The following is a 112,746-nucleotide window of genomic DNA, read 5'->3' on the forward strand; positions in this document are numbered from 1 at the left end:
GCGGTTCATCAGGCCGCGGTTGTCGAGGTGGCGCTCCAGCGACTCCTCGTCGAGCTCGCCCCGGCGCATCTGCGCGAAAACCCGGACGATCCCGATGAGCGCCACGAGGTTGATGACCGCGATCAAATAAAGAAAAACGGCCGAAACCGACGTACCGATGAGCCCGGTCGTGTGGTGCAGCGTCGACCCGTCATCTTCGAGTTGCCCGGCGAGCGCGCGAACGCCGAACGAGAGCAGCAGGCACAACCCGAACACGATCGTCGAGTGCCCGAGCGAGAACCAGAACCCGACCGACAGCGGACGCTGGCCGTCGGTGATGAGCTTGCGCGTGGTGTTGTCAATCGCGGCGATGTGGTCCGCGTCGAACGCATGGCGCATGCCGAGCGTGAACGCCGTGACCCCCAGCCCGATCCCGAACACACCCGACGCACCCAGGTCGTAGTGGTGCGGGGCGATGAACACCACGAGCACACCCCAGCCCACGAGGTTCAGCAGCAGGATCACCGCCGCCATCCCGGACAGCGACCCCCACTCCCGCTTCGACAGCGGCTGCCTCGCGCGGGCCGGCTCAGGCACCCCGGTCATCGCACCCACCCTCCTCGCAGACAACACCTGAGAGGTTAGGCAGGTGAACAGGTGAACCGCAATGTTGCCTGCGTCGGCTCCGCCGCCGCGCGCGAGATCGCCTCGCGCCGGCTTCTTCCCTCCCGGTTTCGCGCGGCCTGGGTGCCACGCGAAACCGCTCAGTCCAGAAGCCGGCGCGATCTCGCGGTCGGGGCCGGGTTTGCCGCCGGCCACCACGAAGGGCCCCACCGACGTGGCGAGGGCTCCTTGTCTTTGTGTTCAGCCAGCGCGCAGGTGCAGCGAGTCGAGCGCCTTCCGCACGTGGCCCCCGCTGGCCGTGAGCGCCGCCGCGGAGTGTTCGACGTCGGAGCCCGACAGCAGGTGCACGAGGGCTGTCTTGAGGTCGCCCCCGGCTTCGGTGAGGGCGTCGGAGCAGTCGGCCATGGTCAGGCCCGTGGCTTCCTGCAGGATGCGGATCGTGCGGCCGCGCAGCTTCGCGTTCGTGGCCCGCATGCTGACCATCAGGTTCGAGTACGTCTTCCCCAGCTTGATCATCGTGGCCGTGGAGAACGCCGTGAGGATCAGCTTCTGCGCCGTGCCCGCCTTCATGCGGGTGGAACCGGCGATCACCTCCGGGCCGGTGGCCACGGCGATGAGCACGTCGACGCCGGCCGGCTTCGCCGCGCGCGGGTTGGCCGAGACCAGCCCCGTGTGCGCGCCGAGGCGGCTCGATGCCTCGAGCGCGCCGAGCACGAACGGCGTGCGCCCGGAGGCGGCGAGACCGAGCACGAAGTCGCCCGGCTGGACCACGGCAGCGAGCTCGGCAGCGCCGGCCTCGTCGTCGTCCTCGGCGTTCTCCACCGCCTGCCGCAGGGCCTTCTCGCCGCCCGCGTGGTGCGCGACGAACAGGTCCGGCGGCACGTTGAACGTCGGCACGAGCTCGGCCGCGTCCAGCGTCGCCAGGCGGCCCGAGGTGCCCGCCCCGACGTAGTGCACGCGGCCGCCGCCCCGCAGGGCTTCCACGGCGTAGTCGACCGCACGCGCCAGCTGCGGCAGCACCGCGGCCACCGCGTCGGGCACCCGGCGGTCCTCGGCGTTGATGGCGCTGAGGATCCCCATGGTGGACATCAGGTCGATGTCCACCGTGCGAGGGTTGCGCTGCTCGGTCGGCGAATCGACGTGCACCGCCTGGGTGGGGACGGTCATCATGCGCCTCGTTTCTGAGTTCACTTACCGGTTTCCCGCGGACGGCGGCGACCGTCGGGCCTGACCCCGAGCCGGTGCGAGCCGACCGCGTCCCGCGTCGCGTCCAGCGCGCTGACGGAGGCGTCCATGTGCCGCTGTGCGACCCCGATGAACAGGCAGTCGATCACGGTGAGCTGCGCGATGCGGCTCGCCGTGGCCCCGGAACGGAAGGTGGTTTCCCGTGCGGCCGTGGTGAGCACGTGGTCGGCGACCTCCGTGATCGGCGAACGCGGGAAGTTCGTGACGGCGACGGTGACCGCGCCGTGCTCGCGCGCGACGCGCAGCGCCTCCACGGTGTCGGTGGTCGCACCCGTGTGGGAGACGCCGATGGCGACGTCGCCGGGGCTGAGCACCGCGGCCGAGGTGAGCATGATGTGCGTGTCGGACCACGAGAAGCTCACGCGGCCGATGCGGTGCAGCTTCTGCTGCAGGTCGGCGGCCACGAAGGCGCTCGCGCCGACGCCGTAGACGTCCACGCGGCCGGCCTCGGCCACGAGGTCGATCACGTGCTGCATGGTCGCGACGTCGAGCTGGTCGGCCGTTTCCTCGACGGCGCGCGCGTCGGCGAAGCTGACCTTGCCGATCACGGCCGCGAGGTCGTCCTCCGGACCGATCTCGCCGCCGAGATTGCGCGTGGTTCTGGCTTCGGTGCGCGCGGTGTCCGCGGCCAGCGCGATGCGCAGCTGCGGGTACCCGCCGACGCCGACGGCCTTGCAGAACCGCGTGACCGTGGTCTCGCTGGTGCTGGCGGAGAGAGCGACCTCGGTGATGCTCCGGCGCGCCACCGAAGCGGGGTCCTCCAGCACGACCTTCGCCACGCGCTGCTCGGCACGAGCGAGCCCGGGCAGCAGCGAGCGGATGCGGACCAGCGGGCTCGCATCGGCGTCACGCACAGTGGCCTGAGCTGGGGTTTGCTCGGACGGTGCCGGGATGGTTACGGAACCGGCATCGTCCACCGTCGGAAAGTTACTAACCGTTGGCATTTGCGACAAGGCTACCCACATCCTTCGGCAGGATCGCAACCCGTCCGTGTCTGCGGACTTCGTTTTGCGATTAATCGTTGACCAGAAAGTCGCTAACCAGGTCGACCTTGTTAACGACCTCAAGCTAACGACTTGGCAACTTAGTGTCGCCCCGCAAAAGGCTTCGGATCGCTGAGTGGGAGGGCCAGTTCGGCGCTGCGCGACAGCGTGGTCACCGAGCGCTCAAAATCCACCCGGTAGCGGTGAGTACCGACGGATTACGCTCACCATCGAGAACTGCCCGGCCGCGTTCGGTGACTTTCACACCGTCGACAGAAACTCCGCGGCCGGTGTAACTCGCATCGGTGTTGTAACGCCAGCGCAGGGTCGTCACGCTCGAGACCGGTATTTCTGCCGTCACCCGCCACCAGGCCCGGTGCCCGTGACCTGAGAGCGACGTCACCTGTCCGGGTGGTGCGCCTGGTCCGGTCGCGTGAACCGCGACTGGTTGCCAATTGACGCCGTCCGAGGACGATTCCAGCTGAAGTGGATCAGTTGGACCTTCGGTATCCACGAAGGCGTAGAAGGAGACCTGCAGCGGGCCGCCGGATCGCGGTGTCAAGGGCTGCGTACTCAGCGTAGCCGTAGACTTGTCGCCGAGGCCGGCGAACCACGCGTCGCGGCCCTGCGCGGGCTTCACCGCCATGGCATGGGCCAGCGAAGTGGCCCAGACCTGGCGGGCCGTGTTGATGGAGCCCCAGTTACGACTCGGGTGCACTCGGTTGGTCAGCAACAACGCGAACGACCGCGATTCCGGGTCGATGACCAACGTCGTCCCGGTGAATCCGGTGTGGCCCGCCGTCACCGGTGAGGAAAGCGCACCCATGTACCAGGGCTGGTCGAGCTCGAACCCGAGGCCGTGGGCGTCGTCGGGGAAGCGCTGGTTGTAGTTGGTCAGCATCGTCTCGACGGTTTCCGGTCGCAGGATTCGCTCGCCCCGGTAGGCACCGCCGTTGAGGATTGTCTGGCAGAGGATCGCCAGGTCGCTCGCGGTGGAGAACACGCCGGCGTGCCCGGCGACGCCGCCGAGGGACCAGGCGTTCTCGTCGTGCACCTGGCCGCGCACGAGCCCGCGCGGCGGGTCGGCCTCGTACTCGGTGGCGGCGACGCGGGCCAGCTTCGACGCGGGCGGGTTGTAACCGGTGTCGACCATGCCCAGCGGCGCGGTGATGCGGTCGTGCACGACCTTGTCCAGCGGCTGCCCAGTGAGCTTCTCGATGACGAAGCCGAGGGTGAGCATGTTGAGGTCGGAGTAAAGGTAGGTCGTGCCCGGCGCGTTCTTCAGCGGGCTGTCGAGCACGGCCTTGCGGCGCGACGGGATGTCGGAGTAGCCCTGCCACAGCGACGGCACAGGGTCGGCGTCGAAGCCCGACGTGTGCGTGAGCAGCTGCTCGATCGTCACGGCTTCCTTGCCGTTCACGCCGAACTCGGGTAGGTAGCGCACGACCGGTGCGTTGACGTCGAGCTTGCCCTGCTCCACCAGCTGCAGCGCGGCGATCGAGGTGAACAGCTTCGAGACCGACGCCATGTCGAAGATCGTGTCGTCGCGCATCGGGACCTGCTGGTCCTTCGGCAGCTCGGTGCCCGCGGCGTCGGCGTACCGCAGCGCGCCGCCGACGGCGTAGCGGTCGACGACCACGCCATCGTGGGCGAGCAGGCCGACCGCGCCGGAGAAGTGTGGATGGCCCGACGCGTCGGGCTTCGTCCAGCTCGCCAGGAACTGCTCGGCGGACTTGATGGGGCCGGCGTCGAGCCCGACGTCGGACGGCTTGCCCTCGCGCAACGTCGTGGACGGCGCCGCGAAGCCGTGTCGCACCACGTCGAAGCGCCCGGCGAGCGGGTCGTGCTGTGTTGTGGTGGCGATGGCGGCGGCTCCTGCGATCGACGTGGCCGCGACCAGCCCGGCCATCGCCATGCTCGTCGCGGCGAGCACCTTCCTAGCACGCATGACCGCTCTCCTCAGCGATAGATCAGGTAAGGCCGGCGTTTGCGGTCGAAGGCGGCGAGCTCGGCGCGCCAGGCGCCGGTGACCTCGTCGACCCCTGCGCCGGAGTCGATCATGGTGCGCAGCCGGTCGGAACCGGACAGCAAGTCGATGGCGTGGTCGGGCCGCCAGCCAAACGTCTGCGGCGCGACCTGCTTCGCGGTCACGAGCATCGCGACGGCGGTGGTGATCGCGTCGAACGCCTGGGGATCGGTCACGGTGAGCTGCACGCCGCCGCAGGTCTCGTCCACGAACTTGCTGAACGTGGGGACGAAGTACGTCTCACGGAAGCGCGCCCCCGGCAGGTCGAGCGCTTCGAGCTTGTCGCGCCAATGCCAGTCGACGCCCGGCGCACCGATGATCTCGAAGGGCCGCGTGGTGCCGCGGCCCTCCGCGAAGAGCGTGCCTTCGAACAGGCAGGTGCCGGGGTAGACGATCGCGGTGTCGGGCGTCGGCATGTTGGGGCTGGGCATGACCCAGTCGAGACCGGTTTCGGCGAAGAGCATGTCCCGCCGCCAGCCCCGGACCTCGACGACGTCGAGCTTCACCGGCTCCACGCCTTCGCCGGGCAAGAACTCGGTGTTGAACAGGCGCGCCAGCTCGCCGACGGTCATGCCGTGCTGCTGCGCGATCGGCTTGCGGCCGACGCCGGACGCGAACTTCGGGTCGAGCACCGGGCCGGCGAGGCGGCCGCCGATCGGGTTCGGCCGGTCCAGCACCACGAAGGCCGCGCCGACCTTCGCCGCCGCGACCATCGCCGTGTAGAGCGACCAGATGTAGGTGTAGAAGCGGGCGCCGACGTCGGCGATGTCGAACACGACGGTGTCGAGGCCGGACTTGGTGAACAGCGTGGCGAGCTTCGCCGCGTCGGCGCCGTACGCGTCGTACACGGGGATGCCGGTGCGCGGGTCGGTGTAGTCGCCTTCGGAACCGCCGGCCTGCGCGCTGCCGCGGAAGCCGTGCTCGGGTCCGAAGGCGGCGACCGGCTTCACGCCGGCGGCGACCATGTCGTCGACGATGTGGTCGCCGCTCGCGAGCACGCCCGTCGGGTTGGACAACACGCCGAGCCTGCGTCCGGCGAGCGGGCGCCAGTGCTGGGCGGCGAGTTGTTCGGCGCCGGTGAGCACTCTTCGGTGTTGCACGCTTTGCTGTTGCGCTGCCGGTGTCGCTTGCGCGACGGCCGAGCCGCCGGCGAGCACCGGAACGGCGAGGGCGGGGACGGCGAGGAACTTCCTGCGGTTGACGTTCACCAGCTCAGTCCGTGTCCGAAGGGGTACTTGACGGTGTTCACGTCGGCGCCCGCGGGGACGTCGACGGGCAGCTTGCCGCTCGGCTTCGTCTCGCCGAGCACGACCTTCGCCAGCGCCTCGAGCGACGGCGTGATGTAGCCGTAGGTGGCCAGCCACGTGGGCACGGGATTGGCGTACCCGGCGTCGTACGGGATCTGCGCGGCGACGGCGACCACGGGCTTGCCGGTGTCCATCAGCGCCTGCAAAAGCTTGTTCTGCAACGGAAACCCGCCGAGGTTGTTCGTGAGGACCACGACGAGGTCGTTCTTCGCGGCGGCCGCGGCGGCTTGCGCGATGAGATCGTCGGACGGGGTCTGCCCGGTCTGCAGCGCCGTCGCCTGGGTGCCGTGAGCGGTGAGGCGGTCGGCGAGCGTCTGCGTGCTGGCCACGCCCCAGCCGGTGACGAGCGCGGTGGCGGGCTTCTGCTTGAGTGGCAGCACGCCTGCGTCGTTGGCGATCGCGGTGATCGAGCGGTCGGCGATGCCCTGTGCGGTGGCGAAGTGCGCCGGCGTGCCGACCGTCTTCGCGACGAGCGCCGGGTTGTCGAACGGCGAGGTGAGGATGCCGCGCTTGAGCTTCAGCTTGAGCACGCGCAGCACGCTCTGGTCGATCCGCTGCATCGGCAGGTCGCCGGACTTCACGGCGGAGATCACGGAGTTGATCGCGAGGTCGAGGTGCACCGGCATGAGCAGCTGGTCGATCCCGGCGTTCAGCGCCAGCACAGGGATTTCGGCGTCGCTGTGGAGCTCGCGCACGCCCTGCATCTCCAGCGCGTCGGTGATCACCACGCCGTCGTATCCCAGCTCGTCGCGCAGCTTCCCGGTGATGATCGGCTTCGACAGGGTGGCCGGCTCGCCCGACGGGTCGAGGCTCGGGAACTGGATGTGGGCGCTCATGATCGAGTCGATGCCCGCGGCGATGGCGGCCTTGAACGGCGGGACGTCGATCTTGCGCCACTCGTCCTCGGTGCGGTCGATGCGCGGCAGTCCGGTGTGGCTGTCGGTGGCGGCGTCGCCGTGGCCGGGAAAGTGTTTTGCCGTGGAGGAAACTGTCTCGAAGGCCGGCCCGGAGTTCTGGTAGCCCTTGACCTCGGCCGTCACGAACTGGCTCGCGAGCCCGGGCTGCCCGGCGAACGACCGCACGCCGATCACCGGGTTGGCCGGGTTGGAGTTCACGTCGGAGTCGGGCGCGAAGTCCTGGTTGATGCCCACGGCGCGCAGTTCGTGGCCGATGATCGTGGCGGCCTGCGTCGCGCTGTCGGTGCTGCGGCCGGCGGCGATGGCCATGGAGTTGGGGAACTCCGTGGCGGGAGCGCCCATCCGGGTGACAGTGCCGCCCTCCTGGTCGGTGCCGATCTGCAACGGGATGTGGGCGCCGCTCGAGATCGCGGCCCGCTGGAGGCCGTTGGAGAGCTTCGCGACCTGAGTCGGGGTGTCGAAGTTGTCACGGGTGTCGTTGTTGAAGTAGATGACGCCGCCGAGGTGGTACTTGCGGACGACCTCGGCGGGGGTGTCGACGCCGAAGTCCGTCTGGTTCTTGGGGTTGACCTCGTCGGCGGACTTGCCGTTCACCCACGTGACGAACAGCTGGCCGACCTTTTCCTCGAGGCTGAGGCCGTGGAGCGCCTGCTGGGCGGCGGCGTCGAGGGAGGTCACCGCTTTCGCGTCCGGTGTGCTGCCTGAAGCGGTCGCGCCGATTCCGGCGACGGCGAGGAGCCCCGCGAGGGGGACGGCGAGCGCATGGATCCTCCACGGGCGCGTGCGCGCGAGTCGGGTCGTCACGAAAGGGCCTCCCAGTGTCGTGCACCGCCGGTGGTGAGAAGTCCACTTGGCGGCGCCGGTATCGGGAAGCTACTCACCGGCTTGCGCGTTGTCCATCGGCCGAGCGCAGGAACGTGGGGGTTGTGCTGCTGTTTTTTGACAAGAACAGTCCCCCAAAACGCTGGCGGCGCCCGTCGGCCGAAGCCGGCGGGCGCCGCCTGCAAGCGCGGAACATCTCGGGCGACCAAGCGTGCAACTCTGGTCGTACCTTCATGGACTCGGCGTCCGGCGTCCCGGTACGCAGTCCCTAGACGACGAGCCTCCCGCGGCGCGCTGCGCGTGGGTACCCGGAGTCCGCGCACGGAGGTTGCCCGGGGTGACAGAGGCTTCTCTTCTACCTCTGCCCTGGCCGGCTCAACGTCCGCACTTACTTTCTACGCCGTGAGCCCGGTCACTTCAAGAGTGTGGACGGGTGCACCGGTAAAGAGGCTCGATCCGGTGATGCACATACCCTGAGCAACGGCCGATTCCGCTCTGCGCTTGAGAAAACAGGTCGGGGTACCGCCGTGTGGGTGCCTAGCGCGGGGGCGTTCGGAACCGTCGGCGACGACTCAGGCTGTACCAGGTGGCGCCCGCCGCGACGGCGCCCACGCCGAGCGCGACCATGCCCGCGGACCGAGCGGGGATCCGGTTGCGCAGTGACATCGGGCGTTCGAACGCGAGGATCGGCCAGCCGCGTTCGCCGGCTTCGCGGCGCAGGAGCTTGTCGGGGTTCACCGCGTGGGGGTGGCCGACGGTCTCCAGGAGCGGGATGTCGGTGCTCGAATCGGTGTAGGCGAAGCACTCGGCGAGGTCGTACCCGTACGTCGCGGCGAGCTCCTTCGCGGCGACGGCCTTGTTGTCGCCGTAGCAGTAGAAGTCGATTTCGCCGTTGTAGCGGCCGTCGGTGACACCCATGCGCGTGGCGACGCAGCGCGTGGCGCCGAGCATCGCGGCGACGGGTGCGGCGACCTCTTCCCCGGTGGCGGAGAGGACGACGACGTCGTGACCGTCGGCGAGGTGGCGGTTGATGAGATCGGTGGCCTCGACGTACACGAGGGGGTCCACCACGTCGTGGAGCGTTTCCCGCACGATCGCGGAAACCTGGGCGACATCCCAGCCGGCGCAGAGCTTCGAGACCTCGGCGCGCATGCGTTCGGTCTTGTCTGCATCGGCACCCGCGAGGGAGAACACGAGTTGTGCGTACGCGCTACGCAAAGCGGCTCGGCGGTTGATCAGCCCTTCTCTGAGTAATGGTTTGCTGAACGCCAGCGCGCTGGAAGAAGCGATGATGGTCTTGTCGAGATCGAAGAACGCGGCGACGGCTCGCCGGGGTTCTTCGGGGTGGGATTCGCGCGCCGGCGCGGTGCTGGGTTCGGCCACGTGATCAGGATAGGAGAAGCACCGCCCGCGTTCTCGCGTTGATCGAACACCGGCGCGCCCGTCCGGCGGAAAATCCATGACAGGACAGCGCATCCGGCTCTGGATGCCGTTATCGAATCGTAGGTGTCGCTTGCGGCGCCAACCGGTGCCCTGCGGAGTTACAGTGGGGGAACCCGGTGTCCAACCGGGCCGGTTCAGTCCGACCCCCCGGGGCTGAACCCACGGCGGCCCTCGTCCCTCCCCCCTGGCGAGGGCCGCCCTCTTTTCCCAGGTAGTGCATTTTTTCCTCCGCGTTCGCGGATCGCCAGGATGTTTTCCGTGGCAATTACGAGATTGCCTGGAATTCCCCGGTTCAGGCGTGTTGGCGGGTCGCGCATTGTGCCCCATCGATCCGCCTGGAACTCCGCGCCGAGCCGTTTCAGGCGCGAGTTGTCCACAAGCCCCGAGTTGTCCACAGGTTGCGCGGTTGGCCATTGCCGTCGCGTTCCGGCGGGGGTGACCTTGGTGGGACCCGGTCCACGTGGCCCGGATTCCGCTCCGCGAGGGGGAGGCTTTCATGAGAACCGCACGTCCACTTGTCGTCGCCGCAGACGGTGCGGTGCTCGACGAGATCCTGCGCGTCGCCGCGGTCGCCGGCTGCGAGCTCGACCGGGCACCGGATCTCGCGGCCGCGCGTCCACGCTGGACGCGAGCTCCGCTGGTCGTGATCGACGAGGACTGCGCTGACGACCGTGTGCTCTTGCCGCGCCGCGACGGCGTGGTGGTGGTGTCGAAAGGCGCGGTCGGCGTCGACTCCTGGCGCCGCGCGGCTCTCGTCGGCGCCAGGCGGGTCCTGTGCCTGCCCGACGACGAATCCGACCTGACGGTCGCTCTGGCCGACGTCGCCGACGCCCCCGCCGAACGCCCGGGCCCGGTCCTGGCCTTCATCGGCGGCCGCGGCGGCGCGGGTGCTTCCGTGCTCGCCGCGGCCACGGCCGTCGAGGCGGACCGGGCCGGCCTTGCTCTGCTCGTCGACTGCGACCCGTTGGGCGGCGGCCTGGATCTCCCACTGGGCTTGGAAAACACGCCCGGCCACCGCTGGCCCGACGTCCGCCTGTCGGGCCGAGTCTCGCTGCCGTCGCTGGTCGACGCCCTCCCTCGTCGCGGCACTCTGCCCGTCCTGGCCTGCGGCCGCACCGGCCCCGGCCCCGACCCGCGCGCGTTGTCCGCAGTCGTGACCGCCGGCCGCCGCTCGGGCCGCACCGTCGTCTGCGACCTGCCCCGCCACCTCGACGAGGGCGCCCTCGCCGTTGCCTCGCTCGCGGACCTGGTGGTCTTGGTCGTCCCGGTCGAATTTCGCGCCTGCATGGCCGCGCGGCAGGTCCTCGACCTCCTCGCGCCCCACACCGACCGCCTCGCCATCGTCGCAAGTGGACACCCCCACGCCGGCGCACCCCCTTCCCGCACCACGGCGCTCCTCGGCCCACCCCTGCTCGCCACCCTGCCGCCCGAACGCCGCGTCGCCGCCACCCTCGAAACGGGCGAGTTCGACCTCCCACCCAAGGGTGCTCTGATCGCCGCGGCCCGCGCCGTCCTGTCCGAACTCCGCCCGGCGTCGGCCACCCTCCCCGCGGCGGCTTGACCTTTCCCCGTCTCGACGGGTCTCCGTCGGAGGCGGCAGGAAACCCCGTCGTGAACTTCGACTGTCGCTTGACGAGCCGCTCGTTTCGCGGCTCGCGTGCCCCAGCGGCGCCGACGGTTGTCCACCTTCTTCCTTCGCCACCAAACCATTCGCCCTCCGATGCCTGGAGCCCAGCCATGTTCACTCGCCGGAAACCGATGACATGACCACCGAATTCGTCGAGCGCGTCCGCAACCGGCTCGCCGGTGAGAGCCGGCCGGCGGACGCCGTCGCCGTCGCCGAGGCCGTCCGCGCGGAAGCCGGCGGCACCCTCAGCCACGACGCGGTCCTCGACGCCGTCCGCCGAGCCCACGACGAGTTCGTCGGCGCCGGCCCCCTCGCGCCGCTGCTGGCGGACCCCACCGTCACCGACGTCCTCGTCACCGCGCCCGACCAGACCTGGACCGACGGCAACTCCGGCCTCATCCGCACCGACGTCCGCTTCGCCGACGAAGAAGCCGTCCGTCGCCTGGCGCAGCGCCTCGCGCTCGCGGCGGGCCGGCGCCTCGACGACGCACAGCCCTATGTGGACGGCTGGCTTCCCGTTCCGGGCGGGCACGTCCGCGTCCACGCCGTCCTGCCGCCGATCGCGCCCAACGGCACCTGCCTGTCCCTACGCGTCCTGCGCCCCGCAACCCACACGCTCGACACCCTGACCGCACTCGGCGTCGTCAACGCGGAAGGCGCCGACATCCTCCGCTCGATCATCACGCGCCGCCTCGCGTTTCTGGTCACGGGCGGCACCGGGGCCGGCAAGACGACACTCCTCAGTGCACTCCTCGCCGAGGTCAGCCCGCGCGAGCGCATCATCTGCGTCGAGGACGCCGGCGAACTCCGCCCCGCGCATCCGCAGTTCGTCAGCCTCGTCGCGCGTCCGGCCAACGTCGAAGGCGCGGGCGCCGTCGAGCTGCCCGAGCTCGTCCGCCAGGCGCTGCGCATGCGCCCCGACCGCCTGGTGGTCGGCGAAGTCCGCGGCGCCGAAGTCTGCTCGCTGCTCAACGCCCTCAACACCGGCCACGACGGCGGCGCATGCACCCTGCACGCCAACTCACCATCCGAGGTCCCCGCGCGCCTGGAAGCGCTCGCCTCCCTGGGCGGCCTCACCGGCGACGCCCTCCACAGCCAGCTGGCCGCCGCCATCCGCGTCGTCCTCCACCTCCGCCGCAACCCCACCGGCGCCCGCCGCCTCACCGAGATCGCGACCCTCCACCGCACCACCGCGACCACCCACACCACCCCGATCTGGCGCGACGGCCACTGGACCCCCTACCGCCCCCTCTTCGAGGAGGCGACCGCATGAGTCCGACCCGCTCGCCTGCGCGACCCGTCGCCCCTCGCACCGCGCGAACCTGCCTCGGGGCGCAGCCTCGGCAATCCGCGCGTCGGCCTTTGCGCAGCTGGCCCGAGTCTCAAACCCGCCACCGGCCCGCCGTCCCGTCTCGCAGCGGCCGGCGCGATGCCAACTCGGCGCCCACCGGCAATCCCGGTCGCCGCTGGCGCCGGGCTGGCGGCTTCGGGCGGCCACGCGTGCCCCGATCCTTGGTCGCCGGGGGAGTCGGTCGTTGCCGGCGCCGGGGTGGCGGCTTCGTCTGGTTGCGCGTGGCCAGGTGTTTGGTTGCCGAGGGGGTCGGTCGTTGCCGGCGCCGGGGTGGCGATTTCGCGGGGCGGCTCGCGACCCGATCCTTCGTCACCGAGGAGGTGACCGCGTGATCACCGCCTGGCCGTTCCTCTGCTTCGGCACCGCGCTCCTCACCTGGCCCACCCTGCCGACCCGTCTGCTGTCACCACCGCGACGACGGCTCGTCATCCCTGCGCCGCCGCACCAGGCCATTTGGGTGCTGCCGACACTCCTCGCCCTTCCGCTCGCCGGAGTCGGAGCCGCGGTGGCGGCCGCCCTGATCACCGTCGCGGCGAGGCAGGAATGGCGCAGCAGACGGGAAACCTCCGCGGCGCTCACCCGAGCCGAGCAGACCTCGGCCGCCCTCCGCACGATGGTCGCCGAGCTGCGGGCCGGCGCCCATCCCGTGCTCGCGGCCGAAGCGGCGGCCGACGCCGTCCCCGCACTGGCCGGCGAGCTCACCAACCTGGCCACCGCCGCAAGACTCGACGGCGCACTCGAATCCCCAGAACTCCCGGAACTCGCCGCCGCCTGGACCCTCGCCCGCAGGCACGGCCTCCCCATCGCCGACACCCTCGAGGCCACCCGTCGCGACGTCGATGCCGCCACCACGTTCGCCCGGCGGCTCCACGCCAAAATGGCCGGCCCGCGGATGAGCGCGACGGTGCTGACCGGGCTGCCCGTCCTCTGCCTCGCCATGGGGCAGGCCATCGGCGCCGAGCCACTGACCGTCCTCACCCACACCGTCCTCGGTCAGCTGTTCCTGGTGGCCGGAGCCGCGCTGCTCTGGGCGGGCACCGCGTGGTCCCGCGCGCTCACCGCCCGCCGGGAGATCCGATGACCCCGTTCGTCCTCGCCGCTGTCGCACTCCTCGTCTGGCCCAGCGCACCGGCGCCGCGGAACCTCGCGCCACCGACCACCCGTCACCTGAGGCTGCCGAGCCTCCGTACGAGACACGTCCTCGCCGCGGCGGTGGCCGGCGTGTCCAGCGCCGTAGTCGTCGGGATGGCCGGCGGCGCACTGGCCGGCGCAGGAGCGTGGTGGCTCCTCCACCGCTCCCGCCGACCCCGACCCCGCGACGACGTCACCGAACGCCTGAACTCCGCCGCCACCCTCGACCTCCTCGGCGCCTGCCTCCGCACGGGTCTGCCGGTGCCGACGGCTCTCGAAGCCGTCAGCGCCACGGCACCCGAGCACACCTCGACCGCAATGAAGGCCACCGCCAACCTCCTCGCCCTCGGCGCGGGGTCGGCCGAAGCCTGGGCCCAGCTCAAAACCCGGCCCGGGTTCGAGGAGCTGTCGGTCGCCGCGACCCGCACGGCCCGGTCGGGCGCGGCGCTGGCGGCGACGGCCGACGAAGTCTCCCGGCGCCTGCGCGACGGGATCGGCGTCGAGGCCGAGGAACGCGCGGAACGGGCCGGGGTCGCGCTGGCACTGCCGGTGGGGCTCTGTTTCCTTCCCGCGTTCTTCGTGCTCGGCGTGCTGCCGGTGGTGCTCGGCCTGGCCGAGCGGATCGGGAGCGTGTTGTAGATGAATCCACAATGGACAGAAAGGACCGACCATGCACTTCCTCCCCGGAGACGAGGGCACCACCACGGCGGAGTACGCCATCGGCACGGTGGCCGCCGCGGCGTTCGCGCTCGCGCTGTTCGTGCTGCTCAGTGGCGACTCGATCAGCACGGCGCTGTCGGGTCTCGTGCAGCGGGCCCTCACGGTGGCGACCTGATGGCCGGCCGTCGCCGGGACGGCGGCATGGTCACGGTCGAAGCCGCCCTTTCGCTGGGCGCGCTCACGGCCGTGGTGGCTCTGCTTCTCGCCGGCCTCGCCGCGGTGCTCGGGCACATCCGGTGCCTCGACGCCGCCCGCGAAGCCGCGCGCCTGGCCGCCGCCGGACAGCCCGGTGCGGCCGAGGCCGTCGTGCAGACGATCGCGCCGCGCGGCGCGCGCCTCACCATCCGCCGGTCCGGCGACGGCATCACCGCCGAGGTCACCACCGACACGCTCACCGGCTTCCACCTGGACGCCAGCGCCTACGCCGTCGCCGAACCCGGAGCGCAGCAATGAAGAAGAACGACGACGGCGTCGCCACCGTGTGGACGGCCCTCGTGATCGCCGCGCTCGTCGGCCTCGCCGCGGCGGGCTGCTGGCTCGGGGCGGCCGTGGCAGCCCGGCACCGCGTCGAGGCCGCCGCAGACCTCGGCGCGCTGGCGGCGGCCGCGCACGCCGCCGACGGGCCGGCGCGGGCCTGCGACCGCGCTCGCGAGGTGGCCGACCACGAGGGCGCGGTCGTCACGGCTTGTAGTTGGCGTGAGCGCGATGCACTCGTCGAGGTGCGAGCGGCGAGCCCGCCCGGGCCTGGCTTGCCGCCGCCCTCGGCGCGCGCCCGGGCCGGACCCGTCGACCTCCCGGAGTGACCCCCGCCACCGCTCGCCCACCCGCGTTTACGACGAGTGGCGGCCGGTGTCGATCACCGCCGGGGCAATCAGAAGCGCTGTCTCGACGAGCGGCGAACAGCCACGAGCAGCGGTAGCTGACGCGCGGCGAGCGGTTAAAACAGCTGTTCAGCGGCCTAAACGACGTGGTGCACCACAGCGGCCGCGAAGGGCGGCGAAGATGCCAACCCGCGTGCTAGAGGGCGTCAGGGTGGGCTCAACGGCCGATCATCGGCTGCCCGTTATCGGCCGAGCGGTGCACTACCGGGCGTTCATCGCCCAGTAACCACCGGTTGTCGCGCGGCTCTTCCGCGCAATGTGCAAATTGCCGTTTAGTGAGACGTGCGCCACCAACGGCCCCGACCCGGGTGACGCGAAACCGGACCTTGAAGGCAGGAAAGCAATGTTGGACGCGAATTGGCCGGACAGCTGGCGGAGCGCCTTCCGCATCGAACTTCGTGCGGAGGCGATCGGCCTCGCCTGGCGCGGCTGGCCGGTGCTCCCGGGGGCGACCCCGGCGCCGATCACCGGTAAGGGCGACGACCTCACGTGGCGCCGGCCGGTGCCGGTGCGGGACGACTGGCGCGAGCTGGTCGGCACCCACGCCCACGAGGTCGCCACCTGGTTCTCCGCCCGCACTCACAGCCTGCTCGTGGCCACGGGCACGGTCGTCGACGCCATCGAGGTCGACGACGAGCTCGGCAAGCGCGCCGCCCGCCTGCTGCGTGCCCTCGGGCACCCCGCGCCGATCGTCGCGATGCCCAACGGCCGCTGGCTGTTCCTCACCACGCCCGCCGACCACATCCCGGCAGAGCTCGCCAAGCAGGCGTCCGTGCAGTGGCACGGTGCCGGCAGCTACATCCCGCTGCCGCCGTCGCCGTTCCAGCACGGTGTCGTGCACTGGCGCGTGAAGCCCGAGGTGTGCGGCTGGCAGCTGCCCGACCCGGCCGAGGTGCACGACGTGCTCATGCGCGCCCTCGCCAACGAGCACGCCCCGTTGCTCGCGGAGACCACCGCTGCCTGACCGGTTCGACCCCGGCAAGCAGCCTCGACAACTGAAGAGATTTCACGCACCACCGTGGCCGCACTGCTCCCCGTGCTGACGCAAAGCCCCAAGCACGGTATCCAGTACGGCCACCGCCCCTGCCTTGTCCAGTGGTTCGTTGCCGTTCCCGCACTTCGGCGACTGAACGCAGGACGGGCAGCCCGTCGGGCACTCGCAGGAGACGATCGCCTCCCGCGTTGCGGCCAGCCACGGGACAATCGCGGCATAACCGCGGTCGGCAAATCCCGCACCCCCGGGATGCCCATCGTGCACGAACACCGTTGCCTCCCCGGTGTCCTCGTGCCACGCGGTAGACACCCCGCCGATGTCCCACCGGTCGCACGTAGCGAACAGCGGTAGCAGGCCGATCGCCGCGTGCTCGGCGGCATGCAGGGCACCGGGGACGCGCGCCGGAATCAATCCGGCGCCCCCCGGTGCTCTGCCAGCACCCCCGGTCCCCGCCGGCGCACCACCCTCGGCCCCGACCCGAGCGCCTCCCGTCCCCACCGGCACGACGGCCCCGGCCCGAGCTACAGCACCAGCCCCGCCCTCAGCACCCCCGGTCCCCGCCGATACGACAGCCGCACCCGCAGCTTCGCCCAGAGCACCCCCGGTCCCCGCCGCCTCCACGCTCTCGGTCCCGACCCGAGGGCCTCCGGTCCCCGCCGGCGGGTCGGTCGCTGTCGCGGGGTCGTCAGGAGCACCCCCGGTCCCCGCCGCCTCCACGCTCTCGGCCCCCACCCGAGCGCCTCCGGTCCCCGCCGGCGCGTTGGTCGCGGGCCGCGCCGTACCAACACCGCCGGTACCCGCGCGATGCGCAGGGCCGAGCAGATCGCTCGTCACCGTGTACCAGACGGCGCGCGTGCGCAGGCTTTGTTCCGGCAAGTCCAGTGGCGTGTGGTCCAGCACCTCTCCCGACGGTCGGCGGCGCAGGTAGCCGACGACCTGCGAGGTCACCGCCACCTCACCCAGGCACACCGTGACGCCGCCGTGGGAGCACTGTTCCTGCGTGGACAGCACCGAGATGTCCACGACCTCCCGCGGCGACGTGTGCCAGTCCGGATCCTCGGCGTGCACGAGGGCGAGGCCGGTCTCGAGGTCGAGCTCGTCGACGACGTACGACGAGCCCTGGTGCAGATACACCGCACCCGGGTGCACGGCGTAGCAAGCCGACCCCGGGTCGACGGTGCCGAGCATGCGGCCGGAATCCGCCTCCACCACGGCGATCTGGTCGCCGCCGGAGCCGCGGATGCCGACCTCCGCGTGGGGGCGTTCGCGAGCGGTCCAGTACCAGCCGCTGGAACGGCGGCGCAGCAGCTTCTCCTCCGCCAGGTCCGCGAGCACCGCGCGCGCCGCCGGACCGCCGAACGTTTCCAGCTCCGGTTCCGTCAGAGGCAGCTCCGCCACCGCGCACGCGAGCTGCGGCCCGAGCACGTACGGGTTCGTCGGGTCGAGCACGGCCGTCTCCACCGGACGCTCCAGCAACGCCGCCGGGTTGTGCACGAGGTAGGTGTCGAGCGGATCGTCGCGCGCCACGAACACGACCAGCGCCTCGTCGCCCGCGCGGCCGGCGCGCCCGGCCTGCTGCCAGAACGACGCCAGCGTGCCCGGGTAGCCGGCGAGCACCACGGCGTCGAGGCCCGCGATGTCGACGCCGAGCTCCAGCGCGTTGGTGGTCGCCACCCCCAGCAACCGGCCGGACAGCAACGCGGCTTCCAATGCGCGACGCTCCTCCGGCAAGAATCCGGATCGGTACGCCGCAACGGTTTCCGCCAACGCCGGGTCCACTTCGGACAAAAGACGCCGGGCGCCCAATGCCGTGAGCTCCGCCCCGCGGCGCGAGCGCACGAAAGCCAGTGAACGCGCGCCCTCCACCACCAGGTCCGTGAGGATCCGTGCCGTCTCCACACCCGCCGAACGTCGCACTGGTGCGCCGTTCTCGCCCGTCAGCTCGTCGAGCAGCGGGGGCTCCCACAACGCGACCGTCCGCGCCCCCCGCGGCGAAGCGTCCTCAGTGACCGCCGCGCACGGCAGCCCCGTCAGCCGCGAAGCGAACTCCGCCGGCGAAGCCGTGGTCGCCGACGCCAGGACGAACACCGGCGACGCACCGTAGTGCGCGGCCACCCGCCGCAGCCGGCGCAGCAGCAGCGCGACGTGCGAACCGAACACCCCGCGGTAGCTGTGGCACTCGTCGACCACCACGTAGGCCAGGTTCTTGAAAAACCGGGTCCACCGCGAATGCGAGGACAGGATCCCGCGGTGGAGCATGTCCGGGTTCGTGAACACCCAGTTCGCGTGCGCGCGCACCCAGTCGCGCTCGGTCATCGGGGTGTCACCGTCGTACGACGCCGCCCGCACCGCAGGGATGTCCAAAGAGGACACCGAACGCAGCTGGTCAGCGCCCAGTGCCTTGGTCGGCGAGAGGTACAACGCGGTCGCCGCCGAGCCCGTGGCCAGTGCGGACAGCACCGGCAGCTGGTACGCCAACGACTTCCCCGAGGCCGTGCCCGTCGACACCACCACATGGGATCCCGCGCGGGCCAGCGAAGCTGCCTCTACCTGGTGTTTCCAAGGGATCTCAACTCCGGAACCCGCGAACGCCGACACGACCGACGGCGCGGCCCACCCCGGCCACGCCGCGAAACCAGCTGCCCGCGCGGGAAGCTCGGCCACGTGCGTGACCGGGTTCTCGCTCACCGGGAGCCCCGCCGTGACCCGGCTCAACAGCCTCCGACCTCGCTCGCCCACGTGCCGAAGCTTCGCACAGGGCACCGACAGAACCGGGGCGAGATCGATCAAGTGAGCAATCACACAAGGTTACGGAACGTACCGTCACCGGGACGCGTTGCACGGCCGCTGAGCACTACCAATACACTCCCGCAATCCACACCCTCTGTGGCGATCGTCATGTGAGACGTGCATTGCCCGCACGGCTAGCGTGTCGCTCGGTACAGATCCCATGCCAGTGCAGGCACGCCGGGTACGACGAGTCCGCATTGGCCAACGGCGTTCCCAGGAGGACGAATGTCCCGGCAGTTCCTCGCGGAGGGCGGTCTCACGCTTTCCGGGGGTGGCTACACCATCGTCGGTGTGGTCGCCGTGGTCGCCCTTGCCGCACTCGCCATCGGTTACGTGCTGCTCAGGGAGGTGCTGGCCGCGGGCCAGGGCACCGCCAAGATGCAGGACATCGCCAAGGCGGTGCAGGAAGGTGCGGCCGCATACCTGAAGCGGCAGCGCAACACCCTCGCCATCTTCGGCGTAATCGTGTTCCTGCTGCTGTTCGCGCTCCCCGCAGACGACTGGAACGAGCGCATCGGCCGCTCGATCTTCTTCCTCGTCGGCGCGGTGTTCTCGTTCACCATCGGCTACCTCGGCATGTGGCTCGCGACGCAGGCGAACCTGCGGGTGGCGGCCGCGGCGCGCGAGGAAGGCGGGCGCGAGATCGCGATGCGCGTGGCGTTCCGCACGGGCGGCGTGGTCGGCATGATCACCGTCGGCCTCGGCCTGTTCGGTGCCGCGATCGTCGTGCTCGTCTACACGGGCCAGGCCCCGAAGGTGTTGGAGGGCTTCGGGTTCGGCGCCGCGTTGATCGCGATGTTCATGCGTGTCGGTGGCGGCATCTTCACGAAGGCCGCCGACGTCGGCGCGGACCTGGTCGGCAAGGTCGAGCAGGGCATCCCCGAGGACGACCCGCGCAACGCCGCGACGATCGCCGACAACGTCGGTGACAACGTCGGCGACTGCGCCGGCATGGCGGCGGACCTCTTCGAGTCCTACGCGGTCATGCTGGTCGCCGCGCTGATCCTGGGCAGCTCCGCCTTCGGGTCCAGCGGCCTGATCTTCCCGCTCATCGTGCCGGCCATCGGGGTCATCACCGCCGTCATCGGCGTGTACATCACGAAGGCGCGCGCGGGCGAGGGTGGTCTCGTCACGATCAACCGCTCGTTCTACATCTCCGCGGTGATCTCCGCGGTGCTGTCGGCCGTCGCGGCGTTCGTGTACCTGCCGAGCAGCTTCTCCGACTTCGGTGCGGAGTTCGCCGGCAACAGTGGCAACCCGGCGGTCATCGCGACCGTCGCCGTGATCATCGGCATCGTGCTCGCCGCGATCATCCTGAAGCTCACGGGCTACTACACCGGCACCGAGTACAAGCCGGTGCAGGACGTCGGCAGGACATCGGAAACCGGTGCCGCCACGGTGATCCTGTCCGGCATCTCGGTCGGTTTCGAGTCCGCCGTGTACACCGCGCTCGTGATCGGTGCCGCCGTGTTCGGCGCGTACCTGCTGGGTGGCGGCGTCGCGCTGTTCGCCGTCGCGCTCGCCGGTACCGGCCTGCTGACCACCGTGGGCGTCATCGTCGCGATGGACACCTTCGGCCCGGTCTCCGACAACGCGCAGGGCATCGCCGAGATGTCGGGCGACGTCGACGAGAAGGCCGCGCAGATCCTGACCGAGCTGGACGCGGTGGGCAACACCACCAAGGCCATCACCAAGGGCATCGCGATCGCCACGGCGGTCCTCGCGGCCACGGCGCTGTTCGGATCCTATTCGGACGCGATCACGAAGGCCGTGGGCGGCACGGGCGAGTTCATCGCAAATATCCTCAGCCCGAAGACGCTGGTCGGCGTCATCGTCGGCGCGGCCGTGGTGTTCCTGTTCTCGGGTCTGGCCGTCAACGCGGTTTCGCGCGCGGCCGGTGCGGTGGTGCAGGAAGTGCGCCGCCAGTTCCGCGAGATCGCCGGCATCATGGAGGGCACCACGCGGCCCGAGTACGGCAAGGTCGTGGACATCGTCACGCGCGACTCGCTGCGGGAGCTGGCCACGCCGGGTCTGCTCGCGGTGTTCGCCCCGATCGCCGTGGGCTTCGGACTCGGCACCGAGGCCCTCGCGGGCTACCTGGCCGGTGCGATCGCCACAGGCACCCTGATGGCGATCTTCCTCGCCAACTCCGGTGGTGCCTGGGACAACGCCAAGAAGCTCGTCGAAGACGGCAACCACGGCGGCAAGGGCTCGGACGCGCACGAGGCCACCATCATCGGTGACACCGTGGGTGACCCGTTCAAGGACACCGCGGGCCCGGCCATCAACCCGCTGATCAAGGTCATGAACCTGGTCTCCGTGCTGATCGCGCCGGCGATCGTCAGCCTGACGCTGGGCGGCGGCGCCAACACCACGTGGCGCATCGTGATCGCGGTCGTCGCGGTCGCGGTCGTGGTCGCGGCGATCGTCGTGTCCAAGCGACGCGGCACGGTCATCGAGAACACTCCGGCGGAGGCGAAAGCCTGATCCGCCGTCCGAACAAACCGTCCGGGGCCCGGCGCGCTGCTCGCGTGCCGGGTCCCGGCATGTCGGGAATTCTTCCCGCACTCAGGCGGGTGACTTGCGAATGATTCTCGGATCGGTACGGTCAGGGGCACCTGGACGTCGACAGGCAGGAGGTGTCGCGGTGCGGCCGCGGTCGACCGTTCTAGCCGCACTGGTCACGGCACTCGGTGTCGGCCTCGTCGCCTGCGGGCAGCAGCCGCCGGTGTCGCAGACCCACAGCGGTGGGCAGGCGGACACCTCCAGCCCGGCCGATCCGGCCGCGAGGTGGGCGGACGGCTACTGCTCAGCGGTCACCCACCTCGTACGCACGCTCGCGAACCTTCCCGAGATCGACCCCAGCTCGCCGGAACAGGCTTCTCGCACGTCAAGCCGGCTCCTGTCGTCCGTCGTCGACGGCCTCGACCAGACCGTCGTCGGCCTCGACCGGGTCGGCCCGCCGCCCCCTCCCAGCGACGACCAGGCACGCGGCGACCTGCTCAAGCAGTTCGCCTCCGTCCGTTCGCGCGCCGACACCGTCCGCGAACGCCTCGACACGGCCACCGACGCCTCCGCCACCAAAACCGCCCTCGGCGACGCCCGGGCGACCCTCGACGATGTCGCCGCTCTCAACGTCCTCCAAGGCCTCAACGCGACGCCGGAGCTCTCGGCCGCGGGGAAGCGGGCGCCGGACTGCCAGCAGCTCGTGGTGCCGCCGGCGCCGCGTTGAGGGGGTTCGGGCGGACGAGGTAGTCGGCGGTCGGCTGCTGCCCACGTGGCGGTGAGTTCGTTGGTCTTCGGCCGCTGCCACCGGGCAGCTCGCGCCCGCTGCCGGCGAACTGAGCCGACGCCCGTTGCCGAGCCTGTCCTGAGGTGCTGCGCGAGACGAGACCGGCTGCGGACCGTACGAGCGCCGCGCTGACTAGCCCTCCAAGTCGAGTTCGCTCGTCAGCCGGATCAGGTAGCCGGCGAAGCGCTGGCGGTCGGTGGCCGACCAGGTGGCGGTGAGGTCGTTGAATGTTCTGCGCTGCCATTGGTGCGAGGCGTTGAGCAGTTCGCGTCCGCTGTCGGTGAGCTGCAGCGACGCGCGCCGCCGGTCCTGGCCCGAGGTGCCGCGGGTCAGGTAGCCGGCGGCGGTCGCGTCGCGGACCATGCGGCTGGCGCCGGAGTGGTCGAGCCCGAGATGGTGCGCGACGGTCGCGACGGTCACCTCGTCGGTGTGCTCGCTTCCCGTGTCGACGGCCTCGACCGCGAGGATGTGCTGCACGTGGCGCATCTCGCCTGTGAGCTCGACCGACGTGCGCAGGGTCCAGCGCCGGGACCAGTGCCTGACCAGGCGGAACAACGCGGGGCCGGCTTCGGTGAGGGGTGGCATCACGGGCTCCACCCTAGCTTGACTGCGTGCGATTCGCATGCATAACGTGTGCGGTATGCATGTATTTCCTCGTGGTCGCGACGCCGCGTTCACCGCGCTCGTGCTGGGGCTGCTGATGGCTTCGCTCGATACCAGCGTGGTGGTCGCGGCGCTGCCGTCCATCGGCGCTGACCTGGGTGATCCCGGCTCGGCGGGTGGGGTGACCGCGGCGTACCTGCTGGCGGTCGCGGTCGCCACGCCGGTGCACGGCAGCCTCGGTGACCGGTGGGGGCGGCGGCGCATGTTCGTCGGCTCGGTGACAGCGTTCGCCGTCGGGTCGGTGGCGTGCGCCCTGGCGGCGAATCTGGCCGAGGTGATCGCGTTTCGCGCGGTGCAGGGGCTGGGTGGGAGCGGGCTGATCGTGGCCGCGGTGGCAGCGATGGCGGAGCTGTTCGACCGAGACGAACTGGTGCGGCGGCAAGGCTGGCTGACGGCGGTGTTCGCGCTGTCGTCGATCGGCGGTGCTCCGCTGGGTGGCCTGTTGGCGGCCGTCGCGGGCGGCTGGGCCGTCTTCCTGATCAATTTGCCGGTCTGTGTTGTGGCGGTATTTCTCGGGGTGCGTTCGGTGCCGGGCGCGCGGCCCGCGGGCCGAATCCGGTTCGACTGGACGGGCTCGGTTCTGGTCGTGGTCGCCGGTGGTTGTGCGGTCGTTCTCGGCAGCACTGCGACGCTGGGGTGGGCGCCCGTGTTGGGGGCCGTCGCACTCGCCGCGGGTGTCGCCTTCGTGCAGGTCGAACGGCGTGCGGCCGCGCCACTGGTCCCGCCGCGGCTGTTCGCGGACGCCCGCCTCGCGCGAGCTGTCGCCGTCACCTTCCTGGCCGGTGTGGCGTTGTTCGGCAGCTTCACCTACGTGCCACTGGCCATCGGCGCCGCGAGTGCCGCGGCCACGGGCCTCCTGCTCCTGCCGATGAGCGTCGGCCAAGTGCTGGCGACCACCGGATTCGCACTGCTCGCCCGCCGCCGGCCGCGCGTCACGGTGTGGGGCCGGTTGGGGCTGCTCCTCGGCGTCGCCGGACTCCTTGCCACTGCGGCACTTCCGCTCCTCCAGCCCGGCCCGGCGCGGCTGGCCGCCGTCGTCGTGGGGCTCGCGTGCAGCGGTGCCGCGCTCGGGCTGTCCACGCAGGCCTACACGTTGCTGGCGCAGTCGTGGGCACCCCGGGACATCCTCGGCGCCGCGATGGCGACCCTCACCTTCGCGCGCCAGATCGGCGGCTCGCTCGGGATCGCCGTCTTCGGCCTGCTCGCGCTGCCACAGGTGTTTCTCGTGGCCGCCGCCGCTCTGCTGGTGGCCGTGGTCTTCGCGCCCGGGGCGGCCGACGACCGCGTGCCGGCCTGATCGCTCGATCGGCGAAAATCCGCCGGGTAACCCTCGCGTCCGATCGAACTTGTGTTCTACCATGATCCGCGTGGATCGGACGATCTCGCTGTTCTCGGCGGAGGCGAGCGGCCCGGGGCTTGCGGACCTGGCCGGGCTGCTGTGCTGCCAAGGGCAGATCACCGGCTTTGGGCGCACGGCGGCTCGGCTGTCCGTGAACGTCGACGAGCAGTGGCGCGCGCGGGTGCTGGCGCGCGAGTGCCGCTGGCGTGGGGCCGACGCGCAGGTGGCGGTGCGGGAATGCGGGCGGCCGCAGGTGCGCACGTCGTTCCGGATCGACCTCCTGCCGCTGTCCGTGCAGTGGCTGCGCCAGGGCTGCTCGGGTCCGTCCGAAGACGATTCGGGCAAAGCGCTGCCCGAAGGCTTCCGGCTGAGCGGCGCGATGCTGCGCATGTGGGCCCTGGCGGCGGGCCGGCAGGGGCCGGCGGGCTACCTGCTCGGCATGGACCCGCTGGCGCCGCACATGCACGACGATCTGCTGGCCGCGCTGGCGCCGCTGGGCGTCCACGCGCGGTTGCTGGGGCCGAAAGCCCAGGACCCCGCCGTGCGGTTGACCGGGCGGCGCAAGCTCGACGGGCTGCTGGAGCTCATCGGCGAGGCGCCCGCGGGCGCGGAGGCCGCGTGGCCCGAGCTGCCGGAGCTCCGTGAGGAAACCCGGCCCGAACGCACCGGAGGGGATTCACGCCGCGGCGGAGGCGGCGGGAGTCCCCTTCAGTATTTGCTGGGCGACGTCCTGGAGGCAGTCGGCTAGGGATGTGTCGCTAGGGCTTCGGCAGTGTGCAACCAGCGCGGTTGAGGTCGATCTCGCTCGCCGTCGTCAGGCAGGCGGGAATACCGAACGTCTCCTCGCCGTACTTGGTACTGGGATGCACGGTCACGTTCCCCGACTCGTCGACCTCGCACGGGTTGTCGAGTGTGCAGCGCTGGCCGTCGTCGTTCGACGTGTTGTTCACGCCGATGACCTTGCCGGTCGCGGTCTCGACGATCGGGGAGCCGGACGTGCCGCCGATGGTCTTGCACTCGGGCGTGTAGCGGATCGAGTCCTTCCAGACCCAGCCGTTCTCGTGCAGTTCGTGCACGAACCCGTCGATCGAGCAGGAGTAGATGGTCTTCCAGTAGCCCGAGACCACGTCGATGTGCGTGCCCGCGGTCGGGTGCGCCGAGACCAGTTCGAGCGGGGAGACCCGGTACTTCTGCTGGATCGCCGCGTACGTCGTGTCGAGCTGGTAGAGCGACACGTCGGTGTCGGTCATGGTCGCGTACACGACCTTCTTGGCCTTCAATGTCCCGAGTGAACTTTTGCCGTCTGACGACAGCAGGCTGAAGGTGCGAGTGGACCGCTGACCGACGATGACCTCGCCGGGATCGGGGAAACCCGACTCCAGGCAGTGACCGTTGGAAAGTACGAGCGCGGGTGCCGTGGCCGGCGTGCCGGCCGGTTTGACGACCGAGCCGGAGCAGTTGGACAGCGCCACCGTGCCGGAGAACGTGGTGGTCGCGGCGCTCACGGCGCTCGCTTCGGGGGCGGTGACCAGGGCGAACGCGGCCACAGCCGCGAGCACGCCACCGAGCAGGCGTCGGGTCATGGTGGTTCCTTTCGGCTCGACGATGTAGTAAGTGAAGCGGTGCCAACGTCGGGACCACCACCGTCGAACGGAGGGTATCGGCTTGATCACGCGATACCCTGCACCGCACGTGTCCGGAATCACGTGCTAGGTGTGGAGAGGAAACATCGCCGAGGTCAAAGGCGATCCGACGGGCAGGGGCCCGGCGGCGTGTCAGGCCACCTAGCCGCTGCGCGGCCGGTGCGGGCGTGCACACTGGCAGGTCGAAGACGCGGGCGCAGCACCCCTCGTCGAGGGGTAAAAGGAGTGCCGCCGCCATCGAGGGCGATGGCGCGGGGATGAGTGGAGAGCAGGGCAGCGTGGCAGGAGCACGGACCAAGAAGGACGGCACCGGGACGAACGGCGCCGGGACTCGGCGGCTGGTGATCGTCGAGTCGCCTACGAAGGCCCGCAAGATCGCCCCGTACCTCGGCGGCAACTACGTCGTCGAGTCCTCCGTCGGGCACATCCGCGACCTTCCACGTGGCGCGGCCGACGTGCCGGCCCAGTACAAGGGCGAGTCGTGGGCGCGCCTCGGCGTGGACATCGACAACGACTTCAAGCCGCTCTACATCGTCACGCCGGACAAGAAGTCCAAGGTCACAGAGCTCAAAGGCCTTCTGAAGGACGTCGACGAGCTCTACCTCGCCACGGACCCCGACCGCGAGGGCGAAGCCATCGCGTGGCACCTGCTGGAGACGCTCAAGCCCAAGGTGCCCGTGCGCCGCATGGTGTTCCACGAGGTCACCGAGCAGGCGATCCGCGCGGCCGCCGACGCGACCCGCGAGCTCGACGTCGACCTGGTCGACGCGCAGGAGACCCGCCGCATTCTCGACCGCCTCTACGGCTACGAGGTCTCGCCGGTGCTGTGGAAGAAGGTCATGCCGAAGCTCTCCGCGGGCCGCGTGCAGTCCGTGGCGACGCGGATCGTGGTCGAGCGTGAGCGGGAGCGCATGCGCTTCACCTCGGCTTCGTACTGGGACATCTCCGCCACCATGGACGCCGGAGAGGACGCTTCGCCGCAGACGTTCCCGGCGCGCTTGGTCGGTGTCGACGGTGCCCGCCTGGCCACCGGCCGCGACTTCGACTCCAACGGTCAGCTCAAGGGCACGGCCAAGGAGATCCGCGTGCTCGGCGAGGCCGAGGCGCAGGCTCTGACGCAGGCGCTGGCCAACCGCGACTTCACCGTGTCCAGCGTCGAGGAGAAGCCGTACACGCGGAAGCCGTACGCGCCCTTCATGACCTCGACGCTGCAGCAGGAAGCGGGCCGCAAGCTGCGCTTCACGTCCGAGCGCACGATGCGGATCGCGCAGAAGCTGTACGAAAACGGCTATATCACCTACATGCGTACCGACTCGACCACGCTGTCGGAGTCGGCGATCTCGGCCGCCCGCAGCCAGGCGACGCAGCTGTACGGCAAGGAGTACGTGTCGCCTTCGCCGCGGCAGTACACGCGCAAGGTGAAGAACGCGCAGGAAGCCCACGAGGCGATCCGCCCGTCCGGCGAGGTGTTCCGCACGCCGGGCCAGGTCGCGGGCGAGCTGGACTCCGACGAGTTCCGCATGTACGAAATGATCTGGCAGCGCACGATCGCGTCGCAGATGGCCGACGCGAAGGGCACCACGATGTCGGTGCGCATCGTCGGCACCGCGACCTCGGGCGAGGAGTGCACTTTCGCCGCTTCGGGCCGCACGATCACCTTCGCCGGCTTCCTGAAGGCGTACGTCGAGGCCGTCGACACCGAGGCCGGCGGCGAGGCCGACGACAAGCAGAGCCGTCTGCCGGTGCTGGTGAAGGACCAGGGGCTGACCGCGTCCGACCTGTCGGCCGACGGCCACACCACCTCGCCGCCCGCGCGCTACTCCGAGCCGAGCCTCGTGAGCAAGCTGGAAGAGCTGGGCATCGGCCGCCCGTCGACGTACGCGTCGATCATCAAGACCATCCAGGACCGCGGCTACGTGTGGAAGAAGGGCTCCGCCCTGGTGCCCTCGTGGGTCGCGTTCGCCGTCATCGGCCTGATGGAGCGGCACTTCGAGCGCCTGGTGGACTACAACTTCACCGCCGGCCTCGAGGACGAGCTCGACCGCATCGCCAACGGCGACGAGCAGCGCGTGCAGTGGCTCTCGAAGTTCTACTTCGGCGGCGACTTCGGCGTGGAGGGCTCGGTCGGGCGGCTCGGCGGGCTCAAGAAGCTGGTCGACGGCAGCGTCGAGGGCATCGACGCGCGCGAGATCAACTCGATCCCACTGTTCAACGACGCCGACGGGCACAAGGTCGTCGTGCGCGTGGGCCGCTACGGGCCGTACCTCGAGCGTGAGGTCGACGGCCAGTCGCAGCGCGCCAACCTGCCCGAGGACCTGCCGCCGGACGAGCTGACGTCGGAGATCGCGGAGAAGCTCTTCGCGACACCGCAGGAAGGCCGTCTGCTGGGCGTCGACCCGGTGAGCGGGCACGAGATCGTGGCGAAGGAAGGCCGCTTCGGCCCGTACGTCACCGAGGTGCTGCCCGAGCCCGAGCCGCTGCCCGAGGGCGCGACGGCCTCGCAGAAGAAGGCCGCCAAGGCGAAGCAGCCAAAGCCGCGCACGGGCTCGCTGTTCAAGTCGATGGCCATCGACACGATGACCCTCGAAGACGCGCTGAAGCTGCTGTCGCTGCCGCGCGTGGTCGGCAAGGACCCGGAGTCGGGTGAGGAGATCACCGCGCAGAACGGGCGCTATGGGCCGTACCTGAAGAAGGGCACCGACTCGCGCTCGATCCAGACCGAGGACCAGCTGTTCTCGATCACGCTGGAAGAGGCGCTGAAGATCTACTCGGAGCCGAAGCAGCGCGGCCGGTCGGCGACGGCGAAGCCGCCGCTGAAGGAGCTCGGTGACGACCCCGTGTCAGGCAAGCCGATGGTGGTCAAGGACGGACGCTTCGGCCCGTACGTCACCGACGGCGAGTACAACGCGACGCTGCGGAAGTCCGACAGCATCGAGGAGCTGACGGCCGAGCGCGGCGCGGAGCTTCTTGCGGAGAAGCGGGCGAAGGGCCCGGCTCCGAAGCGCCGCACCACGACAACGCGCAAGGCACCGGCGAAGTCCACGGCGGCGAAGTCGGCTTCGGCCACGAAGTCGGCCGCCGCGGCGAAGACGACGACGGCCAAGAAGGCGCCCGCGAAGAAGGCGAGCACCGCGAAGGCCAAGTAGCAGGCGGAGATCCGTCGGGGCCACCCGAGACTTTCGGGTGGCCCTTCTTCGCGTCTGGGGGACGGTTTCGATGCAGGAGACGCGGCGTGCGCGAGCGGCCGTTTCGGTGGTGTTCGCGGTGTGCGGGGCGGCGTTCGCCACGTGGGCCGCGCGGATCCCGGCGGCGCAGGCTCACGCGGGCCTGAGCGCGGGGCAGCTGGCGATCGGCCTGTTCGGCCTCGCGGCGGGATCCGTGGTGGCGCTGGTGGCGGCCGGGCCGGTGCTCACGAAGATCGGCAGCCGGCGGGGTGTCGTGGTCGGTGCCACGGTGCTGTGCGCGGGCTTGCCGCTGGCCGCGCTGGCTTCGAACCTGATCGCTTTCGTGGGTGCGCTCGTGGTGCTCGGCGTGGGCAACAGCCTGCTCGACGTGTCGATGAACGCCCACGCCGCGCGCGTTGAGGAGGCGTACGGACGACCCATCTTCGCGGGGTTCCACGCGTTCTGGAACATCGGCGGGCTGCTGGGTTCCGGCGTCGGCGCGCTGCTGGAGCGGGTGCCGATCGGCGTGCACTTCACCGTGACGGGCGTGCTGCTGCTGGTGGTCGCGCTGGCCGCGTCGAGGCGCTTGCTGCCGGGCGCCGACCGCGGCCAGGGCGACGCGGCGTTCGCGCTGCCGGGCAAGGCGCTGATCCCACTCGGGGTGATCGCGTTCTGCGGCTTCGTGGCAGAGGGGACCGTGAACGACTGGAGTGCGGTTTACCTGCAAGAGGTCACGGCCGCGTCGGCTGCGTTGGCGTCGCTGGGGTACTTCGCGTTCTCGATCACGATGATCGCGGTGCGGGTGGTGGCCGACCGGCTGGTGGAGCGGATCGGGGTGGTGCCCTTCATGCGGGTGGCGACTGTGGTGACCCTGGTCGGGTTCTTGCTGGTGGTGGCCGTGCCGGTGCCCGGGTTCGCGGTCGCCGGGTTCGCCGTGGTGGGGCTCGGGGTGTCCGGCATGGTGCCGCTGGCGTGGAGCGCGGCCGGCCGCAAGCAGCCTTTCGCGCCCGGGCGCGCGATCGCGGCCGTGGCGGCCTGCGGATACTTCGGCTTCCTCGTCGGGCCGGTCCTCATCGGCGCCCTCGCCGGCGGTATCGGGCTGCACTGGACTTTGGGCGTGGTCGGGGCGCTAGTGGCGTCGGTGTACTTCCTGGCTCCGACCATGCGGGCGGTCCCGGTTCCGGCCCCCTGACCGACCGTTCGGCGCACGGTCGCGGCGAGTCGAACAAAAGTTCGAAAAATTGTCGGTGCCAGGGTGTTCAATACAGGGGTGAGTTCAGCGACCGCAGTCTTCGACGTCATCGACGAAGTCATCGCGCCGCTCCGGGCCGAGGTACCGGAGCGGCCGTCGGTGATGGAGTTCTACGACCCGCAGTTCACGGTGCCGCCGGTGCTGGAGGGGGTGGGTGGTTCCGGTGCCAGTGGTTCCGGGCCGCCCGGCTGGGGTCCCGGTGACTCGGGTTACCGGGATCTGGGGGAGGTGGCGAGCTCGGGGCGCGCTCGCCCGGATTCTGAGGACGGCTCGGGAGCTCGGGATGTCTCGGGTCGTTCGGGCGAGTCCGGGGCGCGGGGCGCCTCGGGAGCTTCCGGTGCTGACGGCGTGGCGGGTTCTTTGAACTCGTCGGCGTCTTCGGGCTCTTCGGAGCCTTCGGAGGAGCTGAGCCTGGCCGACCAGGTGCGGCAGTCGTTCGGGCCCACCCTGGTGCCGGCGTTGATCGAGGAGATCGAGCAGTACGCGCGGTTCGTGGCGGGCATGTCAGAGCTCGGCCTGGTCCCCGAGGGCGAGGTGACGCCGGAGGCCGTGGGGCTCTACCGCGTGCTGCGGGGTGGCTTCATCCGCGGCGTGGTGACCGGCGTCTTCCCGGCGCGCCCAGAGCCGTGGGAGGTGCGCTTCTTCGGCGACGAGGACTACACCACGGTGATGAGCAAGCTGGGCCGTCGCGCGCGGCTGCGGTCCGGCCTGCTCAGTGCCCTGCCGGGCTGGGTGTTCGACGGGCTGCCTGACCGTCCGCAGGGTCCGGGGCCGGCCGTCCGCATCGAGACCGACCGCAGCGGCCTCGTCCCGCGCGCCGCGTGGGGCTCGCTCGACGTCATCCGCGCCGCGGTCGCCCGCCCGCGCCTCGGCACGGTGCTGGTCGACCTGGCTGTTCGCGACGCCGTTCTCGCCGAATACCCGCACGGCGCCTTCGGCCTCGTCGACAACGACCAGGGTCGCTACCAGTTCCGCGCCGCCCCCCGTCCCGACGGCGGCTGGCTCATGACCTGGCAACCCGCCACCCGCAGCACGGCGGAAGCGTGGATTGTCGAAGCGGTGCGCAACCATGCCTGACCGCCGCGATGCCCGACCTGGGCATCCGGGGATCGGCAAGGGAGGTGAAGGGGACCGGCTTCGAGCGCGCCTTGCGGCATGAGCCGCTGGAGCCGAACGCCCGCCGCAGCGGTGCATGACTTGTGGCTCCGCGTTCTGCCCGACGGTGCTGGCTCGATGGTGCTGGCCCCGCGGAATGCGCCGGGCTGGGGTGCGGATCGGCAAGGCACCCGCCCGCGCGGTGCCGCGGACTGACGCGAAGCGGGTTTCGATGGGCGGATGAGCCCGGTCTGATCGCCGGCCGAACCGGAGCTGCCGACTGCCGTCGCCGCTGAAACGTTCGCCGGGCACCAGGACGCCGGCCACGATCGATTACGAAGAGTGCCCGATCTCGTGACCGGTATCACCCGCGGACGTCGCTTTCGGCGGTCGACCGGGGTGGCCGTGGCCTGCAAACTGCTGCGGGACCGTCCGGTCGGCGGCGTGGGCGCGAGTGGTTCTGCGGCCATTGGGCGGATGCGGGAGCCGGTAGTGTCGCCGACACTGGAAGGCGAGGACATTCCGTAGTGAGGTGGTCACCATGAGCACGACCGGTGGGGCTCCCTTCTTCAATGCCCCCCAAGGCACGCAAAGCGCCGCCGGCGCCAACGCCCGCAGCGCCCCGCAACCGGAGCGTGACGGGACGCTGGACGGCAGCGTCGGCGGGGAGCGGTTCGCCGATCCGCTCGCCGGGCTGGTGACGGCGGCCGAGGCGGCGCCCGCGGCGTCGGCGGACGAGGCGCGGCCGTTGCCGACCGCGCGGCCCGTGCAGCACGACCCCGAGGCCGTGAAGCGGATGGTCGAGGCCGCGCTGCGGGAGGAGGGCGCGCGCACGCCGCAGCCGATCCAGCCGGTCGAGGAGAAGCCCGACGGCGTGCCACTCGGGTTGCTGCCCAGGCAGCGGACGTGGCCCACCCGCGCGCCGCAGTTGCTCAAGCGGGTGCCGCGGCCCCGGCCGAAGGCGAAAGCCGAGGTCGCCGATGACGACATCGAGGCGGAGCTAGCCGAACGGCAGGCCAAAAAACGGAGCCTGCCGACTATCGGCATGCCGAACCTGGGCCGTCCGTCGACGAGCGCGGCGGGCGTGATCCTCGCGGTCGTGCTGCTCATCGTGTTCGTCGTGATCGCGCTGTACATGGTGTCGAGCCTGGTCAGCAGTGTGACGGGCCTGTTCAGCTGACGTCGTTCCACCACCGCCACACCCGGGCCGGTGCCGTGTCCGGATCGGTGATCGGGCTACCCTGACGACACGGTCGGGGGATCCGAAACGGGGTTTCCCGACGCCGCCGTGACGAGTGGGGTGGGCGTATCAGCGAAGGCGTGCGGTCGGTACCCGGCGCCGGATCGGGTGGTTCGGCGAGTGCCGAAGCGTCCACGATCCACCGCGTTCGTCGGGTGTTGGCGATCAGACCATTCCGTCGGCTGTGGGGCGTCACGTACCTGTGCAGTGTCGCCGACTGGCTGAACCTGCTGGCGCTGACGGCGCTCAGCACCAAGCTGCTCAGCAACTACACCGCGCAGAACTTCGCGTTCGTCGGCGTGGTGCTCACGAACCTGCTGCCCGGCCTGCTGTTCGCGCCGATCGGCGGCATCCTCGCCGACCGCTTCGACCGCCGCAAGGTGATGGTGGTCTGCGACTTCCTGCGCTGCGGTTTCCTGCTGTCGATCGCGATCGTCGGCGCGCCGTGGTGGCTGTTCGTCGCGAACTTCCTGGTCGGCTGCTGCTCGATCATGTGGATCCCGTCGAAGGACGCGGCGGTGCCCAACCTGCTGCGCCGCCCGGACCAGGTCGAGACGGCCAACCAGCTCGGCATGGTGATGACCTACGGCCTCGCCGTGATCACCGCCGCCGGCGCCAACGCCCTCATCCTTGGTGCGAACACCACATTCCACCTGTTCCAGGGCCCGACTGCCGACCTCTACATCGCGAAGATCGTCGTCGTCATCAACGGCCTGCTCTACCTGACCAGCGGCATCCTCATCGCGACCCGCATCCCCGAGCTCTCGCTGCGCGACGTCCACAAGCTGCCCGACCAGAAGGTCAAGAAGGCCGACGAAGAAAAGTTCGGCTTCGGCGACATGGTGCGCGACGGCCTGCGCTTCGTGAAGAGCACGCCCTTGGTGCGCGGGCTCCTGATCGGAGCTTTCGGGGCGTTCGCCGCGGGCGGGGCGGTGATCGCGTCCGCCCACCAGTACGCGATTTCGCTGCTCGCGGGCGACGCCGCGTTCAACCTGCTGGTGCTGGCCGTGTTCCTCGGCCTCGCCACGGGCATGGCCGTCGCGCCGAAGCTCGCGCGGCGCCTGGCGCACGATCGGCTGTTCGGCATCTCCATCATCGGCGCGGGGTTGACGCTGGTCGTCCTAGCGCTGTCGCCGCACCTCGCGATCTCGGTGGTCGCTGTGGCGCTCACCGGGGTCTGCGCCGGCACGGCGTTCCTCACCGGTGTCACGATCATCGGCTCGCGGGTCGAAGACGCGATCCGTGGCCGGGTCAACGCGATTTACCAGTCGATGCTGAAGATCGTGCTGTTCGGCTCGACGATCGTCACACCGGCGTTGATCGGCCTGGTCCGCCCGCACCAGATCAACGTGTGGGGCAGCCCCGTCACCATCGACGGCACGCGCCCGGTGATGATCGGCGGCGGTGTGCTCGCGGTGCTGCTCGGCGTGATCGCCTACCGGCAGATGGACGACCGCCGCAGCGAGAAGATCCTCTCCGACCTGCGCAACGCCCTGCGCCGCGCACCCCGGCGCGTCAACGGATTCCTCATCGCGCTCGAAGGCACCACGGCCATCAACACGGCCAGCCAGGCCGCGCGCCTCGCGCGTTGGCTCGGCACCGGCACCCGGCCCGTGGTGCTGGCCGCGGACCCCGCACTCGACGAGCGGCGGTTCCGTTCGCTGATCTCCGACGCGTCACTCACGGGCGCGCGGGCCCAGGCGCTCGTCGCCGCCGCCGTGCGTGCGGAGCTGGTCGAACGCGAGATCCAGCCGGCACTCGACGCCGGGTCCGTGGTGGTGATGGAGCGCTTTGTCGACTCGCCGCTCGCGCACCTGTGCACGGTTGCCGGCCTTGACGCCGGTGAGCTCGAGGGCCTGGCCGACTGGGCCACCGGCAAGCTACGCCCCGACCTCACGGTGCTGCTCGACGCCGATCCCGGCCAGCGCGAGCAGAGCTCTTCGGTGCCGGTGAACGATCAGTGGCGAGTGCAGCACCTGCTCGCCGAGATGGCCGCGGCGGACCCGGACCGGTACGTGGTCGTCGACGCCGACGGCACCGACGACGAGGTCGCCGCACGCGTCCGCACGGCCGTGCTGGCGGTGTTCGTCGGCCGCCTGTCCGGGCTGGCGCCTGCGGAGCCGGCCGAGCGACGGGAGCTGGACCACAGCACCCACGCCGTGGCGACGGCCGACGTCGTCGAAGGCGCCGTCGCAGAGGCCGAGCTCGCGCCCGCGCAGGAAGTGTCCGAAGTGGACGCCAAGTGACCGGGCCGATCGGCGTCTGGGCCGAGCTCGTGGGTCAGGAACCGGCGGTCGAAACGCTGTCGACGGCTTCGTCGGCGGCCGCGAAGATCGTGGCGGGGGAGCCCGTCCCACCGGGTGCGATGACGCACGCGTGGCTGATCACGGGCCCGCCGGGGTCGGGCCGTTCGGTCGCGGCTCGCACGTTCGCGGCCGCGTTGCAGTGCAGCACCGGTACGGGCTGCGGCGCGTGCCCCGGCTGCCGCACGACGATGGCGGGCACGCACGCCGACGTCCGGCTCGTGGTGCCCGAAGGCCTGTCAATCTCGGTCGCGGAGATGCGCGCGCTGGTGCAGGCCGCAGCGCGGCGCCCGACCACGGGCGAGTGGCAGGTCGTGATCATCGAAGACGCCGACCGGCTCACGGAAGGCGCGTCGAACGCGCTGCTCAAGGCCGTCGAGGAGCCGCCGGAGCGCACGGTGTTCCTGCTGTGCGCGCCTTCGGACCACCCGGACGACGTGTCGGTGACCATCCGCTCGCGCTGCCGTCTGGTGACGCTGCGGACGCCGCCGCCCGAGGCCATCGCGCAGGTGCTGGTCGCGCGCGACGGTGTCGACGCCGAGCTTGCACAGTGGGCCGCGTCGGTCTGCGGCGGCCACGTCGGCCGCGCGCGCCGGCTCGCCACGGACGACTCCGCGCGCCAGCGCCGCGCCACCGTGCTGCGGATCCCGACGGGACTGCGCCGCCCCGCCGACGTCTTCACCAGCGCCGACCAGCTGATCAGCGCCGCGGAGGCCGACGCCGGCGAGGAGAGCAAGGCCCGCGACGAGAACGAACGCTCCGAGCTGCGCACCGCCATGGGCGGCGACGGCATCGGCAAGGGCGTCGCCGGCGCGAAACGCGCGGCCGAGGCCGCCGTGAAGCAGCTCGAAAAACGCCAGAAGTCCCGCGCGACCCGCACCCAGCGCGACACGCTCGACCTCGCGCTCGTCGACCTCGCCGGCTTCTACCGCGACGTCCTCGTCACCACCACCCACTCCGGCGCGACCCTCAACCACCCGGACCACGCCGACGAAATCCGCGCCGCCGCCGCGGCCTGGACACCGGAATCCACGCTGCGCCGCCTGGAAGCCGTCCTCGAATGCCGCGAGGCGATCGAGCTGAACGTCAAGCCGCGCATCGCCGTGGAGGCCATGGTGACGACGCTGCGCCAGGGCTGAGCGCGCCCGACGGCAACGACCCGGCCACCACGAGGGTCACCGGGCCGTTGCCGTGGCGGATCAGTCGCGTGGGTGCGGGGACGGCTTGCGCGGAGCGTCGTCGGAGTGCTGCTTCACCGGCGCGGCGATCCGGCGACGGTTCGGGATCGCCGCGACCATCACGACGCCGAGCAGCAGCATCGCCGTACCGGTCCAGAAGAGCGGCACGGTGTCGTACGCCGTGCCCGTGTACGCAAGGTTCTTGACCGGCCCCTTGGGCGCCTGGCCGCCGGCCGCGGGCGGGGCCGTGGTGGCCGTGCCGCAGACGACGCCGCCGGTGGGGGCGTAGGCGCGCGCGACCTGTTCGCCCAGGGACAGCTGCGCCAGCGACGACGGGAGGTTGTCGCCGGCGCCCGCGGGGAGCAGGATCTTCAGGTTCTTCGTCGGGAGCACCTGGAGGTCGAACAGCCGCGCCGAGGCGCCGAGCTGGTAACCCTTGTACGGCGTGGTCGCGACGGAGCCCTTCAGGTCCAGACCGGCGATCGACAGCCGCAGGACGCCGAGGTCGAGGACGGTGCCCGCGGTGTCGCCGACCTGCTGGATGCCCTTCGTCAGCGTGGACACGAGGCCGCCGACCACGGGGATCGAGTTGAGCTGCCCGAACTTGTCGCTCAGGCCCGCGAGCGGCAGGCCGATCGGAATGTCCTTGGTCGGGTGCGCCGCGTCGAGCGTGTACAGCGTCTTGCCGCCGGCCTCGATGGTCAGCACGGGCGCGGTGTAGTCGACCTTCGAGGTCTTCTCGTCGCCAGTCGAGGTGACGGTGAGCGTCGGCTGACTGGCGACCTTGATGGACAGCTCCAGCGGCGTGCCTTTGAGGATGTCGATGTCGGCGGCCTGCAGCGTCGAGATCGACTGCACCGCCTTGTTCTTCGATCCCGGGATGTCCACGAGCTTCACCTGCGAACGCGACGACAGCGTGTTCGGCAGGCTCAGCAGCGAACCGGTGCCGTCGGCTGCGGTCTGGCCGCCACCCGACAGCAGGCCACCGAGGCTCTGCAGGCCCTTCGCCGGGTCGAAGCCCTGCGCGAGCTGCGTGCCCTGCGGCAGGTTCAGTCCACCCTGGCCCAGCAACGGGATCTGCGGCAGCGACGGGATCACGTTCAGCAGCGAAAGGCTCGCCACCGACGTGCTCGCGTCGGCGATCGTGTCCACGCACGGGCCCAGCGAGTCACTCCAGCGGGCGTGCGCGGTGCCGTTCAGGACGCCGATGTTGAGCAGCGGATTCGACGGCGCGTTGAGCCCACCCGAGAGCGGCTTCGGGTTGTCCGGCAGCGCGGTCTGCACCACGGAGCCCGGCGTCTGCGGCGCCTGGCCTCCCACCGCCACGCCGAACGGCGACGCCTGCGCGATCGACTTTTCGTACGCCAGGTACGCCTCGGAGTTCGCCGACGCGCTCGACAGGCCCATCCCGGCTTCCAGCGCCGACTGCTTCGGCAGCGTCTGCCCGAAGCCGGGCAGGATCGTCGACGTCGGCACGGAGTTCGGCAGCAGGCGCAGCACGCCCAGCGCCGTGCCCGCGTCGCCCACCGCGTGGCCGAGCGGCTGCGGCCCGATCGGCGCCGACATCGGGGGTTGCGTGGGGTTCGCCGGCTTCGGGATCGGCGTCGTCGGGATCTCCTGTGCGCTCGCCGGTCCGGCCATGAGCAGCAGCAATGCCGCTGCCGCGGGCAGGGCCACCGCGCGGGGCAGTCTTCGCCGCATGTGCCGAGTCCTCCAGGTAGGCCGATCGGGGAGTGAGACCGAGGTCATAGGACCCTAACGACGCGGCCCCCGCAAGGTGACGCCAACCGCCTCCGCTACACTTGTTCCCGTCGGACGGCACCAGCCACCCGACATGCCGCCTTAGCTCAGTCGGCCAGAGCGATTCACTCGTAATGAATAGGTCGGGGGTTCGATTCCCCCAGGCGGCTCCGCAGGTCAGGCCCCATCCGAAGATCGTCGGATGGGGCCTGACTCGTGTGGTGGGTGACTAAGTGGGTGACTAAGACGTCGTTTCTGATGGTGCGATCGCGCGTTGAACCGCACATGCCGGAGCTGATCGAGCGGCTGGTGCCAGACGAGTTGTGGACGCTGTTCCGGCGGGTGGTCCCGCCGACGGAGGTCATACGCCCGCAGGGCGGCGGCCGCCGACGAGCTGGGGACCGTGAATGTCTGGCGGCGATCATCTTCGTGGCCACCTCGGGCGGGCTCCGCCAAGATTCCGACGGCCGTGCGTCCGTATCGACCGGTAGCCTCCGGACGGTCCCCTCGATCTCCGGAAAGGGCCGCGCCGACCGCGGAGATAACCGCGGTCGGGCGTCGGCGCGGCCCTGTACGGTCGCGACCATGAAGAAATGGGTGGTCCCTGAGAACTCGAACAAGCGCGTCCAACGCGCGAGCCGGATGATCGGTAAGGGGACGGGCACCCCCGAGGAGATCCGGGAGGCGCGGGAGGTCCTGAGCAACTACCGTCTCGCCCACGCATTTCCTCTGAACGCGGTGACCGTGACCGTGCGGCAGCGAGCGCTCGACGTGAACCCGGACGCCGTCGTGGCCGAGCGCCGGAAGCGCCTGCCCACGATCCTAGACAAGCTGAAGCGCCACCCCACGATGAGCGTGACCACCATGCAGGACTTGGGGGGCTGCCGGGTGGTCTTCGACACCGTCGCCGAGGTGGACGAGTTGGTCAGCGTCCTGAGGGACTTGCCACGGAGCAAGAACCGCGTCAAGAAGGTCTACGACTACCTACGTGACGACCCGGGGCCACGCGACTCCGGCTACCGGGGTGTTCACCTGGTGTACGAGTACGGAGCCTCGAAAAAGGAATACCACGGCCTGCGGATCGAGCTGCAGGTGCGCACGCTGCTCCAGCACGCCTGGGCGACCGCCGTCGAGACCATGGATTTGTTCTCGGGCAGCGAACTGAAGTACGGGAAGGGCGACACGGACGTGCTCAGGTTCTTCGTCCTGGTCGGCTCGCTCATGGCGTACGAGGAAGGCACCGCCCCGGTGCCCGGCGCCCATGGGACGCGGGAGGAGCTGGCGGCCGAGTTGTCGCGCCTGGAGGCGAACGTGGGCGTTCTGGAGCGGCTACGGGGCTACGCGGCGATCGTGGGCGAGCATGCCAAGACAGACCGCCGGAACACCCTGACCCTTGAGCTCTGGCGGACCGAGGGAAGGCTCACAGTGACGGTGCACGAGACGCTGGCCGCCGCAGAGGCCAGGATCACCTCGTTGGAGGCATTGGACAACGAGGACCTGGACGCGGTGCTCATCAACATCGCCCGGATCAGCCAGTTGCGCGACGCGTACCCGAACTACTTCGCAGACACCGGCCGTTTCACCGAGTTCGTCACGGCGTGCCTATCACCTTATGTCAGTAGGTGAGTCGGCGGTAGATGATGAGGGCCGACGGCAACACGACCGCTGGTCAACGCGGTTGTCGTACGAATTGCACGAGTCAGGCCCACCCGACAGCCCGGGTGGGCCTAACTCGTCTGATGGGGCTAAGACGCCTGGTCGGCGGGAGCAGATACTTCCGGAGGTTCACCAGCCGCGGGCAGAAGCCGGTCCATCGCGACCGCGCCTGACTCGACCACTGGCCGGATCTGCTTCCGGTAGACCAGCTCCGTCACGGCGGTGCTGCTGTGCCCGACTAACCGCGAGATCTCCTCGATCGGCATCCCTCCGTCCGAGAGGATCGAGACGAAGCTGTGCCGCAGCTCCCGGGGCGTCCACTGCGTCGGTTTGAGCCCGGCCGCCTTGATCACCCGGCGGAAGTCCCGCCGGACGTTGTTGACGTCTCGCTCGGTGCCGACGTTGGTCGCGAACACCAGCCCCTGTTCGCGCCAGTCGTCGCCCGCGACCGCTTTCACCGCACTCTGGGCCGCCCGGTGGTCCTCCAGCGCCCTCACGGCCCGCTCAGGCAGCGCCAGCGTTCGCCGGGACTTCCGGGTCTTAGTCTCGCCCTTGGCGCGGACCGAACGCCACACCTTGATGTTCGGCGGGATCGCCGGCGACGCGCCCGGCTTACCGACCAAGTCCACGTGATCCCACGTCAGTGGGCGCATCTCCTCCGTTCGCGCGCCGGTCAGTAGCGACACCACGATGTAGGCGCGCATCGGCGATGACTCCGCCGCGGTGAGCACCGCTTCGGCCTGCGCGAGCGTGAGTGCCTTCGACGGCCGTCCGGCTCCCTTGCCGGCCGGCAGTTCCTCGCACAACAGCACCACGTTGTGCCGAACCCGCTTGCGCACCTGAGCGCGGTTGATCGCCCTCCGGAGGATGGAGCGGAGATTGCGCAGGGTCGAGGTGACCAGCACTTCGGCCTTCTCCGCTAGCCACTCCTCGACGTCGTCCACGTCGAGCTTCACCAGCGGTCGAGCGCCGATCGCCGGGATGATGTGGTTGTTCGCCAGCGACCGGACGGCCTTGACCGTGTTCGGGTCCCGCTCGCCCCGTTCGTAGCTGTCCAACCAGTCGTTCACCGCCTGCGCGACCGTGTAGCCGGCCGACGCGTTGGCCGCTCCCTCATCGATGTCGCTGAGCAGTTCCTTGAGCTTGTTCTTGGCTTCCGTCTTCGTCTTGCCGCGTGCTTTCCGCACGATGCGCTTGCCGTTCGGCCGGAACCCGACGGTGACCTCTGCCGTCCAGCGCTGGCGCGACTCGTCCCAGTAGAGTCCGCCGTCCCCACGACTACGCCGCGTGGCCATAGCCGGTCACCTCCGCTTCCTGGATGAGCTGGTCCACGTACTGCTTGATGGCAATCGCCGGGATGAGCCGCGCCCGGCCCTGCTTCACGGACAGCAGGCGCCCGGCGCGCATGAGTTCGTAGATCACTGAGCGGCTCATTGAGAGCAGGCGCTTCGCTTCGTCGACGGTGTAGAGGTGTCGTGCGGGCACTGCGGGCGGCAGGATCGGTGCGTCCATGAGAGTCCCTTGGTGTCGTGAAGCCGGGCGGGTGTGGTAGCCACGAACACGGGTCGTCTCCTCTCGTTGGAGTGACAGTCCTGGCGGGGTGTCACTCGGGTTGTCACAGGTGTTTGTGCTGTTCAGGGGCGGTTGAGTGACAGCGGTGACAGGTGTGACAGGTGCAGGGTGGTCACGGGTGTCACCGTGACGGCCGGGGTGTGACAGGTCCCGCGGGTGTCACACCTGCTGTCACACCTGTTCGTGCTGGTCAGCGCCGGGAGTGACAGCGGTGACAGGTGTGACAGGGCAGGGGTGTCACCGCTGTGGCTACTGCTGGGGGGCGCTGTATTCGCCGCCGGTGGTCTTGTGCAGCTGCCCGTCGTCGGCCATGCGCTTGCAGGTCTGGCGGATCGTGCTCGGGTTGAGCTCCAGGGCTTCGGCGATCGCCTTCGGTGTGAGCGGGCCGTGGTCGCGCAGCAGGCGCAGGATCGTGGCGCGGGTGTCGGCGACCAGGTGATCGGCGGCGGGGCCGTCGAGCTTGGTCCAGGCGCCGGCGTGGGCGTCGAAGGTCATCGCGTAGTCGGCTTCTTCGACGTCGCGGCCAGTTACGTGCAGCACCCCGTCGGCCTGCCCCCGGCCGCGTTCAAGCACGAGCGTGGCGTCCATGGCACCGGTCAGCCCGGCGGTGCCGGAGACGAGGTTCTGCCAGTCGTCGGCGCCCTGTTTGCGGACGTGGTGGATGAGCAGGAACGGGACGCTGTACTCGTCGGCGAGCTGCTTGAACCGGGCGCCGGCGGCGTAGTCGCCGCTGTAGGCGGACACGCCGGGGATGACCGCGCCGCGCATCTTCTCGAAGGTGTCGATGATTACCAGCCGCGCCGTCGGGTTGTCCTCCAGCCATTCCCGCAGGACGTCTTCGCCACCGGCGGTCATGGTGGGGCAGGCGGTTTCGAGGGTGAGCATCTTCGCGGCCCGGCCGCCTGCGGCAATTTGCTGCTTCCGGCGACGCTGCAACCGACGGCCGGTGTCTTCCAGAGCGCAGTAGAGGACCGGGCCGCGTTCGACTTCGATCGAGCCGAGCACGCAGTCGCCGTTGGCGATGTCGGCCCCGAGCCCGAGGGAGAGCCACGACTTGCCCAGCTTCGGCGCGCCGGCCAGCAGGTTGACCCCTTCGGCGAGCAGGCCGGGAACGGCCCACTTCGGCGGCGGGAACTCCTCTCGCATCAGGTCCGCGTCCGTCCACCGGGTGCGGCGGGCGGGCGGTGTCGGCACGGCGGTCAAAGGCCGGGGTGTGGTCATGGTGGTCTCCCTCGGGATCGGCGGTCAGGCGGCGACGGTGCGGGGCCGGTTGCGGCCGGCCCGGAGACCGGACGTGATCGTGGCTTCGGCCCCGCGGCGGGTGAACTGGTCGGTGCCGATGTGCCGGCCCGCGGCCGTGAGCAGCGCGGCGCGCACCTCGTCCTCGGTCAGCGCGCCGCCGGCCACGAGTTGCCCGAGCGCGAGCGCGGCGCCGTAGAGGGTGGCGTTGCGGTTGGTGCTGGCGTCGGCGACCTTCCCGGCCTCTGCCTTGATCGCGGCGGTCAGGTACTTGTCGCGCCGGTTGTGCGCGGGCCGCACCGGCAGCGCCGGCGGCGCGGGCAGCGGCTTCGGGGTGAGCCGTTGCACCAGCCACGCGGGCAGCGGCTCGACCGGGCCGTCGAACAGAAACCCATAGCGGTCGGCGCCGATCGGGGTGCCCGGGGCGACGACGTAGCCGCCCCACGCGCGGGTGTCGACCTTCCAGCCGAGCCCGTTGCCGCGCTCGCCCGCGGTGGAGCGCAACGTCACGTCCCCCGGCGCCGCGTAGTACAGGTGCAGACCGCCCGAGGGGGTGCGCACGGTGAGCGTGTTGCCCGGCAGCTCTTCGCCGGCGTCGGCGGCGAGGGTCGCGAGCACGTCTTCCCCGCAGTCCACCCGTTCCGCGGCCCACCGCGCCGGCACCTGCTGGCCGGGCTTGGCGGTATCGAGATCGATCACGCACAACCCGGACGGGCCGGTGGCGATCCCGATCCCGTACGGGGCGTGCGACCAGGCGGCGCGGATCTTGTCCGGGTCGGTGGTGGCGCGCTGCTCCCACGTGCGGTGCCCGTCGCCGCACCGGCCAGTCCCCAGGCAGTCGTGCTCGCCGTGCCCCGCGGGCCGCTTCGTGCCGGGCCGGAGCGGGAAGACGTGCCATCCGCGGGCTGCGGCGTCGAGCGCGGCCGTCATGAGTTCGGTGTCCATTGTGGTCATCGGGTTTCCTCCGGTCCGGTCGTGGTCAGCAGGTCGACTCGGTGGGCGGCGTCGGTGATGATGCGGGGGTGGTCGAACGCGATCCGGTCGCGGTTGCGCAGCACCCAGGCGAGCGAGAGCCACCGGGCGAGCCGCGCGTCGTCGCCGGCGGTGGGGCGCACGAGGGTGTGCAGCACGGTCCAGAACGCACCGGTCACGTAGCGACCGCGGGGGTCGCGGCCGGGCTGGTCGTACACGCCGACCTCGCCGAACCGCTCGACCAGCAGGCCGGTTTCTTCGTGGAACTCGCGCAGCGCGGCGTCTCGGAAGGTCTCGCCGGGGTCGACGTGGCCGCCGGGGAGTGCCCAGTAGCTCTCGAACGGGTCCCAGCGGCGCTGAATGAGCAGCACGTGCCAGATGCCGGCGCGGTGGGCGAAGGCGACGACGTCGCCGGTGAGGCGGGCCTGCTCGACGGTGTCGTGGGTGTCAGCCATCAAATCGGTTCCCTTCGTGCGGTGGTGGTGTGTCACGTCCCCTTCCGGTGCAGGGGTTTCAGTCGTTGCGGCGGTGGGTGCGGCCGAACTGGATGCCGATCTGCTGCTCGACGTAGTCGTTTCCTTCGGCGACGTTGGTCGCACCGGACGTCGTGCTGTCGTGGCTCGACGAGCCAGAATCCGGTGCGCGGCGGGTCGAGCGGCCCGGCCCGCTGAACGGGTCGAAGCCGCCACCGGAGGTGAACGTGGTCGAGCCGTGGTTGACGCTGACCTGCTCGCCGACGGTGGCGCCGGGCGCGGCGTAGTTGGTGAAGCGCGTGCCGTCGGGTGCGGTGTACTCGGTGACGCGCGGCTGGTCGCTGGTGGTCTGCTGCTCGTGCGGCTGCTCCGTGCTGGTGTCGCTGTGCGACTCGCGCGGCGGGGCCTGGTGGTTCTCGCTCGCCGGCGGCGGGGTGTCGGCAGTGGACTCCTGCGCGGCGGCGCGTTCGGGGGCCTTGAACGCTCCCCAGAGCGCGAGGACCTCGTCGCGCGCGGAAGTGTCGACGTCCTGCATCCAGTTCGGCGGCGTGGTGTTCGTCGAGCGGGGGTGCTCGACGACGTCCGACGTCGAGCGCGACCGGCGGCGGGTGCCATCGCTCTTGCGGGGCTGACGGCGCGTACTGCTCTGCTTCGCCTTGCGCTTGGGGGTTTTCGCCGCAGGCGGGGTGTTCGGAGTGGACGGTGCCGCCTTTTTCGGTGTCACGTCCCCCGCCTGAGCTGCGGTGTCCGGGGTGGGCTGCTCGTGCTGCTCCATGCGGGGCTCCTGCTCGGCCTGGTGGGCGGTGTTGTGGGCGTCGAGGTCGCTGCGGGCCTGGTCGAGTCGGGCGTTCGCGCTGGCCAGGGCTTCGGTGTCGCCGGCGGCTGCGGCCTGCGCGGCGGCGTGGCAGGCGCGGGAGACGCGCTGTCGGATCGCGGCGTGGGTCCGGCTTCGGCTGGATCCGCCGGCGCAGCGGCGGCCACCGTGGGCGGATGAGCGACACATGCGGTTTTCCCTTCCGTAGCGTGAGGTGTGGTCGACACGAGCGGTGTTCGGCGAGCGCGTGCGGTCAGAGCCGGATGTTGGTGAGCCGCCCAGCGGCGATCAGCCGTGGCGCGAGGGTGTTGATGCGGTCCCAGTGGCGGCCGACCGCCGCGCGGGCCAGAGACCGCGCCTTGCCCTCCGACAGCCGGGTGTCCAGACCCTTGCTGACGTGGCGGAAGTTGCGGATGTCATAGCCGGCGTTGCCGCGGCTGGCGTGACCACTGCGGTGGTGGCGCAGCCAGCGGTCTTCGGCCTCGAAGCCGCCCCAGCAACCCACTGCGTAGCCGGCGAGGTTATTGGGGTCCCACTCCACGGAGCAGTGGCCGTCGTCGCCGCTGTGCACGATCTCCGTGATCGTGAGTCCGGCGTCGGCCCAGACAGCGGCGTGCCCAAGCTCGTGCACGGCGATCCGGAGCTGGTGAGGGTCTTGCGGGTTGCGGCGGGGGCTGAACCATCCCATGTCGAGTGTCCTCTCATTGGTGACGGTGCGTGACAGTTTTTGGCATGGATCGGCTGGCGCGAGCACTCGGTGTGGGTGTCGCGAGGCGGGTGAGGTCGGGAGTGAGGTGCTGGATTTCGGGTTAGGTTTCTAACCCGGCGGGTGAGATCTCCCAGGTCGGCGGTGAGCTGCGGAAAGTTAGTCGAGTGAGGTGGGTTAGGTCCGCCGTGAGACCGGTGGTTTGCGGGTCTGCGGGCAAACTTCGCGGCCGGTGTGCGGACCTAACCCGGCCCGGTTCGGGCTACTCGTCTTCGTCGAGGTCGCTGGTCGCCTGTGCGGCCATAGCCTCACGGATCGTGACGGGGTCGATGGGGTAGCGGTTGCCCGTGCTGGGCACCTTGACGCCCCGCTGGGCGAGCAGGGCACGCAGCTTGGTGCCGTCGAGCCCCGCGTACTCGCGCCCGTCCAGCGCGATGAGCAGGGGCGCGACCTTGGCTGCGGCCAGGGGTTCGGTCACGTCCCTGAGCACCTCGTCGAGGTCTTCGAGCAGATCCCGCGGCGCCGGTGCCTCGATCAGGCTGGTCGGACGGTCGGCGCCGGGGACGTGACTGCCCTTGAGCGCGGCGAGCGACCGCTCAATCAGCGGGGTGACCTGGTCGTTGTCCTTGGCGACGTCGAGGAAGTACACCTGTACGATCTCCGAGCGCTCACCGGAGAACCCCTTGACGACAGCGGTTCCCCTGTCAGTGCCCGGAATCAGCTCCGTGGCGCGGTGACCTGCGGCGTAGGCGCCCTGCCCGAGCAGCGCGTCATTGGCGACGTGGTCGCCCACGGCGAACGCGATACCGTTCGAGCAGTTGCGCGTCACGTCCCTGGGCATGCTGTCCTTCGTCGGCGCCTGCGTCGACACGATCATGTGGATGGCGCGCTTACGGCCCAGGCGCACGATGTCGACCAGAAGCTGAGCGATGTCCTTGCCGTACGTCGGGTGCTGAATGGCGACGTGCGCCTCTTCCAGCACGCAGAAGATCGGGTGCAGCCCGACGCCCTTGGACGCGTATTCCCTGGTGACAGCGGGAATCTCGTACTTCACGAGCAGCTCGCCGCGAGCCTGCACTTCGGCGTGCAACTCCCGCAGGTCAGCGAGAATCTGCGCGATCTTCTCGTCTTCGGCACCCATCACGTAGCGGGAGCAGCGCGGGGCGAATACCTCGAAGTCGAAGTTCGCGTCCGGCACCCAAATCCGCAGCTCCACCGTGGGGTCCAGCGCGGCGCCGATCGCGATCACGCGGTCCGCGGACGACTTGCCCTGACCGGGAATACCGCCGGTTATCGTGTTGCGCTCGATCACCGGGCAGAGAATCGGTTCCCCGCGCAGCGTCCGTCCGAACGGGACACCCTTGAACACGTCCACGAGCCCGCCGTCGAGCAGCGGGTACGCGCCAGCACCTTCCGCGAGCGCGCCCTTGTCAGCCACCCACAGGTCCAAGATGCCCTCCTCGCTGCCCGTGGTGGGCCACACCTCTTTGGACAGACGGTGCAGCCCGGTCGCGAGATCACCACGACGACGCGCGATCTTCTCCGCGGTCACACCGGCGGGCAGGCGCACCACGGCGTGGGTGCCGCGCCCGTCGCGACGGGCCGGGGTGAGGTACTGCATCGGCAAGCCTTCCTTGAGGTAGTTCGTGATCTGCGGGATCCGCAGTGCTGCAAGGGCTTGCGCGATGGTGGTCTCGTCGATCGTGAGGTCAGCGTCCGCGCCGCGGTTGGTGGCCAACCAGCCCGGCACCTTCCCGCGCTGCTTGCCTTCCCGGTACGCACCCAGCACCACGCCGGCGGCGACCACCCACGGCGCGACCGCCACGAGCGGGGTCCAGGTCCAGGCGATCGCGGTGAAGATCCAGCGCAGCGCGTCGAACACGCCCCCGATGACGCCGGTGAACGCGCCGGCGCCGGAGACCTGCACGAGGATCCCGATGAGCAGCACCATGACCACCGCCGCGGCCAGGGAGATCGCGCCGACCTTCATCAGCCGCTTCATCAGCTCGGGCAGTTCCATGATCCGGCGGTGGCGAGCTTCCTTGACGGTTTCCATGCGTTCCAGCCATTCCTTCACCTGTTCGCGGTCGCCGACGGCTTCGGCGGCCTTGATCTGGCGGCGGTAGACGCCCATGGTCGAGGCGTCCCACGCCCGGCCGCGCCACGAGTCGAGTCCGGCGACCACGGTCATGCCGTGTCCGACCAGGGCCTTGGTCCGCTCGTGACTGGCGACCTTTTTCGCGGTGCGGGCGACCACGACCGCGTCGTTGCGGTAGCCGGCCCAGCGGGCTTGCGCGAGTTCCTTCTGCGTCACGCGCGCCCGGTACTCGGCGTCGGTGAGGATCTCGTCGGGCTCGATCGCCTCGCCGTGCTCGACGCGCACGGGCAGTTGGTGGATGGTGGCCAGCTCGCCGGCGGCCGGGGTGGTGGTGTCGTGGGTGTTCATGGTGGTGTCCTCCCGGGTCACTGGTGGTTGGCCTTGAACTCGTCGCGGAGCTTGCGGGCCCACTCCGCCTTGCAGCGGAGCGTGGTGCGGATCGAGTTGGCCGACTTCGGGTTGATCTCCACGGTCGGGTCGGCCAGCGCGGCGTAGAAGTCGGCGCGGGCGTCCTCGAACGTGCGCACCTTCGGCGCCGGGTGGGTCGGGGTGGATTCCTGCTGGTCGTCGGGGTGGTCGAGGGTTTGCACCGGGGCGTCCACGATCGGGTCGTCTTCGACCTGGTCGGCCGGTGCGGCGGGTCGGTCCTGGGTGGCGAGCCACGTGCCGATCTCGTCGGCCAGCACCTCACCAACCGGGGTGAGCGTCGGGCGGCGCAGCGGGCGGCGGGTGAGGGTGAAGTGGCCGGCGTCGAACACCAGGCGGGCGTCACCGAACTCGTCGATCTCGGCAACCGCGTGGCGCACCGCGGCGGTGCGCACCTTGGCGATCTTGCGGGTTGCCTGTCGCTCGATCTTCGCCTCGTCCCGCTCGGCGCGAGAGCGGCGCGGGGAGGCCACGGCGATCTGGTGGGCGATCACCCCGGCCACGGACACGATGCCCATGACCACGGCGGCGTCCCACCCGCGGTGCAGCCCGTGCAGGACGTTGAGCGCGAACCCGACCCCGGAGAACAGCCACACCCCGGTCTTGAGCGCCCACGTCGGACGGTCCGGGTGCCGGCGAGCCGAAACCTCGACCGCGAGCGCAAAGGCCCACATGCCCAGCTCCGACAGGGCCGGCAGCGCGTTGCCGGTCCAGTCGCCGTAGGTGTCCTGCCCGTAGCCGGCCATCGCGGGGATCGCCATGACCGCGGACACCATCGCGAGCAGGTAGATCGGCAGCTTGACCCGGTTCGCGTCCACCCACCCGGTCACCCGGGCGAACGCGGCGGCGCGAGCAGCCTTGCGGTCGGCGCGGCGCGCCTTGGCGAGGCCCGCGGCGGCGGCCTGGTCGGCGCGGCGCTGCTCGGCCTGCGCGGCGGCGGCGGTCAGGGTCCGGTCGAGCTTGGCGGCGGCGTCCGCGCGGCGCTGCTCGGCGTCGGCGATGCGGTCCGCGCGCCGGTTCTCAGCCCAGGTGCTCATCACGCGCCCTCCCTGTTCTCGTCACGTCCCCCGGCCACCTGCACCGGGGCGCTCTCGTCGGTGTTGTCGTTGCTGATCTGCCGCGGACCGGGGCCACTGGTGAGGGCGGCGCGGGTGCGGCGGGTGTGCAGCTCGTGCGCGCCCCACGCCGCGGCCGTGGCGACCGAGCCGAGGGCGATCCAGCCGGCGAGCAGCCAGCCCAGGACCAGCGGGGCGGCGACAGCGAGCAGTTCCGCGAAGTGCCAGGCGATCCACTGCGTGGCGGCCTCGGTGCGGGTGCAGGTGGTGTGTCGAGTGGTCATGTCGGTCACCTCCGTCAGTCAGTCGGAAAGAACTGGTTGATCGGGCCGCGAGGCGGACGGGAGGCCTGCGCGGTGGCGCAGCGGTCCAGCTCACCCATGACCTCGGCCAGGATCCGCACGATCAGCACAAGCGGGATCCGAATCAGATGCAGGACCAGGAACAGCAGGACCGTGACCGTGTGGCGGATGAGCGCCAACGTGCCGTAGCGCTGCAAGACGTCGAAGGTGGTCACGAGCGGCCACCTCGCTTCGGCGCGGCGGCGATCTCGGCCCAGCCGGCGCCGTCCGCGGCCGACGCTCCGTTATTCATCCGCGCCCCGAGCGCCGTCGCCGCGGCCAGCGCGAGCGTCGCGTGGGCCTGCGCCCGGGCGGCGATCTCGGTGCGCTTCTCGATCGACAGCTGGCCAGTCTCGTCGTCGGCGATCCAGTTGAGCAGGTTCTGTGCGGCCCGGAAGTGGTCCGGCCTGGTCGGCGGTGTGCTCATCGGTTTCCCTCCTTGCGGGCGGCTTCGGCCCGGGCGCGGTCGATCTCTTCCTCTTGGGACTGGACCTGGTCGTGGAACACACCGGAGTCGCTCACGCGGCCACCCCCAGCCGGTCGGCCTGCTCGATCTCGAAGCAGGCCCAGCACTGGCGGGTGCTGGTCGGGACGCAGTAGTCCTGGACCTCGGTGCAGTCGACGCAGGTGCGGCGGGCCTCCATCGCGTGAACCATCTGCCCCGGCGCCGCGGTGCGTTTAGGGGCGGCCAACTCGACGGAGAACAGCTCCGCGACGGTCTCCCGGGCGTAGGGCTTGACGTGGCGGAACACGAGCAGCGCCACCGGGTCCTGCCCGTTGGGCCGCAACCTGGCCTCCCGCAACTGGCCCTTGGTCAGCAGGGTCGAAGGGGCCTCGCCCCAGCCGAACACCGGCAGCCCGTCGCGGAACCCGCGACAAAGGCACACGTGGTGGGTGCGGCCGTCGAACACCCTCGTGATCTGCTGCTTGCCGTTGCGGGGGTTCACCGGAGCTCACCCGCCCAGGCTCCGTGCAACTCGTCCCCGGCCAGCTTGATCAGCTGCAACGCGACGTCGCGGTACACCCCGGCGCGGGGCTGCTTGATCGAGGCCGGAACGTCGTCGTTGGCGAGCAGGAAATCCGCGTTCGCAGTGAGGGTGTCCGCGATTTCGCACAGGCGGCCGGCGATCTCGCGGGAGATCAGCCGGTTCAGCTCGTGCGGCGTGTACACGTAAGTCTCGGGCGCGCTCGGCTGGTCGACAGCGGTGCGCGGGGCTTCGTGCGTGGCTACCATCTGGTGTTCCTCCGTGCGGTCTTGCGGCTGGATGGTGGAACCCGGCGCGGCGAGCGCGTTCTTGGCGGAGTGAGCCGCCGCGTCGGGGTTGAAGATCAGGCGCGTGGTCATCAAGCGGCCTCGTCCTCGATCGCGCGGGTGGCCTGCGCTCGGACCGGCAGCGAACGGAGCACCGTGCGCCCGGCCCGGCGCTGCCGGCGGCCGGCGCCGCGCTGGTCACGGAAGTCGTGCAGGAAGTCGTGCATCGCGGCCACCTCGGTGGCCGCCAGATACAGCTCCAGCTCTTCGGCCGCGTCCTCCAGATCCCGGCGATCCGAGGCACGCGCGGCGGCGTCCTGAACGGCCAGAACGTCGAACTCGTCCGTGCCGTCGAACGCGGCTTCGGCCTGGCGACGGCTGATGTGTGCGGACCTCATCTGGTCTCCTTTCATCGTCTGACCTAATTCAACATAGGTCAGCATGCGTCAGTTGCAAGTCGGCCATTCGAGTGAACTATGTCGGTGTGTGTCAGAGCGGTACGCTGATCACATGGACTCGATCGGCGGGGCTGCATATCAGCGCGTGGCGGAGGCGATCCGTCACGACATCCGGAGCGGAGCCTTGAAAACGGGCGACAAGCTTCCGGGGAACCGAGACCTTGCGGAACAGCACAGCGTTGCTCTTGCGACTGCTCAGAAAGCTGTTCGGTTGTTGCAGGACGAGGGTTGGGTCGCGACCACTCCTGCCGTTGGGGTTTTCGTCAGCGGAGTCCCTGACGAGTCGACCAGTGTCGAGGCGCAGCTGCGCGACCTGCGCGCTGCCGTCGCGGATCTCTCCGCCCGGCTTGAGCGCATCGAAGGCGGAGCTAGTTAGCGATGGCGTGCCCGAATGACGCGAGCGCATCTCCGACGCTGCCCAGCCATCCGAACGCCGCACGGGCGAAGCTAGCGGCCTCTGCAGGCTGCCTGATCACGACCACGAACAGGCCCAAGATGAGCAGCGTGCCGATGACCTTTCCTCGTGCGCTGCTGCTCTTCTCCTGGACAACCGGCGTCGTTTTGCGGGCCATGGTGATCTCCTTCTCGGTCGGTTCCAGCCGATCCGTTCGGCGGTATGTACCAAGAAAACCGCAGCTCACGGGACGTCGGAACCGCACTTCCCGGGATCTTTCAGGACGTCTCAGGAGACGCTCGCGTCCCCCGAAAACGTCCCAAGCGTCCCTGCGCTCGATGGGAGTTCGACGTGGCCAATGACCGCCTACGGACGGCCATGCTCGCCGCCAACCTGGACGTTCACAGCTTGGCTGGCAAGGTCGGCGTCGACTGGAAAACGGTCGACCGCTGGATCGGCAAAGAACGCGTGCCACATCGTTCGACGCGGCAGAAGGTTGTGGCGGTACTTGGTGGTCGAGAAGAGGACCTGTGGCCCTCGCTGGCCGCAGACAGCCGTCCTGCGCAGAGTGAATCTGAACTCCTCCACCTGTACGAGTCACGTTCCGCGATCACCGGCGCAGCGTGGGACGCGTTGCTGAACGGCGTGCAGCACAGCATGGACGTGTTGGTGTTCTCGGGCGCCTTCCTCGTCGAGCAGTACAACTTCGTGCCGCTGGTGCGGCAGAAGGCCGCGGCGGGCGTTCGGTTTCGACTGCTCGTCGGCGACGAGACGGCGCCGGCGGTTGTCCAGCGAGCCGTGGAAGAGCGCACTCCGGGAGGCCTCGAAGGCCGCGTGCAGCTGATGCGCCGTTACCTCGCGGACGTGGTCGACTTGGATGGCGTCGAGGTCCGCACGCACGGCGAGATCCTCTACAACTCGCTGTACCGATTTGACGAAGACCTGCTCGTCAACGGGCACGCGTTCGGTGCCCTCGCGGGGCAAAGCCCGGTGATGCACCTGCAACGACGACCGAACGGCCACATGTGGGAGCACTACATGCGGTCGTTTGAACGAACCTGGGACCTGGGCGTCCCGGAGAAGGCGTAGGGATGATGGCTCGCATCGACTACTTCGACGACCCGAACGCGCCGGCCGCCAACAGCGTGGTGCCGTCCGTGACTGTGGTCGTACGCGACGACCAGGGTCGGGTGCTGCTCATCCACAAGATCGACAACGACTTGTGGGCGCTCCCTGGCGGCGGGCACGACGTGGGGGAGAGGATCACCGATACCGCTGTCCGCGAGGTCAAGGAAGAGACCGGCGTGGACGTCGAGATCGTCCGCCTCGTCGGCACGTACACGGATCCGAGGCACGTCATGGCGTACGACGACGGCGAGGTCCGCCAGCAATTCTCCCTGTGTTTCGAGGGTAGGTGGGTCGGCGGGCAACCCAGGGAGGACGGCACGGAAACCAAGGCCGTGCGTTGGGTACCGCCAGCTGACCTAGACGGTCTCAACATCCATCCGTCAATGCGCCTGCGAATCGACCACGCACTCGACACGGGGCGCACGTCGCCTTACCTTGGCTGACCGACCAGCCGCGCCTCAGTCCTCTGGACGGACTCCTTGAGAATCGGGGCAGCCTTGACCCACGTCCGATGGACGGGATCGTCAGACGGATAGCGCTTCAAGATCTCGGAGATTCGTTCGTCGTAGGTCACGCGCTCACCGCCTGGCCCCGTCGTCAGGTCCGCCGTCACCAGTGCGTCCAAGGCCGCCGAGTCCTCGAATGGAAACTCGTCGAGCTGGGTGGCCAGACCCCGCTCCTCGGCTTCGAACCGAGCACCTGAGTGATGGGCAACCAGGTTCACGACATCATCGGGCCACCCATGCTCGCGCAAGTATCGGGCACCGTCGAGTGGGTGGAACCGGGTGTATCCGATTTCCGCGGAGTAGCCGATGTCGTGCAGCCAAGCGGCACTGACAAGAACATCACCCTCGGTGTCCGGAATGACCACTGAGAGTTGACGGGCACGTCCTGCGACACTCTGGACATGGCGCCAGCGGCGACCCAGTGGAGCGACCAATTTCTCGGCCAAGCCAGCAGCTTCGTCGACGGTGAACATGGTTGCCAACGCTACAGGGGGCAGCATGCAGGAGCCATGACGCTCGCCTGGCTCAAGATCGCTGCGTTCTTTCTCATGCGGGGACGTCGTCTGCGTGCTGGACTCAAGGCGACCTCCGGCGGAGCGGCAGGCCGACCGTGCCGCAGTCGGGACGGGCTGCTGTAGGGCTCCCAAAGTGCGCGGTCGTGCTCCAAAATTGCTGGATTCGGCCACTGTGGGCGCGGGTGCAGAAGCTGGCCTGTAGAATTGTCATAGTTCGGGAACTGCCTCTGGGTGGGGCCAGGTCGCTGAAGATCCACTTAATCAAATAGGTTGGCTAACAGTGTTGCATTGGATTGACGCTAATAAGGGCTGGCTCTTTGATGGTCTGTTCGTTGGTCTCCCCATTGCGATTGTTGGAGGTATCTGGGCGCTTATTCAGCGACGCAACCGCAAGAATTCACGCGACGACGGTGGTAAAAATGTCTCGCAGCGGCAAAAGTCGGGCAAGAATTCGATAAATTTTCAATCAGCAGAGAAACTTGAGATCAAGGATTTCAAGATTGATCGGGTGAAGGAGCATGATAGTGTCGACCCAGAAGCAGAGTAGTGGAGACTGCTCCACAAACGTGCAAGGGCACACGGTCAATCTAGTTACCGTCAGCGGGGTGTCTGCTCCGGAAGTCTACGAGATTGCTCGCCAGGTATTTCGCGACAACTTCCCTAAGCTAAGCGAGGAGGCTTCACGTCTAGCGACAATGAGGGCAGAGAAGCTGGTGGAAGAGTTCATTGAGAAAGCTGCCGATCGGGGTGGGCGGCTCTCCGCGATTGCTGACCCGGATTTTCAGTACTCCCTATTGTTGGCACAAAGAGACTATGCCCGCTCTGGTGACGATTCACTCAAAGGCTTGTTGACTGACCTGTTGGTGCAGCGCAGCTCGACTGATGGTGAGCTTGAGCGTGTTGTCCTTGCCGAGTCTCTTGAGACAGTGCGCAAGCTAACCGCTCGTCAGATTGCTGCGGTAACTGTCTCGTGGTTTTTTGCTCGGGTGTCATTTAACGGGTTGGACTCTTTGGAGGAGTTTATCCAAGTGGCCAACAAGAACGTCGCGCCCTTTGTGGATTCATTGCCTGTAAGCAATTCAGAGTATCAGCACATTCAGTACACTGGTTGCGCCAGCTTGGCTTCCGAGAATCGCCTTGGGCAACTTGCTGCCGATAATTATCCGGGACTGTTTAACCGTGGATTCCAGGCGAATTCCGTACCTACCGAATTGTGGGCGGACGGAGTTCGGGAACAGCTATTCATTCCTTGTCTGCACGACGATAGTCACTGGCAAGTTAGGGCGAAGCAAGAGTCGGCGGCGAGGGAACTCGTGAGAAGGCTGGATCTTGAACGCTATGAGTCGGAATATCTAAATCTCCTGTTGAGCTATAAAATGGAGCCGGCTCAGGTTGAAAAGTGGTTAAGGGGAGTGGGAGAATTTTGGCCGAACCTAATTGAGACCTGGCAAAAGACCAGTATCTCTGAAATGTACCTGTCAAGTGTTGGTACTGCGATCGGTCATGCAAACTGGTCACGAGTTGTCGGGGACAAAGCTCCTTTGTCTATCTGGGTCAATGAACTTGGCGCGAACTAGGGCTCTGGTTTCTGCTTCAGCGCTCGTCTGAGTGCGATCTCCACGCTCCTGGCCATTCTGCTGTCAGTGATCTCGATGTTGCAAAGCAGGCGCAAGCGGAAGCGCGACGGGCGCTGAACGCCTGGTACCCGAGTTCCAGAGCACTGTCAGCCCCGCTGGTCAGTTCCCCAGCTGGCTGCCCGGGCTGACGGTCAATCTCGCCCCGGCCGCCCTACGACGTGAGCCGCGCGGCGGCGTCGAGCATGTGCCGGCAGTACTGCGGTTCGCCCACTGACGGCAGCGGTAACCACTCGGCGAACCCCCGCGCTTGCAGGGTGTCTTCGATCAGCGTGGTGGTCCACGTGTACCCGGCGCTGTGCTGGACCGCGCGGAGCGCCCGGACCTGCCGGTGACCGCGCATCCAGGGTGGCCCGCCGGTGGCCCAGTCCAGGCGGGAGAACGCGGCGAGCGCGAGGATCCGCCCGTAGCCGCGGCGCCGGTGCTCGTCGTCGACCTGGACGTGCTCAAGCACCCCGAGGCGGTCCGCGGTGCACACCGCCAGCGTGACCGCGCCGATCGCGTGGCCGTCCAGGTGCAGCTCGATCCTGCCGGGCCCGGCGGCCTCGTCTGGGGGTACGGCGAGGAGTTCTAGCCCCGCCTTCGAGGCCTTCTCCACGTCGGCCTGGTCGTAGGCTGGGTCGATGAGGGCCCATTCGTGATCTGGGTGGCCCTCGTCGCGGCAGCGATGGCAGAGGAGCGAATGCAGGCGCAGCGCCACGATCCACGAGAACGTGCCCGAGTCGGGCACGAGGTGCCGACGCGGGCAATGCCGCGGCGGGTGGCCGGTGAGCGTCCCGTCCGGGTTCAGCTCATGGCGCAGCGCCGGCCGCACCGGGAGGTTCGTGCCGCCGTACTCGCCAAGCGGTCGCCGATCTTCGAACACGTGTGCGAGTCTAGCGCTGCGCTGCTGGTCAGCGGGGTTGACGATGGACACATGCCCGTGCCGGAACTGCCACTGAAGCTCGCTGTCGTCGAGCCGGCCGCGGTGCTGCCCGTCGGCGCGTTCGAGTACTCGCCGAAACTGGATGGGTGGCGGTGTGTGGTGCACGTGCCCGGCGGGGTGCTGCAGTCCCGCACCGGCAGCGATCTCACGGCCCGATTCCCCGGGGTTCTTGAGTCGGCGGCCGCGCTGGGCCGGGTGGTGTTCGACGGTGAGCTGTGCGCCTACCGGCAAGGCCGGCTGGAATTCGCGGCGCTCGGCTACGGCCCGGCCCGCCGCCGCGCCGAGGGCATCGCCGTGGTGTTCGTGGCGTTCGACTTGCTCGGTGTCCGCGGCCGCGACCTGCGGCTGTGGCCGCTGTCGCGCCGGCGGGAGCGGCTCGCGGCGGTGGTCGGCGCGGGCAACGCCGGTGTCCAGCTGATGATCTCCACGCTCGACCGCGTCCAGGGGCAGGAGTGGATCAGCGCGGACCAGGCGGCCGTCGGCATCGAGGGCGCCGTGGCGAAGCCGCTGGCCAGCCGGTACCCGCTGCGCGGTGGCCGCGCCGGATGGGTCAAGGTCCGCCACTACGACGACATCGACGCGGTCGTGCTCGGCGTGACCGGCAGCCCCAACCGGCCAACCGCGCTGGTGCTCGGCCAGACAGACCGGCGCGGGAAGGTCCGCGCGGTCGGCCTCTCAGGGCCGCTGTCGCGGACAGCGCTCGTGTCACTTGTCGGTCGGCTTCGACTCACCGAGAGCGGACCGCAGCGAGCGTCCGGGATTCTCGCCGGCCTCCTAGGTTCCGAGGACTTCACGTACTGGCCGGTCGAGCCCGACGTGGTCGTCGAAGCGCGCGCGGACCGAGCCTTTGAACTGGGCCGATACCGGCATCGAGTGTCCGTCGTACGCGCGAAACCCGATCAGTAGGCAAAGGGATGCGGGGCGATTGACTGCCGGTGCGCGTTGCCAGCTAGTCATTGGCTACCAACCGTATGCATGAAGGGGAGTGACACCCGTGACCGGCCAAACCTGTCACACCTGTCACTCTGTGGCCTTTGACCTGCGCAAATAGGTGTGACAGAGGTGTGACAGCCCGGTGTGACAGTCTTTCCCCCACTAACTCTATGTCACTAGTGTCTCAAAGCGGTTGGAACAGAGCGGAGTGAGGACCTGCGCACCTCCCCAACGCCGTCTCTGAGCACGGTGACGGCTGCGCACTGGTGTTTGCTTGGGTGGCTCGGACAACGCTCAGCGGCCGACTCAGCGGCGCGACGGCGCCGAATTTCGCGCCCTGAGATCGTCTCTCGCACGTCAATCGCCATGAGTTGGTGTGGCTGGACCTCCGGAGCGGCCTCAGGCCTGCCTAGCCGGTGTTTCAGGAGCCGTGGGGCGCGTCTGTCTTTGACCACGAACCGTGCACATGCTGCAGGTGTGACACCCGGGACCGGTCGCGACTGTCACACCTGTCACTCTGTTACTCTATGGCCTCTGAACTGCACATATAGGTGTGACAGGGGTGTGACAACCTGGTGTGACAGTCTTTCCCCACACTAACGGTATGTCACAGGTGTCTCAGAAGAGGCTGGAACAGAGGGGGGATCGCCGCTCACCCCCCTCTGTTCCAGCCGCTTTGCTCGCTTCCGGCTAGCCCAAGTGAGAGCCTCACTTGACCACCTTGCCTTGGTGAGGGCCGTCTGCTGGGTGACTAACTGGGTGACAATCGAGGTGCAAACCTGTGGAATTTCGTGGACGCCCACGGACGTTCGCGCGGTCAGCGACCAGGGCCGATCCGACGTGAGCGAGCGCCGGACTTGCGCTCGTAATGAATAGGTCGGGGGTTCGATTCCCCCAGGCGGCTCCGCAGGTCAGGGCCCATCCGGAACACTTCGGATGGGCCCTGATTCGTTTTCTGGGGGCAAAGTGAGGGACTACGGTCCCCGTCGGCCCGATTCGTGAAGTTCACCCGACGAGGTGACAACTAACGACTCCGTTCGGCGAGCAGCTCCAACCCGCCGGGGCCGAGCCGGAGCACCGACGGGACCAGCTCCATGGTGTCGTGCGGCGAGTTGAGCACCTGCTGCAGCACGTCGTCCGCCAATCCGGAGTCCTCGCGGACCACGACCATCTCGTCCGGGCAGGTCAGGCCCACGAGCAGGTCACCGCCGCCGAAGTGCGGGGACAGCTGCGAGTACAGGTCGGGCAACGCGACCGCGGACGCGGCCAGCAGCGCCTCCCGGGTCACCGACACCAGCACATCGTCGCCGGAGGAGCGGACGCCGAGCTTCAGGCCGCGGGTCAAGGCACCGTACGCGACGTCGAAGAGCTTCTCGACCGGCACGCCCATCTGCTCCTGCTCGTGCCGGGTCACGTGCTGCATGCCGACCTTGCCCTTCGGCGTCCGCCCCACCGCCGCGACCGCGACCGACAACCGGCCGGGCACGAGCGGCCGGTGCGGCAAGGCGTCGAGGAGCCCGGCGCTGGGCGAGGACGCGCTCCACAGCACGGGCAACAGCTCCTCTGTGCGCTCCTCCTGCTGCTGCCGCGCCGTGTGCGTTTCGGCCATCACGGCGCGAGCTTCGGCGAACGCGCGCTCCCAGCCGCCCGGGCCAGGGCGGGCGAAGCTGTATTTGCAGTCGGCCTTCTTGAAGTTCTTGGCCATGAACTTCAGGTCGGCCGCGGACGGCCCCCATTCGCTGTACACGGCGGAAACCTTCGACGCACGCACCTTGTGCTGCTTGCGCACGCTCGTCCACGCCTGCTCCACGGCGTCGTCGGCCTTCGTGGGCGCGCTCGCCAGCACCGGCTCGGCGAGGCCGGCGACGCGGAAGACGACGAGGTTCTGGGACATGTCGTCGTTCATGGGAGCTCCTGGGAGGAAACGGATCTCGGCACACCGCGTGTGTAGCACGCCGCGGGCCGGCGAGAGGTCGTGATCGGGAAAGCGGCGAAGCCGACCACCACGATCTGGCTCGCTCGTCGCGTGCGTGGTCGGAGCGTGCATCCGTTCGTGCGGTGCGCACGGGCGCACGGGCTCGTGCGCCCTTAAAGCCATCGCGCTATTCCAGATGTTGCCGGGACGGCGGAGTGGTCGGCCGGATACTTGACTAACTGCGTGACACAGACCCGGACGTTGGTGGACGTTCGTGCACGCATGGGTACCGCTCTACAGGCGAATAAAGGTGCCCTGACCTGCAAGAACAGACGAGGAATTGCGCGCGTAATGAATAGGTCGGGGGTTCGATTCCCCCACGGCTCCGCAGATCAGGGCCCATCCGAGACACCTCGGATGGGCCCTGATTCGTGTGGTGGGTGACTGCGTCGCCTGGTCTTCTCGATCGCCGAGTTCACCCGTCGAGGGGGCACCTGATCGCTCGTGACGGCGCCGGACCTCGTGACGGCGCCGGACCCCCAGCTGTGCGGACCGGCGCCCCGTTCGGGTGGGTCGGGCGTCGAAGTCCGTGTTTTGCCGGATGCCCGCCGACCGTCGAGGCCGCGAGACTCGTGACGTCCCAGGCTCCGGAGCCGCGCAGCACGCAGACGTCAGGAGGACTGACATGACCACCGACGTACCCGACGCGGGCTCCGACCCGCGCATCGAGCGACGTGTCCGCGAGTTCCTCGCGGAGCTCAACAAGAACCCCGACCCGTTCTGGCTGCTGCCGGGTGAGCAGGTGCGGGCCACACTCAGTGGCCTGCAGGCGACCGTCGACGTCGACCTGAGCGGGGTCGACACCGAGGAACGCGACGTCGAGGTCGACGGCGTGCACACGAAGCTCTATGTGCAGCGTCCCGCCGGATCGCAGGAGACGCTGCCGGTGGTGCTGTTCCTGCACGGCGGAGTGTGGATCGCGGGCGATTTCGACAACCACCGCCGCCTCACGCGTGACCTCGTGCTCGCGACGGGGTACGCCGTGGTGTTCGTGGAGTACACCCCGATCCCGGACGCCGTGTTCCCGACGCAGCTCGAAGAGTGCTTCGCCGCGCTGAAGTGGGTTGCGCGCGAAGGTGCTTCGCAACGGCTGGACGCGTCGCGGCTCGCGGTGGCGGGCAACAGCGTCGGCGGCAACCTCAGCGCCGCCCTCACGATGTACACGCGCGACCACGGCGGGCCGCCGATCAAGGCTCAGCTGCTGATGTACCCGGCCACCGATGCGCGCGTCGACACCGCGTCCTACGCCGAGTTCGCTGACGGCCGCTTCCTGCCGCGCGCGTTCATGAAGTTCGGCTGGGACGTCTACGCGCCTGACGAGGCCACGCGTGCCAACCCGTACGCCTCACCGTTGCGGGCCCCGGTGGACCAGCTGCGCGGCCTGCCGCCGGCGATCGTCCACACCGCGTCCAACGACGTGCTGCGCGACGAAGGCGTCGCGTACGCGCACAAGCTCGACGAGGCCGGCGTCGACGTGATCTCGGTGCAGTATGTGGGCCAGATCCACGACATGGCCCTGCTGAACCCGATCCACGACGTGCCGAGCACCCGGGCCGAGTTTCGCCACGCGGCCGCGGACCTGAAGCACCTGCTGTCCTGAACCGCACATCGGCTGCCCTCCGGCGAGCCCTCCACTGGCAGTGCGCGCGTTAGCCTTGCCCTCGGCCGGTCCCCGGACGAGGGAAGTGACCGAGGTGGGCGCACTGCCGGTGGAGGTGACGAGCTTCGTCGGTCGCGGCGAAGAGCTGCGAGCGACGCGGAAGGTGCTCGCCGCGGCCCGGCTGGTCACGCTCACCGGTACCGGCGGCGTCGGCAAGACGCGGCTCGCGCTGCGGGCCGCCACCGAGGTGCGCAGCTCCTTCGCCGACGGGGTGTGGCTCGTCGAACTCGCCGCGTTGCGTGATGTGGCGCTGCTCGCGCAGACGATCGGCGCGGCGCTCCGCCTCGGCGACACCGGTGGCGATCCCTGCGCACGGCTTGTCGAGTTCCTGGGCGACAAGCAGCTGCTGCTCGTGCTCGACAACTGCGAGCACCTCGGCCAGGCGCTCGCCGCGCTGGTGCACGAGCTGCTCGTGGCCGTGCCGGGGCTGCGCGTGCTCACCACGAGCCGGCACGTGCTCGGGCTCGACGGCGAACACGTGCTCCCGGTGCCGCCGCTGGCCGTGCCGCCGGTGCGTGACCTCGCCGGCGCGCGGGCGCTCGACGTCGTGCGGCTGTTCACCGATCGCGCGGCCGCCGTGTCCGCCGGCTTCACCGTCCACAGTGGAAACTGGTCCCAGGTGGTGCAGATCTGCCGCCGGTTGGAGGGGATCCCGCTCGCCGTCGAGCTGGCCGCGGGCTGGCTGCGGGTGCTGAGCGTCGAGGAGCTGCTGGCCCGGCTCGACGACTTCTTCGCCCTGCTCAGGCGCGGCAGCCCCGTTGCGCCCGCGCGGCACCGGACGCTCGCGGGCACTGTCGAGTGGAGCCATGAGCTGTGCAGCTCGGGCCAGCGGTTGCTGTGGGCGCGGCTGGGGGTGTTCGCGGGCGGCTTCGACGTCACGGCCGCGGAGCGCGTGTGCGCCGGTGCCGGGATCGAGCGCGACGACGTGCTCGACCTGCTCGCCGGCCTCGTCGGCAGCTCCGTGGTGCAGGCCGAACGGCCTGCCGGCACCACGCGCTTTCGCCTGCTCGAGCCCATCCGGCAGTACGCGCAGGTGAAGCTGCGGGAGCTCGGCGTGTGCGAAGAGCTGCGCGACCGCCACCGGGACCACTACCTCGGCTTGGCCGAACAGGCCGCGCACGACTGGGACGACGGCCCCGATCAGGCGCTCGTGGCGGCGCGGGTGCGCGCGGAGCTGCCGAATCTGCGCGCCGCGCTGGAGCACAGCCTTGCCGGCGACCCGGCCCTCGGCCTGCGGCTGGGGGTGGCGCTGGAATTCCTGTGGCTGTTCTGCGGCCACGTCGCGGAGGGCGCGCACTGGCTGGAGCGCGCGCTGGCGCTGAACCCCGAGCCGGGCAAGGACCGGGCGCGGGCGTTGTGGATCGTGGCCTCGTCGCTCGCCTTCCGGGGCGGCCGCGAACAGGCGGTCGCGCTGGGGCGGGAGGCCGAGGCATGGGCCCTGGAGCACGACGACGCCGATGAGCTGGCCCACGCGCGCCTCGTGCTCGGCGGTTGCGCGTTCCTGGGCGGGGAGGTCGACCGGGCCGCCGCGCTGTTCCGCGAAGCCGAGACCGACGCCGACGGCGAGGTGCTGCTGCAGATCCTCCTGGCCGCCGCGCACACGGCCGTCTGGCGGGACGACGGCGAGGAGGCGCTTGCCGTCGCGTCGCGGGGGCTCGCGTTGTGCGGCGAGCAGTTCTCCCGCGGCGGTCTGCTCGGGACCCGGGGTCTGGCGCACTGGCGGCTGGGCTCGTTCAGCGCCGCCGCCGACGACCTGACGGCGGCCCTGAGCTCGGTCCGGTCGTTCGGCGACGTGCTGGGCGCGGCGAAAGCTGTCGAGTTCCTCGCGTGGACGAGCGCGGCGCTGGGGAAGCCGGACCGCGCGGCCGAGCTGCTGGGCACGGCTTCCGCCGTCTGGCCGCTGGTCGGCGGGCGGCCGCTGTTCGGGTTCGGCCGGCTGATCGACGTGCACGAGGCTTGCGTGGCCGACGTCGCTTCGGCGCTGGGCGCGCGGTTCGGGCCGGCCTACGAGCGGGGCGCCGCCGCGGTGTCCGATCTCGACTCGGCGATCGCGTTCGCGCTCGGCGGTGAGACACCCGACGAGCGTCCCGCCGAACTCAGCCGCCGCGAGTACGAGGTGGCGCGCCTGGTCGCCGAGGGGATGTCCAACAAGGGCATCGCCGAACGCCTGGTCATCAGCCGCCGCACGGCCGAGTCACACGTGGTCCACATCCTCGACAAGCTGGGCTTCCGCTCGCGCTCGCAGATCGCGACTTGGATCACGCGCCGGGCCCGCTGACTCGGCCATCCGGCCCGTGGCCGCGGGCCGGAAAGCCGATGCCGGTCCTGCGGGTCCCGGATTGAGTCGGTGGCATGAACGAAATGGGGAAAACCGCGATCTGGTTCGCGGCGATCGCGGCGGCACTGGCGACCGTCACCGCGTGTGCGCCGGATGGGCCGGAACACGTCAAGAACGTCTCCTCCGGCACCGGTGCCATCGGCAAGGCCGACGCCGACGCACGCCTGCCGTCCTGGCTCCCCGACGACGCGACGGCCGTCACGGAGGTTATCCGCACCACCGGGTCCGAACGGATCCTGCGCTACACCCCTGGCGACTCGGGCCTGCCGGCGACGTGCGTCAAGGGGCCCGCGTCGGCGATCCGCGCGACCCTGTCGGCCGACTGGTGGCCCGCCGGCCAGGAGCACCGCACCGACCGTGTCTGCGACGCCGACTGGCATGTCATCGCCGACGAGGGACTGATCTACGCGTACAGACCGGAGACGCTCGACCAGCGTCGCTGAAAAACGAGCGGGCGAAAAGAAGGATCGGGCTGCCGAGGCGTGATGCCGGGCAGCCCGATCCGGGGGAGTCCGAAGTGGTCAGTCCTCCGGCGGGGTCAGCTCGATCACCGTGGCGGTGGCTTCGCCGCGCGGGGTGCGGTAGCTGATCTTGTCGCCGGCCTTGGCGCCCACCAGGGCGAGGCCCAGGGGGCTGTCCGACGTCACCGAGTCGAGGTCCTCGCCCGGGAGGGTGACGACGTTGAGCACTTCCTCGTCCCCGTCGGCGAAGCGCAGGGAGACGCGCGTGCCGTCCGGGAGCAGGTTGCTGTTGTAGGCGCCGTGTTCGAGCTTGGCGGCGACCTCGGAGATCTGGCGCTCCAGTCGCGCGGCGGCCTCGGCCCGGTCGATCACGTCGGCCTGGTCGGCCGCGTCTCCCGTGCGTTCCTGCTCGCCGGGCTGCGGTGCGAGCGCCGCCCGTTGCGCGCGCAGGTCGGCTATTTCCTTCTCCAGCTGGCGGCGCGCCGCCTCGCTGAGCCCCTTGTCCCCTGAGATCACCATGCCGGGCATTGTCCGCTGTGCGGACCGGGGTGGCCAATCCGCTTTTTCACCCGAGAGGGCACGGTGGGACGTCTGCCCTAGGATTCGGGCCTGTCGTCCTGAATAACGTAACGAGGATCACCGTGACCGCCGTACCCGGCCGCAGCGCGCAGCTGTCGCCCAACCAGCTGCAGAAGCAGGAGCAGATCGTCGAGGCCGCACGGGTCGTGCTCGCCAGAGACGGGCTCGCCGGGTGCACAGTACGCGCGATCGCCGACGCCGGCCCGCTCACGAAGAGCGCGATCCACTACTACTTCGCCGACATCGACGTGCTCATCGACCGCGCGATGGCGGCCCACATCACCACGTTCGCCACGGACCTGCGTGCCGTCGGGGAGAAGTTCGACGACCCGCGCGAGCGCCTGTTCGAGGTGACCAAGGCGTACCTGGCGGAGTTCGCGGAGCGGCCCAACGGCGCGTTCCTGTGGTTCGAGTACTGGATCGCCGCCGGGCGCGCGCAGCACCCGCAGGCGATCGACGCGATGCTGACCTCGATCACCGAGCTGTTCGCGGAGCTGCTGGCACCGCTCGACGTCGACGACCCGCGGGCGCGCGCCCGGGCGTTGCTGAGCTACCTGCTCGGCGCGGTGGTGCAGCAGCGGGTGCGGCCGCGGCCGTTCGAAAGCCTGCGCGGCGACGTCGAGGCGCTCTGCTTCGCGGGATATCGCTGACGCCGCTTAGGGTGCTGGCATGCCTCTGTTCTCCTTCGAGGGCGCCAGCCCGCAGGTCCACCCGGACGCCTGGATCGCCCCCACCGCCACCTTGATCGGCGATGTGACCGTCGAGAAGGACGCTTCGGTCTGGTACGGCGCCGTGATCCGCGCCGACTTCGGGCCGATCATCATCCGCGAGGGCGCGAACGTGCAGGACAACTCCGTGGTCCACTGCGGCGGGACGCCGACCGTGATCGGCAAGAACGTGACCGTGGGGCACCAGTGCCTCGTGCACGACTGCACCATCGGCGAGCAGGCGCTGATCGGCAATGGGTCCACCGTGCTCGACAAGTCCGTGATCGGCGCGCGGTCGCTGATCGCCGCGGGTGCCACCGTGACGCCCGGCACGGAGGTGCCCGAGGAAGTGATCGCGATGGGCAGCCCGGCCAAGAAGTTCGTGCCGCTCACCGATTCGGCGCGGATGTGGGTGGAGCACAACGCCGGGATCTACCAGGACCTCGCGCGACGGCACCGGGAGGGCTCCAAGCCTGTCTGACGTGCACTAAACTCCACTACGCAGCTGCGACTGGCGCCATCAGAGGTGGAGCACCACCGGGAAGCGACGACGAGGCCGGCACCGCGCGCCTGGGTGCCCGGCCGGTTTAGAGCCGGAGACGTGATGACACACCAGCCCGCCCTTACCACGCTCGCCGCCGCCGACCCGCAGATCGCCGGGCTCGTCGAGGACGAAGCGAAGCGCCAGCACGACAAGATCCGCCTGATCGCGTCGGAGAACTACGTCTCGCGCGCGGTGCTCGAGGCCACCGGCACCGTGCTCACCAACAAGTACTCCGAGGGCTACGCCGGCAAGCGCTACTACGAGGGCCAGCAGTTCATCGACCCCATCGAGACCCTGGCGATCGAGCGCGCGAAGGCCGTGTTCGGCGTGGACCACGCCAACGTGCAGCCGTACTCCGGCTCCCCGGCCAACCTCGCGGTGTACCTGGCCTTCGCGCAGCCCGGCGACACCGTGCTCGGCATGGCCCTGCCCGACGGCGGCCACCTGACTCACGGCTGGTCCGTGTCCGCGACGGGCAAGTGGTTCAACCCGGTGCGCTACGGCGTGCGCAAGGAAACCGGCCGCGTCGACTTCGACCAGGTGCGCGACCTGGCGCTGGAGCACCGCCCGAAGCTGATCTTCGCCGGCGGCACAGCCATCCCGCGCACCATCGACTTCCCGCGCTTCGCGGAAATCGCGCGCGAAGTGGACGCGGTGCTGGTGGCCGACATCGCCCACATCGCCGGCCTCATCGCGGGCGGCGCGCACCCGTCGCCGGTCGGCCACGCCCAGGTGATCACGACCACCACGCACAAGACCCTGCGCGGCCCGCGTGGCGCGATGATCATGTCGGACGCTGAGCACGCCAAGGCGATCGACAAGGCCGTGTTCCCCGGTCTGCAGGGCGGCCCCCACAACCACACCACGGCGGCCATCGCCGTGGCGCTGGGGGAGGCTGCGCAGCCTTCGTTCGCCACGTACGCGCAGACGATCGTGGCGAACGCCAAGGCTCTCGCGGCCGCGTTGCTCGACCGCGGCTACGACCTCGTCTCCGGGGGCACGGACAACCACCTGCTGCTGATCGACCTGACGAACAAGAACGTGGCCGGCAAGCCTGCCGCCAAGGCGCTGGACCGCGCCGGGATCGAGCTGAACTACAACACGGTGCCGTTCGACCCGCGCAAGCCGTTCGACCCGTCGGGCATCCGGCTGGGCACCTCGGCCATCACGACGCGGGGGTTGCTGCCGGAGCACCAGGTGCAGGTGGCGGAGTGGATCGACCGCACGGTGGTCGCGGCGGCTTCGTCTTCGTCGGAGGCGGAGTTGGACACGATTGCCGCTGAGATCCGGGAGTTCCTGGAGTCGTTCCCGATTCCGGGTTACGTCGCCTGACGCTGCTTTCGCTGAGCGAACGGTGCCCTCGCGCACGGTGGTTGGTGCGATTGTGCGCTGTGGGTGTCGGGCAAGGGGGCGTCGGGTGCCGTGCCAAGCCGTGGTGGCGTGTCTGCGGGCGAGCGGACCGTTCACCTGGCGAACGGGCAGCCCGCGGACTGGAACCGCCGCGATCGGTCCTCTCGCGGCGCCGACGTGGCGCGAACGGTGCTTTCGTGCCATGTCGGCGTGACGGGGTGACCGTTCGTGGCTGGGGGTTCGGCGTGAGGGGTCCGCTGAGGCCGGGCCGGTGCTGCGGCCGGGAATTTGCGCGCTGAGGTGCGCGTAAGGCGACTGTTGGTGCTGAGTCGGCGTTGCGTTCGGAGCAGGAAGCGCTCACGCTGGCGCACTGAACAGATCAAGAAAGAGCCGTTCACCCCAGCCCGGGGTGAACGGCCCTTTCGCGCGTTCTCAGTGAGACGTCGGTGGCTCTCAGTGACCGGAGCCCTCGACCTCTTCCTTGGCCAACCGGTCCTGCTCACGCTCGTACGACCGTGAGATCTCGGCCTCGGCCTCCGCACGGCCCACCCACGACGAGCCCTCGACGCTCTTGCCCGGCTCGAGGTCCTTGTAGACCTCGAAGAAGTGCTGGATCTCGAGCTTGTGGAACTCGTTGAGGTGGTGGATGTCGCGCAGGTGCTCCAGGCGCGGGTCGTTGGTCGGGATGGCCAGCACCTTGTCGTCCGGACCCTTTTCGTCGGTCATGCGGAACATGCCGATGGCGCGGCAGCGGATCAGGCATCCCGGGAACGTCGGCTCCTGCACCAGCACGAGCACGTCGAGCGGGTCGCCGTCCTGGCCGAGCGTGTCGTCGATGAAGCCGTAGTCCGCCGGGTACTGCGTCGCCGTGAACAGGGTCCGATCCAGCTTGATGCGACCGGTCTTGTGGTCGACCTCGTACTTGTTGCGCTCCCCCTTGGGGATTTCGATCGTGACGTCGAACTCCACGGCCGTCCTCGCTGCTTCTCGAATCTCGGTATCCCACACGTCGTGGGCGGCAACCGTAATCACCTCATTGACGTCACTAGTGTGGACTACGCGCTGCCGCCGGGTCCCGTGGATGTCGGCTAGGCAGCATGTGACCTTGGCCCCTTCCGGGCAGGTAAGAAGGAGTGGTGGGTGCCGGACAACGACCAGCCGATGTGGCCCGCGGGTGACGAGGACACGTCGTCGCGCGGCGGTGGGGCGACGGCGCGCTTCCCCATCCCCAAGCCCGGCCAGACCGTCACCGACCGGCTCGCCGTGCCGAACGTCACAGCTCCCGCGGGTTCTTCGCCCGGCTCCGACGAGCGTCCGCCGGGGTCGTGGTTCAAGCCGAATGTGCCGCCTGAGCTGGTTCCGGGGCTGAACACTCCGGTCGAGCCACGCCCGGCCGGTGACCGGGGTGGACAGGCGGGGCCTCTGCCCCAACAGGGACAGCCGGGGCAGCAGGGCCAGTCGGGCCGGCCGAGTCAGCAGGGGCACGCGAGCCAGCACGGCCAGGCGGGACAGCAGAGCCAACCGGGGCAGGCCGGGCAGATGCGGCAGCCGGGACAGCCGCGCCAGGACTTCGCCGACCGGCTCGGGCCGCGGCCGGGTGAGCAGCCGCGGGCACAGAAGTCCCAGAACCAGCAGCACCAGAACCAGCAGGCACCGGGGCAGCAGTCGCAGGGTGAGCGGAGCCAGGCCGAGCAGGGGCAGGGCCTGTTCGGTCAGCAGGGTCAGGGCGGCCGCCCCGAGGAGGGCCGGCAGTCGCAGCAGGAGCCGGGCCAGCAGCAGTCCGCCAACGCGCTGTGGGGTCAGCCGCAAGGTCAGCCGCAGCAGCAACAGCAAGCCGGGTCCCAGCAGGGCCTGCAGCAAGGCACGAGCCAGCAGCAGGGTCAGGGACACCAAGGCGAACAGCAGGGCCTTTGGTCGCAGCGGCTGCAACTGGATCGCCCGGAGGGCCAGCGGCCGCAGGGCCAGCCAGGGCAGCAGCAGGACGGCTCGGAGGGGCAGCCGCCGCAGGGCCAGCCGGGGCAGCAGCCGGACCGCCCGGAAGGCCAGCCGCTGCAGGGTCGGCAAGGCGCGCAGCAGGACGGCTTGGAGGGGCAGCGGCCGCAGGGTCGGCCAGGCGCGCAGCAGGGCAGCTCGGAGGGGCAGCCGCCGCAGGATCGGCAAGGCGCCCAGCAGGACCGCTCGGAGGGGCAGCGGTCGCTGGGGCAGAACCAGCAAGGCCAGCAGGGCCAGGAGAAGTCCTCGTCGGAGCGATCGCAGCAGACGCCGTCCGACCAGTCGACTCAGCACCTTCGGGTTCCCCCGCCCGCCGTGCCCTGGGTGCCGGTGGAGCGGCCCGCGCGCCCGGGCGATGGTGACCAGAGCCGTGGTGATCAGAGCCGTGGTGATCAGAGCCGTGGTGATCAGAACCGTGGTGATCAGAACCGTGGTGATCAGAACCGCAGTGACCAGAACCGCAGTGATCAGAGTCGGAGCGAAGAGCCGCGTCGCGTCGGGTCGATGTTCGAGCCCGCGCCCGTCGAGCCGCCGAAGGAAGAGGCGAGCGAAGACAGCAGCACCGCCGGCAGCGAGAACGGCACCGAGTACATCGACGTGTCCAAATGGGACGTTTTCCGCTCCGAGCAGGAGCGTGGAGAAGCCCAGCGCCGGCAACCAGAGCGCCAGGAACCCCAGCGGCAGAACACCGACTCGCCGCGGGAAGAACGCTGGGACGTCTTCCACACCTCCCAGAGCGCCAACGAACCCGAAGGCCCCCGCGACGCACCCCAGTGGGACAGCCTTCAAAACCAGGGCTCCCGGTCCCAGGACAACCGTGACAACCTCCGCGGCCTCCCCGAACCGCCGCGCGGCGCGGTTCCCCCGGCGTCGGGGATGCAGGCCCGCCCGGTGCGCATCGAACCGTCGGGTGAGCAGTTCCCGGCCGAGGCGACCGTCGGCATCGAGCGCCCCGCCGAAGGCTTCGCCGGCGGCTACGACGACCAGGACCCGCCCGGCGGCGAGCCGCAGCGGGCAACCCCACCGGAGGAGCCGAAAGCCAAGAAGGGCAAGAAGAAGTTCGTCGTCCTCGGCCTCGTCGTGGTGCTGGTGCTCGCGGCGGCCGGGGTCGCGTCCGCGATGCCGCAGGTGTCCAACCGCCTCGGCCTGCCGTGGGCGCCCAACGCGCCGAAGGGCGACAGCCCCGACCCCGCGTCCGTGACCCTCGCGCTGCACGGCCCGGAGACGTCGGGCCAGGGCCCGTCGGCCAACGGCGTCGCCTCGGCGCTGGCTGGGCCTGCCGGTGCGTCGGCGCTCTCGCAGCTCACCGGCAGCGTGATCGACCCCGCCACCGGCTCCGTCCTGTGGGACCACGGCTCGACCACGCCGCTGACCCCGGCGTCGACCACGAAGATCCTCACGGTGTCGGCCGCGCTGCTGTCGATGGACCCGACGAAGCGGATCGTCACCAAGGTCGTGCAGGGCTCGTCGCCCGGCACGGTCATCATCGTCGGCGGTGGTGACCCGTCGCTCACCGCGCTGCCCATCGGCACCGACTCGCCGCTCTACCCCGGCGCGGCCCACGTGGACGACCTCGTCGCCCAGATCAAGAAGGCCGACCCGGACGTCCAGAAGGTGCAGGTCGACGTCAGCGCGTACGCCGGCCCCACCACCGCCCCGGGCTGGGAGCCCGGCGACGCGCCGTCGACCTACGGCGCGCCGATCGTGCCCGCGATGGCCGACGGCGGCCGCCTCAACCCGTCGGTCGACGAGACGCCGCGCTCGGGTAACCCGGCGACCACGCTCACCCAGCTCGTTGCCGACAAGCTCGGCGCGCAGGCCGCCGGCACCGCGAAGGCGCCTGCCGACGCGAAGGTCGTCGCGCAGGTGCAGTCGGCGCCGTTGCCGGATCTGGCGTACGCGCTGCTGCAGATCTCCGACAACGTCCTCGCCGACGCCCTCGGCCGCCAGGTCGCCATCACCGAGGGCGCCCAGGCGTCGTTCTCGGGCGCGGCCGCGTCGGTGAAGAAGGTGCTGGCCGACCACGGGTTCGACGTCACGGGCCTGCAGCTGTCCGACACGAGCGGCCTGTCCAACCAGAACAAGGTGCCCGCACGGCTGCTCGCGCAGGTGCTCGCCGAGGCCGCGGCGCCGGACGGCAAGAACCCGGACACCCCCAAGCTGCGCCCGCTCCTCGCGGGTCTGCCCGTGGCCGGCAGCCCGGCCGGCACGCTCGCGGCCCGCTACGCCACGCCGAACTCGGCCGCGGGCAAGGGCTGGGTCCGCGCGAAGACGGGCACGCTCACCGGCGTCAACACCCTCGCCGGCTACGTGCTCGACAGCGACAACCGCGTGCTCGCGTTCGCGTTCATGTCCAACGGCTCGGAGAAGAACCCGGGCCAGGCCGCGCTCGACGTGCTGGCCACGACCCTGCGGAAGTGTGGCTGCAACTAGGCGAATCGGATGCGGATTCAGTCGGGCAAAGTGCCCTCGTGCAGGTAGCGTCGGACAGGTGAGCCAGGAAACCGAGACCCGACGGCGGCCGATGGTCGACTGGGACCTCGCGGCGTCCACCGGAGCGCGGTTGGTGCGCGGTGGGCCGCAGGTGCCGAAGGAAGAGGCCGCGCGCGCGGTCACCGACCTGCGTGACCTCACGGCCGAGGCTGAGGACCACGTGCGGGAGCTGACGGGCCTGGGCAAGGACCTGCCGCTGCTGCCGGGCACGGTCGTCGACCGGCCCGGCTGGGTGCGCTCGGCCGCGTCCGGACTCGAAGCGCTCACGGGCCGCGCGCTGCCCGAAGCGCAGGGCGGTCCGCTCGGGCCGATCCTGGCGTCGGGCGCGGGCGTGCAGACGGGGCTGGTCCTGTCCTTCCTCGCTTCGCGTGTGCTCGGCCAGTACGACCCCTTCGGCGGCCCCGAACGCGAAGGGCAGCTGCTGCTCGTCGCGCCCAACGTCGTCGCCGCGGAGCGCGCGATGAAGGTGCACGCGCCCGACTTCCGGCTGTGGGTGTGCCTGCACGAATGCACGCACCGCCTGCAGTTCACGGCCGTGCGGTGGCTACGCGACTACTTCGCCGACGAGGTCGAACGCCTCGTCACCGGCATCGCGGGCCACTCCGCCGACACTCTGTCCGACCTCGTCGGCCGCCTGCCTGAGGTGCTCAAGCAGCGCGGCATGGGCATCGGCATCGCGGAACTGCTGCAGTCGCCTTCGGAACGCGCGATCTTCGACCGGCTGCTCGCCCTCTCGACTCTGCTCGAAGGCCACGCCGACTACGTGATGGACGCCGTCGGGCCGCGGGTCGTGCCCAGCGTCGAGGTGATCCGCTCGCGCTTCAGCGCCCGTCGCCAGGGCGGCGGTGTCTTCGACCGCATGCTGCGTGCGTTGCTCGGGCTCGACGCGAAGATCCGCCAGTACGAAGAGGGCGCGAAGTTCACGAAGCACGTGGTGGACGCCGTCGGCATGGAGGGGTTCAACGCGGTCTGGCGCTCGCCGAACACGCTGCCGACCCGGGCCGAGATCAGCGATCCCGCGGCCTGGGTGCGGCGCCTGCACGGGTGAGCGCGCTCGCGGCGGTCCGCCGCGCTGTGCGGGAGTTCCTCACGACGCTGGACCCCCCGGCCGAGGTGTGCGTCGCCGTCTCGGGCGGGGCGGATTCCCTTGCCCTGGCGGAAGCCACGGCGTACGTCGCGCGCCACCGGACGCTGCGTACGCGCGCGCTGATCGTCGATCACGGGCTCCAGGACGGCTCCGCCGAAGTCGCCGCTCGAGCGGCCGCGGCCGTGAAGGAGCTCGGTGTGGACGAAGCGGAGATCCTCACCGTCGACGTCACGGGCAAGGGCGGCCCCGAAGCCGCCGCGCGCACCGCGAGGTATCGCGCGCTGCGCGAAGCGCTGCCCGACAGCGAAGAGGGACTCGTGCTCCTCGGCCACACCCTCGACGACCAAGCCGAAACGGTGCTGCTGGGCCTCGGCCGCGGCTCCGGACCGCGGTCGTTGGCCGGCATGCGCCCGCTCGACCCGCCGTGGGGCCGGCCGCTGCTGGGCGTCACCCGCGAACAGACCCGCGGCGCCTGCGCCGAGCTCGGCGTCGAACCCTGGCAGGACCCGCACAACGCCGATCCGCGCTTCACCCGCGTCCGCCTGCGCGGGGAAGTGCTGCCCCTGCTGGAAGACGTGCTCGCCGGCGGTGTCGCGGCCGCGTTGGCCCGAACGGCCGCACAGCTGCGTGACGACACAGAGGCGTTGGACACAGTCGCGGACAGGATTCTCACCCGCGCGGGCGGGCCCGAAGCGCTGGACGTGGCGGTGCTCGAGGCCGAGCCCGCGGCACTGCGCAGACGGGTTCTCCGCAGGTGGCTGCTGGGCTCGGGGGTGCGGGAACTCACCGACGCGCACCTGCGCTCGGTCGACGCGCTCGTGGCGCGCTGGCGCGGCCAGGGCGGCGTCTGGCTGCCGGGTAACTTGGAGGCGCGCCGGTGCCGTGGCAGGCTCTCGCTGTCCGAACCCGAACCCACCACCCGAGGGGAATGACCGTGTACGAGGGCGAGATCGCCTCCGTGCTCATCACCGAGCAGCAGATCAAGGACAAGATCGCGGAGCTGGCGGCCAAGATCGCCGCGGACTACCCCGAAAACGGCCAGGGTGACCTCCTCCTGGTGGGCGTGCTCAAGGGTGCCGTGATGTTCATGACCGACTTCGCCCGCGCTCTGCCGGTGCCGACGCAGCTGGAGTTCATGGCCGTGTCGTCCTACGGCTCGGCGACCTCGTCGTCGGGTGTGGTGCGCATCCTCAAGGACCTCGATCGCGACATCGCGGGCCGCGACGTGCTGATCGTCGAGGACATCGTCGACTCGGGGCTCACGCTCTCGTGGCTGCTCAAGAACCTCGCGAGTCGCAACCCCGCGTCGCTCGAGGTCGTCTCGCTGCTGCGCAAGCCGGAGGCCGTGAAGGTCGACGTGCCGGTGAAGTACATCGGCTTCGACATCCCCAACGAGTTCGTGGTCGGGTACGGCCTCGACTACGCCGAGCGCTACCGCGACCTGCCCTACATCGGCACACTGGACCCGCAGGTCTACACGTCCTGAAGCCTCGTGGTGAACCTCGCGGGGCCGTCGTACGTGTCAAGGTTGGTAACGCGCCGGCGGTGTTGTGGCGATCACACTCAGCGGGGAACCTGCGGTTCGCCGATCGCGTCATAGGTGCAGACCTGGTGCGTTAACCTATGCGAAGACCTAATGCCAAGCGAGCGGGGAGCTCGCGCGGGGGAACGGAGAGAGGGCAATGGGCAACAGCAGCTTGGCCGATGCCAACGCGTTCAAGAGCGCCGCTGTCAACGGCCAGGTCGGCATCGACCCGGACGCCGCGCAGACCGCGCTCAACAAGATCCGCACGGGCAAGGACGCGGTCGAAGCCCTGCTCAACAGCGCGGGCTCGCTCGCTCAGCCGCCGAAGCTCGGCGCCAACCCCGTCGGCCAGGCGATGGCCGAGAAGTTCGTCCAGCGCGCCGACGGCGGTGGCGACTCCTACTCCGCGGCCCTGCAGAACCTGCTGAGCCAGTACGAGGCGGCGGAGCAGGGCATCCTCACGGCGATGGCGCGCTACCACGAGTTCGACCAGTCCGCGGCCGACCCGTTCCGCAAGGCCTGACGAGGGGGATCACGAAGTCATGGCTGGAAACCACGACAGCAGCAGCTACGGCCAGCAGCCGCCGGCGCCGAACGTGCCCGCCAGCGGGTCCGCGGTGCAGCTCGGCGACAACTCGGTCTCGCAGAACATCGTTGATTCCGCGCGCGGTCGCGCCGGCGGGTTCGAGATGGGCGGCGACCGCGCGATCGCCAACCCGCCCAACTGGAACGCGCAGGAGAGCCACCAGCTCTACGCCGGCGCGGTCACCGACAACGACCCGGGCACGGCCGAGGCCACCGGGCAGCAGTGGACCAAGCACGGCACCGAGCTGAAGACAGCGTCGGACGACCTGTTCAACGCGGTCGCCGAGCTTGGCAACGCGTGGGTCGGCGAAGGTGCCGCGGGCGCGCAGGGTGCGCTCGTGTCCATCGCCAACTCGGGCACGCAGGCCTCCGACGCCGCGCACACGATGGCCGACCGCCTCGCGAAGCAGGCCGCGGCCGCCGCCGAGGTCAAGAAGATGCCGGCGCCGCTCGACTACGACCCGAAGCAGGCCATGTCCGCGGCGCTGGCCGGCGGTCCCGCCGCGCTCGCCGCCGACCAGAAGGCCCAGGCCGACGCCGCCAACGACGTCAAGGCCCAGCAGGTCGCGTTCTTCAACGCCTACACGCAGTCGATGACAGAGGTCGACAACACGACCCCGAGCTTCGGCCCCGACTCGCTCGGCATGAAGCCCACGCCCACGCACTTCAACGGCAACGACTTCGGCAACGTCGGCACCATCTCGGCGCCGGTCGGAGCCGGTGCCCTCAATGCCGGCAGCTACGGCGTCGGCGGCGGGGGCACGGGCTACACGGGCCACTCCGGCAGCAGCGCTGCCGCGGGGACGTCCGGTGCAGGTGGCCCGGTGGTCACCGGCAACTCGGGCACCTACGGCACGTCCGGCTTCGACGGCGGCATGGCCGCCTCGGCGGGCACCACCGCAGGTGCCGCGCACGCCCCGGCTCCGGCCGCACCGGCCGTGTCCGCCGGCGCCGGTGCCGGTGGGGGCGGTGGTGGCGCCGCTTCGGCGCTCGGCCTGAGCGCGCTGGGCGGCGGTGCCGGCTTCGCGGGCGGCAAGCTCGGCCAGGGCTCACGCAGTGGCGCGCGCAAGAACGAGGAGAGCACGTCGGCGGCCGCCGAGCACCAGGGTGCCCAGAGCGCCGCGCCCGCGCAGCAGCAGGGCGTGGTCTCGGCCGGCGGCACGATCGGTGGCCAGACCCCGCCGGGCATGAACCCGATGGGCGGCGGCATGGGTGGTGGCATGGGCGCCCACGGCGGCCAGGGCCAGGAGGACCAGGAGCACACCCACGCGTCCTTCCTCATCGAGCCGGACCCGGACGACGCCTTCGGCGCCAACGAGGCCACGCCTCCGCCGGTGATCGGTGCCTGGTCGGACGACGACGACAACTGACGCACCTCCCGCGGGCGCGCGGCCTTTCCGGCCGCGCGCCCGCGTCCGTCTCGAACACGGCGCAACACCACCGAAAATGTCTTGAACACAACGTCCTGAACACAAGGTGTGACACGGGGTTTGGGGGTTTGGTCGATGCCGAACGCGGAGCTGCTCACCCCGCTCGAGGTGGACTTCCTGTGGGAGTCGGCCGCGCTGGGTGAGCTGCCCTACCCGCTGCGGATCCGTTCGCACGGCGCCACCGTCGACGAGCGCGACGCACTGCGCGTGCGCACACTCGGCGGCCTGGCCCAGCGGGGTCTCGCCGACGGCCGCGGCCGGCCCGCGCCGCACGTCGAGGAGTACTTCGGCATCCTCGCCGCGCCCGACACGAGCCTCGACACGGTGCAGCTGCTCGACCCCAACGCCGATCCGCTGCTGGCCGTCGCCGGCGTCGTCGGCGAACAAGGCCTGCTGGCCGTGCAGGACCAGCGTGGCCTGCACCTGCAGCCGTGCCCGGCCGACGGCTTGGCCACCGCCATCGTCTCGCTCCTGCCGGGCGCACCGCGCGGCACGGAGAAGTCGATCACGGTGCCGCTGGAGCAGCTCGTGGGCAGCTCCGGTGTCGACTTCATGCAGCGGCGCGGCAACCAGGTCGACGCCTCGGGCCGCGCGAGCGTGGACGAGGACCGCAAGGCACTGGCCCGCCTGCACGCCCAGCCCCGGCTGCGCGGCGGGCAGATCGGGGCCAACGCGCGCAACCGCCTCGGCGGGCGCAGCCGGTCGCCGGTGCTCAGCTGGTTCGACACCGAGACCGGCCGCTACTTCACGCAGGCCACCCGCGGTCGCGAGGGCCGCGACTGGATCACCATCGCGCCGGCCGACGCCGCGACCCTGCGGCACCGTCTCGGCGAAATGATGGCGGGCGCGGCGGGGCAGGAGAGCGCGGCGGCTTACTAAGGCCCCAACCTCCCCCATGCGGCGTTGGTTGCGTTGAACGCACCGAACGCCACATTGGGGTGCTGTGGGCGAGGGTCGCGCCGCGCTACGCTGGGCAAGAGATCGATCCTGGAGGGTGAGCACCACCGCATGCACCAAGAGTTCTTCTCGCCGTTGGCGTTCGATTTTCTCTGGGAGTCCGCAGGTCTCGGCGAGCTGCCCTACCCGCTGCGCGTGCGCTCGCACGGCGCCACGGAAGACGAGCGCGTATCGCTGCGGCACCGGGTCGACGTCGAGCTCAAGGCGCGGGGCGTCCGCGACGCACGCGGCCGGCTCGAACCGCCCGTGGACGAGTGGCTGAACCTGCTCGCCCGCGCGCCGATCTCGCTCGACGCGCTGCACATCCCCGAGTTCGAGGCGCATCCCGTCGCGCTGCTCGCGGCGGGTGACGGGCGGACCGCCGGCGTGGTGGCCATCCAGGACGCCGACGGGATCTGGCTGCGGGAGACCCCGGCCGACGGCCTGGTCTCCACGATCGTCGATCTGCTGCCCGGCTGCCGCCGCGGCAGCGAGGCATCCGTCACACTCCCGCTGGACGAGGCGTTGCACACACGCCCGATCCGCGTGCCCGTCGCGGCCGGCGGCCTCGGTGGGGTGGAGGAGAAGGGGCGGCGGGCCAAACGCCAGTCGCTGAGCGAGCGCGCGACGGTCGACCCACGCGAGACATACGCGCTCATCTCCGGCCAGCCTCGGCTACGCGGTGGTCAGCTGGCCGCGAACAGCCGTACCCAGCTCGGAGCCCGGCAGCGGTCCCGCGTGCTGGGCTGGTTCGACACCGCCACGGGCCGTTACCTCAGCCTGTCGCGGGCGGGATCCGACGGCCGCGAATGGGTGACGGTGGCACCCGCGGACCCGATGACGCTGCGTACGCGGCTCGGTGAGATGGTGGCTTCAGTTGCCGCCGACACACGCTAGGGTGACGCGAACCGGCCCATCCGGGAACCACTCTCGGGAACCTCAGCGCCGTATTGCCCGTTGACCTGCGTGAGGCTCACAAGGGTCGATCGTCCGGACGGGCGGTACCCTGGTGGGACTGGCCCGGGCACCACGGGTTGTCAAGATCGTGATGGCGGGTATCACAGGAGCCGCCCAACCAGGGAGGGTCGAGGCCGCAAGGGCCGAGTCGTATGAACCGGAAGAGCGTGCTCAGGAACCCACTGCTGTGGATCGTCGCAGGGTTGCTGGCGTTGTTCGCCTACAACACGATCTTCGACAGCGATCGTGGTTACACCCAGGCTCCGATCTCCGTGGCGAACCAGCAGATCAAGGATCACCACGTCAAGGAAGCCAGCATCGAGGACAAGGAACAGCAGGTCAAGCTGTCCTTGACCCAGAAGATCGATGTCAACGGCACCCAGACCGACCAGATCGTCGCGCAGTACCCGGCCGACGCCGCGCGCCCGATCTACGACGAGCTGAACAAGGCGACGCTCAACCAGCAGCCGGTCAAGTTCGACACCAAGGTGACGCAGCAGAGCATCCTGACGCAGATCCTCATCTTCGCCATTCCGCTGGCCCTCGTCCTGGGCCTGCTCATGTGGATGATGAACAACGCGCAGGGTGGCGGCAACCGCGTCCTCAACTTCGGCAAGTCCAAGGCCAAGCAGCTGAACAAGGACATGCCGAAGACCACGTTCGGTGACGTGGCCGGCGCCGACGAAGCCGTCGAAGAGCTGTACGAGATCAAGGACTTCCTGCAGAACCCGGCGCGCTACCAGGCACTCGGAGCGAAGATCCCCAAGGGCGTGCTGCTCTACGGGCCGCCCGGTACCGGTAAGACGCTGCTCGCGCGAGCCGTCGCCGGTGAAGCGGGCGTGCCGTTCTACACGATCTCCGGTTCCGACTTCGTCGAGATGTTCGTCGGTGTGGGCGCGTCCCGCGTCCGAGACCTGTTCGAGCAGGCCAAGCAGAACGCGCCGTGCATCATCTTCGTCGACGAGATCGACGCGGTGGGCCGCCAGCGCGGTGCCGGCCTCGGTGGAGGGCACGACGAGCGCGAGCAGACGCTGAACCAGCTTCTCGTCGAGATGGACGGCTTCGACGCACGCGGCGGCATCATCCTGATCGCGGCCACCAACCGGCCCGACATCCTCGACCCGGCGCTGCTGCGCCCGGGCCGGTTCGACCGCCAGATCCCCGTGTCGGCGCCGGACCTGCGCGGCCGCAAGGCGATCCTCGACGTGCACTCCAAGGGCAAGCCGATCGCGCAGGGCGTGGACCTCACGGGCCTGGCCAAGCGCACCGTCGGCATGTCGGGTGCGGACCTGGCCAACGTGCTCAACGAGGCCGCGCTGCTCACCGCCCGCAAGAACGGGCACGTGATCGGTGAGGTCGAGCTCGAGGAGTCCGTCGACCGCGTCGTCGGCGGTCCCGCCCGCAAGAGCCGGATCATCTCCGAGAAGGAGAAGAAGATCACGGCCTACCACGAGGGCGGGCACGCGCTCGCCGCGTGGGCGATGCCGGACATCGAGCCCGTGTACAAGCTCACGATCCTCCCGCGCGGGCGCACCGGCGGGCACGCCCTGCTCGTGCCGGAGGACGACAAGCAGCTGATGACCCGGTCGGAGATGATCGGCCGCCTGGTGTTCGCGATGGGTGGCCGCACGGCGGAGGAGCTCGTGTTCCACGAGCCCACCACCGGTGCCTCCTCCGACATCGAGCAGGCAACGAAGATCGCCCGCTCGATGGTCACCGAATACGGCATGAGCGCGCGGCTCGGCGCCGTGAAGTACGGCCAGGAGCAGGGCGACCCGTTCCTGGGCCGCTCCGCGGGCCGGCAGGCCGACTACTCGCTCGAGGTGGCGCACGAGATCGACGAGGAGGTGCGCAAGCTCATCGAGACGGCGCACACCGAGGCGTGGCACGTGCTCAACACCTACCGCGACGTGCTCGACAACCTGGTGCTGGAGCTGCTCGAGAAGGAGACGCTGCAGCGCAAGGACCTCGAGCGGATCTTCGCGACCGTCGAGAAGCGCCCGCACATCACCGTGTTCAACGAGTTCGGTGAGCGCACGCCGTCGGACAAGCCGCCCATCAAGACCCCGGGCGAGCTGGCGATGGAGCGCGGTGAGCCGTGGCCGCCGCCGGAGAAGGAGAAGCCGGTCCTGCAGCCGGAGCCGACGCCCGTCGGCACCGCCGCGGGTGCCGGTGACCTCCCCGGTGGCCCGCCGTACCCGGCACCCACGCCGCACGACCCGCACGCCAACCCGTACGCCCCGCCGCCCAACGGTGGCCGTCCGAATGGTGGGCCGAACGGCACCGGGCGCTGGCCCCAGTCGTATGGTGGTCAGCAGCCGGGCGGTCCGGCAGGCGGCTACCACCCGGGTGGCCCGAGCGGTGCGCAGAGCGGTCCGCCCAACTACGGGGCGCCTCCGGGTTGGACCCCGGCGACGTCCCCGGGCAGCCAGCCGTGGCGCCCCGCCGAAGACCGTCCGCGTGAGCAGGGCTGGTTCGCCGACGGTGCGAACGGCCAGCAGCCGGACGAGGGGCAGCAGCGGCGTGACGTGGACGGACCAGACAAGCAGTAGCAACAACGACGGCCTCCGCCCGGTCCCGGTCTTCGACCAGGACCGGGCGGAGCGCGCTGTCCGGGAGCTCCTCCTGGCCTGCGGCGAGGACCCCCACCGCGACGGCCTGCTCGACACACCGGCCCGCGTGGCCCGCGCCTACCGCGAGATGTTCGCCGGTCTGTACACCGACCCGGACGAAGTGCTCGCGAAGACCTTCGACGAGTCGCACGAGGAACTCGTGCTCGTCACGGACATCCCGATGTACTCGTTCTGCGAGCACCACCTCCTGCCCTTCCACGGCGTTGCGCACGTCGGCTACATCCCCAATGCCGACGGCAAAGTCACCGGGCTGTCCAAGCTCGCCCGGCTCGTCGACCTGTACGCCAAGCGGCCGCAGGTCCAGGAGCGCCTGACGTCGCAGGTCGCCGATGCACTGGATCGCAAGCTGAAGCCCCGCGGCGTGATCGTGGTGATGGAGGCGGAGCACCTCTGCATGTCGATGCGGGGAATCCGCAAGCCCGGTTCGCTGACGGTCACGTCGGCGGTGCGGGGGTTGATGCGGACGTCGGCGACGTCGCGCGCGGAGGCGATCGAGCTGATCAAGGGCCGGCGCCCGTGATCTCGGGCCTGCCCCGGCCCGGCCGGTGCGCCGTGATGGGCGTGCTGAACGTGACGCCCGATTCGTTCTCCGACGGCGGCCGCTACCTCGACCTCGACCAGGCGCTGGAGCACGCGCGCGAGATGTGGGCGCGCGGGGCGGACCTCATCGACGTCGGAGGCGAGTCGACGCGGCCGGGGGCATTGCGCGTGGACGCGGAGACCGAGGCCGCGCGGGTGCTTCCGGTGATCCGGCAGCTGGCGTCCGAAGGTGTCGCGCTGTCCGTGGACACGACGCGCGCTTCCGTCGCGGAGGCGGCCGTCGAGGCGGGTGCGCGGGTGATCAACGACGTGTCCGGCGGGCTCGCCGACGCGAACATGGGGCGCGTCGCCGCGCAGTGCCGCGTGCCGTGGGTGCTGATGCACTGGCGGGGCCACAGCAAGGACATGACCAAGCTCGCGACCTACACCGACGTCGTGGCCGAGGTGCGCGGCGAGCTTCAGTCCAGAGTGGACGATGCGCTCGCCGCCGGCGTGGACGAAAGCGCGATCGTGCTCGACCCGGGACTCGGGTTCGCGAAGCACGCCGAGCACGACTGGGCGCTGCTGCACGACCTGGATTCGCTGGTGTCACTGGGTTTCCCGGTGCTCGTGGGGGCTTCGCGCAAACGGTTCCTCGGCCGGCTGCTGGCCGAAAAGGATGGTGAGCCTCGGCCGCCGGACGGGCGCGAGAACGCCACCGCGGCGATTTCCGCCCTGGCCGCCACGGCCGGGGCGTGGGGAGTGCGCGTGCACGAGGTGGGCGCGTCACTCGACGCGGTCGCCGTCGCGGCCGCGTGGCGGAAGGGGCGGGCCGATGGCTGATCGCATCACGTTGACCGGGCTGCGGGTGTTCGGCCGCCACGGTGTGTTCGAGCACGAGAAGCGCGACGGGCAGGAGTTCGTCGTCGACGTCACCGCGTGGCTCGACCTCGGGCCGGCTGCCGCGTCCGACGACCTGACCAAGACGCTGCACTACGGCGAGCTCGCCGAGCTGGCCGCCGCGATCGTGGCGGGCGAGCCGTACGACCTCATCGAGAGCGTCGCGGGCAAGATCGCCGATGAGGTCATGCGCGACTCGCGGCTCAGCGCTGTCGAGGTCACGGTGCACAAGCCTTCGGCGCCGATCCCGCTGACGTTCGACGACGTCGCGGTCACCGTCCGGCGTGAGCGGTGAGCCGCGCCGTCCTCTCGCTCGGCTCCAACCTCGGCGACCGGTTGGCGTACCTGCGCATCGCGCTGGACACCGTCAAGCCGGCGCTGGTGGCCGTGTCGAGCGTGTACGAAACCAAGCCGTGGGGCGTCGAGGACCAGCCCGACTTCCTCAACGCCGTCTGCGTCGTCGACGACCCCGCGCGCGACCACTGGGCGTGGCTCGCCACGGCCCAGGCCGCGGAGCAGGCGGCCGGCCGCGTCCGCGAGCTGCGCTGGGGCCCGCGGACACTGGACGTCGACGTGGTGACCGTCGACGCCGTGACGTCCGACGACCCCCGCCTGCTCCTGCCGCACCCCGGAACGCCGGACCGCGCGAGCGTGCTGATCCCGTGGCTGGAAGTCGAGCCGGACGCGGTCCTGCTCGGCCACGGTCCCGTCGCGGATCTCCTGCGGGCCCGGCCGGAGGAGGACAAGGCGGGTGTCGTCCTCCGGCCGGACTTGCGGCTCGCGTAGACCCGTCGGGCCGCGGTGCCGTTGGGTGCCGTGCCGACGGACTCGGCACTCGCCGACCTGCGGCTTCGGTGACTCGGCGCCGTTCACCCGCCGTTCACCGATTCGGCGGTAACGCACTCATTCAGGCACGCACTCATTCATGCACGCAGCGCCGCCAGGATGAAGCCGACCTCGGGCTGGGCGCTCGGGATGGGCGGCCAGCCGTTGATGATCGCCAGCAGCTGCCAGTAGCGCTCGGCCCGGGGGTCACCGCCGGCGGCGAACTTGTCGGCCAGGGCGCGGCGGAACGCGGGGTCCGCCGGGTCGTCGTCCGGGCCGGCCGAGGCGACCGCGATGGCTGTGGCCAAGGTGCGGCCCTCCGGTGAGTCCACGTCCCGGCCCGCGTCGAGAGCGGCGCGGGCCTCGGCGGACCAGGCGAACCAGTGGTCGCGCTGGGCCTGCGTGACCTCGGTGGACGCGCCGGCGTCGCGGTCGGCCGCGTGCCGTTCGCTCATGCCGCGGATCAGACGGCGGAACTCCGGGTCCTGCACGAGCTCGGCGAACTCGAGCCAGGCCTCCAGCTGTTCGGGCGACGGGTCGTCCGGCAGCTCGGGCTTGGCCGAGCCCATGCGCTCGTAGAACTCGGGGTCCACGTCGAGGCCCTCGGTCATCTCGGTCCAGAACTCGTCGACGAGGCGCTTGCGCTCTTCGTCGGACATCTGTGCAAGGCGGTTCATCAGCTTCACTTCCTCCAGTTCGGAATCGCGTTTCGCCACCGCCCGCAGCACGGCCCGGCGCAGCCGGAGCCTGCGGATCTGCTCGTCGAGGGCCTCGACGTGGCGCACGGCCAGGTCGCGCACCGACGATTCGCGCTCCAGGGCGCGGGCGACGTCGGCGAGGCCGAGCCCCAGCTCACGCAGCGTCCGCACCAGCTCCAGCCGGGCGAGCGCGTGCGCGTCGTACAGCCGGTAGCCGGCGTCGGTGCGCTCCGTGGGCGGGAGCAGGCCCTCGTCGGAGTAGAAGCGGATGGTCTTGACCGGCAGTCCCGTCCGCCGGGACAGCTCGCCGATCGTGAAGACCGCGGTGGCACCCACACGACGCATGGTGGAGTCTCCAGTCACTGGAGGGTCAAGGCTTCTCGGTACGGTAGACCCCATGCACTTCACCCGGCCCCGTGAGCTGGTGGTGGCCGGGGTCCTCGGCCTGGTCCTGGTCTATGTCGTTTTCCAGCTGGCCTACGGTGACCTGCCCCGACTCCCGACACTGGCAGGAGTCACGTTCGCCGTACTCGCTGTGATCGAGGCGATCATGGCTTACACGATCAGGTCGAGAATCAAGGCCGGACGGGTGACGGCGTCGATCGGCATTGCACGCTCAGTAGCGCTCGCGAAGGCGTCCTCGTTGGCCGGATCCTTCATGACAGGGGGGTGGCTGGCGGCGTTCGCGTACGTTTTTCCCCGACGTGACGAACTCGTCGCCAGCGTCTTCGACACTCGTGCCGCGGTGGTCGGCGGGGTGTGCTCCGCGATGCTCGTAGCTGCGGCTTTGTGGCTCGAGCACTCCTGCCGGACCCCTCCCGGCGACGAACGGCAGGACAATCGTCCGACGACCGGTTAACGACCAGATCCTGCCGCTCGAAGTACCGACTAGGTCTCGTTCGGATCACTAGAAGGTACGGTGTCTGTCATGACCGGCGTGGGTGACGACTCGCGCGGCCGCCTTCTGGGCAGGCCGTGGCTCGTCGTCGGATTCGTCCTCGCCATCGGAGCCACTCTCGCACTGGTGCTCAGCGACGACCTCCGGTTCCTCCGGCTGGGAATCGTCGCAGCCCTGTGGGCCGCCTTGATCGGCGCCTTCCTCGCCGTGAGGTATCGCAAACACGCGGCGCACAGCGAGGACGCGGTCGCCGAGGCGCAGGCGGTATACGAACTGGAACTGGAACGCGAGATCGCGGCTCGGCGTGAGTACGAGCTGGAGATCGAAGCCGAGACGAGGGAGGCCGCGGAGGCCAAGTCGCGCGAAGAGCTCGACGCGTTGCGCGCCGAGGTGTCGGCGCTGCGCGAGAGCTTGCAGTCGCTGTTCGGCGGCGAGGTGCTGCTGGAGCGCGTCGCGCTGACCGCGCAGGCCACGCGCATGCGCTCGCTCAACGACGACCAGCGGCTCGTGTCGGCCGGCTCGGAGTCGAAGAACGGCAACGGCAAGAAGCCCGCGCAACTGATGGCGCCGAAGAAGCCGGTGGTCGAGGTCGGCAACGACCGGCCCACCGAGCTGATGGACCGCGTGCTCGACACGCCGGCCACCGACCGGCGGCGCAAGCCGGCCAACGGCTCGGGCCAGCCGGGTCAGCACGGTCCCGGCCAGGGCCAGGGTCCGAACGGCAAACCGCCCGCTTCGCTGAGCACCCAGCGCACGCAGCAGCTCGCACGGCCGAAGCAGAACCGGCCGAAGCCGGCTCCGCAGCCGTCGTCCCAGCCCGAGCCCGAATCGGCCGCCGCGCGCGCCGTGAAGGCCGCCGAGCTCCGAGCCGAAGCCGCGCGTCGCCAGGCCGCCGCCGAGTCACAGCCGACGCGCACCGTCGAGCCGGTCGCGAAGCCCGAGTCGCTCGAGGAAACGCGCCAGGTGCCGCGGGCCGAGGTCTCGCGCCCGGGCATGCGCCGGGTGGAGCCGCCGGTGTCGGGTGCTGAGGTGTCGCGGCCGGATCTGCGTCGCGTCGAGCCACAGGTGTCGCGCGCCGAGGCGTCGCGGCCGGATCTGAACCGCGTCGAGCCCCCGGTCTCGCACGCCGAGGTGTCGCGGCCGGAACTCCCCCGCGTGAGCCGCCAGGACCCGCCGGCCGGCGAGTCCACGGCCGCGTGGAAGCCGGCGTGGGACGCGTCCGCCGACTTCGGCGAGCGCCGCCGCTCCTCCGGCGACACCCCGCCGAAGCCCCGCGAGGCCACCGCTTCGCGCACCGATCTCCCGCCCGTGGCCGAGACTCCGGAGCCCTCGCACGCGGAACCGGGCCAGCGCAAGCCTTCGCGCCTGGACCAGTTCTCGCGCACGGACCTCTCGCCCCTGGCCGACTCCGCATCCTCGACGCGGCCCGGCGCCCACTCGAACTCGGGCGAGGAACCCGAGGAGCCGGTCAACCCGACCTTGCCGGAGTCGGTCCGCAGCACCGTCGCCAAGAGCTCCGGCGGTCGCCGCCGCCGCTCCGACGACGAGCCCGCCGAAACGCCTGGCCGCGGCCGCCGCCGTCGCCCGGACGGCGAGCCTCCCGCGTGGGAGGGCATGGTCACCGAGCGGGCTTCGCAGAGCCGCCGCAACCTGCCTCCCGTGGACGCCCCCGAGGACACCCCCTCCCGCGGCCGCCGCTCCACCGACGCCGCTCCCGCGAGTGGCTCCCACACGGCGGCCCGGTCGGTCACGGAACTCCTGGCCGCCAACGGCGCGGCCGAATCGGCGCCGCGCCGTCGTCGTCGAGCAGAGGACTGAAGCTCGCCGGAAAGCCCCGGCCCAGCGCGAATGGGTCGGGGCTTTTCGTTGCGCACAAGCCTTCCATGGGCATCACCGCGCACCGCGCCGGCTCGCCCGGCCGATCGCGACCGGGGCGATGGCGGCGAGGCACCACTCACTACGCGCGAGGACTGGTGCGCGTCCCCGCCGGTTCGACCTGGTTCGCTTTTGTCGCCGGCAGGCGGACAGCGGAGCGGGTTGCGCCCGTCGGGCAGCGCCGCCGTGCCGGGGAGTTCGGCCGCTGTGGCCGGAGAGCGCGGTCGTCGGTCGGCGTGGGATTCGTCGTGGTGCGAAAGCCGAATTGTGGCCGCGCTGTGGCCCCCGGGCTCGCGCAGCCGGCTGTTGCCGGCGCGGGAGAGCCCCTCGTCGGTTCGAGCCGGAGACGGTGTTCGTGGCCGAGCCGGCCGGAACAACCGGCCGCCGAGAGATCACCGGCGTGACCCGCACAGCTGTTGCCCACCCGAGAAACCGCGATCTGAAGAGCCACAGCCAGCACCGCACACCTCACCCCCGTATGGTGACCGCTCGTGAACGGAACCCTCCCCACCACGAAGGGCTCAGCGGCGAGACCCGGTGCTCGCCTTCCGCGTCGGGTCACGGTGTTGTTGCCCGTGGTCGGGTTGATCGTCGTGGCGTTGTGCGGCCTGTTCCTGTTCGGGCTGGCCACGGCGCGTGTCGGCGTGGGGGCGGTGGCGATCGGGGTGCTGGCGGCGCTCGTGCCGGTCGCAGTGGTGGTCGTGGGGTTCCTGTGGGTGGACCGGTGGGAGCCGGAGCCCGCGAAGTTGCTGTTGCTGGCCTTCGCGTGGGGCGCGTGCATCGCGACGATCACCGCGCTGGTCATCAACAGTGGCGCCGAGGCCGTGGGTGACATCCTGCTCGGCAGTGGCAACGGCTCGAAAGTGAGCGCGCTCGTCTCGGCTCCGCTGGTGGAAGAAGCGGCGAAGGATGCCTTCGTGCTGCTCATCTTCTGGCGTCGCAGCGCGGAGTTCGACGGGGTGGTCGACGGGATCGTCTACGCGGGCTTCTCGGCGGCCGGCTTCGCGTTTACGGAGAACATCTACTACTTCGGCCGCGCGTTCGCCGAGTACGGCTTCGGCAACGGCGCCAACTCGGGCGTGCTCGCCGCGTTTTTCCTGCGCGGGGTGCTGTCGCCGTTCACGCATCCGTTGTTCGCCGTGATGGCGGGCATCGGTTTCGGGGTGGCGGCGCGCACTCGGCAGCGGTGGCTTCGGATCGTCGCGCCGCTGACCGGGTACCTCGCGGGCGTCTGCCTCCACGCGTTGTGGAACAGCGCGGCCACGCTCGGCGGTTCGAAGGCGTTCCTCACCGTGTACTTCCTGATCATGGTGCCGCTGTTCATCGGCGTGGTCTACGTGATCGTGCTGCAACGGCGGCGCGAACAGCGCATCGTGGCGGCCGCGTTGCCGAAGATGGTGGCCGACCGGTGGATCGCGAAGTCGGAGGTCAGCCTGCTCGCGAGTCTTTCGGGGCGCCGCGCGTGGCGCAGACAGGCCAGGCGCGAGTCCGGCAGAGCGGCGGCGCGGGCGGTCGGGCTGTACCAGGCGAGCGTGTCCGAGCTCGCGTTCCTGGGGCGCAACAGCATCCGCAGCGAAGAGGACCAGCAGCGTCAGGACGAGCTGTTGCGCACCTTGAAAGCAGCTCGCGCCGACGCGGTGCGCCTCGCCACCACGGGCGAGCCGCGATGACCGTCATCCCCCCTGAGGGGTAGCTCGATCGAGCCGAAAATCCCGTGCTCAGGGGGTGTGCGGCGGCCCTCCGCCACACAGATCACCGAGGCGCGATTAAATTACTTCCGCGATTGAACGACCGGGTGAAGCTCGTCACCAGAGCTGCGCGATCCGGACGTGACGGGGCTACTCTCGCGCCGTCGTCTGGTACCCGCGCCGGAAGAGCGGGACTGGAACGAGCCAAGGAGTTTCGAGCCATGAGCGTCCACAGGCGCACGCCATGAACCGACCGGCCCGCCTCGCGGTGGGCGTGGTCTCGGCCGGCCGGGTGGGCAGCGTTCTCGGCGCCGCACTGGCCAGGGCCGGCCACACGGTCGTCGCCGCCTCCGGCCTGTCGGCCGAGTCGCTGGCGCGGGCCGAACGCCTGCTGCCCGACGTCCCTCTGCTGCCGCCCGACGAGGTCGTCCGCCGGGCCGACCTGGTGCTGCTCGCCCTGCCCGACGACGCCCTCGAAGGCATGGTCCGCGGGCTCGTGGCGACGGAGTCGCTACGGCCGGGCCAGATCGTCGTCCATACCTCCGGTGCCCACGGCGTCGAGGTGCTCAAGCCCGCCGCGCAGGCCGGCGCGCTGGCGCTCGCGCTGCACCCTGTGCTCACGTTCACGGGCCGCGCCGAAGACCTCGAACGCCTCAGCACGGCCAGCGTCGGCGTCACCGCGGCGCCCGACGACGAGGCGGCCTGGAACGTCGGCGAGGCGCTGGCCGTGGAGATGGGCACCGAGCCGGTGCGCATCCCCGAGGCCGCCCGCGCGCTGTACCACGCCGCGCTCTCGCACGGCGCCAACCACCTGATGACGCTCGTCGCCGACTGCACGGAGCTGCTGCGCAAAGCCGGAATCGGGCATTCGGAACGACTCGTCGCACCACTGCTGTCGGCCGCACTGGATAATGTGCTGCGCCACGGCGACCGCGCCCTCACCGGCCCGGTGGCACGTGGTGATCTCGGCACCGTCCGCAAGCACCTCACCGTGCTCTCAGACTCGGAGCCGGCGATCGCCCCGGCCTACCGGGCACTGGCCCGGCGCACCGCCGAGCGGTCCCGCGCCGCCGGCCTGCTCGACGCGGCGACCGCCGCCGAGCTGACCGACCTCCTCGACGACCCCGCCGAAGGGCAGACCCCGTGACCACACCGAAGTTCCAGCGCGCCACGCTCAACGCGTACCAGCCGCCAGAGCACATCAGCCAGGTGACCCGCGCGTTGCGCAGCGTCGGCCACAAGGTGGCGCTCGTGCCCACGATGGGCGCGCTGCACGCCGGCCACCGCGAGCTGATGCGTCGCGCGAAGCGCCTGCCGAACACGATCGTGGCCGCGTCGATCTTCGTGAACCCGTTGCAGTTCGGCGCGGGTGAGGACTTCGAGGCCTACCCGCGGCGCATGGAGGAGGACCTCGCGACGCTGGGCGAAGCCGGCGTCGAGCTGGCTTTCACCCCGAAGGCCAGCGATCTGTACGCCGAGAACGCGATGGTCACCGTGCATCCCGGCCCGCTCGGTGACGAGCTGGAGGGCGCCGCTCGACCCGGACACTTCACCGGGGTGCTCACCGTCGTCGCGAAGCTGTTCAACCTGCTGCGCCCGGACTACGCGTTCTTCGGGGAGAAGGACTACCAGCAGCTGGTGCTGATCAAGAAGATGGTGGCCGACCTGAACATCGACACCCGCGTGATCGGGGTGCCGACGGTCCGCGAGCGCGACGGGCTCGCGCTGTCTTCCCGCAACGTGTACCTCACGCCGGAGCAGCGGGAGGACGCCGTGGTGCTTTCCGCGGCGCTGACCGCGGGGGCGCACGTCGGCCGCGACGGGGCCGATGCGGTGCTGGACATGGCTCGCCGGACGCTCGCCGAGCGTCCGCAGGTGGAGGTGGACTACCTGGAGCTGAGGGGAACCGATCTCGGGCCGGCGCCCGTCGACGGTGAGGCGCGGCTGTTGATCGCCGCCCGGGTGGGGAGCACCCGGCTGATCGACAACGTGGGTGTGCTGCTCGGACGGGCTGTGGACCATCCGAGTGTGGAGCTGGACGCAGGGGAATAGGGAGGGTCCACGATGTACCGCACGATGCTGAAGTCGAAGATCCACCGGGCCACGGTGACGCAAGCGGATCTGCACTACGTGGGGTCGGTGACCGTCGACGAGGACCTGATGGAGGCCGCCGACCTCCTGCCGGGTGAACAGGTGTCCATTGTGGACGTCACGAACGGGGCCCGGCTCGAGACCTACGTGATCAAGGGCGAGCGCGGCAGCGGTGTGCTCGGCATCAACGGCGCCGCGGCGCACCTGGTGCACCCCGGTGACCTCGTCATCCTCATCTCCTACGGCCAGATGGACAGCGTGGAGGCGCTGAACTACGAGCCGCGGGTGATCTTCGTCGACGAGCACAACCAGATCGTCGAGCGCGGGACCGACCCGGCCCACGCGCCGGAGGGATCGGGGCTGCTGAGCGGCACCGTCACGCTGCCCGAGGAGGACACGATCGCCTTCCCCGTGGCCGAAACCGCCGACGCGCGCCGCCTCGACGCGCTGCTGCACGCGGAAAGCTAAGTCATCACTGTGATCCACTGAGCCGGCGGCGAAACCGGGCCGCAGTAAAGGAAGTCCGCGTTGCTGCTCACCGTCGACGTCGGCAACACCAACATCGTCCTCGGCCTGTACGAGGGGCAGCGGCTCGTCGGTGACTGGCGCATGCGCACCGACGCGCGCATGACCGCCGACGAGCTCGCGCTCACCATGCGCGGCTTGCTCGGCCCGCACGCCGACGCGATCACCGGTATCAGCGCGCTGTCCACAGTGCCCGCCGTGCTGCGCGAACTGCGGGTGATGCTCGGGCGTTACTACTCGCGGCTGCCGAAGATCGTCGTGGAGCCCGGCGTGCGCACGGGCGTGCCGCTGCTCGTGGACAACCCGAAGGAGGTGGGCGCCGACCGGCTCGTGAACACGCTCGCCGCCCACCACCTGCACGCCACGGCCTGCGTGGTGGTCGACTTCGGCACGTCCACGAACGTCGACGCCATCTCCGCCAAGGGCGAGTTCCTCGGCGGCGCGTTCGCCCCCGGCATCGACATCTCCGTGGACGCGCTCGCCGCCCGCGCCGCCGCGTTGCGCAAGGTGGAACTCGTGCCGCCGCGGTCGGTCATCGGCAAGAACACCGTGGAATGCCTGCAGTCCGGCATTCTCTACGGCTTCGCGGGCCAGGTCGACGGCCTCGTGAAACGCATCGTGCGCGAGCTGCGCAGCGAGGAAACCGAGCCGGTCGCGGTGATCGCGACCGGTGGCCTCGCGCCGTTGGTGATCGGCGAATCGGAGACGATCAAGGAGCACGTGCCCGATCTGACTTTGCTGGGACTGCGATTGGTGTACGAACGCAATGTGCGCTAGTTCGTCTGTGCCAGGAATTCCTCCCAGGTGCGGGTGCCGGTTTCCGCGTCGAGGTTGAGGTTGTCGCCCGCGCGGTAGGCGCGGCCGGCCTTGCCCGGCAGCCGGACGGGCAGCTTGGGGCGGCGCGTCCCCCTGGCCCGCAGGTAATCGTCCACGAGCTCGCGCATGGTGTAGACCTTCGGGCCCGCCAGGTCGGGGACGCGGCCGGCGGGCGCGCCGAGGGTCAGTCCGGCGAGGCGCGCCGCGACGTCGTGGGCGTCCACCGGCTGGAACCGCATGCCGCCCGGCACGGGGACGACAGGTAGTTTCGCGGCGGCGTGCACGGCGTCGAGGCAGAAGCCGTGGAACTGGGCGGCGCGCAGGATCGTCCACGGCAGACCCGAGGCGAACACGGTCTTCTCCGCCTCGAACTTGCGCGTGAAGTAGCCCAGCGGCACGCGGTCGGCGGCGATCACCGAGATGAGCACGAAGTGGCCGATGCCGGCGCGTTCAGCGGCTTTCACCAGGTTCGCGGTGGCCACGTCGTCGCCTTTGGGTCCGCCGGCCAGGTGCAGCACCACTTCGACGCCGTCGACTGCGGCTTCGAGGCCGTCGCCGCTGAGCAGGTCGCAGGCGAAGTACTCGATGCCGTCGGCGGCTTCGTGGGCGTGCCGGCTCAGCACGCGCAGCTTCGCGTCGCGCAGCAGCGGGGTGACGAGGGTGCCGAGCGTGCCGGTGCCGCCGGTGACGAGGATCGTGCTCATTTCTTCCTCCGTTCCGGTCACGTGACCGGGGTTGTCGGTGTGTACTTCGGTGAACCCGCGCGACGGAGGAATGTGACACGTGGACGAAAAGGCCTGGTTGGCGGAGCAGTTCGAAGAGAACCGGCCGCGGCTGCGCTCGGTCGCGTACCGGATGCTCGGCTCGTTGAGCGAAGCCGAGGACGCCGTGCAGGAAACCTGGCTGCGGCTCGACGGCGTGGACTCGCGTGCGATCGACAGCCTGCCCGCCTGGCTCACCACGGTCGTCTCGCGCCAGTGCCTCAACCAGCTGCGCACGCGTGAACGCCGGCGTGAGGACTCCCTCGACGCGCAGGTATTCGAACGCGGTGACGACTTCGACCTCGAAGCGGAAGCGCAGCTCGCCGACTCGGTCGGGCTCGCGCTGCTGGTCGTGCTCGACTCGCTGGGGCCGGCCGAGCGCATCGCGTTCGTGCTGCACGACATGTTCGCGGTGCCGTTCGAGGACATCGCCGTGATGCTCGACCGCACCCCGGCGGCCGTGCGCCAGATCGCCAGCCGCGCCCGGCGCCGGGTCCGGGGCGAACAACCGACGGCCGACGTCGAGCGCAGCCGCCGTGCCGTCGAGGCCTACCTGGCGGCCGCGCGCGGCGGCGACTTCGAAGCGCTGCTGCAGCTGCTCGACCCCGACGTGGTGCTGCAGGCCGACGCCGCCGTGTCCGGGGCACCGGCGCCTGTCGTCCTGCGAGGAGTCCGCAGCGTGAGCAAGGGCGCGCTGCTCGCTTCGGAACGCGCGCGGGCCACGCAGGTGGCGCTCGTCGACGGCGCGCCCGCCCTCGTGCTCGCGCCGCGCGGCCGCCTCGAGGTCGTGCTCACGTTCACCTTCGACGGTGACCGCATCACGGCCATCGACGTCGTCGGCGATCCCGGGCGGCTGCGCGCGTTGGAGATTTCAGTTTTCTGAATGTTCATGGTGTCGCCGCGAACGGCCCGTAAGCGGGCCGTTCGGTACCGAGCGCAGGGCAAGGCCGGGATGCTGTCCTCGCGCCCGCACCACGGCCCGGCGAAAACCCCGCCCGTCATGGTGCGGCGAATCGTGCACCTGCGGTGGCGGCTGCGGCTGGGCCCCGTCCAGATCGCCGGCCGGCTGGGCGTGCCGGCCGCCACGGTCCGCGCGGTGCTGACCCGCTGCCGGATCAACCACCAGCGTGGCCGCAGTCCGACGATCGCCACCGACCCCGCAGCGCCATCCGGTTTCAGCCACCCATCACCCGACTGACCGACCTCCGTGGACATCACATCTAGTGCAGCACCTTCAACCCCACGACCCCCGCGACGATCAGGACCAGGCACGCGATGCGGCCGATCGTCGCGGAGTCGTGGAGGGCGAAGATGCCGTAGGCGGCGGTCCCCACGGCGCCGATGCCGACCCACACCGCGTAACCGGTGCCGAGGGGAATGCTGCGCAGGGCGTACGCGAGACCACCCATGCTGGCGATGAGGGCGACGAGGAAAACCACCGTCGGCCACAGTTTCGTGAAGCCCTTGGTGGCCGACAGTGCGGCGGCCCAGACGGTTTCGAGGAAACCCGCGACGACGAGAACGACCCAAGCCATGATCAGAACCTTTCGCAGTGAGGTGTAGATCCACTGCGCCGTCTTGTCCTGACCGGGTACGACGCTCTCGTCCGGGGCGCCCGGGTGGCGTCACGACGGAAGGTAGCACCATCCGGAGCTCTCGGAGGGTGAGCTTCGCCGCCCTTCGGACTCGCTCTTGCGTGCGCGGAACACCGTCGTCACCAGCGGGTAGTCGAACTCGCCCGCGCCCGCTTCCGGCACCGCGAGGAGGTACTCGCGCGCGGCAGCCAGGGCGGCGTCGCGTTCGGCCGGTTCGGCGACCAGGAAGTTGGAGTGCGTGGCGACGGTCGCGAGCAGCGTGTCGATCGTGCGGCGGTGCGTGTGCTGGAACTCGCGGTCCTCGAACGGCTCGAAGCCGGCCGCCGACAGGCCTTCGTTCTCGTCGCGGAACACGCGGCTCACGCCCGTGCGCACGAGCTTCGCGAACTCGACCACCCACTGCACCGTCAGGTCGTCGTGGTTCCACAGCGCCACGACGACTCCGCCCGGGCGCAGCACGCGGTGGATCTCTGCGAACGCGGGCTCCAGATCGAACCAGTGCAGCGCCTGCCCGATGAACACCGCGTCGACGGACTCGTCGGCCAGCGGGATGTCCTCGGCCTTGCCCGTGAGCGCCGTGGTGTCCGGCAGCAGCTTGGACAGCTGGGCGAGCATGCCCTCGTCGGGCTCCACCGCGGTCACGGTGAGGCCGAGGTCGACCAGCCCCTGCGTGAGCTTTCCGGTGCCGGCGGCGAGGTCGAGCACGTCGCGCGCGTCGTGCGCGGCGCCGGCGAGCCCCCATTCCACCGCCGCCTGCGGGTAGTCGGGCCGGTGCTCGGCGTAGGCGGCGGCGTGGCCGCCGAACGACGAGGCGCGCCGGGCGTGGAGTTCCTGATCATACGTGGGATCGGTCACGACAACCGAGACTAATACGGGAAAGGCAGCGCCGATGCCGCCAAGGGTAATCCGGTTGGCGTAGCCGACCAGCGGGTTCGTACGCTGTGGGCCATGACCGAATTCCCCGCGCCCGACGCGCTGCCCGAAGACGACCTGCCCGAACAGATGCGGGTGCGCCGGGACAAGCGCGACCGGATAATCGCGGAGGGTGTCGATCCTTACCCCGTGGAGGTTCCCCGCACCCACTCGCTCGCCGAGATCCGGGCCGCGCACTCAGATCTCGCGCCCGACTCCGCCACTGGTCAGACGGTCGGCGTCACCGGCCGGGTGATGTTTCTGCGCAATACGGGCAAACTGTGTTTCGCCACTCTTCGTGAGGGTGACGGCACGGAACTGCAGGCGATGCTCAGCCTCGCGAAGGTCGGCGCGGAGTCGCTCGCGTCGTGGAAGAGCGACGTCGATCTCGGTGACCACGTATTCGTCTCCGGCGAGGTGATCACTTCCAAGCGCGGTGAGCTTTCCGTGATGGCCGACAGGTGGCAGCTCACGTCGAAGGCGCTGCGGCCGCTGCCCAACACGCACTCCGACCTTGCCGAGGAAACGCGAATCCGGCAGCGTTATGTCGACTTGATTCTGCGTGATCGGGCCCGCGATGTCGTGCGTACTCGCGCCGGCGTGGTGCGCTCGCTGCGCGAGTCGTTCCACCGCCGCGGATTCACCGAGGTGGAGACGCCGATGCTGCAGACGCTGCACGGCGGCGCCGCGGCCAGGCCATTCGTCACGCATTCGAATGCGTTCGACCTCGAGCTGTACCTGCGGATCGCGCCGGAGCTCTACCTCAAGCGCTGCGTGGTCGGCGGGATCGAGAAGGTTTTCGAGATCAACCGCAACTTCCGCAACGAGGGCAGCGACTCCTCGCACTCGCCCGAGTTCGCGATGCTGGAGTACTACGAGGCCTACGCCACGTACGACACGAATGCCGTGATGACCCGCGAACTCATCCAGGAGGCCGCGGAGAACGTGCTGGGCACCCAGGTCGTGACCCTCGTCGACGGAACGGAGTACGACCTTTCCGGCGAATGGACGACGCTCGGCATGTACGAGTCGCTGTCGGAGGCATTGGGCGAAGAAGTGTCACCCGAGACTCCCGCCGAGCGGTTGCACAAGATCGCCAAGGCGCGCGAGATCGAGGTGGACCCGAAGCTCGGCCACGGCAAACTGGTCGAAGAACTGTGGGAACACCTCGTGGGCGACGATCTCTCCGCGCCCACATTCGTGCGTGATTTTCCCCTTGAGACATCGCCGCTGACCAGGCAACACCGCAGCCGGGCCGGCGTTGCGGAGAAGTGGGACCTCTACGTGCGCGGTTTCGAACTCGCCACGGGTTACTCCGAGCTGGTGGATCCGGTCGTGGAGCGGCAGCGCCTCACCGAACAGTCCCTCCTGGCGGCACAGGGTGATAGTGAGGCCATGCGTCTCGACGAGGATTTCCTTCGCGCCCTGGAGTACGGAATGCCGCCGAGCGGTGGCGTCGGAATGGGGATCGACCGGCTGCTCATGGCGTTGACCGGTCTCGGTATCCGGGAGACGATCCTCTTCCCCCTCGTACGGCCGGAATAACCCACCCGTCGGTAGGAACCGGCCGAGTTTATCTCAAACGAGATTTGCACGCGGCCGGACGAGCGGGTATTAATGTGAGTGACAAAGACTTCTGTCCCGGGGCTCGCCCCGTAACCAGATCATTCGCGTAAGCCCCGCAGGAGGAATCAGATGGCACAGAAGGTGCTCGTCTCCCTGGTCGATGACCTCGACGGCAGTGAGGCCGAAGAGACCGTCGAGTTCGGTTTGGACGGTGTGACCTACCAGATCGACCTGTCCTCGGAAAACGCCGAAGAGTTGCGCGACGCGCTGGCCCAGTACGTGGAGCACGCCCGCCGGGCCGGTGGCCGCAAGCGCGCCGCGCTGCGTCCGGTCGCGGGTGCGAAGGCCTCGGCCCGCCCGGCCACGGTCGACCGCGAGCAGAACCAGGCCATTCGCGCCTGGGCGCGCAAGAACGGTTTCGCGGTTTCCGACCGGGGACGGATCCCGTCGGAGGTCGTTGAGGCCTACCACCAGAAGAACTGAGGGGCACAACGAGGAGGGCGGCCGCCGGGTTATTTCCGGCGGCCGTTTTGCTTGTCCGGTTTCTGTCCGGTCGGCTGAACCCAGGGCGTTCGGCGACTTCAGCGGCTTGTGTTCACCGCGGCCCAGTGTTCAAGAGCGCTCGTTCTGCACCGGTACGGCGCGGCGGGCCGAACGGGCGAACTCGCCGGGCGTGGATCCGGTCACCGCGCGGAAATCACGGGTGAAGTGCGGTTGATCGCTATAGCCGAGCCGGGTGGCCAGGTCCGCGAAATCGGGACTGCCGGTGTCGGCGAGGTCGCGCGCGGCGTCGTTCAGGCGGTATATCCGGATCGCCCACTTGGGCGTGCAGCCGACGTGTTCCGCGAAGAGCCGCTGAAGTGCCCGTGCGGACAAGCCTGCGCTCGCGGCGAGTTGATCGACGCGCGTGATTTCGGGATCCTCCGCGATTGTTTCCACCGCCGCGGCGGCCGTCCGCGCGGCGGGCGGAAGAGTCGAGTGCATTGCGATCAGCAAGTTGTCGACTGCAGCGATCATTTCCTGATCGTCACTCGCATTTCGCACCGATTCGGCCACTTCGGTGCCGCCGCTGCCGAAGACGTCCTCCAACGGTACGGATCGGTCCGCGAGGATTCGTACGGGCGCGCCGAGGAACGGGCGGAAGCACCCCGGCCGGAACCGCACGCCGAGGCCGTGCGCGCGGCCCTCCAGCCGGTGCGTGAACAGCGTGTGGCCCGGGCCGTAGACGCCGCACGCGCCGGGGAAGAAGGTCACGTGCACCGCGACGTTGGGCAGCACGTGCTGGTCGTGGAAGCCGTCGAGGTCCCAGTGCAGCACCCAGTGGTAGTCGACGAACTGCGCGAGCGCGGGCGCCGGTGCGTGACGGGCGAGCGTGAACTTGGTGCGGGCCACCTGCTCGTCGACGATGCCGCGCGGGATCCGGCGCATGCGTGTCACGCTAGTGCGTCGCGTTCGTTCAAGACGCGCGTCGCGCCCCGCTGCTTGGCTTCACGCATGACCGACCACTCCGCCCTGCTGCGCCCGGCCGCGGCCGAATTCCTGCGCGTGGCGGCCGCCGCGCAATCGCTCACGGCGCCCACCCCGTGCACCGGTTACGACGTGCGTGGCCTGCTCAACCACCTGCTCTACTGGGGCCCGTGGCTCGCCGCCGCCGGCCGTCGCGAGACGTACACGGCGACCGGCACCGAAGCCGATGCTGCCCTCGTCGGCGAAGACTGGCTCGCGACGCTGGCGAAGCAGACCGAAGACCTCGTCGACGCCTTCGCGCCCGCAGGCGCGTGGGAAGGCCTGGCGACGCTCGGCTCGGCCACGATGCCCGCGGCGATTGTCGGCGACATGGTGCTTGGCGAGTTCGTCATCCACGGCTGGGACCTCGCCCGCGCGGCCGGCGCGTCGTTGATCTGCTCCGACGAGGCCGCGGAAGCCGTGTGCGCGTCCGCCGTCGCCATGGGCGAGCAGGCGCGGGCGATGGGCGTCTACGGTCCCGAGGTGCCGGTTCCGGCCGGCGCTCCGGCCCTCGACCGCGCGCTGGGCGCTTCGGGCCGCGACCCGGCCTGGCCCGCGTGACCTGCGCTCATCTCGAGCAGACGCGCGGACATTCCGCGCACTCGGTCTCGCCCGGCAGCAAATAGGAGAAGCAGCAGCTCTCCCGCCGCCGTTCCCAGGCGCGGTGCCCTTCGGCGTCCGTGGCCATGCGCAGGGTCGAGGCGGAGGTCAGCGGGCGGTACCGGTCGGCCAGCACCAACGCGGCGTCGGCGACCCCGGCGCCTTCCGCGTCCGGCGTCCCGCCCTGCCGGCCGGCCCACCACAGCGAGTTGTCCAGCGCGTCGGTGGCCGCGGCCCACAGCATGCGGCGGCCCAGGCGGCTGCTCGGCGCGTACGCGCGGACGAAGCGTGTGGCGTGTGCCACGAATTGGGCGCGCAGCACCCCGGCCAGCGCGCGTTCGTCGGCCACGACCGTGGCCTCGGGTCGCGCGGAACCGGGGTCGGTGGGCAGGCAGCAGAAGCTCTCGCCCAGCACGGCCATGCCCTCGGGGTGCGGACGGTCGGCGCCGAGCCCGAAGGCGAGCTGCTCGGGTTCGAGCGACGGAACGCGGCGTTCGTGGTGCAGCAGCAGCGCGCCGACGTACGCGGGCACATGCAGGTACCACGACATCACGTAACTCGCGGCCGTGCGCTCGGGCGCGGCGCCGTGGTTGTGGAGAAGCCACTTTTCCAGCCGTTCACGCCATTCGGTGAAAAGCTCGGGGTGTTCCAGCAGCTCGGCGCAGTGGAACCACCCGGTCGGGACGTCCCGCCGCAGCTCACCGCGCTCCTGGCGCCTCCCGACCCGCAGGAGCGAACTGGCGAGGCCGTCACCGACGTCGCCGACGCCGCGGGAAGACCGCTGCTGGTTCACCGCGGCCCTCCTCACCGGCCGTACTGATTAGGCGTGCCTAACCTTACATAGGTCGCGCGGTTGCGCCAATCGGGTGCCCACCTGGTGGAAACGGCCAGCTCCCGGATGTGTTCGCGCTGAGCGGACAGGGGGGTGCAGGCGGAATCCGAACGCGGGCCCGTACGTTCGACAAGAGGTAAAAGTGCAGGGCAACCGGATGTTGGATGGTGACCGGACGGGTCACCGGCCGGGTGCCAAAAGACCACCGCAAGCCGTAGTGGTACGCAAGCGCGACCGCTTGGCTACTACAGTGGTCTCACGGTGCTGTCCGTCGCGGGTGAAATCCCGTGACGGGAACGGGCCGCCGACGCAGCAGTCGAGGGAGTGCGCATGTTTGAGAGGTTCACCGACCGCGCGAGGCGGGTGGTCGTCCTGGCCCAAGAAGAGGCCCGGATGCTCAACCACAACTACATCGGCACCGAGCACATCCTCCTGGGTCTGATCCACGAGGGTGAGGGTGTCGCCGCCAAGGCGCTCGAGTCGCTGGGCATTGCCCTCGAGGGAGTGCGCCAGCAGGTCGAAGAGATCATCGGCCAGGGCCAGCAGGCGCCGAGCGGGCACATCCCGTTCACGCCTCGGGCCAAGAAGGTGCTTGAGCTGTCGCTGCGCGAAGCGCTGCAGCTCGGCCACAACTACATCGGTACCGAGCACATCCTGCTCGGCCTGATCCGCGAGGGTGAGGGCGTCGCCGCACAGGTGCTCGTCAAGCTCGGCGCGGACCTCAACCGGGTGCGCCAGCAGGTGCTGCAGCTTCTGTCGGGTTACCAGACCGGCGAGAAGTCCACCGAGAGCGGCTCGGGCCGCGGCGAGGGCACCCCGTCGTCGTCGCTGGTGCTCGACCAGTTCGGCCGCAACATGACCGTGCTCGCCCGCGAGGGCAAGCTCGACCCGGTCATCGGGCGCGGCAAGGAGATCGAGCGGGTCATGCAGGTGCTGTCCCGCCGCACCAAGAACAACCCGGTGCTCATCGGCGAGCCGGGCGTCGGCAAGACCGCCGTCGTCGAGGGCCTCGCGCAGAGCATCGTCAAGGGCGAAGTGCCCGAGACGCTCAAGGACAAGCAGCTTTACACGCTGGACCTAGGCTCGCTGGTCGCCGGCTCCCGCTACCGCGGTGACTTCGAAGAGCGCCTGAAGAAGGTGCTCAAGGAGATCAAGACCCGCGGCGACATCATCCTGTTCATCGACGAGCTCCACACGCTCGTCGGCGCGGGTGCCGCCGAGGGCGCCATCGACGCGGCTTCGATCCTGAAGCCGATGCTGGCCCGCGGTGAGCTGCAGACGATCGGTGCGACCACGCTCGAGGAGTACCGCAAGTACATCGAGAAGGACGCCGCGCTGGAGCGCCGCTTCCAGCCGATCCAGGTCGGCGAGCCGTCGCTCGAGCACACCATCGAGATCCTCAAGGGCCTGCGCGACCGGTACGAGGCGCACCACCGCGTCTCGATCACCGACTCGGCGCTGGTCGCGGCCGCCACGCTGGCCGACCGCTACATCAACGACCGGTTCCTGCCGGACAAGGCCATCGACCTCATCGACGAGGCCGGCGCCCGCATGCGCATCCGCCGCATGACCGCGCCGCCGGACCTGCGCGAGTTCGACGAGAAGATCGCCGACGTCCGCCGCGACAAGGAGTCCGCGATCGACGCGCAGGACTTCGAGCGGGCCGCCCGCCTGCGTGACGAGGAGAAGACCCTCCTCGGCCAGAAGGGCGAGCGCGAGAAGCAGTGGAAGGACGGCGACCTCGACGTCGTCGCCGAGGTGGACGACGAGCAGATCGCGGAGGTGCTGGCCAACTGGACCGGCATCCCGGTGTTCAAGCTCACCGAGGAGGAGACCACCCGGCTGCTGCGCATGGAGGAGGAGCTCCACAAGCGCATCATCGGCCAGGAGGACGCGGTCAAGGCCGTCTCCCAGGCGATCCGCCGTACGCGTGCGGGTCTGAAGGACCCGAAGCGCCCGTCGGGCTCGTTCATCTTCGCCGGCCCGTCCGGTGTCGGTAAGACCGAGCTCTCCAAGGCGCTGGCGGCCTTCCTGTTCGGCGAGGACGACGCGCTCATCCAGATCGACATGGGTGAGTTCCACGACCGCTACACCGCTTCGCGGCTCTTCGGTGCCCCTCCGGGCTACGTCGGCTACGAAGAGGGCGGGCAGCTGACCGAGAAGGTGCGGCGCAAGCCGTTCTCGGTGGTGCTCTTCGACGAGATCGAGAAGGCGCACCAGGAGATCTACAACACGCTCCTGCAGGTGCTCGAAGACGGTCGCCTCACCGACGGCCAGGGTCGCACGGTCGACTTCAAGAACACGGTCCTGATCTTCACCTCGAACCTGGGCACCTCGGACATCTCGAAGTCCGTGAGCCTCGGCTTCTCCTCCGGAGCGGACGTCACGAACCGCTACGAGAAGATGAAGCAGAAGGTCAACGAGGAAATGAAGAAGCATTTCCGGCCCGAGTTCCTGAACCGTATCGACGACATCATCGTCTTCCACCAGCTCACGCAGGAACAGATCATCCAGATGGTCGACCTGATGATCGGGCGCGTGGAGACGCAGCTCAAGGCGAAGGACATGGAGCTCGAGCTCACCGCGAAGGCCAAGGCTCTGCTGGCCAAGCGTGGCTTCGACCCGGTGCTCGGCGCCCGGCCGCTGCGTCGCACGATCCAGCGCGAGATCGAGGACCAGCTGTCGGAGAAGATCCTCTTCGGCGAGGTCGAGCCCGGCCAGATCATCCTGGTCGACGTCGAGGGCTGGAGCGGGAACCCCGAAGACCGCGACGACGAAGCGCACTTCACCTTCCGCGGTGAGAGGCGCCCGTCCTCGGTTCCGGACGCGCCGCCGGTCAGCATCGGCGCCTCGGAGCACGACACTGAGAACGACTGATCGCTTGACGAGGTGAGAAGGGCGGTTCCCCATGGGGAGCCGCCCTTCTCCGTATTGTGAAGTCAATGGGGGACTCACGACTCACGAACCACCTGCGCGCGGCCACGGTGTTGGCGCTGCTGAGCGACCGGCAGCTGACCGAACAGCTCGCGGCCGCCGAGGTCGTGTCCGAAGGCATCGGCGGCACGGGCGTGCGGCTCGACGTCGACGGCACTCCGGTGTTCGCGAAACGGGTGCCGCTGACGGAGCTGGAACTTCGGCATCCGCACTCCACGGCCAACCTCTACGACCTGCCGGAGTTCTGCCACTACGGCCTCGGCTCGCCGGAGGGCTCGGCGTGGCGGGAGCTGGCGCTGCACGTCATGGCCACCGGCTGGGTCCTCGGCGGTGAGTGCGAGTACTTCCCGCTGCTGCACCACTGGCGCGTGCTGCCGCTGCGGGCCAACCGTGTTCCCGATCGCCCGCTCGAAGCGGACGTCGAGTACTGGGGCGGTTCAGCCGCCGTGCGCCGGCGGCTGGAGGAGCTGGAGGCGGCCGAGGCGAGCGTGGTCCTGTTCTGCGAGTACTTGCCGACGACGCTGCACGCCTGGCTGCCCACGCACCTCGATCTGACGGAACGTGTCGAACAGCAGTTGTTCGAGACGGCCGGTTTCCTTCGCACACAAGGCGTGCTGCACTTCGACACCCACTTCGGCAACTTCCTCACCGATGGCGAGCGCCTCTACCTGACCGACTTCGGACTCGCCTTCGTCACGAGGTTCGACCTGAATGCCGCCGAGCGCGCGTTCGCCGAGGCGAATGTCGAGCACGATTCCGCGTACCTGGCCATGCACCTGACGCAGTGGCTGGTCACGGAGGTCTGCGGCACCTGGGACCGGGCCGAGCGCGTGGCCGCGGTCCGCCGTGCGGCCGGCGGGGAACTGCCGCTGCCGGAACCCGTGGCGTCGGTGGTCGCGCGGCACGCGAAGACGGCCGTGGAGTTCACCGACTTCTACGACCGGCTCCGTGCGGACCGCGAGGCGCCGTTCCCGAGCCTCAGTTCAACGTTCCGGCGCTGACGTCGAGGTCGTCCGCGGTGGTCAGCGCGGTCGTGATCACGACGTCCAACGCTTCGGCCGACTGCCGCACGTCGAGCGCCGGCCGGTCCGCACCGACCTGCTCCGGCGCCGACGGCACGTGGACGAATCCGCCTCGCAGCGAAAGGAATTCTTTGGCGGCCAAGTGCATCAGGCCGTAGAAGACCTGGTTGCACACATAGGTTCCCGCCGTGTGCGAAATCGCCGCCGGCACGCCCTTCGCCTGGATCGCCGCCACCGCCGCCTTGACCGGCAACGTGGTGAAGTAGGCCGCCGGGCCGTCCGCGATCACCGGCACGTCGACGGGCTGGTCGCCGGCGTTGTCGGGAATCCGGGAGTCGATCAGGTTGATCGCCACCCGCTCCGGCGTGACCGCGCTGCGCCCACCCGCTTCTCCCGCACACACCACCACACTCGGCTGGTGCAGCTCGATCGCCGCACGCAAGGCCGTCAGCGACGCGCCGAACTCCACCGGCAGCTCCACCGCGACTACGTCGTTTCGCCGTGCGGCCACCAGTTGCGCCGCCTGCCAGGATGGATTCGTCGCCGACCCGCCGAACGGCGCGAACCCCGTGAGCAACACCGTCATGCCGAAACTCCCTCCGAGAGGCCGAAGCCCAGAATAGGTTCGGACCATCCGGCTGGAAGCGAGGAGGGGTCCACGGGAGCATCTCGTGGGTGCCGCGCAAGTTCGCGACGTCGACGGGGTGCCCGTGGAGCACGGACGCGCCGTGGTCGGGGGCAAGCCGGGCCGCGGCTTGAAGCAGCGCGACGCCGACCCCGGCGCTGCCCAGCCGGCTCTGTTCACCGACACGCTGCAGACGTTCGAAGCAGTGGGTTCACCGAGATCGGCCGCACCCACCCGACGCGGCCGGTGCTGCGCAAGTACCGGCGTCGAACAGCGAGACGGCCTCCCCGGCAGCACCAGGGAGGCCGTCACGAGCGGAACCGAAGAGATCAAGCGGCCGGCTTCAGATCCCCCGGGTAGAGGTACTGATCGGACGGCTTGCCGGAGCCGTAGATCCACGCGTCGAAGAAGCCCTGCAGATCCTTGTGCGACACGGATTCGCAGTACTTCTGGAACTCCTGCATGCTCGCGTTGCCGTTGCGGTGCAACGAGTTCCACGTCTTGAGCACCTTGTCGAACGCGGCCTCGCCCATGTACTTGCTCAGGGCGTGCAGCGCGACCGGGCCCTTGGAGTACACGTAGGTGAACTCGTTGCCCGGGCCCATGTCGTAGAGCTTGCCGTTCCAGAACCGGTCGGACGCGGTGGCGACCTGCTGCCGGTACTGGTCGTCGAGGTTCACGCCGTTCTTGGCCTCGTCCCACAGCCATTCGGCGTAGGAGGCGAAGCACTCGTTGAGGCAGACGTCCTTCCAATGGTCCACGGCCACGGTGTCGCCATACCACTGGTGGGCGTTCTCGTGCACGATCGTGTCGACGTTGCCCGCGCGGCCGGAGTAGATCGGCCGGCTCAGGGTCTCCAGCGAGAACCCGATGGGCTCGGCCAGGTAGATGCCACCGGCGGCGTCCACGGGGTACTTGCCGAACTTCGACTCCAGGAAGTCGAGAATCTCCGGCAGCCGCGCATCGGCCTGCTTGGTCGAATCCGGCGTGCCGGGCGCGAAGGCGCTGACGATCGGCGTGCCGTCCTTGCGCTTGCGCTTGTCGAACGTCCACTTGTCGATGGCGACCGTGGTCATGTACGGCGCGGCGGGCGTGGTCTCGGCCCACGTGTGCGTCGTGCCCTTCGCCGTCTTGTGCGTGGCCAGCTCCCGGCCGTTCGCGATCACGCCCCAGGCGTCCGGGACGGTGATGGCGAGGTGGAAGGTCGCCTTGTCGCGCGGGGTGTCGTTCACCGGGTACCACGTGCTGGCCGACTTCGGCTCGCCGGCGACGAACGCGCCACCGGTCTCGGCGTACTGCCAGCCGTTGTCGCCCAGCGACGGGTCGCTGATCGGGGCGGGCACGCCGTGGTAGGTGATCACGGCGCGGAACGGCAGGCCGCGCAGCAGCGGGAGCAGCGGCGTGACCGTGAGCTCGTGGTCGCCGCTGCGGGTGAACTTGGCCTTGAGGCCGTTGACCCTCACCGAGTCGACGGTGAGGCCGTTGAGGTCGAGGTTGAACGAGCTCAGCGTCTGGGTGGCCCGCGCGCTGATCGTTTGCACGCCGGTGAGCTGGTGGCTGTCCGGCGCGTAGGTGACGGCGAGGTCGTAGTCGGCGACGTCGTAGCCGCCGTTGCCGTCCTGCGGGTAGTAGCTGTCGCCGGCTCCGTCGGCACCCGGTGTGCCCCAGCCGTACCCGTCCTGCCCTGCGGAGGCGATGCCGCCGCCCAGGCTCAGCGCGGCCAGCGTGGCGACGACCGTCACTGCCGGGCGACGCCAGCGGTGCTGCAGTCTCATGAACGCTCCTGTCTGCTGCTCGGGAAACCGTTTGCAACGTATCGCCGCGAAGGGCTGTTGATGGCTGCTGGTGGTGTTTTGTCCTGAAAGTCCACACTTACGTCGGTTCCCTGGCGGCCGTTCGGACCCGTCCTCAGCATCCGTCTGGAAAGCTGGTGGCATGCGCGTGGCGCTCCTGGGTCCGCTGCGGGCGGCCTGCGAGGACGGCACCCCGGTGGACATCGGCGGTGCGCGCCTTCGCATGCTCTTGGCCCGGCTCGCCCTCGACGCCGGCCACGCGGTGCCGGCCGAGATGCTCATCGACGGCCTGTGGGGCACCGAGCCGCCCGCCGATGCCGCCAACGCGCTGCAGTCGCTGGTCTCGCGCCTGCGCCGCGCGCTGCGGCCGGCGAGGGCCGAGCTGGAGTCCGGGGCGGGTGGCTACCGGCTCGCGTTGGCCGCGGACGCCGTGGACGCGCACCGGTTCGAACGGCTCGCCGCCGAGGGGCGTCGGGAGCTTTCGGCGGGCCGTGACTCGCGCGCGGCCGAGCTGCTGCGCACTGCTCTGGACCTCTGGCACGGCGCCGCGCTGGCGGACGTGCTCGACGCGCCGTTCGCCACCGCACCCGCGACGCGGCTGGAGGAGTTGCGCACGGAGGCCGCCGAGGACCGCTTCGACGCCGAGCTGCGCCTGGGCCGCCACGCCGACGTGCTCGCCGATCTCACCGCCGCCGCCAATGCCCACCCGTTGCGCGAGCGGCTCGCCGGCCTGCGCGTCCGGGCGTTGTGCTCGGCCGGCCGCCAGGCGGACGCGCTCGCCGCGTACAGCACGATCCGCGCGACGCTGGCCGACGAGCTGGGCGTGGACCCGTCGGCCGAGCTGCAGGAGATCCACCTGCAGGCGCTGCGCGGTGAGCTCGCGCCCGCCGCGCCGGTCACCGATCGGCTGCCGGTTCGACTCACGAGCTTCGTCGGCCGCGGCGACGAGCTGAAGCAGCTGTCCGAGCTGCTCGACGGTTCCCGGCTCGTCACGCTCGTCGGCCCGGGTGGCGCGGGCAAGACGCGCCTGGCGACCGAGGCCGCGGCGCGCCACCCCGCGCACGGGCCCGGGCGAGTCTGCTTCGTGCCACTCGCCGGCGTCCGTGACTCCGACGACGTGCTGGGCGCGCTGCTCACCGCGTTGGAGATCCGCGACCTGCGCGCGAGCGAGGCCGAGGTGCGCCGGCGGCCGACGGAGCTGATCGAGTACGCCGTCGAGGCCCTCAGCGGCAGCGAAGCCCTGCTGGTGCTGGACAACTGCGAGCACATCATCGAGCCCGCCGCGCAGCTGGCCGACGATCTGCTGCGCCGCGTGCCGGCGTTGCGCGTACTGGCCACCAGCCGTGAGCCGCTCGCGATCACCGGCGAAGCCCTTTGCCCGCTCGGCCCGCTGCCCGTGCCGGCCGAGACCACGCCGCCGGGCGAGGTGGGCGCGCTGGACTCGGCGCGGCTGTTTCTCGACCGGGCCATCGCCGTGCGCCCCGACTTCACCCTCAACGAATCCACAGTGGACGCGGTGACGCAGATCTGCCGCCGGCTCGACGGCATGCCGCTGGCGCTGGAGCTGGCCGCGGCGCGCCTGCGGTCGATGCCGGTCGCGAGCATCGCCGAACGCCTCGACGACCGCTTCCGCCTGCTCACCTCCGGCAGCCGCACGGCTCTGCCCCGGCAACGGACCCTGCGGGCCGTCGTCGAATGGAGCTGGGACTTGCTCACCGACGCGGAGCTCGCGCTGGCGCGACGGCTCGCCGTGTTCGCCGCGACGTTCGACGAGGAAGCCGTGACGGCCGTGTGCGCCGACGAGGACCTGCTGCCCGCCGAAGACGTGGTGTACGTCCTGGGTTCGCTGGTCGAGAAATCCATTGTGGACACCGTCGGCGGGCGATACCGCATGCTGGAGACGCTGCGGGTGTACGCCACCGAGCGGCTCACCGATTCGGGGGAGCCCCAGCGGTTGCGCGCGGCCATGGTGCGCTACTTCGTCGACCTCGTCGAACGCACCGAGCCGCTGCTGCGCACCCGCGATCAGCTCACTGCGATCGAGGTCTTCGAGAACGACAACGACAACCTCACCGCCGCCCTGCGCTCCGCCATCGAGTCGGAGGACGTCGATTCCTCCGGCCGCCTCCTCTACGGCCTGTTCTGGTACCTGTCGATCCTGGGCCAGGGTGAACGCGCCGAGCGGTTCGTGGTCGACGTGCTGGCCTTCGGCGACCGCCTCGCACCCGACGTCGCGGCGGCCCTGCGGCTGAGTCAAATGATGATGCACATGATGACCGGGCCCCAGGCGATGGCGGGCGCTCCGGACCTGATCGAGGAGTGCGTGCGCACCGGCGCCGCGAAGGGCAACCCGTGGCTCTCGCTCGCGCTGCCGATGGTCGCTTTCCTGAGCGGCCACCGCGAACTGGCGCGGCGCGAAATCAAGCGCGCGATCGGCGGCGGGGACCCCTGGAGCCGGGCCGCGGCGCACTGGGCCGAGAGCTTCGTGCTCGCCGACGAGGGCGACCTGGACGGGTCCGCCCGCGCCCGCGAGGAGGCCCACGCCGGCTTCCTCGCGATCGGGGACCGCTGGGGCCTGGCGATGACGTTCAGCTTCCGCGCCATGAGCCTGTCGCAGCGCGGCGACCACGCCGGGGCGATCGCGGCGTACACCGAAGGACTGCGGTTGGCCATGGAGCTGCGTTCGCAGGACGACGTCGTCCAGCAGTGGTGGCGCCTCGCCGTGGAGCGGTCGCGCGGTGGTGATCGCGACGGCGCCTGGCGGGAGCTGACCGCGGCCGAACGCTACGCGGAGAACAACGGCAAGCGCGAGCTGACCCTGATCCTCATGTTCGGCCGGCTCGAACTGCTCATCCGCGAGGGTCGGCTGGCGGATGCCCGCAGCGTGGGCGAGATCATCCTGCGCGGACGGGACGACTGGCCGTTCCCGGGCAGCTTCGAGGACGAGTGGTTCGGCATGATCCACGCCAGGATCGCGTTGGCGGAAGGAAAGCCGGACGAGGCGCTGCCGCACGCGGTCGCTGCCGTCCGGTCGGTCAGCCAGCGGATGGACATGCCCGATCTGGCCCAGATCGCCGAGGTCGTCGCGGAGATCCGCTACGCGCAGGGCCGGCTCGAGGCAGCGGCGCGCGTGCTGGCACTCAGCGCGTTGGTCCGTGGCGAGTTCGACCTCGGCAGCCCGGAAGTGGTCGGGCTGATCACCAGGCTGCAGGAGAACCTGGGCGCGGACCGGTACGCGAAGCTCGTGGCGGCCACCCGGGCGCTGGACCGGGCCGACGGAATCGCCTGGTTCACCGAGGAAATCGGCGGCTGACGAGCTCGGTCCCCTCCACCGCCCCGCGGTGGAGGGGACCGAGTGCCCCGTGTTCCGGTGTGGTCCTTTTTCGACAGTCGCTCAGACCCGGCGGCGGTAGGCCCAGGTCGCGAGCGGGAAGAACACCACCACGGCCCCGACCATCCACGCGAGCGCCCCGCCGAGCGGCCCGGCGACCGCGCCGCCGTTCATCAAGCCCCGCAACGCGTTGGCCATCAGGCTCACCGGGCTGATGTCCGCCCAGGCCCGCAGCCACCCCGGCATCGTCGCGGTGGACACGAACACGTTGCTGCCGAACGTGAGCGGCATGATGAACACGAACATCAGGCCTTGCGCGGCACCGGGCGACTTCATCAGCATCCCGACGAACACCGAGCCCCAGCAGAAGCACAGCCCGAACGCCAGCACCAGCAGGATCGCGGCCAGGAACTGCATCGGGCCCGTCTCGATGCGGTAACCCATCACCATCGCGACGACCATCAGCACGGCCAGGCACACGACGTAACGCACGAGGTCCGCCAGCACCGCGCCCACCAACGGCGCCGAGCGCGCGATCGGCATGCTGCGGAACCGGTCGAACACACCCTTGGTGACGTCGGCGTTCAGCTGCACGCCCACGGTCAGGCTGGCCTGCAGGATGTTCATCACGACCAAGCCGGGGACCAGGCTCTGCAGGTAGTTCGAGATGGACCCGCCCAGCGCGTTGCCGAACAGGTAGGTGAACATCAGCAGGAAGATGATCGGCATCAGCGTCACATCGGCCAGCTGCTCCGGGTTCTTGCGGATCTTCAGGATTCCGCGCCAGGCCAGGGAAAGCGCGTGCTGCGTGCCTTTCACCGGGCTGATGCGGCGGGGTGGATCGAGCGCGAGCGCGGTCACGCGAGGCTCCCTTCGAGCTGGGCGTCGGCAGTGGACGGTTCGGCGGAGTGGCCGGTCAGGGCCAGGAACACCTCGTCGAGGCTCGGCAGCCGCAGCGCGAGCTCGTCGGAGGTGATGCCGGCCTCGTCGAGCTTGCGCACGAGCGTGGACAGCAGGACCGGGTCGGACACCGGCGCGGTGAGCAGGCCCGTGTCGTCGTCGCGCGTCGGGCGGACGCCGGTGAGCTCGCCCAGGATGCGGGCGACAGCGTCGAGATCGGCGAGCGACGTCGGGCGTACTTGCAGCGTCTGGCCGCCCACGCGACGCTTGAGCTCGTCGGCGCGGCCGTCGGCGACCACGTGGCCGTGGTCGAACACGGTGATCTTGTCGGCCAGCTGGTCGGCTTCCTCCAGGTACTGGGTGGTGAGCAGTACCGTCGCGCCGTCGGCGACCAGGCCGCGAACGACGGCCCACACCTCGTTGCGGGCGTGCGGGTCGAGCCCGGTGGTGGGCTCGTCGAGGTAGAGCACCTCCGGCCGCCCGACGAGGCTCGCCGCGAGGTCGATCCGCCGGCGCATGCCGCCGGAGTAGGTGCGGATCGGGCGCTTGGCGGCGTCGGACAGCTCGAAGCGCTCCAGCAGTTCCTTCGCCCGGGCCTTGGCGTCGGCGCGCGACAGGTCGAGCAGCCGGCCGATCAGCACAAGGTTCTCGATGCCGTTGAGGTCCTCGTCAACCGACGCGTACTGGCCCGTGAGCCCGATCAGCGAACGCACCCGCACCGGGTCCTGCACCACGTCGAAACCCCCGACCGTGGCGTTTCCGGCGTCGGGCTTGACGAGCGTGGCCAGGATGCGTACCGCCGTGGTCTTGCCCGCGCCGTTGGGCCCGAGCACCCCCACCACCTTGCCGAACGGGACCTCCAGGTCCACCCCGTCCAGCGCCTTCGTCTCCCCGAACTGCTTGACCAGGCCCTCGGCCTTGATCGCAAACGACATGTGGTCCTCCTCCTGCTGTCGCCCTCCGGGCAACACAGTGGACGGCCGGCCTGTCAGGGCGCGCACAGCACGCTGACAGCGCCTGCCGCGGACCTGTCTTCCGCTGTCAGGAGTTGCGGAGGTGTTGTGGAGGTGCGGTGTCCGGGGCGCGCTCGCCCGGCTGGAGTCGGCATACTCGGCCCATGGTGATCAACGACCAGGTGCGGGCGCGGCCACGGAACCGGCTGGTCACGGGCGTCTTGCTGCTGTTCGGCGTGCCCCTGCCGGCGATCGCGGCGCTGCGCACGGTCGGCTACGACGGCGGCTGGTACACGCTCGTGCTGCTCGCGCTCACTCCGTACGCGATCGTGTACGGAGCGCTGCTGGGCGGCGTTTCGCTGGCGCTGCGCCGGTGGTGGACCGGCGGGATCGCGCTGGTGCTGGCGACCCTGCTGGCCGTGTTCGTGGCGCCGCGCGTGATGGCCGATGAGCAACCGGCCGTGGCGGGGAAGTCGCTGCGGGTGATGTCGGCGAACCTGTACCTGGGTCACGCCGACGCCGCCACGATCGTGAAGCTGGTGCGCGACAACCAGGTCGACGTGCTGAACCTCGTGGAGATGACCTCGGCTGAAGTGTCCGCTTTGGACAAGGCGGGGCTGTTCGGGCTGCTGCCGTACCGGGTGCTGCACGCGGCGCCGGGCGCGGACGGGTCGGGCATCGTGTCGCGCTACCCGCTCACCGAGGAGAACTACACGGGCGACTCCACCGCGAAGCAGCCCAGCGCGGAGGCCGACCTCGGCGGTGGCACGGTGGTGGAGCTCGTCGCGGTGCACCCGGAGTCGCCCGACACCGACGTCGACCAGTGGGAACGCGAGACGAAGGACCTATCGCGCGCCGCTGGTGAGCACGGCCTGCGCATGCTGGCCGGCGACTTCAACGCGACCCTCGACCACGCGGCCCTGGCCACCGTGCGGTCGCGCGGCTACCACGACGCCGCCGACGAACGCGGCGACGGCCTGCAGCCCACGTGGCCCGCTGATGCCACGCCGCTCGTTACGCTGGATCACGTGCTGGTGGACAAACGCGCGGCCGTCGAGGACTACCGCGTGTTCGACATGCCCGGAACCGACCATCGCGCTGTTTACGCCCAGGTGCGGTTGCCGTGACGATCTCGCTCCGTCCGGTCTCGGGCCCGGACGAATACCCGGAGCTGCTGGCGATCTGGCGCAGCGCGGTCGAGGCGACGCATGATTTTCTGACCGCCGACGATGTCTCGTTCTACGCTGAGCGCGTGCCGGGGTACTTCCCGCGGGTGGAGCTGACGGTGGCCACTGTGGACGGTGTTGCCGCCGGTTTTTCCGGGATCGCTTCCGGCAGCTTGGAAATGCTGTTCGTGCACGCCGATCACCGTGGTTCAGGGGTCGGGTCCGCGCTGCTGCGGGCGGCGTTGGCGGAGTTTCCTTCGCTGACGCTGGACGTCAACGAGCAGAACCCGCAGGCTCTCGGCTTCTACCTGCACCACGGGTTCGTGATCGCCGGCCGCTCGGCGACGGACTCCGAGGGCCGGCCGTTCCCGTTGCTGCACCTCAGGCGAGCTTGAGCAGCGTCTCCACCGCGCCGGCCGCGATCGACACGCCGCGCCCGTGGCGGATCTGCGGCTCGCGCGGGTTGATGCGCACGAGCGTGCCCGTCGCCGCGCTGGCCAGCTCGGCGTAGCGGCGGACGGTCGGCACGGCCTGGCCCGCGCCGAGCTCGACCACGGTGAGTTCGCGCTGGTCGCGGCGCCACGCGGTGAGCTCGTCGAGCTGGGCCTGGCTGCGCGTCGGAACCCACTCGAAGTCGCCGAACATCAGGATGTTGGGCCGGGCGAGGCCGCCGCAGCGTGGGCAGCTCGGCAGCGGCGGGCGGGCGCGCATGGTCGTTTCGTCGAGGTCCACGTGGACGTCGGTGGCCGGCCAGATGTCGTCCGTGCAGCCGTTGAGGCACTGCAGGTGGTGGATGGACCCGTGGGCCTCGGCGACGTGGCCGAAGCCCGCGACCTGGAACTGGCCGTCCACATTGGACGTGAAGACGCGGACGCCGCCGGGCTTCTTCTCGCCCCATTCGCGCAGCAGCTCGAAACCCCGGTGCGGCACCGTCTTCCGGTAAAGGTCGAGCCGGTGGCCGTAGAAGCCCCAGGCCAGCTCGGGGTCGTCGGCGAAGTGACGCGGGTCGGCCAGCTCCTCGAAGCTGAGGCCGAGCTCGGCGTACGGCGGGTACGCGCGCCAGAAGCCCTCGTCGCCGCGGAAATCGGGCAGGCCGGAGTCGACGCCCATCCCGGCGCCGGCGCACACGAGCAACGCGCCGGCACCGTGGATCAGGTCGGCCGCGCGGGCGAGTTCGTCACTCACCCGGCTTCGAAGCCTGAACGACCTCGAACTCGAGCAGGCTCGCACCCGACGACACCGGCTTCGCGCGCTCGCCCGCGTGGGCCTCGCGCGCCGGGCCGGCCGCCCACGCCTGGTAGTGCTCCTCCGACTCCC

The 112,746-nt window shown here is 70.1% G+C and carries 102 protein-coding genes, 1 tRNA gene, 5 pseudogenes and 1 riboswitch (1 of these 109 only partly in view); of the genes and pseudogenes, 64 read left to right on the forward strand and 44 right to left on the reverse strand.

Annotation, left to right across the window (positions count from 1 at the left end; translation table 11 throughout):
* The 7 genes and pseudogenes from AB0F91_RS31575 to AB0F91_RS31605 form a co-directional block, all read right to left on the reverse strand.
* Positions 1-585 (reverse strand): annotated as a pseudogene (locus tag AB0F91_RS31575) (HoxN/HupN/NixA family nickel/cobalt transporter); the annotation flags it as partial.
* Between the two features lie 258 nt (positions 586-843).
* On the reverse strand, positions 844-1,773 hold the full coding sequence (murQ, locus tag AB0F91_RS31580) for an N-acetylmuramic acid 6-phosphate etherase (protein ID WP_360603406.1): 930 nt from the start codon (positions 1,771-1,773) through the stop codon (positions 844-846).
* Between the two features lie 17 nt (positions 1,774-1,790).
* Positions 1,791-2,792, reverse strand: a complete 1,002-nt coding sequence (locus AB0F91_RS31585) for a MurR/RpiR family transcriptional regulator (protein WP_360603408.1) — start codon at positions 2,790-2,792, stop codon at positions 1,791-1,793.
* Positions 2,793-3,003: 211 nt separating this feature from the next.
* The gene (locus AB0F91_RS31590) at positions 3,004-4,779 is read right to left on the reverse strand and encodes a serine hydrolase (RefSeq protein WP_360603410.1); all 1,776 of its coding nucleotides are present in this window, start codon (positions 4,777-4,779) and stop codon (positions 3,004-3,006) included.
* An 11-nt stretch (positions 4,780-4,790) separates the two neighbouring features.
* The gene (locus AB0F91_RS31595; RefSeq protein WP_360603412.1) at positions 4,791-6,065 is read right to left on the reverse strand and encodes a DUF1343 domain-containing protein; all 1,275 of its coding nucleotides are present in this window, start codon (positions 6,063-6,065) and stop codon (positions 4,791-4,793) included.
* Positions 6,062-7,885, reverse strand: a complete 1,824-nt coding sequence (locus AB0F91_RS31600) for a glycoside hydrolase family 3 N-terminal domain-containing protein (protein WP_360603414.1) — start codon at positions 7,883-7,885, stop codon at positions 6,062-6,064. The genes AB0F91_RS31595 and AB0F91_RS31600 overlap by 4 nt, the downstream gene beginning before the upstream one ends.
* Positions 7,886-8,440: 555 nt before the next feature.
* Positions 8,441-9,286, reverse strand: a complete 846-nt coding sequence (locus AB0F91_RS31605) for an HAD family hydrolase (protein ID WP_360603416.1) — start codon at positions 9,284-9,286, stop codon at positions 8,441-8,443.
* A 556-nt stretch (positions 9,287-9,842) separates the two neighbouring features.
* Here AB0F91_RS31605 and ssd point away from each other — a divergent pair.
* From ssd to AB0F91_RS31645, 8 genes are all read left to right on the forward strand, one after another.
* The gene (gene ssd / locus AB0F91_RS31610; protein ID WP_360603418.1) at positions 9,843-10,907 is read left to right on the forward strand and encodes a septum site-determining protein Ssd; all 1,065 of its coding nucleotides are present in this window, start codon (positions 9,843-9,845) and stop codon (positions 10,905-10,907) included.
* A 202-nt stretch (positions 10,908-11,109) separates the two neighbouring features.
* Positions 11,110-12,246, forward strand: a complete 1,137-nt coding sequence (locus tag AB0F91_RS31615; protein WP_360603420.1) for a TadA family conjugal transfer-associated ATPase — start codon at positions 11,110-11,112, stop codon at positions 12,244-12,246.
* 406 nt (positions 12,247-12,652) lie between these two features.
* Positions 12,653-13,405 carry a type II secretion system F family protein gene (locus AB0F91_RS31620; protein WP_360603422.1) on the forward strand — a complete coding sequence of 251 codons (753 nt, stop codon included), beginning with the start codon at positions 12,653-12,655 and terminating at the stop codon, positions 13,403-13,405.
* Positions 13,402-14,094, forward strand: coding sequence for a type II secretion system F family protein (locus AB0F91_RS31625; RefSeq protein WP_360603424.1), 693 nt, complete (start codon positions 13,402-13,404; stop codon positions 14,092-14,094). Before AB0F91_RS31620 ends, AB0F91_RS31625 begins: the two co-directional genes overlap by 4 nt.
* A 31-nt stretch (positions 14,095-14,125) precedes the next feature.
* Positions 14,126-14,290 carry a DUF4244 domain-containing protein gene (locus AB0F91_RS31630; RefSeq protein ID WP_220244842.1) on the forward strand — a complete coding sequence of 55 codons (165 nt, stop codon included), beginning with the start codon at positions 14,126-14,128 and terminating at the stop codon, positions 14,288-14,290.
* Positions 14,290-14,628 carry a TadE family type IV pilus minor pilin gene (locus tag AB0F91_RS31635; protein ID WP_360603426.1) on the forward strand — a complete coding sequence of 113 codons (339 nt, stop codon included), beginning with the start codon at positions 14,290-14,292 and terminating at the stop codon, positions 14,626-14,628. The genes AB0F91_RS31630 and AB0F91_RS31635 overlap by 1 nt, the downstream gene beginning before the upstream one ends.
* Entirely contained in the window at positions 14,625-14,978 is a 354-nt protein-coding gene (locus tag AB0F91_RS31640; RefSeq protein ID WP_360603428.1) for an Rv3654c family TadE-like protein, read from the forward strand. Before AB0F91_RS31635 ends, AB0F91_RS31640 begins: the two co-directional genes overlap by 4 nt.
* Positions 14,979-15,399: 421 nt before the next feature.
* On the forward strand, positions 15,400-16,020 hold the full coding sequence (locus AB0F91_RS31645; RefSeq protein WP_360603430.1) for a bifunctional DNA primase/polymerase: 621 nt from the start codon (positions 15,400-15,402) through the stop codon (positions 16,018-16,020).
* A 42-nt stretch (positions 16,021-16,062) separates the two neighbouring features.
* Here AB0F91_RS31645 and AB0F91_RS31650 read toward each other — a convergent pair whose 3' ends face one another.
* Positions 16,063-18,765, reverse strand: a complete 2,703-nt coding sequence (locus AB0F91_RS31650) for a DEAD/DEAH box helicase (protein WP_360603432.1) — start codon at positions 18,763-18,765, stop codon at positions 16,063-16,065.
* A 300-nt stretch (positions 18,766-19,065) separates the two neighbouring features.
* On the opposite strand from AB0F91_RS31650, the gene AB0F91_RS31655 reads away from it, so the two are divergent.
* Together AB0F91_RS31655 and AB0F91_RS31660 are read left to right on the forward strand one after the other, a co-directional pair.
* A complete protein-coding gene (locus AB0F91_RS31655; RefSeq protein WP_360603434.1) occupies positions 19,066-21,327 on the forward strand; it encodes a sodium-translocating pyrophosphatase in 2,262 nt (753 codons plus the stop codon).
* Between the two features lie 160 nt (positions 21,328-21,487).
* Entirely contained in the window at positions 21,488-22,072 is a 585-nt protein-coding gene (locus tag AB0F91_RS31660; protein ID WP_360603436.1) for a hypothetical protein, read from the forward strand.
* A gap of 192 nt (positions 22,073-22,264) precedes the next feature.
* On the opposite strand, the gene AB0F91_RS31665 is transcribed toward AB0F91_RS31660, so the two are convergent.
* A complete protein-coding gene (locus AB0F91_RS31665) occupies positions 22,265-22,717 on the reverse strand; it encodes a MarR family winged helix-turn-helix transcriptional regulator (RefSeq protein ID WP_360603438.1) in 453 nt (150 codons plus the stop codon).
* Between the two features lie 55 nt (positions 22,718-22,772).
* Between AB0F91_RS31665 and AB0F91_RS31670 the strand changes: the two genes are divergently transcribed.
* Both AB0F91_RS31670 and AB0F91_RS31675 read left to right on the forward strand, forming a co-directional pair.
* The gene (locus tag AB0F91_RS31670) at positions 22,773-24,092 is read left to right on the forward strand and encodes an MFS transporter (protein WP_360603440.1); all 1,320 of its coding nucleotides are present in this window, start codon (positions 22,773-22,775) and stop codon (positions 24,090-24,092) included.
* Between the two features lie 70 nt (positions 24,093-24,162).
* On the forward strand, positions 24,163-24,882 hold the full coding sequence (locus AB0F91_RS31675) for a hypothetical protein (RefSeq protein WP_360603442.1): 720 nt from the start codon (positions 24,163-24,165) through the stop codon (positions 24,880-24,882).
* A gap of 10 nt (positions 24,883-24,892) precedes the next feature.
* Here AB0F91_RS31675 and AB0F91_RS31680 read toward each other — a convergent pair whose 3' ends face one another.
* The gene (locus AB0F91_RS31680; RefSeq protein WP_360603444.1) at positions 24,893-25,717 is read right to left on the reverse strand and encodes a serine protease; all 825 of its coding nucleotides are present in this window, start codon (positions 25,715-25,717) and stop codon (positions 24,893-24,895) included.
* A gap of 317 nt (positions 25,718-26,034) precedes the next feature.
* Here AB0F91_RS31680 and topA point away from each other — a divergent pair, with 317 nt between their 5' ends.
* From topA to AB0F91_RS31715, 7 genes and pseudogenes are all read left to right on the forward strand, one after another.
* Positions 26,035-28,923, forward strand: a complete 2,889-nt coding sequence (gene topA, locus AB0F91_RS31685) for a type I DNA topoisomerase (protein ID WP_360603446.1) — start codon at positions 26,035-26,037, stop codon at positions 28,921-28,923.
* A gap of 70 nt (positions 28,924-28,993) precedes the next feature.
* Positions 28,994-30,133: an MFS transporter gene (locus tag AB0F91_RS31690; RefSeq protein WP_360603448.1), complete on the forward strand. Its 1,140-nt coding sequence runs from the start codon at positions 28,994-28,996 to the stop codon at positions 30,131-30,133.
* 78 nt (positions 30,134-30,211) lie between these two features.
* Positions 30,212-30,337 (forward strand): annotated as a pseudogene (locus tag AB0F91_RS31695) (ESX secretion-associated protein EspG); the annotation flags it as partial.
* A gap of 312 nt (positions 30,338-30,649) precedes the next feature.
* Positions 30,650-31,270, forward strand: a pseudogene (locus AB0F91_RS31700) (ESX secretion-associated protein EspG); the annotation flags it as partial.
* 559 nt (positions 31,271-31,829) lie between these two features.
* The gene (locus tag AB0F91_RS31705; RefSeq protein ID WP_360603450.1) at positions 31,830-32,468 is read left to right on the forward strand and encodes a hypothetical protein; all 639 of its coding nucleotides are present in this window, start codon (positions 31,830-31,832) and stop codon (positions 32,466-32,468) included.
* Positions 32,469-32,608: 140 nt separating this feature from the next.
* A complete protein-coding gene (locus tag AB0F91_RS31710) occupies positions 32,609-34,774 on the forward strand; it encodes a dTMP kinase (protein WP_360603452.1) in 2,166 nt (721 codons plus the stop codon).
* Positions 34,771-35,970, forward strand: coding sequence for a DNA polymerase III subunit delta' (locus tag AB0F91_RS31715; protein ID WP_360603454.1), 1,200 nt, complete (start codon positions 34,771-34,773; stop codon positions 35,968-35,970). Before AB0F91_RS31710 ends, AB0F91_RS31715 begins: the two co-directional genes overlap by 4 nt.
* 60 nt (positions 35,971-36,030) lie before the next feature.
* Here the strand turns inward: AB0F91_RS31715 and AB0F91_RS31720 are convergent, their stop codons facing one another.
* A complete protein-coding gene (locus AB0F91_RS31720) occupies positions 36,031-37,710 on the reverse strand; it encodes a hypothetical protein (protein WP_360603456.1) in 1,680 nt (559 codons plus the stop codon).
* A gap of 135 nt (positions 37,711-37,845) precedes the next feature.
* On the opposite strand from AB0F91_RS31720, the gene AB0F91_RS31725 reads away from it, so the two are divergent.
* From AB0F91_RS31725 to AB0F91_RS31735, 3 genes and pseudogenes are all read left to right on the forward strand, one after another.
* Positions 37,846-37,919, forward strand: a tRNA-Thr gene (locus AB0F91_RS31725).
* A gap of 115 nt (positions 37,920-38,034) precedes the next feature.
* A pseudogene (locus AB0F91_RS31730) lies at positions 38,035-38,193 on the forward strand (IS5/IS1182 family transposase); the annotation flags it as partial.
* Between the two features lie 198 nt (positions 38,194-38,391).
* Positions 38,392-39,375 carry a RelA/SpoT domain-containing protein gene (locus AB0F91_RS31735; protein ID WP_360603649.1) on the forward strand — a complete coding sequence of 328 codons (984 nt, stop codon included), beginning with the start codon at positions 38,392-38,394 and terminating at the stop codon, positions 39,373-39,375.
* Positions 39,376-39,494: 119 nt separating this feature from the next.
* On the opposite strand, the gene AB0F91_RS31740 is transcribed toward AB0F91_RS31735, so the two are convergent.
* The 15 genes from AB0F91_RS31740 to AB0F91_RS31810 form a co-directional block, all read right to left on the reverse strand.
* On the reverse strand, positions 39,495-40,700 hold the full coding sequence (locus AB0F91_RS31740) for a tyrosine-type recombinase/integrase (protein WP_360603458.1): 1,206 nt from the start codon (positions 40,698-40,700) through the stop codon (positions 39,495-39,497).
* On the reverse strand, positions 40,684-40,917 hold the full coding sequence (locus tag AB0F91_RS31745) for a helix-turn-helix domain-containing protein (RefSeq protein ID WP_360603460.1): 234 nt from the start codon (positions 40,915-40,917) through the stop codon (positions 40,684-40,686). Before AB0F91_RS31745 ends, AB0F91_RS31740 begins: the two co-directional genes overlap by 17 nt.
* A 309-nt stretch (positions 40,918-41,226) precedes the next feature.
* Positions 41,227-42,198 carry an AAA family ATPase gene (locus AB0F91_RS31750; RefSeq protein ID WP_360603462.1) on the reverse strand — a complete coding sequence of 324 codons (972 nt, stop codon included), beginning with the start codon at positions 42,196-42,198 and terminating at the stop codon, positions 41,227-41,229.
* 24 nt (positions 42,199-42,222) lie between these two features.
* Entirely contained in the window at positions 42,223-43,170 is a 948-nt protein-coding gene (locus AB0F91_RS31755; RefSeq protein ID WP_360603464.1) for a bifunctional DNA primase/polymerase, read from the reverse strand.
* Entirely contained in the window at positions 43,167-43,643 is a 477-nt protein-coding gene (locus AB0F91_RS31760; RefSeq protein WP_360603466.1) for an NUDIX hydrolase, read from the reverse strand. The genes AB0F91_RS31755 and AB0F91_RS31760 overlap by 4 nt, the downstream gene beginning before the upstream one ends.
* A gap of 58 nt (positions 43,644-43,701) precedes the next feature.
* Positions 43,702-44,664: a hypothetical protein gene (locus AB0F91_RS31765; RefSeq protein ID WP_360603468.1), complete on the reverse strand. Its 963-nt coding sequence runs from the start codon at positions 44,662-44,664 to the stop codon at positions 43,702-43,704.
* Positions 44,665-44,728: 64 nt separating this feature from the next.
* Positions 44,729-45,163, reverse strand: coding sequence for a hypothetical protein (locus AB0F91_RS31770; protein ID WP_360603470.1), 435 nt, complete (start codon positions 45,161-45,163; stop codon positions 44,729-44,731).
* A gap of 280 nt (positions 45,164-45,443) precedes the next feature.
* Positions 45,444-47,627 (reverse strand): cell division protein FtsK, encoded by a 2,184-nt coding sequence (locus tag AB0F91_RS31775; RefSeq protein WP_360603472.1) that lies wholly within the window; start codon positions 47,625-47,627, stop codon positions 45,444-45,446.
* Between the two features lie 17 nt (positions 47,628-47,644).
* The gene (locus AB0F91_RS31780) at positions 47,645-48,742 is read right to left on the reverse strand and encodes a hypothetical protein (protein WP_360603474.1); all 1,098 of its coding nucleotides are present in this window, start codon (positions 48,740-48,742) and stop codon (positions 47,645-47,647) included.
* Complete coding sequence (locus AB0F91_RS31785) at positions 48,742-49,044, reverse strand: conjugal transfer protein TraH (protein ID WP_360603476.1); 303 nt, start codon at positions 49,042-49,044, stop codon at positions 48,742-48,744. The genes AB0F91_RS31780 and AB0F91_RS31785 overlap by 1 nt, the downstream gene beginning before the upstream one ends.
* Before the next feature lie 14 nt (positions 49,045-49,058).
* Complete coding sequence (locus tag AB0F91_RS31790; protein ID WP_360603478.1) at positions 49,059-49,277, reverse strand: hypothetical protein; 219 nt, start codon at positions 49,275-49,277, stop codon at positions 49,059-49,061.
* Complete coding sequence (locus AB0F91_RS31795; RefSeq protein WP_360603480.1) at positions 49,274-49,528, reverse strand: hypothetical protein; 255 nt, start codon at positions 49,526-49,528, stop codon at positions 49,274-49,276. Before AB0F91_RS31795 ends, AB0F91_RS31790 begins: the two co-directional genes overlap by 4 nt.
* A 91-nt stretch (positions 49,529-49,619) precedes the next feature.
* The gene (locus AB0F91_RS31800; protein WP_360603482.1) at positions 49,620-50,048 is read right to left on the reverse strand and encodes an RRQRL motif-containing zinc-binding protein; all 429 of its coding nucleotides are present in this window, start codon (positions 50,046-50,048) and stop codon (positions 49,620-49,622) included.
* Complete coding sequence (locus AB0F91_RS31805; RefSeq protein ID WP_360603484.1) at positions 50,045-50,446, reverse strand: hypothetical protein; 402 nt, start codon at positions 50,444-50,446, stop codon at positions 50,045-50,047. Before AB0F91_RS31805 ends, AB0F91_RS31800 begins: the two co-directional genes overlap by 4 nt.
* Positions 50,446-50,751 carry a hypothetical protein gene (locus AB0F91_RS31810; RefSeq protein ID WP_360603485.1) on the reverse strand — a complete coding sequence of 102 codons (306 nt, stop codon included), beginning with the start codon at positions 50,749-50,751 and terminating at the stop codon, positions 50,446-50,448. The genes AB0F91_RS31805 and AB0F91_RS31810 overlap by 1 nt, the downstream gene beginning before the upstream one ends.
* Positions 50,752-50,863: 112 nt before the next feature.
* Between AB0F91_RS31810 and AB0F91_RS31815 the strand changes: the two genes are divergently transcribed.
* On the forward strand, positions 50,864-51,187 hold the full coding sequence (locus AB0F91_RS31815) for a winged helix-turn-helix domain-containing protein (RefSeq protein ID WP_360603487.1): 324 nt from the start codon (positions 50,864-50,866) through the stop codon (positions 51,185-51,187).
* Here AB0F91_RS31815 and AB0F91_RS31820 read toward each other — a convergent pair.
* Entirely contained in the window at positions 51,180-51,383 is a 204-nt protein-coding gene (locus AB0F91_RS31820) for a hypothetical protein (protein WP_360603489.1), read from the reverse strand. The genes AB0F91_RS31815 and AB0F91_RS31820 overlap by 8 nt on opposite strands.
* Positions 51,384-51,556: 173 nt before the next feature.
* Between AB0F91_RS31820 and AB0F91_RS31825 the strand changes: the two genes are divergently transcribed.
* Complete coding sequence (locus AB0F91_RS31825; protein ID WP_360603491.1) at positions 51,557-52,294, forward strand: helix-turn-helix transcriptional regulator; 738 nt, start codon at positions 51,557-51,559, stop codon at positions 52,292-52,294.
* Between the two features lie 5 nt (positions 52,295-52,299).
* On the forward strand, positions 52,300-52,776 hold the full coding sequence (locus AB0F91_RS31830; RefSeq protein ID WP_360603651.1) for an NUDIX domain-containing protein: 477 nt from the start codon (positions 52,300-52,302) through the stop codon (positions 52,774-52,776).
* Here AB0F91_RS31830 and AB0F91_RS31835 read toward each other — a convergent pair.
* Entirely contained in the window at positions 52,764-53,312 is a 549-nt protein-coding gene (locus AB0F91_RS31835) for an HD domain-containing protein (RefSeq protein WP_360603493.1), read from the reverse strand. The genes AB0F91_RS31830 and AB0F91_RS31835 overlap by 13 nt on opposite strands.
* 322 nt (positions 53,313-53,634) lie before the next feature.
* On the opposite strand from AB0F91_RS31835, the gene AB0F91_RS31840 reads away from it, so the two are divergent.
* Both AB0F91_RS31840 and AB0F91_RS31845 read left to right on the forward strand, forming a co-directional pair.
* Positions 53,635-53,901: a hypothetical protein gene (locus tag AB0F91_RS31840; RefSeq protein WP_360603495.1), complete on the forward strand. Its 267-nt coding sequence runs from the start codon at positions 53,635-53,637 to the stop codon at positions 53,899-53,901.
* Positions 53,902-53,959: 58 nt separating this feature from the next.
* Positions 53,960-54,931 (forward strand): LPO_1073/Vpar_1526 family protein, encoded by a 972-nt coding sequence (locus AB0F91_RS31845; protein WP_360603497.1) that lies wholly within the window; start codon positions 53,960-53,962, stop codon positions 54,929-54,931.
* 211 nt (positions 54,932-55,142) lie between these two features.
* On the opposite strand, the gene AB0F91_RS31850 is transcribed toward AB0F91_RS31845, so the two are convergent.
* Positions 55,143-55,853, reverse strand: a complete 711-nt coding sequence (locus AB0F91_RS31850; RefSeq protein ID WP_360603499.1) for a hypothetical protein — start codon at positions 55,851-55,853, stop codon at positions 55,143-55,145.
* Positions 55,854-55,904: 51 nt separating this feature from the next.
* Here AB0F91_RS31850 and AB0F91_RS31855 point away from each other — a divergent pair, with 51 nt between their 5' ends.
* Positions 55,905-56,819 (forward strand): hypothetical protein, encoded by a 915-nt coding sequence (locus AB0F91_RS31855; RefSeq protein WP_360603501.1) that lies wholly within the window; start codon positions 55,905-55,907, stop codon positions 56,817-56,819.
* A 1,051-nt stretch (positions 56,820-57,870) separates the two neighbouring features.
* Here the strand turns inward: AB0F91_RS31855 and AB0F91_RS31860 are convergent.
* A complete protein-coding gene (locus tag AB0F91_RS31860) occupies positions 57,871-58,752 on the reverse strand; it encodes a hypothetical protein (RefSeq protein ID WP_360603503.1) in 882 nt (293 codons plus the stop codon).
* Positions 58,753-59,446: 694 nt separating this feature from the next.
* Between AB0F91_RS31860 and AB0F91_RS31865 the strand changes: the two genes are divergently transcribed.
* The 3 genes from AB0F91_RS31865 (at position 59,447) to AB0F91_RS31875 (ending at position 63,262) form a co-directional block, all read left to right on the forward strand.
* Positions 59,447-60,421, forward strand: a complete 975-nt coding sequence (locus AB0F91_RS31865; protein ID WP_360603505.1) for an alpha/beta hydrolase — start codon at positions 59,447-59,449, stop codon at positions 60,419-60,421.
* Between the two features lie 85 nt (positions 60,422-60,506).
* Positions 60,507-62,759: a LuxR C-terminal-related transcriptional regulator gene (locus tag AB0F91_RS31870; protein WP_360603507.1), complete on the forward strand. Its 2,253-nt coding sequence runs from the start codon at positions 60,507-60,509 to the stop codon at positions 62,757-62,759.
* Between the two features lie 74 nt (positions 62,760-62,833).
* Positions 62,834-63,262 (forward strand): hypothetical protein, encoded by a 429-nt coding sequence (locus tag AB0F91_RS31875; protein ID WP_360603509.1) that lies wholly within the window; start codon positions 62,834-62,836, stop codon positions 63,260-63,262.
* Between the two features lie 78 nt (positions 63,263-63,340).
* Here the strand turns inward: AB0F91_RS31875 and AB0F91_RS31880 are convergent, their stop codons facing one another.
* Positions 63,341-63,799, reverse strand: a complete 459-nt coding sequence (locus AB0F91_RS31880) for a GreA/GreB family elongation factor (RefSeq protein ID WP_360603511.1) — start codon at positions 63,797-63,799, stop codon at positions 63,341-63,343.
* Positions 63,800-63,921: 122 nt separating this feature from the next.
* Between AB0F91_RS31880 and AB0F91_RS31885 the strand changes: the two genes are divergently transcribed.
* The 3 genes from AB0F91_RS31885 to glyA all read left to right on the forward strand — a co-directional run bounded on the left by AB0F91_RS31885 (position 63,922) and on the right by glyA (position 66,442).
* Positions 63,922-64,509: a TetR family transcriptional regulator gene (locus AB0F91_RS31885; protein ID WP_285971906.1), complete on the forward strand. Its 588-nt coding sequence runs from the start codon at positions 63,922-63,924 to the stop codon at positions 64,507-64,509.
* A 19-nt stretch (positions 64,510-64,528) separates the two neighbouring features.
* Complete coding sequence (locus tag AB0F91_RS31890) at positions 64,529-65,047, forward strand: gamma carbonic anhydrase family protein (protein ID WP_360603513.1); 519 nt, start codon at positions 64,529-64,531, stop codon at positions 65,045-65,047.
* A gap of 123 nt (positions 65,048-65,170) precedes the next feature.
* Positions 65,171-66,442, forward strand: coding sequence for a serine hydroxymethyltransferase (gene glyA, locus AB0F91_RS31895; RefSeq protein ID WP_360603515.1), 1,272 nt, complete (start codon positions 65,171-65,173; stop codon positions 66,440-66,442).
* Between the two features lie 471 nt (positions 66,443-66,913).
* Here glyA and AB0F91_RS31900 read toward each other — a convergent pair whose 3' ends face one another.
* The gene (locus tag AB0F91_RS31900) at positions 66,914-67,429 is read right to left on the reverse strand and encodes an inorganic diphosphatase (protein WP_360603517.1); all 516 of its coding nucleotides are present in this window, start codon (positions 67,427-67,429) and stop codon (positions 66,914-66,916) included.
* A gap of 171 nt (positions 67,430-67,600) precedes the next feature.
* Here AB0F91_RS31900 and dacB point away from each other — a divergent pair, with 171 nt between their 5' ends.
* The 13 genes from dacB to folK all read left to right on the forward strand — a co-directional run bounded on the left by dacB (position 67,601) and on the right by folK (position 82,303).
* Positions 67,601-70,885, forward strand: coding sequence for a D-alanyl-D-alanine carboxypeptidase/D-alanyl-D-alanine-endopeptidase (gene dacB / locus AB0F91_RS31905; RefSeq protein WP_360603519.1), 3,285 nt, complete (start codon positions 67,601-67,603; stop codon positions 70,883-70,885).
* Positions 70,886-70,976: 91 nt separating this feature from the next.
* The gene (locus tag AB0F91_RS31910; protein WP_360603653.1) at positions 70,977-71,993 is read left to right on the forward strand and encodes a zinc-dependent metalloprotease; all 1,017 of its coding nucleotides are present in this window, start codon (positions 70,977-70,979) and stop codon (positions 71,991-71,993) included.
* Positions 71,990-72,964 carry a tRNA lysidine(34) synthetase TilS gene (gene tilS, locus AB0F91_RS31915; protein ID WP_360603521.1) on the forward strand — a complete coding sequence of 325 codons (975 nt, stop codon included), beginning with the start codon at positions 71,990-71,992 and terminating at the stop codon, positions 72,962-72,964. Before AB0F91_RS31910 ends, tilS begins: the two co-directional genes overlap by 4 nt.
* Before the next feature lie 2 nt (positions 72,965-72,966).
* Positions 72,967-73,518, forward strand: a complete 552-nt coding sequence (gene hpt, locus AB0F91_RS31920; RefSeq protein ID WP_360603655.1) for a hypoxanthine phosphoribosyltransferase — start codon at positions 72,967-72,969, stop codon at positions 73,516-73,518.
* A 196-nt stretch (positions 73,519-73,714) separates the two neighbouring features.
* The gene (locus tag AB0F91_RS31925; RefSeq protein ID WP_285971916.1) at positions 73,715-74,080 is read left to right on the forward strand and encodes a hypothetical protein; all 366 of its coding nucleotides are present in this window, start codon (positions 73,715-73,717) and stop codon (positions 74,078-74,080) included.
* Between the two features lie 19 nt (positions 74,081-74,099).
* Positions 74,100-75,512, forward strand: coding sequence for a hypothetical protein (locus AB0F91_RS31930; protein ID WP_360603524.1), 1,413 nt, complete (start codon positions 74,100-74,102; stop codon positions 75,510-75,512).
* A 135-nt stretch (positions 75,513-75,647) separates the two neighbouring features.
* Positions 75,648-76,451, forward strand: a complete 804-nt coding sequence (locus tag AB0F91_RS31935) for an ESX secretion-associated protein EspG (RefSeq protein WP_360603526.1) — start codon at positions 75,648-75,650, stop codon at positions 76,449-76,451.
* 129 nt (positions 76,452-76,580) lie between these two features.
* On the forward strand, positions 76,581-77,405 hold the full coding sequence (locus AB0F91_RS31940; RefSeq protein WP_360603528.1) for an ESX secretion-associated protein EspG: 825 nt from the start codon (positions 76,581-76,583) through the stop codon (positions 77,403-77,405).
* Between the two features lie 212 nt (positions 77,406-77,617).
* Positions 77,618-80,017: an ATP-dependent zinc metalloprotease FtsH gene (gene ftsH, locus AB0F91_RS31945; protein ID WP_360603530.1), complete on the forward strand. Its 2,400-nt coding sequence runs from the start codon at positions 77,618-77,620 to the stop codon at positions 80,015-80,017.
* The gene (gene folE, locus AB0F91_RS31950) at positions 79,989-80,618 is read left to right on the forward strand and encodes a GTP cyclohydrolase I FolE (protein WP_360603532.1); all 630 of its coding nucleotides are present in this window, start codon (positions 79,989-79,991) and stop codon (positions 80,616-80,618) included. Before ftsH ends, folE begins: the two co-directional genes overlap by 29 nt.
* A gap of 35 nt (positions 80,619-80,653) precedes the next feature.
* Entirely contained in the window at positions 80,654-81,460 is an 807-nt protein-coding gene (gene folP / locus AB0F91_RS31955; protein WP_360603534.1) for a dihydropteroate synthase, read from the forward strand.
* Positions 81,453-81,812 (forward strand): dihydroneopterin aldolase, encoded by a 360-nt coding sequence (gene folB, locus AB0F91_RS31960; RefSeq protein WP_360603536.1) that lies wholly within the window; start codon positions 81,453-81,455, stop codon positions 81,810-81,812. Before folP ends, folB begins: the two co-directional genes overlap by 8 nt.
* Complete coding sequence (gene folK / locus AB0F91_RS31965) at positions 81,809-82,303, forward strand: 2-amino-4-hydroxy-6-hydroxymethyldihydropteridine diphosphokinase (protein ID WP_360603538.1); 495 nt, start codon at positions 81,809-81,811, stop codon at positions 82,301-82,303. Before folB ends, folK begins: the two co-directional genes overlap by 4 nt.
* 137 nt (positions 82,304-82,440) lie before the next feature.
* Here the strand turns inward: folK and AB0F91_RS31970 are convergent, their stop codons facing one another.
* A complete protein-coding gene (locus tag AB0F91_RS31970; RefSeq protein ID WP_360603540.1) occupies positions 82,441-83,376 on the reverse strand; it encodes a MerR family transcriptional regulator in 936 nt (311 codons plus the stop codon).
* Positions 83,377-83,437: 61 nt separating this feature from the next.
* On the opposite strand from AB0F91_RS31970, the gene AB0F91_RS31975 reads away from it, so the two are divergent.
* From AB0F91_RS31975 to AB0F91_RS32005, 7 genes are all read left to right on the forward strand, one after another.
* Complete coding sequence (locus AB0F91_RS31975) at positions 83,438-83,899, forward strand: DUF3180 domain-containing protein (RefSeq protein ID WP_360603542.1); 462 nt, start codon at positions 83,438-83,440, stop codon at positions 83,897-83,899.
* Positions 83,900-83,968: 69 nt separating this feature from the next.
* The gene (locus AB0F91_RS31980) at positions 83,969-85,756 is read left to right on the forward strand and encodes a DUF6779 domain-containing protein (RefSeq protein WP_360603544.1); all 1,788 of its coding nucleotides are present in this window, start codon (positions 83,969-83,971) and stop codon (positions 85,754-85,756) included.
* 620 nt (positions 85,757-86,376) lie between these two features.
* Entirely contained in the window at positions 86,377-87,483 is a 1,107-nt protein-coding gene (locus AB0F91_RS31985) for a PrsW family intramembrane metalloprotease (RefSeq protein WP_360603657.1), read from the forward strand.
* 262 nt (positions 87,484-87,745) lie between these two features.
* Entirely contained in the window at positions 87,746-88,648 is a 903-nt protein-coding gene (locus AB0F91_RS31990; RefSeq protein WP_360603546.1) for a DUF2520 domain-containing protein, read from the forward strand.
* Positions 88,645-89,553, forward strand: a complete 909-nt coding sequence (gene panC, locus AB0F91_RS31995) for a pantoate--beta-alanine ligase (protein WP_360603548.1) — start codon at positions 88,645-88,647, stop codon at positions 89,551-89,553. The genes AB0F91_RS31990 and panC overlap by 4 nt, the downstream gene beginning before the upstream one ends.
* A 12-nt stretch (positions 89,554-89,565) precedes the next feature.
* A complete protein-coding gene (gene panD / locus AB0F91_RS32000; RefSeq protein ID WP_360603550.1) occupies positions 89,566-90,060 on the forward strand; it encodes an aspartate 1-decarboxylase in 495 nt (164 codons plus the stop codon).
* A 60-nt stretch (positions 90,061-90,120) separates the two neighbouring features.
* A complete protein-coding gene (locus tag AB0F91_RS32005; protein WP_360603552.1) occupies positions 90,121-90,894 on the forward strand; it encodes a type III pantothenate kinase in 774 nt (257 codons plus the stop codon).
* Here AB0F91_RS32005 and AB0F91_RS32010 read toward each other — a convergent pair.
* Positions 90,891-91,637: an NAD(P)H-binding protein gene (locus AB0F91_RS32010; RefSeq protein WP_360603554.1), complete on the reverse strand. Its 747-nt coding sequence runs from the start codon at positions 91,635-91,637 to the stop codon at positions 90,891-90,893. The two genes, AB0F91_RS32005 and AB0F91_RS32010, sit on opposite strands and share 4 nt — an antisense overlap.
* Positions 91,638-91,716: 79 nt before the next feature.
* On the opposite strand from AB0F91_RS32010, the gene AB0F91_RS32015 reads away from it, so the two are divergent.
* Positions 91,717-92,577, forward strand: coding sequence for a sigma-70 family RNA polymerase sigma factor (locus tag AB0F91_RS32015; protein WP_360603556.1), 861 nt, complete (start codon positions 91,717-91,719; stop codon positions 92,575-92,577).
* Positions 92,578-92,814, forward strand: a pseudogene (locus tag AB0F91_RS32020) (IS481 family transposase); the annotation flags it as partial.
* A gap of 100 nt (positions 92,815-92,914) precedes the next feature.
* On the opposite strand, the gene AB0F91_RS32025 reads toward AB0F91_RS32020, so the two are convergent.
* Positions 92,915-93,229: an SMR family transporter gene (locus AB0F91_RS32025; protein ID WP_360603558.1), complete on the reverse strand. Its 315-nt coding sequence runs from the start codon at positions 93,227-93,229 to the stop codon at positions 92,915-92,917.
* Between the two features lie 32 nt (positions 93,230-93,261).
* Positions 93,262-93,324: riboswitch (guanidine-III (ykkC-III) riboswitch) on the reverse strand.
* Positions 93,320-94,144 (reverse strand): class I SAM-dependent methyltransferase, encoded by an 825-nt coding sequence (locus AB0F91_RS32030; protein WP_360603560.1) that lies wholly within the window; start codon positions 94,142-94,144, stop codon positions 93,320-93,322. (Overlaps the previous riboswitch by 5 nt.)
* A 93-nt stretch (positions 94,145-94,237) precedes the next feature.
* Here AB0F91_RS32030 and lysS point away from each other — a divergent pair, with 93 nt between their 5' ends.
* Together lysS and AB0F91_RS32040 are read left to right on the forward strand one after the other, a co-directional pair.
* Entirely contained in the window at positions 94,238-95,746 is a 1,509-nt protein-coding gene (gene lysS, locus AB0F91_RS32035; RefSeq protein WP_360603562.1) for a lysine--tRNA ligase, read from the forward strand.
* A gap of 150 nt (positions 95,747-95,896) precedes the next feature.
* Positions 95,897-96,250 (forward strand): Lsr2 family protein, encoded by a 354-nt coding sequence (locus tag AB0F91_RS32040; RefSeq protein WP_285971935.1) that lies wholly within the window; start codon positions 95,897-95,899, stop codon positions 96,248-96,250.
* Positions 96,251-96,379: 129 nt separating this feature from the next.
* Here AB0F91_RS32040 and AB0F91_RS32045 read toward each other — a convergent pair whose 3' ends face one another.
* Complete coding sequence (locus AB0F91_RS32045; RefSeq protein WP_360603564.1) at positions 96,380-97,195, reverse strand: helix-turn-helix domain-containing protein; 816 nt, start codon at positions 97,193-97,195, stop codon at positions 96,380-96,382.
* A 66-nt stretch (positions 97,196-97,261) separates the two neighbouring features.
* Between AB0F91_RS32045 and AB0F91_RS32050 the strand changes: the two genes are divergently transcribed.
* Positions 97,262-97,834, forward strand: coding sequence for a TIGR03086 family metal-binding protein (locus tag AB0F91_RS32050; RefSeq protein WP_360603566.1), 573 nt, complete (start codon positions 97,262-97,264; stop codon positions 97,832-97,834).
* A 7-nt stretch (positions 97,835-97,841) separates the two neighbouring features.
* Here AB0F91_RS32050 and AB0F91_RS32055 read toward each other — a convergent pair whose 3' ends face one another.
* Positions 97,842-98,666 (reverse strand): (2Fe-2S)-binding protein, encoded by an 825-nt coding sequence (locus AB0F91_RS32055; RefSeq protein WP_360603568.1) that lies wholly within the window; start codon positions 98,664-98,666, stop codon positions 97,842-97,844.
* A gap of 369 nt (positions 98,667-99,035) precedes the next feature.
* On the opposite strand from AB0F91_RS32055, the gene AB0F91_RS32060 reads away from it, so the two are divergent.
* Together AB0F91_RS32060 and AB0F91_RS32065 are read left to right on the forward strand one after the other, a co-directional pair.
* Positions 99,036-101,582, forward strand: a complete 2,547-nt coding sequence (locus AB0F91_RS32060) for an ATP-dependent Clp protease ATP-binding subunit (RefSeq protein ID WP_360603570.1) — start codon at positions 99,036-99,038, stop codon at positions 101,580-101,582.
* A gap of 65 nt (positions 101,583-101,647) precedes the next feature.
* Positions 101,648-102,640: a hypothetical protein gene (locus AB0F91_RS32065; RefSeq protein WP_360603572.1), complete on the forward strand. Its 993-nt coding sequence runs from the start codon at positions 101,648-101,650 to the stop codon at positions 102,638-102,640.
* On the opposite strand, the gene pcp is transcribed toward AB0F91_RS32065, so the two are convergent.
* A complete protein-coding gene (pcp, locus tag AB0F91_RS32070; RefSeq protein ID WP_360603574.1) occupies positions 102,618-103,247 on the reverse strand; it encodes a pyroglutamyl-peptidase I in 630 nt (209 codons plus the stop codon). The two genes, AB0F91_RS32065 and pcp, sit on opposite strands and share 23 nt — an antisense overlap.
* Before the next feature lie 368 nt (positions 103,248-103,615).
* On the reverse strand, positions 103,616-105,061 hold the full coding sequence (locus tag AB0F91_RS32075) for a M1 family metallopeptidase (RefSeq protein WP_360603576.1): 1,446 nt from the start codon (positions 105,059-105,061) through the stop codon (positions 103,616-103,618).
* Positions 105,062-105,221: 160 nt separating this feature from the next.
* Between AB0F91_RS32075 and AB0F91_RS32080 the strand changes: the two genes are divergently transcribed.
* Positions 105,222-108,392, forward strand: coding sequence for a BTAD domain-containing putative transcriptional regulator (locus AB0F91_RS32080; protein WP_360603577.1), 3,171 nt, complete (start codon positions 105,222-105,224; stop codon positions 108,390-108,392).
* A gap of 81 nt (positions 108,393-108,473) precedes the next feature.
* Here AB0F91_RS32080 and AB0F91_RS32085 read toward each other — a convergent pair whose 3' ends face one another.
* Together AB0F91_RS32085 and AB0F91_RS32090 are read right to left on the reverse strand one after the other, a co-directional pair.
* A complete protein-coding gene (locus AB0F91_RS32085) occupies positions 108,474-109,271 on the reverse strand; it encodes an ABC transporter permease (protein WP_360603579.1) in 798 nt (265 codons plus the stop codon).
* On the reverse strand, positions 109,268-110,245 hold the full coding sequence (locus AB0F91_RS32090) for an ATP-binding cassette domain-containing protein (protein ID WP_360603581.1): 978 nt from the start codon (positions 110,243-110,245) through the stop codon (positions 109,268-109,270). Before AB0F91_RS32090 ends, AB0F91_RS32085 begins: the two co-directional genes overlap by 4 nt.
* 182 nt (positions 110,246-110,427) lie before the next feature.
* Here AB0F91_RS32090 and AB0F91_RS32095 point away from each other — a divergent pair, with 182 nt between their 5' ends.
* Both AB0F91_RS32095 and AB0F91_RS32100 read left to right on the forward strand, forming a co-directional pair.
* Complete coding sequence (locus AB0F91_RS32095; protein ID WP_360603583.1) at positions 110,428-111,390, forward strand: endonuclease/exonuclease/phosphatase family protein; 963 nt, start codon at positions 110,428-110,430, stop codon at positions 111,388-111,390.
* Positions 111,387-111,824: an acetyltransferase gene (locus tag AB0F91_RS32100; RefSeq protein WP_360603585.1), complete on the forward strand. Its 438-nt coding sequence runs from the start codon at positions 111,387-111,389 to the stop codon at positions 111,822-111,824. Before AB0F91_RS32095 ends, AB0F91_RS32100 begins: the two co-directional genes overlap by 4 nt.
* Here AB0F91_RS32100 and AB0F91_RS32105 read toward each other — a convergent pair.
* Positions 111,811-112,614, reverse strand: coding sequence for a Sir2 family NAD-dependent protein deacetylase (locus AB0F91_RS32105; RefSeq protein WP_360603587.1), 804 nt, complete (start codon positions 112,612-112,614; stop codon positions 111,811-111,813). The genes AB0F91_RS32100 and AB0F91_RS32105 overlap by 14 nt on opposite strands.
* Positions 112,607-112,746, reverse strand: the 3' portion of a protein-coding gene (locus AB0F91_RS32110) for an antibiotic biosynthesis monooxygenase (RefSeq protein WP_220244783.1). Its footprint extends 169 nt past the window's final position; only the last 140 of its 309 coding nucleotides appear in the window; the start codon falls outside the window, past its right edge — the gene reads right to left on this strand; its stop codon occupies positions 112,607-112,609. The genes AB0F91_RS32105 and AB0F91_RS32110 overlap by 8 nt, the downstream gene beginning before the upstream one ends.

The organism is Amycolatopsis sp. NPDC023774 (genome assembly GCF_040639695.1).
Taxonomy (GTDB): Bacteria; Actinomycetota; Actinomycetes; order Mycobacteriales; family Pseudonocardiaceae; genus Amycolatopsis.

Excerpts from the sequence above, each read along its gene's own strand:
- AB0F91_RS32065 (WP_360603572.1), top strand. The coding sequence starts at position 101,648 with ATGGGGGACTCACGACTCACGAACCACCTGCGCGCGGCCACGGTGTTG.
- AB0F91_RS31705 (WP_360603450.1), top strand. The coding sequence starts at position 31,830 with ATGAGCACGACCGGTGGGGCTCCCTTCTTCAATGCCCCCCAAGGCACG.
- AB0F91_RS31770 (WP_360603470.1), bottom strand. The coding sequence starts at position 45,163 with ATGGGATGGTTCAGCCCCCGCCGCAACCCGCAAGACCCTCACCAGCTC.
- AB0F91_RS31775 (WP_360603472.1), bottom strand. The coding sequence starts at position 47,627 with ATGAACACCCACGACACCACCACCCCGGCCGCCGGCGAGCTGGCCACC.
- AB0F91_RS31815 (WP_360603487.1), top strand. The coding sequence starts at position 50,864 with ATGGACTCGATCGGCGGGGCTGCATATCAGCGCGTGGCGGAGGCGATC.
- AB0F91_RS31980 (WP_360603544.1), top strand. The coding sequence starts at position 83,969 with ATGACCGGCGTGGGTGACGACTCGCGCGGCCGCCTTCTGGGCAGGCCG.
- AB0F91_RS31860 (WP_360603503.1), bottom strand. The coding sequence starts at position 58,752 with ATGAACGACGACATGTCCCAGAACCTCGTCGTCTTCCGCGTCGCCGGC.
- AB0F91_RS32075 (WP_360603576.1), bottom strand. The coding sequence starts at position 105,061 with ATGAGACTGCAGCACCGCTGGCGTCGCCCGGCAGTGACGGTCGTCGCC.
- pcp (WP_360603574.1), bottom strand. The coding sequence starts at position 103,247 with ATGACGGTGTTGCTCACGGGGTTCGCGCCGTTCGGCGGGTCGGCGACG.
- AB0F91_RS31665 (WP_360603438.1), bottom strand. The coding sequence starts at position 22,717 with ATGCCACCCCTCACCGAAGCCGGCCCCGCGTTGTTCCGCCTGGTCAGG.
- AB0F91_RS31795 (WP_360603480.1), bottom strand. The coding sequence starts at position 49,528 with ATGAGCACACCGCCGACCAGGCCGGACCACTTCCGGGCCGCACAGAAC.
- AB0F91_RS31745 (WP_360603460.1), bottom strand. The coding sequence starts at position 40,917 with ATGGACGCACCGATCCTGCCGCCCGCAGTGCCCGCACGACACCTCTAC.
- AB0F91_RS31755 (WP_360603464.1), bottom strand. The coding sequence starts at position 43,170 with ATGACCACAATGGACACCGAACTCATGACGGCCGCGCTCGACGCCGCA.
- AB0F91_RS31720 (WP_360603456.1), bottom strand. The coding sequence starts at position 37,710 with ATGCGGCGAAGACTGCCCCGCGCGGTGGCCCTGCCCGCGGCAGCGGCA.
- AB0F91_RS32060 (WP_360603570.1), top strand. The coding sequence starts at position 99,036 with ATGTTTGAGAGGTTCACCGACCGCGCGAGGCGGGTGGTCGTCCTGGCC.
- AB0F91_RS31760 (WP_360603466.1), bottom strand. The coding sequence starts at position 43,643 with ATGGCTGACACCCACGACACCGTCGAGCAGGCCCGCCTCACCGGCGAC.
- AB0F91_RS31990 (WP_360603546.1), top strand. The coding sequence starts at position 87,746 with ATGAACCGACCGGCCCGCCTCGCGGTGGGCGTGGTCTCGGCCGGCCGG.
- ssd (WP_360603418.1), top strand. The coding sequence starts at position 9,843 with ATGAGAACCGCACGTCCACTTGTCGTCGCCGCAGACGGTGCGGTGCTC.
- AB0F91_RS32040 (WP_285971935.1), top strand. The coding sequence starts at position 95,897 with ATGGCACAGAAGGTGCTCGTCTCCCTGGTCGATGACCTCGACGGCAGT.
- AB0F91_RS31615 (WP_360603420.1), top strand. The coding sequence starts at position 11,110 with ATGACCACCGAATTCGTCGAGCGCGTCCGCAACCGGCTCGCCGGTGAG.
- AB0F91_RS31805 (WP_360603484.1), bottom strand. The coding sequence starts at position 50,446 with ATGACCACGCGCCTGATCTTCAACCCCGACGCGGCGGCTCACTCCGCC.
- AB0F91_RS31630 (WP_220244842.1), top strand. The coding sequence starts at position 14,126 with ATGCACTTCCTCCCCGGAGACGAGGGCACCACCACGGCGGAGTACGCC.
- AB0F91_RS31835 (WP_360603493.1), bottom strand. The coding sequence starts at position 53,312 with ATGTTCACCGTCGACGAAGCTGCTGGCTTGGCCGAGAAATTGGTCGCT.
- AB0F91_RS31670 (WP_360603440.1), top strand. The coding sequence starts at position 22,773 with ATGCATGTATTTCCTCGTGGTCGCGACGCCGCGTTCACCGCGCTCGTG.
- AB0F91_RS31640 (WP_360603428.1), top strand. The coding sequence starts at position 14,625 with ATGAAGAAGAACGACGACGGCGTCGCCACCGTGTGGACGGCCCTCGTG.
- AB0F91_RS32025 (WP_360603558.1), bottom strand. The coding sequence starts at position 93,229 with ATGGCTTGGGTCGTTCTCGTCGTCGCGGGTTTCCTCGAAACCGTCTGG.
- AB0F91_RS31975 (WP_360603542.1), top strand. The coding sequence starts at position 83,438 with ATGCACTTCACCCGGCCCCGTGAGCTGGTGGTGGCCGGGGTCCTCGGC.
- folP (WP_360603534.1), top strand. The coding sequence starts at position 80,654 with ATGGGCGTGCTGAACGTGACGCCCGATTCGTTCTCCGACGGCGGCCGC.
- AB0F91_RS31875 (WP_360603509.1), top strand. The coding sequence starts at position 62,834 with ATGAACGAAATGGGGAAAACCGCGATCTGGTTCGCGGCGATCGCGGCG.
- AB0F91_RS31655 (WP_360603434.1), top strand. The coding sequence starts at position 19,066 with ATGTCCCGGCAGTTCCTCGCGGAGGGCGGTCTCACGCTTTCCGGGGGT.
- AB0F91_RS32010 (WP_360603554.1), bottom strand. The coding sequence starts at position 91,637 with ATGAGCACGATCCTCGTCACCGGCGGCACCGGCACGCTCGGCACCCTC.
- AB0F91_RS31765 (WP_360603468.1), bottom strand. The coding sequence starts at position 44,664 with ATGTGTCGCTCATCCGCCCACGGTGGCCGCCGCTGCGCCGGCGGATCC.
- AB0F91_RS31810 (WP_360603485.1), bottom strand. The coding sequence starts at position 50,751 with ATGAGGTCCGCACACATCAGCCGTCGCCAGGCCGAAGCCGCGTTCGAC.
- AB0F91_RS31690 (WP_360603448.1), top strand. The coding sequence starts at position 28,994 with ATGCAGGAGACGCGGCGTGCGCGAGCGGCCGTTTCGGTGGTGTTCGCG.
- folB (WP_360603536.1), top strand. The coding sequence starts at position 81,453 with ATGGCTGATCGCATCACGTTGACCGGGCTGCGGGTGTTCGGCCGCCAC.
- AB0F91_RS31735 (WP_360603649.1), top strand. The coding sequence starts at position 38,392 with ATGATCGGTAAGGGGACGGGCACCCCCGAGGAGATCCGGGAGGCGCGG.
- AB0F91_RS32045 (WP_360603564.1), bottom strand. The coding sequence starts at position 97,195 with ATGCGCCGGATCCCGCGCGGCATCGTCGACGAGCAGGTGGCCCGCACC.
- AB0F91_RS31880 (WP_360603511.1), bottom strand. The coding sequence starts at position 63,799 with ATGGTGATCTCAGGGGACAAGGGGCTCAGCGAGGCGGCGCGCCGCCAG.
- AB0F91_RS32090 (WP_360603581.1), bottom strand. The coding sequence starts at position 110,245 with ATGTCGTTTGCGATCAAGGCCGAGGGCCTGGTCAAGCAGTTCGGGGAG.
- AB0F91_RS31585 (WP_360603408.1), bottom strand. The coding sequence starts at position 2,792 with ATGCCAACGGTTAGTAACTTTCCGACGGTGGACGATGCCGGTTCCGTA.
- AB0F91_RS31830 (WP_360603651.1), top strand. The coding sequence starts at position 52,300 with ATGGCTCGCATCGACTACTTCGACGACCCGAACGCGCCGGCCGCCAAC.
- AB0F91_RS31925 (WP_285971916.1), top strand. The coding sequence starts at position 73,715 with ATGGGCAACAGCAGCTTGGCCGATGCCAACGCGTTCAAGAGCGCCGCT.
- AB0F91_RS31680 (WP_360603444.1), bottom strand. The coding sequence starts at position 25,717 with ATGACCCGACGCCTGCTCGGTGGCGTGCTCGCGGCTGTGGCCGCGTTC.
- AB0F91_RS31785 (WP_360603476.1), bottom strand. The coding sequence starts at position 49,044 with ATGACCACTCGACACACCACCTGCACCCGCACCGAGGCCGCCACGCAG.
- AB0F91_RS31910 (WP_360603653.1), top strand. The coding sequence starts at position 70,977 with ATGGTCGACTGGGACCTCGCGGCGTCCACCGGAGCGCGGTTGGTGCGC.
- AB0F91_RS32095 (WP_360603583.1), top strand. The coding sequence starts at position 110,428 with ATGGTGATCAACGACCAGGTGCGGGCGCGGCCACGGAACCGGCTGGTC.
- AB0F91_RS31820 (WP_360603489.1), bottom strand. The coding sequence starts at position 51,383 with ATGGCCCGCAAAACGACGCCGGTTGTCCAGGAGAAGAGCAGCAGCGCA.
- AB0F91_RS31935 (WP_360603526.1), top strand. The coding sequence starts at position 75,648 with ATGCCGAACGCGGAGCTGCTCACCCCGCTCGAGGTGGACTTCCTGTGG.
- murQ (WP_360603406.1), bottom strand. The coding sequence starts at position 1,773 with ATGATGACCGTCCCCACCCAGGCGGTGCACGTCGATTCGCCGACCGAG.
- AB0F91_RS31740 (WP_360603458.1), bottom strand. The coding sequence starts at position 40,700 with ATGGCCACGCGGCGTAGTCGTGGGGACGGCGGACTCTACTGGGACGAG.
- AB0F91_RS31865 (WP_360603505.1), top strand. The coding sequence starts at position 59,447 with ATGACCACCGACGTACCCGACGCGGGCTCCGACCCGCGCATCGAGCGA.
- AB0F91_RS32050 (WP_360603566.1), top strand. The coding sequence starts at position 97,262 with ATGACCGACCACTCCGCCCTGCTGCGCCCGGCCGCGGCCGAATTCCTG.
- AB0F91_RS32080 (WP_360603577.1), top strand. The coding sequence starts at position 105,222 with ATGCGCGTGGCGCTCCTGGGTCCGCTGCGGGCGGCCTGCGAGGACGGC.
- AB0F91_RS31750 (WP_360603462.1), bottom strand. The coding sequence starts at position 42,198 with ATGACCACACCCCGGCCTTTGACCGCCGTGCCGACACCGCCCGCCCGC.
- AB0F91_RS31645 (WP_360603430.1), top strand. The coding sequence starts at position 15,400 with ATGTTGGACGCGAATTGGCCGGACAGCTGGCGGAGCGCCTTCCGCATC.
- AB0F91_RS31930 (WP_360603524.1), top strand. The coding sequence starts at position 74,100 with ATGGCTGGAAACCACGACAGCAGCAGCTACGGCCAGCAGCCGCCGGCG.
- AB0F91_RS31590 (WP_360603410.1), bottom strand. The coding sequence starts at position 4,779 with ATGCGTGCTAGGAAGGTGCTCGCCGCGACGAGCATGGCGATGGCCGGG.
- AB0F91_RS31780 (WP_360603474.1), bottom strand. The coding sequence starts at position 48,742 with ATGAGCACCTGGGCTGAGAACCGGCGCGCGGACCGCATCGCCGACGCC.
- AB0F91_RS31890 (WP_360603513.1), top strand. The coding sequence starts at position 64,529 with ATGCCTCTGTTCTCCTTCGAGGGCGCCAGCCCGCAGGTCCACCCGGAC.
- lysS (WP_360603562.1), top strand. The coding sequence starts at position 94,238 with ATGACCGAATTCCCCGCGCCCGACGCGCTGCCCGAAGACGACCTGCCC.
- AB0F91_RS31635 (WP_360603426.1), top strand. The coding sequence starts at position 14,290 with ATGGCCGGCCGTCGCCGGGACGGCGGCATGGTCACGGTCGAAGCCGCC.
- topA (WP_360603446.1), top strand. The coding sequence starts at position 26,035 with ATGAGTGGAGAGCAGGGCAGCGTGGCAGGAGCACGGACCAAGAAGGAC.
- glyA (WP_360603515.1), top strand. The coding sequence starts at position 65,171 with ATGACACACCAGCCCGCCCTTACCACGCTCGCCGCCGCCGACCCGCAG.
- AB0F91_RS31625 (WP_360603424.1), top strand. The coding sequence starts at position 13,402 with ATGACCCCGTTCGTCCTCGCCGCTGTCGCACTCCTCGTCTGGCCCAGC.
- panD (WP_360603550.1), top strand. The coding sequence starts at position 89,566 with ATGTACCGCACGATGCTGAAGTCGAAGATCCACCGGGCCACGGTGACG.
- AB0F91_RS31940 (WP_360603528.1), top strand. The coding sequence starts at position 76,581 with ATGCACCAAGAGTTCTTCTCGCCGTTGGCGTTCGATTTTCTCTGGGAG.
- ftsH (WP_360603530.1), top strand. The coding sequence starts at position 77,618 with ATGAACCGGAAGAGCGTGCTCAGGAACCCACTGCTGTGGATCGTCGCA.
- AB0F91_RS31855 (WP_360603501.1), top strand. The coding sequence starts at position 55,905 with ATGCCCGTGCCGGAACTGCCACTGAAGCTCGCTGTCGTCGAGCCGGCC.